The 115,343-nt window shown below is 65.0% G+C and carries 103 protein-coding genes, 1 tRNA gene and 2 pseudogenes (1 of these 106 only partly in view); 46 read left to right on the forward strand and 60 right to left on the reverse strand.

From position 1 onward, the window contains the following. Positions 1-143: 143 nt before the first annotated feature. Positions 144-392 carry an AbrB/MazE/SpoVT family DNA-binding domain-containing protein gene (locus tag EA472_RS12920; protein ID WP_124191932.1) on the forward strand — a complete coding sequence of 83 codons (249 nt, stop codon included), beginning with the start codon at positions 144-146 and terminating at the stop codon, positions 390-392. Beyond that, on the forward strand, positions 373-759 hold the full coding sequence (locus EA472_RS12925) for a PIN domain-containing protein (protein ID WP_165874887.1): 387 nt from the start codon (positions 373-375) through the stop codon (positions 757-759). The genes EA472_RS12920 and EA472_RS12925 overlap by 20 nt, the downstream gene beginning before the upstream one ends. Positions 760-787: 28 nt before the next feature. Here the strand turns inward: EA472_RS12925 and EA472_RS12930 are convergent, their stop codons facing one another. Further along, a complete protein-coding gene (locus EA472_RS12930; protein WP_124191933.1) occupies positions 788-1,885 on the reverse strand; it encodes a tyrosine-type recombinase/integrase in 1,098 nt (365 codons plus the stop codon). Positions 1,886-2,101: 216 nt separating this feature from the next. Here EA472_RS12930 and mvaD point away from each other — a divergent pair, with 216 nt between their 5' ends. After that, complete coding sequence (gene mvaD, locus EA472_RS12935; protein WP_124191934.1) at positions 2,102-3,085, forward strand: phosphomevalonate decarboxylase MvaD; 984 nt, start codon at positions 2,102-2,104, stop codon at positions 3,083-3,085. A 92-nt stretch (positions 3,086-3,177) separates the two neighbouring features. Here the strand turns inward: mvaD and EA472_RS12940 are convergent, their stop codons facing one another. The 3 genes from EA472_RS12940 to EA472_RS12950 are packed head-to-tail and all read right to left on the reverse strand — an operon-like array spanning position 3,178 to position 8,160. Continuing rightward, positions 3,178-4,293 (reverse strand): M24 family metallopeptidase, encoded by a 1,116-nt coding sequence (locus EA472_RS12940; protein WP_124191935.1) that lies wholly within the window; start codon positions 4,291-4,293, stop codon positions 3,178-3,180. A gap of 31 nt (positions 4,294-4,324) precedes the next feature. After that, positions 4,325-6,127, reverse strand: coding sequence for a hydantoinase B/oxoprolinase family protein (locus tag EA472_RS12945; protein ID WP_124191936.1), 1,803 nt, complete (start codon positions 6,125-6,127; stop codon positions 4,325-4,327). Beyond that, entirely contained in the window at positions 6,124-8,160 is a 2,037-nt protein-coding gene (locus tag EA472_RS12950) for a hydantoinase/oxoprolinase family protein (RefSeq protein WP_124191937.1), read from the reverse strand. Before EA472_RS12950 ends, EA472_RS12945 begins: the two co-directional genes overlap by 4 nt. A 151-nt stretch (positions 8,161-8,311) precedes the next feature. On the opposite strand from EA472_RS12950, the gene EA472_RS12955 reads away from it, so the two are divergent. After that, positions 8,312-9,469 (forward strand): NAD(P)/FAD-dependent oxidoreductase, encoded by a 1,158-nt coding sequence (locus EA472_RS12955; protein WP_124191938.1) that lies wholly within the window; start codon positions 8,312-8,314, stop codon positions 9,467-9,469. A 90-nt stretch (positions 9,470-9,559) separates the two neighbouring features. On the opposite strand, the gene fen is transcribed toward EA472_RS12955, so the two are convergent. Next, positions 9,560-10,537, reverse strand: a complete 978-nt coding sequence (gene fen / locus EA472_RS12960; protein ID WP_124191939.1) for a flap endonuclease-1 — start codon at positions 10,535-10,537, stop codon at positions 9,560-9,562. A gap of 390 nt (positions 10,538-10,927) precedes the next feature. Between fen and EA472_RS12965 the strand changes: the two genes are divergently transcribed. After that, a complete protein-coding gene (locus tag EA472_RS12965; protein ID WP_165874888.1) occupies positions 10,928-12,967 on the forward strand; it encodes an outer membrane protein assembly factor BamB family protein in 2,040 nt (679 codons plus the stop codon). 465 nt (positions 12,968-13,432) lie between these two features. Here the strand turns inward: EA472_RS12965 and EA472_RS12970 are convergent, their stop codons facing one another. After that, a complete protein-coding gene (locus EA472_RS12970) occupies positions 13,433-14,056 on the reverse strand; it encodes a GNAT family N-acetyltransferase (protein WP_124191941.1) in 624 nt (207 codons plus the stop codon). Positions 14,057-14,173: 117 nt separating this feature from the next. Between EA472_RS12970 and EA472_RS12975 the strand changes: the two genes are divergently transcribed. Continuing rightward, a complete protein-coding gene (locus tag EA472_RS12975) occupies positions 14,174-14,725 on the forward strand; it encodes a hypothetical protein (RefSeq protein WP_124191942.1) in 552 nt (183 codons plus the stop codon). A 76-nt stretch (positions 14,726-14,801) separates the two neighbouring features. Here the strand turns inward: EA472_RS12975 and EA472_RS12980 are convergent, their stop codons facing one another. Beyond that, a complete protein-coding gene (locus EA472_RS12980) occupies positions 14,802-15,275 on the reverse strand; it encodes a hypothetical protein (RefSeq protein WP_124191943.1) in 474 nt (157 codons plus the stop codon). Between the two features lie 239 nt (positions 15,276-15,514). Between EA472_RS12980 and EA472_RS12985 the strand changes: the two genes are divergently transcribed. Next, the gene (locus EA472_RS12985) at positions 15,515-15,742 is read left to right on the forward strand and encodes a hypothetical protein (protein ID WP_165874889.1); all 228 of its coding nucleotides are present in this window, start codon (positions 15,515-15,517) and stop codon (positions 15,740-15,742) included. A 41-nt stretch (positions 15,743-15,783) separates the two neighbouring features. On the opposite strand, the gene EA472_RS12990 is transcribed toward EA472_RS12985, so the two are convergent. The 7 genes from EA472_RS12990 to EA472_RS13020 form a co-directional block, all read right to left on the reverse strand. Further along, positions 15,784-16,245 carry a universal stress protein gene (locus EA472_RS12990; protein WP_124191944.1) on the reverse strand — a complete coding sequence of 154 codons (462 nt, stop codon included), beginning with the start codon at positions 16,243-16,245 and terminating at the stop codon, positions 15,784-15,786. A 2-nt stretch (positions 16,246-16,247) separates the two neighbouring features. Then, positions 16,248-17,912 carry a sodium:solute symporter family transporter gene (locus EA472_RS12995; RefSeq protein ID WP_124191945.1) on the reverse strand — a complete coding sequence of 555 codons (1,665 nt, stop codon included), beginning with the start codon at positions 17,910-17,912 and terminating at the stop codon, positions 16,248-16,250. Next, positions 17,912-18,313, reverse strand: a complete 402-nt coding sequence (locus EA472_RS13000) for a DUF4212 domain-containing protein (RefSeq protein WP_124191946.1) — start codon at positions 18,311-18,313, stop codon at positions 17,912-17,914. Before EA472_RS13000 ends, EA472_RS12995 begins: the two co-directional genes overlap by 1 nt. Positions 18,314-18,374: 61 nt before the next feature. Next, positions 18,375-20,351 (reverse strand): acetate--CoA ligase, encoded by a 1,977-nt coding sequence (acs, locus tag EA472_RS13005; protein ID WP_124191947.1) that lies wholly within the window; start codon positions 20,349-20,351, stop codon positions 18,375-18,377. Positions 20,352-20,591: 240 nt separating this feature from the next. Further along, positions 20,592-22,820, reverse strand: a complete 2,229-nt coding sequence (locus EA472_RS13010; protein ID WP_124191948.1) for a bacterio-opsin activator domain-containing protein — start codon at positions 22,818-22,820, stop codon at positions 20,592-20,594. Positions 22,821-23,133: 313 nt separating this feature from the next. Continuing rightward, positions 23,134-25,110, reverse strand: coding sequence for an acetate--CoA ligase (acs, locus tag EA472_RS13015; RefSeq protein WP_124191949.1), 1,977 nt, complete (start codon positions 25,108-25,110; stop codon positions 23,134-23,136). Positions 25,111-25,312: 202 nt separating this feature from the next. After that, entirely contained in the window at positions 25,313-26,092 is a 780-nt protein-coding gene (locus EA472_RS13020; RefSeq protein ID WP_124191950.1) for a cobalt-precorrin-7 (C(5))-methyltransferase, read from the reverse strand. Between the two features lie 243 nt (positions 26,093-26,335). On the opposite strand from EA472_RS13020, the gene EA472_RS13025 reads away from it, so the two are divergent. The 4 genes from EA472_RS13025 to EA472_RS13040 all read left to right on the forward strand — a co-directional run bounded on the left by EA472_RS13025 (position 26,336) and on the right by EA472_RS13040 (position 31,628). After that, complete coding sequence (locus EA472_RS13025; protein WP_124191951.1) at positions 26,336-27,160, forward strand: alpha/beta fold hydrolase; 825 nt, start codon at positions 26,336-26,338, stop codon at positions 27,158-27,160. Positions 27,161-27,358: 198 nt separating this feature from the next. Beyond that, positions 27,359-28,066: a MaoC family dehydratase gene (locus tag EA472_RS13030; protein WP_124191952.1), complete on the forward strand. Its 708-nt coding sequence runs from the start codon at positions 27,359-27,361 to the stop codon at positions 28,064-28,066. A gap of 169 nt (positions 28,067-28,235) precedes the next feature. Continuing rightward, positions 28,236-28,982 carry a helix-turn-helix domain-containing protein gene (locus EA472_RS13035; RefSeq protein ID WP_124191953.1) on the forward strand — a complete coding sequence of 249 codons (747 nt, stop codon included), beginning with the start codon at positions 28,236-28,238 and terminating at the stop codon, positions 28,980-28,982. A gap of 87 nt (positions 28,983-29,069) precedes the next feature. Next, positions 29,070-31,628, forward strand: coding sequence for a heavy metal translocating P-type ATPase (locus EA472_RS13040; protein ID WP_124191954.1), 2,559 nt, complete (start codon positions 29,070-29,072; stop codon positions 31,626-31,628). Between the two features lie 43 nt (positions 31,629-31,671). Here EA472_RS13040 and EA472_RS13045 read toward each other — a convergent pair whose 3' ends face one another. Next, complete coding sequence (locus EA472_RS13045; RefSeq protein WP_124191955.1) at positions 31,672-32,208, reverse strand: metal-dependent hydrolase; 537 nt, start codon at positions 32,206-32,208, stop codon at positions 31,672-31,674. 131 nt (positions 32,209-32,339) lie between these two features. On the opposite strand from EA472_RS13045, the pseudogene EA472_RS13050 reads away from it, so the two are divergent. After that, a pseudogene (locus tag EA472_RS13050) lies at positions 32,340-32,934 on the forward strand (DNA-3-methyladenine glycosylase family protein). Positions 32,935-33,596: 662 nt separating this feature from the next. Beyond that, positions 33,597-34,211: a calcium-binding protein gene (locus tag EA472_RS13055; protein ID WP_124191956.1), complete on the forward strand. Its 615-nt coding sequence runs from the start codon at positions 33,597-33,599 to the stop codon at positions 34,209-34,211. Positions 34,212-34,682: 471 nt separating this feature from the next. On the opposite strand, the gene katG is transcribed toward EA472_RS13055, so the two are convergent. Next, positions 34,683-36,827, reverse strand: a complete 2,145-nt coding sequence (katG, locus tag EA472_RS13060; RefSeq protein ID WP_124191957.1) for a catalase/peroxidase HPI — start codon at positions 36,825-36,827, stop codon at positions 34,683-34,685. Between the two features lie 387 nt (positions 36,828-37,214). Here katG and proC point away from each other — a divergent pair, with 387 nt between their 5' ends. From proC to EA472_RS13075, 3 genes are read left to right on the forward strand one after another with little or no spacing between them, the layout of a single operon-like run. Then, a complete protein-coding gene (proC, locus tag EA472_RS13065; RefSeq protein WP_124191958.1) occupies positions 37,215-37,991 on the forward strand; it encodes a pyrroline-5-carboxylate reductase in 777 nt (258 codons plus the stop codon). Next, a complete protein-coding gene (gene proB / locus EA472_RS13070) occupies positions 37,984-38,817 on the forward strand; it encodes a glutamate 5-kinase (protein ID WP_124191959.1) in 834 nt (277 codons plus the stop codon). Before proC ends, proB begins: the two co-directional genes overlap by 8 nt. Further along, positions 38,810-40,138 carry a glutamate-5-semialdehyde dehydrogenase gene (locus EA472_RS13075; protein WP_124191960.1) on the forward strand — a complete coding sequence of 443 codons (1,329 nt, stop codon included), beginning with the start codon at positions 38,810-38,812 and terminating at the stop codon, positions 40,136-40,138. The genes proB and EA472_RS13075 overlap by 8 nt, the downstream gene beginning before the upstream one ends. A gap of 38 nt (positions 40,139-40,176) precedes the next feature. On the opposite strand, the gene EA472_RS13080 is transcribed toward EA472_RS13075, so the two are convergent. Both EA472_RS13080 and EA472_RS13085 read right to left on the reverse strand, forming a co-directional pair. Beyond that, positions 40,177-41,520, reverse strand: coding sequence for a RimK family alpha-L-glutamate ligase (locus EA472_RS13080; RefSeq protein ID WP_124191961.1), 1,344 nt, complete (start codon positions 41,518-41,520; stop codon positions 40,177-40,179). 83 nt (positions 41,521-41,603) lie between these two features. Further along, positions 41,604-43,073, reverse strand: coding sequence for a flippase (locus EA472_RS13085; RefSeq protein ID WP_124191962.1), 1,470 nt, complete (start codon positions 43,071-43,073; stop codon positions 41,604-41,606). A gap of 733 nt (positions 43,074-43,806) precedes the next feature. Between EA472_RS13085 and EA472_RS13090 the strand changes: the two genes are divergently transcribed. Next, positions 43,807-44,571 (forward strand): HalOD1 output domain-containing protein, encoded by a 765-nt coding sequence (locus EA472_RS13090; protein WP_124191963.1) that lies wholly within the window; start codon positions 43,807-43,809, stop codon positions 44,569-44,571. A 108-nt stretch (positions 44,572-44,679) separates the two neighbouring features. Here EA472_RS13090 and EA472_RS13095 read toward each other — a convergent pair whose 3' ends face one another. Continuing rightward, entirely contained in the window at positions 44,680-45,429 is a 750-nt protein-coding gene (locus EA472_RS13095) for a GNAT family N-acetyltransferase (RefSeq protein ID WP_124191964.1), read from the reverse strand. 116 nt (positions 45,430-45,545) lie between these two features. Here EA472_RS13095 and EA472_RS13100 point away from each other — a divergent pair, with 116 nt between their 5' ends. From EA472_RS13100 to EA472_RS13120, 5 genes are all read left to right on the forward strand, one after another. Continuing rightward, a complete protein-coding gene (locus EA472_RS13100; protein ID WP_124191965.1) occupies positions 45,546-46,640 on the forward strand; it encodes a succinylglutamate desuccinylase/aspartoacylase family protein in 1,095 nt (364 codons plus the stop codon). Positions 46,641-46,806: 166 nt separating this feature from the next. Then, entirely contained in the window at positions 46,807-47,271 is a 465-nt protein-coding gene (gene sdhC / locus EA472_RS13105; RefSeq protein WP_124191966.1) for a succinate dehydrogenase, cytochrome b556 subunit, read from the forward strand. Next, complete coding sequence (locus EA472_RS13110; RefSeq protein ID WP_124191967.1) at positions 47,271-47,642, forward strand: succinate dehydrogenase; 372 nt, start codon at positions 47,271-47,273, stop codon at positions 47,640-47,642. The genes sdhC and EA472_RS13110 overlap by 1 nt, the downstream gene beginning before the upstream one ends. After that, positions 47,639-48,514 carry a succinate dehydrogenase/fumarate reductase iron-sulfur subunit gene (locus EA472_RS13115; protein ID WP_124191968.1) on the forward strand — a complete coding sequence of 292 codons (876 nt, stop codon included), beginning with the start codon at positions 47,639-47,641 and terminating at the stop codon, positions 48,512-48,514. The genes EA472_RS13110 and EA472_RS13115 overlap by 4 nt, the downstream gene beginning before the upstream one ends. Before the next feature lies 1 nt (position 48,515). Next, the gene (locus EA472_RS13120; RefSeq protein WP_124191969.1) at positions 48,516-50,354 is read left to right on the forward strand and encodes an FAD-binding protein; all 1,839 of its coding nucleotides are present in this window, start codon (positions 48,516-48,518) and stop codon (positions 50,352-50,354) included. A gap of 304 nt (positions 50,355-50,658) precedes the next feature. Here the strand turns inward: EA472_RS13120 and EA472_RS13125 are convergent, their stop codons facing one another. Beyond that, a complete protein-coding gene (locus EA472_RS13125; RefSeq protein WP_124191970.1) occupies positions 50,659-50,853 on the reverse strand; it encodes a XapX domain-containing protein in 195 nt (64 codons plus the stop codon). 378 nt (positions 50,854-51,231) lie between these two features. On the opposite strand from EA472_RS13125, the gene EA472_RS13130 reads away from it, so the two are divergent. Continuing rightward, on the forward strand, positions 51,232-51,456 hold the full coding sequence (locus tag EA472_RS13130) for a helix-turn-helix domain-containing protein (protein ID WP_124191971.1): 225 nt from the start codon (positions 51,232-51,234) through the stop codon (positions 51,454-51,456). Here the strand turns inward: EA472_RS13130 and EA472_RS13135 are convergent. Both EA472_RS13135 and EA472_RS13140 read right to left on the reverse strand, forming a co-directional pair. Then, the gene (locus EA472_RS13135; RefSeq protein WP_124191972.1) at positions 51,453-52,268 is read right to left on the reverse strand and encodes an HD domain-containing protein; all 816 of its coding nucleotides are present in this window, start codon (positions 52,266-52,268) and stop codon (positions 51,453-51,455) included. The two genes, EA472_RS13130 and EA472_RS13135, sit on opposite strands and share 4 nt — an antisense overlap. Before the next feature lie 55 nt (positions 52,269-52,323). Beyond that, positions 52,324-52,803, reverse strand: a complete 480-nt coding sequence (locus EA472_RS13140; RefSeq protein WP_124191973.1) for a redoxin domain-containing protein — start codon at positions 52,801-52,803, stop codon at positions 52,324-52,326. A 459-nt stretch (positions 52,804-53,262) separates the two neighbouring features. Here EA472_RS13140 and tatA point away from each other — a divergent pair, with 459 nt between their 5' ends. The 9 genes from tatA to EA472_RS13185 all read left to right on the forward strand — a co-directional run bounded on the left by tatA (position 53,263) and on the right by EA472_RS13185 (position 63,268). Continuing rightward, positions 53,263-53,562, forward strand: a complete 300-nt coding sequence (gene tatA / locus EA472_RS13145; RefSeq protein WP_124191974.1) for a twin-arginine translocase TatA/TatE family subunit — start codon at positions 53,263-53,265, stop codon at positions 53,560-53,562. 11 nt (positions 53,563-53,573) lie between these two features. After that, positions 53,574-53,646, forward strand: a tRNA-Arg gene (locus tag EA472_RS13150). A gap of 742 nt (positions 53,647-54,388) precedes the next feature. Beyond that, positions 54,389-57,835 (forward strand): ATPase, T2SS/T4P/T4SS family, encoded by a 3,447-nt coding sequence (locus tag EA472_RS13155; protein WP_124191975.1) that lies wholly within the window; start codon positions 54,389-54,391, stop codon positions 57,833-57,835. Then, on the forward strand, positions 57,832-59,892 hold the full coding sequence (locus EA472_RS13160; RefSeq protein WP_124191976.1) for a type II secretion system F family protein: 2,061 nt from the start codon (positions 57,832-57,834) through the stop codon (positions 59,890-59,892). The genes EA472_RS13155 and EA472_RS13160 overlap by 4 nt, the downstream gene beginning before the upstream one ends. A 1-nt stretch (position 59,893) precedes the next feature. Then, the gene (locus EA472_RS13165) at positions 59,894-60,442 is read left to right on the forward strand and encodes a DUF7287 family protein (protein WP_124191977.1); all 549 of its coding nucleotides are present in this window, start codon (positions 59,894-59,896) and stop codon (positions 60,440-60,442) included. Between the two features lies 1 nt (position 60,443). Continuing rightward, positions 60,444-61,085: a DUF7288 family protein gene (locus EA472_RS13170; RefSeq protein WP_124191978.1), complete on the forward strand. Its 642-nt coding sequence runs from the start codon at positions 60,444-60,446 to the stop codon at positions 61,083-61,085. Further along, positions 61,079-61,984, forward strand: a complete 906-nt coding sequence (locus tag EA472_RS13175) for a DUF7261 family protein (RefSeq protein ID WP_124191979.1) — start codon at positions 61,079-61,081, stop codon at positions 61,982-61,984. The genes EA472_RS13170 and EA472_RS13175 overlap by 7 nt, the downstream gene beginning before the upstream one ends. Next, positions 61,981-62,457 (forward strand): DUF7266 family protein, encoded by a 477-nt coding sequence (locus EA472_RS13180; protein WP_124191980.1) that lies wholly within the window; start codon positions 61,981-61,983, stop codon positions 62,455-62,457. The genes EA472_RS13175 and EA472_RS13180 overlap by 4 nt, the downstream gene beginning before the upstream one ends. Positions 62,458-62,464: 7 nt before the next feature. Beyond that, entirely contained in the window at positions 62,465-63,268 is an 804-nt protein-coding gene (locus tag EA472_RS13185; RefSeq protein ID WP_124191981.1) for a DUF7289 family protein, read from the forward strand. 55 nt (positions 63,269-63,323) lie between these two features. Here the strand turns inward: EA472_RS13185 and EA472_RS13190 are convergent, their stop codons facing one another. The 9 genes from EA472_RS13190 to EA472_RS13230 all read right to left on the reverse strand — a co-directional run bounded on the left by EA472_RS13190 (position 63,324) and on the right by EA472_RS13230 (position 73,879). After that, the gene (locus tag EA472_RS13190) at positions 63,324-64,562 is read right to left on the reverse strand and encodes a hypothetical protein (protein WP_124191982.1); all 1,239 of its coding nucleotides are present in this window, start codon (positions 64,560-64,562) and stop codon (positions 63,324-63,326) included. A gap of 97 nt (positions 64,563-64,659) precedes the next feature. Continuing rightward, positions 64,660-65,478 carry a CheR family methyltransferase gene (locus EA472_RS13195; RefSeq protein ID WP_124191983.1) on the reverse strand — a complete coding sequence of 273 codons (819 nt, stop codon included), beginning with the start codon at positions 65,476-65,478 and terminating at the stop codon, positions 64,660-64,662. Further along, complete coding sequence (locus EA472_RS13200; RefSeq protein WP_124191984.1) at positions 65,475-65,996, reverse strand: chemotaxis protein CheD; 522 nt, start codon at positions 65,994-65,996, stop codon at positions 65,475-65,477. The genes EA472_RS13195 and EA472_RS13200 overlap by 4 nt, the downstream gene beginning before the upstream one ends. After that, positions 65,993-67,243, reverse strand: a complete 1,251-nt coding sequence (locus EA472_RS13205; protein WP_124191985.1) for a chemotaxis protein CheC — start codon at positions 67,241-67,243, stop codon at positions 65,993-65,995. The genes EA472_RS13200 and EA472_RS13205 overlap by 4 nt, the downstream gene beginning before the upstream one ends. After that, positions 67,240-67,845, reverse strand: coding sequence for a chemotaxis protein CheC (locus tag EA472_RS13210; protein WP_124191986.1), 606 nt, complete (start codon positions 67,843-67,845; stop codon positions 67,240-67,242). Before EA472_RS13210 ends, EA472_RS13205 begins: the two co-directional genes overlap by 4 nt. Before the next feature lie 40 nt (positions 67,846-67,885). After that, positions 67,886-71,395, reverse strand: coding sequence for a chemotaxis protein CheA (locus EA472_RS13215; protein WP_124191987.1), 3,510 nt, complete (start codon positions 71,393-71,395; stop codon positions 67,886-67,888). After that, positions 71,388-72,584, reverse strand: coding sequence for a chemotaxis-specific protein-glutamate methyltransferase CheB (cheB, locus tag EA472_RS13220; protein ID WP_124191988.1), 1,197 nt, complete (start codon positions 72,582-72,584; stop codon positions 71,388-71,390). Before cheB ends, EA472_RS13215 begins: the two co-directional genes overlap by 8 nt. Next, the gene (cheY, locus tag EA472_RS13225; protein ID WP_124191989.1) at positions 72,581-72,943 is read right to left on the reverse strand and encodes a chemotaxis protein CheY; all 363 of its coding nucleotides are present in this window, start codon (positions 72,941-72,943) and stop codon (positions 72,581-72,583) included. Before cheY ends, cheB begins: the two co-directional genes overlap by 4 nt. 162 nt (positions 72,944-73,105) lie before the next feature. Then, positions 73,106-73,879, reverse strand: a complete 774-nt coding sequence (locus EA472_RS13230; RefSeq protein ID WP_124191990.1) for a chemotaxis protein CheW — start codon at positions 73,877-73,879, stop codon at positions 73,106-73,108. Between the two features lie 135 nt (positions 73,880-74,014). Between EA472_RS13230 and EA472_RS13235 the strand changes: the two genes are divergently transcribed. After that, positions 74,015-74,467, forward strand: a complete 453-nt coding sequence (locus EA472_RS13235; protein ID WP_124191991.1) for a chemotaxis protein CheW — start codon at positions 74,015-74,017, stop codon at positions 74,465-74,467. A gap of 45 nt (positions 74,468-74,512) precedes the next feature. On the opposite strand, the gene EA472_RS13240 is transcribed toward EA472_RS13235, so the two are convergent. From EA472_RS13240 to EA472_RS13275, 8 genes are all read right to left on the reverse strand, one after another. Further along, on the reverse strand, positions 74,513-75,283 hold the full coding sequence (locus EA472_RS13240; protein WP_124191992.1) for a DUF5803 family protein: 771 nt from the start codon (positions 75,281-75,283) through the stop codon (positions 74,513-74,515). 1 nt (position 75,284) lies between these two features. After that, positions 75,285-75,956 (reverse strand): DUF2110 family protein, encoded by a 672-nt coding sequence (locus EA472_RS13245; RefSeq protein WP_124191993.1) that lies wholly within the window; start codon positions 75,954-75,956, stop codon positions 75,285-75,287. Next, positions 75,957-76,481, reverse strand: a complete 525-nt coding sequence (tfe, locus tag EA472_RS13250; protein WP_124191994.1) for a transcription factor E — start codon at positions 76,479-76,481, stop codon at positions 75,957-75,959. A gap of 102 nt (positions 76,482-76,583) precedes the next feature. Next, positions 76,584-76,835, reverse strand: a complete 252-nt coding sequence (locus tag EA472_RS13255) for an amphi-Trp domain-containing protein (RefSeq protein WP_124191995.1) — start codon at positions 76,833-76,835, stop codon at positions 76,584-76,586. Between the two features lie 115 nt (positions 76,836-76,950). Beyond that, positions 76,951-77,511, reverse strand: coding sequence for a tRNA (cytidine(56)-2'-O)-methyltransferase (locus tag EA472_RS13260; protein WP_124191996.1), 561 nt, complete (start codon positions 77,509-77,511; stop codon positions 76,951-76,953). Between the two features lie 55 nt (positions 77,512-77,566). After that, positions 77,567-78,031, reverse strand: a complete 465-nt coding sequence (locus tag EA472_RS13265; protein WP_124191997.1) for a DUF302 domain-containing protein — start codon at positions 78,029-78,031, stop codon at positions 77,567-77,569. 80 nt (positions 78,032-78,111) lie between these two features. Next, entirely contained in the window at positions 78,112-78,810 is a 699-nt protein-coding gene (locus tag EA472_RS13270) for a CPBP family glutamic-type intramembrane protease (RefSeq protein ID WP_124191998.1), read from the reverse strand. 6 nt (positions 78,811-78,816) lie between these two features. Then, positions 78,817-79,101, reverse strand: a complete 285-nt coding sequence (locus EA472_RS13275) for a DUF5789 family protein (protein ID WP_124191999.1) — start codon at positions 79,099-79,101, stop codon at positions 78,817-78,819. A gap of 195 nt (positions 79,102-79,296) precedes the next feature. On the opposite strand from EA472_RS13275, the gene EA472_RS13280 reads away from it, so the two are divergent. Next, positions 79,297-80,304, forward strand: coding sequence for a DUF7139 domain-containing protein (locus tag EA472_RS13280; protein ID WP_124192000.1), 1,008 nt, complete (start codon positions 79,297-79,299; stop codon positions 80,302-80,304). Positions 80,305-80,473: 169 nt separating this feature from the next. Here the strand turns inward: EA472_RS13280 and EA472_RS13285 are convergent, their stop codons facing one another. Both EA472_RS13285 and EA472_RS13290 read right to left on the reverse strand, forming a co-directional pair. Next, positions 80,474-80,971 carry a metal-dependent hydrolase gene (locus EA472_RS13285; protein WP_124192001.1) on the reverse strand — a complete coding sequence of 166 codons (498 nt, stop codon included), beginning with the start codon at positions 80,969-80,971 and terminating at the stop codon, positions 80,474-80,476. Between the two features lie 53 nt (positions 80,972-81,024). Next, positions 81,025-81,552, reverse strand: coding sequence for a CinA family protein (locus EA472_RS13290; RefSeq protein ID WP_124192002.1), 528 nt, complete (start codon positions 81,550-81,552; stop codon positions 81,025-81,027). Between the two features lie 112 nt (positions 81,553-81,664). Between EA472_RS13290 and EA472_RS13295 the strand changes: the two genes are divergently transcribed. Further along, positions 81,665-82,765, forward strand: a complete 1,101-nt coding sequence (locus EA472_RS13295; protein WP_124192078.1) for a pyridoxal phosphate-dependent aminotransferase — start codon at positions 81,665-81,667, stop codon at positions 82,763-82,765. Between the two features lie 173 nt (positions 82,766-82,938). On the opposite strand, the gene EA472_RS13300 is transcribed toward EA472_RS13295, so the two are convergent. The 3 genes from EA472_RS13300 to EA472_RS13310 are packed head-to-tail and all read right to left on the reverse strand — an operon-like array spanning position 82,939 to position 85,611. After that, positions 82,939-83,805 carry an ABC transporter permease gene (locus tag EA472_RS13300; RefSeq protein ID WP_165874891.1) on the reverse strand — a complete coding sequence of 289 codons (867 nt, stop codon included), beginning with the start codon at positions 83,803-83,805 and terminating at the stop codon, positions 82,939-82,941. 37 nt (positions 83,806-83,842) lie between these two features. Further along, entirely contained in the window at positions 83,843-84,769 is a 927-nt protein-coding gene (locus EA472_RS13305) for an ABC transporter ATP-binding protein (protein WP_124192004.1), read from the reverse strand. Between the two features lie 2 nt (positions 84,770-84,771). Continuing rightward, a complete protein-coding gene (locus tag EA472_RS13310) occupies positions 84,772-85,611 on the reverse strand; it encodes an ABC transporter permease (protein ID WP_124192005.1) in 840 nt (279 codons plus the stop codon). A gap of 306 nt (positions 85,612-85,917) precedes the next feature. Here EA472_RS13310 and EA472_RS13315 point away from each other — a divergent pair, with 306 nt between their 5' ends. Further along, entirely contained in the window at positions 85,918-87,117 is a 1,200-nt protein-coding gene (locus tag EA472_RS13315) for an ArsA family ATPase (protein WP_124192006.1), read from the forward strand. Between the two features lie 47 nt (positions 87,118-87,164). Here EA472_RS13315 and EA472_RS13320 read toward each other — a convergent pair whose 3' ends face one another. From EA472_RS13320 to EA472_RS23540, 8 genes and pseudogenes are all read right to left on the reverse strand, one after another. Further along, positions 87,165-87,899 (reverse strand): Yip1 family protein, encoded by a 735-nt coding sequence (locus EA472_RS13320; protein ID WP_124192007.1) that lies wholly within the window; start codon positions 87,897-87,899, stop codon positions 87,165-87,167. A gap of 174 nt (positions 87,900-88,073) precedes the next feature. Continuing rightward, positions 88,074-88,577: a hypothetical protein gene (locus tag EA472_RS13325; RefSeq protein WP_124192008.1), complete on the reverse strand. Its 504-nt coding sequence runs from the start codon at positions 88,575-88,577 to the stop codon at positions 88,074-88,076. A gap of 84 nt (positions 88,578-88,661) precedes the next feature. Next, positions 88,662-89,555 carry an SDR family oxidoreductase gene (locus tag EA472_RS13330; protein WP_124192009.1) on the reverse strand — a complete coding sequence of 298 codons (894 nt, stop codon included), beginning with the start codon at positions 89,553-89,555 and terminating at the stop codon, positions 88,662-88,664. A 135-nt stretch (positions 89,556-89,690) separates the two neighbouring features. Then, on the reverse strand, positions 89,691-90,956 hold the full coding sequence (gene sufD / locus EA472_RS13335) for a Fe-S cluster assembly protein SufD (protein WP_124192010.1): 1,266 nt from the start codon (positions 90,954-90,956) through the stop codon (positions 89,691-89,693). A gap of 14 nt (positions 90,957-90,970) precedes the next feature. Then, the gene (sufB, locus tag EA472_RS13340) at positions 90,971-92,401 is read right to left on the reverse strand and encodes a Fe-S cluster assembly protein SufB (RefSeq protein WP_124192011.1); all 1,431 of its coding nucleotides are present in this window, start codon (positions 92,399-92,401) and stop codon (positions 90,971-90,973) included. 61 nt (positions 92,402-92,462) lie between these two features. After that, positions 92,463-93,368, reverse strand: a complete 906-nt coding sequence (locus EA472_RS13345; RefSeq protein ID WP_124192012.1) for an ABC transporter ATP-binding protein — start codon at positions 93,366-93,368, stop codon at positions 92,463-92,465. Positions 93,369-93,584: 216 nt separating this feature from the next. Then, the gene (locus tag EA472_RS13350; protein WP_449289233.1) at positions 93,585-96,722 is read right to left on the reverse strand and encodes a DNA polymerase domain-containing protein; all 3,138 of its coding nucleotides are present in this window, start codon (positions 96,720-96,722) and stop codon (positions 93,585-93,587) included. Between the two features lie 27 nt (positions 96,723-96,749). Then, a pseudogene (locus EA472_RS23540) lies at positions 96,750-97,667 on the reverse strand (3'-5' exonuclease); the annotation flags it as partial. Positions 97,668-97,816: 149 nt separating this feature from the next. Here EA472_RS23540 and EA472_RS13355 point away from each other — a divergent pair. The 3 genes from EA472_RS13355 to EA472_RS13365 are packed head-to-tail and all read left to right on the forward strand — an operon-like array spanning position 97,817 to position 99,002. After that, a complete protein-coding gene (locus EA472_RS13355) occupies positions 97,817-98,002 on the forward strand; it encodes a DUF7331 family protein (protein WP_124192014.1) in 186 nt (61 codons plus the stop codon). A 53-nt stretch (positions 98,003-98,055) separates the two neighbouring features. Next, positions 98,056-98,526 carry a DUF7322 domain-containing protein gene (locus EA472_RS13360; RefSeq protein WP_124192015.1) on the forward strand — a complete coding sequence of 157 codons (471 nt, stop codon included), beginning with the start codon at positions 98,056-98,058 and terminating at the stop codon, positions 98,524-98,526. Then, positions 98,523-99,002, forward strand: a complete 480-nt coding sequence (locus EA472_RS13365; RefSeq protein ID WP_124192016.1) for a DUF7346 family protein — start codon at positions 98,523-98,525, stop codon at positions 99,000-99,002. The genes EA472_RS13360 and EA472_RS13365 overlap by 4 nt, the downstream gene beginning before the upstream one ends. Before the next feature lie 66 nt (positions 99,003-99,068). On the opposite strand, the gene rad50 is transcribed toward EA472_RS13365, so the two are convergent. From rad50 to EA472_RS13380, 3 genes are all read right to left on the reverse strand, one after another. Next, positions 99,069-101,750 (reverse strand): DNA double-strand break repair ATPase Rad50, encoded by a 2,682-nt coding sequence (gene rad50, locus EA472_RS13370; RefSeq protein WP_124192017.1) that lies wholly within the window; start codon positions 101,748-101,750, stop codon positions 99,069-99,071. After that, positions 101,747-103,156: a DNA double-strand break repair protein Mre11 gene (mre11, locus tag EA472_RS13375; protein ID WP_124192018.1), complete on the reverse strand. Its 1,410-nt coding sequence runs from the start codon at positions 103,154-103,156 to the stop codon at positions 101,747-101,749. Before mre11 ends, rad50 begins: the two co-directional genes overlap by 4 nt. Before the next feature lie 149 nt (positions 103,157-103,305). Further along, positions 103,306-103,575 (reverse strand): MarR family transcriptional regulator, encoded by a 270-nt coding sequence (locus EA472_RS13380; RefSeq protein WP_124192019.1) that lies wholly within the window; start codon positions 103,573-103,575, stop codon positions 103,306-103,308. Between the two features lie 124 nt (positions 103,576-103,699). Here EA472_RS13380 and pan1 point away from each other — a divergent pair, with 124 nt between their 5' ends. The 3 genes from pan1 (at position 103,700) to EA472_RS13395 (ending at position 106,663) form a co-directional block, all read left to right on the forward strand. Continuing rightward, positions 103,700-104,917 carry a proteasome-activating nucleotidase Pan1 gene (gene pan1 / locus EA472_RS13385; RefSeq protein WP_124192020.1) on the forward strand — a complete coding sequence of 406 codons (1,218 nt, stop codon included), beginning with the start codon at positions 103,700-103,702 and terminating at the stop codon, positions 104,915-104,917. An 81-nt stretch (positions 104,918-104,998) separates the two neighbouring features. Then, a complete protein-coding gene (locus tag EA472_RS13390) occupies positions 104,999-106,165 on the forward strand; it encodes a thiolase domain-containing protein (RefSeq protein WP_124192021.1) in 1,167 nt (388 codons plus the stop codon). A gap of 96 nt (positions 106,166-106,261) precedes the next feature. After that, positions 106,262-106,663, forward strand: coding sequence for a Zn-ribbon domain-containing OB-fold protein (locus EA472_RS13395; RefSeq protein ID WP_124192022.1), 402 nt, complete (start codon positions 106,262-106,264; stop codon positions 106,661-106,663). A gap of 591 nt (positions 106,664-107,254) precedes the next feature. Here EA472_RS13395 and EA472_RS13400 read toward each other — a convergent pair. From EA472_RS13400 to EA472_RS13410, 3 genes are all read right to left on the reverse strand, one after another. Then, complete coding sequence (locus EA472_RS13400; protein ID WP_124192023.1) at positions 107,255-108,199, reverse strand: alpha/beta fold hydrolase; 945 nt, start codon at positions 108,197-108,199, stop codon at positions 107,255-107,257. 84 nt (positions 108,200-108,283) lie between these two features. Continuing rightward, a complete protein-coding gene (gene meaB / locus EA472_RS13405) occupies positions 108,284-109,360 on the reverse strand; it encodes a methylmalonyl Co-A mutase-associated GTPase MeaB (protein ID WP_124192024.1) in 1,077 nt (358 codons plus the stop codon). Then, a complete protein-coding gene (locus EA472_RS13410; RefSeq protein WP_124192025.1) occupies positions 109,357-109,773 on the reverse strand; it encodes a cobalamin B12-binding domain-containing protein in 417 nt (138 codons plus the stop codon). Before EA472_RS13410 ends, meaB begins: the two co-directional genes overlap by 4 nt. Before the next feature lie 226 nt (positions 109,774-109,999). Here EA472_RS13410 and EA472_RS13415 point away from each other — a divergent pair, with 226 nt between their 5' ends. Continuing rightward, positions 110,000-110,671: an HD domain-containing protein gene (locus tag EA472_RS13415; protein ID WP_124192026.1), complete on the forward strand. Its 672-nt coding sequence runs from the start codon at positions 110,000-110,002 to the stop codon at positions 110,669-110,671. A gap of 114 nt (positions 110,672-110,785) precedes the next feature. Next, entirely contained in the window at positions 110,786-112,048 is a 1,263-nt protein-coding gene (locus EA472_RS13420) for a DUF7544 domain-containing protein (RefSeq protein WP_124192027.1), read from the forward strand. A gap of 243 nt (positions 112,049-112,291) precedes the next feature. Here EA472_RS13420 and EA472_RS13425 read toward each other — a convergent pair whose 3' ends face one another. After that, a complete protein-coding gene (locus EA472_RS13425) occupies positions 112,292-112,969 on the reverse strand; it encodes a LysE family translocator (RefSeq protein ID WP_124192028.1) in 678 nt (225 codons plus the stop codon). 313 nt (positions 112,970-113,282) lie between these two features. On the opposite strand from EA472_RS13425, the gene EA472_RS13430 reads away from it, so the two are divergent. Beyond that, on the forward strand, positions 113,283-114,059 hold the full coding sequence (locus EA472_RS13430) for a TlpA family protein disulfide reductase (RefSeq protein ID WP_243637843.1): 777 nt from the start codon (positions 113,283-113,285) through the stop codon (positions 114,057-114,059). Positions 114,060-114,064: 5 nt separating this feature from the next. Here the strand turns inward: EA472_RS13430 and EA472_RS13435 are convergent, their stop codons facing one another. Then, a complete protein-coding gene (locus tag EA472_RS13435) occupies positions 114,065-114,667 on the reverse strand; it encodes a class I SAM-dependent methyltransferase (protein ID WP_124192029.1) in 603 nt (200 codons plus the stop codon). A gap of 159 nt (positions 114,668-114,826) precedes the next feature. Here EA472_RS13435 and EA472_RS13440 point away from each other — a divergent pair, with 159 nt between their 5' ends. Then, positions 114,827-115,343: the 5' portion of a TlpA family protein disulfide reductase gene (locus tag EA472_RS13440; RefSeq protein ID WP_124192030.1), read on the forward strand. It continues 173 nt past the right edge of the window; only the first 517 of its 690 coding nucleotides appear in the window; its start codon is at positions 114,827-114,829; the stop codon falls past the right edge of the window.

Here is a 115,343-nt window from a genome sequence, read left to right on the forward strand (position 1 = left end):
GATAGTCGCCCGATCGGTCGTCGAATACCCGCCTCTTCGTGCACGAGTACGGTGTCGTCTCTTCGTTCCGATCTGTTTTCCACTGTTCCCTCTGTGTGGGAAAAATACAAGTTAATCACACCACCTAGATAGAGATGAGACAGATGGGTACTGAAACGGACGAACGCGGTCGGCTGTATCTTTCGAAGGACATCCGCGATCGATACGGCGAACGATTCCACGTGGTCGAGTACAGCGATCACGTCGAGCTCATACCGATCGACGACGATCCGCTACAGGGACTTCGAGACGCGGTCGGCGACGCGCTCGAGGGAAAATCGATCGAAGAGCTTCGCGACGAGGCCAGAGAGCTGGCGAGACGAGAGGCTGAAGATGGTGTACGTCGAGACTGACTTCCTCCTCGCACTCGCCAAAGAGTCCGACTGGTTGAAGAGCGAAGCGGAGGAAGCACTCGAGAAACGAGAGGTAGCCACCTCGATTCTCGCTTACGCCGAGTTCCTGCTCCTCGCTGAGAAATACGATATCGATCGGGTACGCGCAGTATCGAACCTCGTCGAATTAGTCCCCGCACTGCCCGAAGAACACTCACAGGCCGTCTTGAAGGGGGTTCAGTATCAGGACGCACACGGGATGACCAGCCTCGATGCGCTCCATGCGGGAATGATCGACACGTGGGACGCGCCGGTGCTCGGTTCCGAACAGGATTACGACGAACTCGACATCGATCGAATCCCGTTAGAACCCGGTCGAAACGAGTGACACGTGCGAGGAACGAGCGTTCGCCAAATCACTTTCGAATCTCGTCGATCGAATCCGCGACGTCCGCCGCCTGGATGTCGGAGTACGCCTGGTGGGTCGTCTCGATCGACTTGTGGCGCAACGCCGACTGCGCTAACTCCGAGTGTCCCTGTTCGTACAACTCCGCGCCGAGCGCCCGGCGCGCGCCGTGGGGCTGGAGGTAGTCCGCGTCGCCCTCGAGTCGGATATTCGCTTCCTCGGTGAGCCGTTTCATCACCCGTCGGCCGCCTTCCTTCGTGAGCGCCGGCGGCGTCACCTCGTGATCGCGCAGCAGGTCGTCGATCGATCGGCTCTCGTCGACGTCGTCGACGGCCGCCCGAAGCGCGGCCCACTTCGAGGGGGCGTGGCCGGTCGGGAACACCGGCCACTCGTCCGACGGTGGCTCGAGCACCCGACGATACCGCTCGAGGGCGTCGCGTGCGGCCGTCGGGAGCGCCGCCTCCTCGTACTGGCGGGACTTCCCGAACACGCGCATCCGTTTTCGCTCCAAGTCGACGTCCCCCCACCGGAGGCCGTCGCGGGCGTCGTCGTTCGTATCCCGGAAGATCTCGGCCCCGCGCACGCCGGCCTCCGCGAGCAACACGACGATCGCCCGGTCGCGAAACGCCAGCTCGCGGGAGACGTCGATCGTCCCCTCGAGGGACGTGTCGACGCGTTCGGTCGCGTAGGCGATTATCCGTTCGCGCTGTTCGGGCGACCAGAACTGTCGCGTGCGATCGCCCTTGTCCTCCGGGAGGTACTCGGTCGCCCGGTTGGTGTGTGCGGGGTTGCGATCGAGCAGTTCCTCGCGGACGCAAAACGAGAGAAACGCCCGCACGTAGTCGAAGTACGTGTTCGCGGTCGACGCTTTGAGTTCGCCGTCGACGTGGCGCTCCCGCAGGTGGAAGGCGTACTCGCGGAGGTCGCCCGTCTCCAGATCGCCGACGCGGTCGATCCCCTCGCGCTCGCAAAACCGGGCGAAGCGCGACAGCGGCGAGCGCATCGTCGCCCGCGAGCCGCCGGAGTCGAGCGACTCGAGGTAGCGGCTCACGGCGTCCTCGACGGTCTTGGGGCGGAGTGACGACCGACGACTCGAAGGCTCTGACATTCGTGTCCAGAGTACAGTGTCACTCTCAATAAAGACACTCGGTTACATCCTCGGGTAGGCGAGTGGACGTTCCGCGGGGCTTTACGACGGGACGGCCGACGCCGGGGGCGCGAATCCGCCACGACGGTTCCGTTCGTCCACCGCTCGAACGAGCGGGAGCGGCCGGCGGGAACGAATGCCGTGACCTTTAAGCGGCCTTCACTCACGTGTGGGGGTATGAAAGCAACCGCGATGGCCCATCCGATTCAGGGGCTGGTCAAGTACCACGGGATGCGCGACGACATCGAACGGCTCCCGTACCACGACAGCATCAGCCTCTGTACGGCCCCGAGTCACACCCGGACGACCGTCGAGTTCTCGATGGACCACGACGAGGACGCGTTCGTCGTCGACGGCGAGGAACTCGAGGGCCGCGCCGCCGAACGGGTCGAAGCCGTCGTCGAGAAGGCGCGCTCGCTGTCGGATGCCGCACACACGGTGTACCCCGTCCGCCTCGAGAGCGAGAACAGCTTTCCCTCGAACGTCGGCCTCGGCTCGTCGTCGTCGGGATTCGCGGCTGCGGCGATGGCGCTCGCGGAGGCGGCCGAACTCGACCTCTCGCTGCCCGAAATCTCGACGATCGCTCGCGTCGGCTCGGCGTCTGCCGCCCGGTCGGTGACGGGCGCGTTCTCGCAGCTTCACGCCGGGCTGAACGACGACGACTGTCAGTCACGACGCGTTCCGACGAACCTCCACGAGGATCTGAAGATCGTCGTCGGCCTCGTCCCCTACCACAAAGAGACCGAGGACGCCCACGAGGAGGCCGCCGACAGCCACATGTTCCAGGCCCGGAACGCTCACATCCACGACCAGATCGTCGAGATGCGCGACGCGTTACGAAGCGACGACTTCGATCGCGCGTTCGGACTCGCCGAGCAGGACTCGCTCTCGCTCGCGGCGACGACGATGACCGGCCCCTCGGGCTGGGTCTACTGGCAGCCCGCGACGCTGGCGATCTTCAACCGGGTGCGCGAACTCCGTGAACAAGAGGAGATCCCGGTCTACTTCTCGACCGACACCGGCGCGAGCGTCTACGTTAACACCACCGAGGAACACGCCGAACGCGTCGAAGAGGAGATCGCCGACTGCGGCGTCTCGACGACGATCTGGGACGTCGGCGGCCCCGCCAGGCTGCTCGAGGACGACGAGCACCTGTTCTAAACCGCCCGGTTGCACTGCGGACGTCGCGATCGTTCTCCGCACGGATGCGCCGTTGACCGGCGAACGGCTACCGCGAGCCCGCTCCCGGCTTACTACTCGAGCGGCGTCCAGGTTCGCGGCGAGTCGTTCAACCGCTCGTAGCCGTCCTCGGTGACGACGACCAGATCTTCGATTCTCACCCCGAACTCGCCCTCGAGGTAGACGCCGGGTTCGACGCTGAACACCATTCCCGGCTCGAGTTCGCGGTCGTTCTCGCTCGTGATGTAGGGGGGTTCGTGGACGTCGAGGCCGACGCCGTGGCCCGTCCGGTGGACGAACTGCTCGCCGTAGCCGCGCTCTTCGATCACCTCGCGGGCGGCCCGATCGATCTCGCGGGCTTCGACGCCGGGTTCGACGGCGTCGACCGCGACGTTGTGGGCCTCGAGGACCGTCTCGTGGACGGCTTCGAACTCGGCGGACGGCTCGCCGTCGAAGACGACGGTTCGGGTCTGATCGCCGGGGTAGCCCCCGATTCGGGTGCCGAAATCGAGGACAACGGGGTCGCCGGCTCCGATCTCGCGGTCGCCGTGGCGATGGTGCGGTCGAGCGCCGTTCGGTCCGCTCCCGACGACGGTTTCGAAGGAGACGCCCTCGCCGCCCGCGGCGGCGAGTCGGTCGTCGATCTCGGCGGCGAGTTCGGTCTCGGTCATCCCGATCGCCTCGGAGCCGAGGCGACGGATCGCCTCGCTGACGTCGTCCGAGATCCGCGCCGCCTCCGACAGCGCCTCGAGTTCGGCCTCGTCCTTGCGCAGGCGCAGGTCCTCGAGCACCTCGCTCGCTAAGCCGAACGTGGCGTCGGGGAACGTCGCCCGGAGGTCGTGGGTGAACATCGCCCACATCCGATCGTCGGCCAGGATCCGACCGCCGTCGAGGTCGAGTTCGCCGCCGACGGCCTCGAGCAGGTGAGTCGGGTCCTCGTCGTCGCCCCAGGTTCGAACGTCGTCGATTGGGGACGCGTCTCTGATCTGGTGGTCGTACATCTCCGGGGCGACGAACAGGTCGGCGTCGGACGTGACGAACAGGAGCAGGTGCCGCTCCATCGGCTCGTCCTCGAATCCCGAGAGGTAGTACATGTTCGTGCTCGGGAAGCAGACGAGCGCGTCCGCACCGCTCGCCGCGAGCGCTTCCCGGGCGCGCTCGAGTCTGGCCTCGATGGCGGCGTCGGTCATCGGGATCGACCTACGATGGCGGGTGCCTCAGTCATTCCGATCTGAGAGCAGCCGTCTCGTCGCGGTCGATCTCGAGGTCGTCGGTGATCGCGACGCCGTACTCCTCGCGGGCGGCCTCGCGCGAGACGTAGCCGTCGATCACGTCCTCGAGGACGGCTTCGAGGTCGCGGTCGAAGGGCTCGCCGTATCCCCCGCCACCGCCGGTCCGGTTGGAGATGACCTCGCCCTCGTGGAAGGTGCCTCGGAACATGCCGACCCATCGTCGGTCGTCGTCGTAGATGTCGGCGTTGTCGACGAGCACCTGGACGCGCTCGTCGGCGTCGTCGTGGAGGTCGAGTACGATGCCGTTTTTCGCGCCGGGCTCGCCGCCGTCGATCCCCCAGCCAGCCGTTCGCGTCTTCTGGACGATCGAGAGCGCGCCGACGGGGTGGTCGATCCGGAAGTCGCGCCTGAGTCCGAGCCCGCCGCGGTGTTTACCGGCACCGCCGGAGTCCTGGCGTAACGAGAGTCGGTCGAAGGAGACGGGCGCTTTGTTCTCGAACACCTCGACGGGGATGTTCTGGACCATCGTCTCGGTGACGTGCATGATCGCGTTCGCGCCGTCGTGGTCGTCCGTGCCACCCCAGCCGACCGCGTCGTTGTTGGCTTCGACGAACTGTCGGCCGGTCTCCGGATCCTCCCCGAAGAGCATGACGTCGTTCAGGTCGCCGCCCGAACTCGCCGGAATCCGGTCGGGCATGGCCTTCGAGAGCGCCTCGAAGACGACGTCGACGCTGACGATCGCGGTCCAGATGGTGAACGTCGGGGCCGGATAGCTCGCGTTGAACAGGTTCCCCTCGGGTGCGTGGATCGACAGCGGCTCGTACTGGCCTGCGTTCGAATCCTCCTTGGGCGTCGTGATCGTCTTGAAACAGAGCTTGCAGACGGTCTCGGTCATCCCGCGAGGGATGTTGAGCGGCTCGTCGACCTGATCGGCCGATCCCGAGAAGTCGACGTGAACCTCGTCGCCGTCGATCGTCACCTCGACTTCGATCCGGATGCCGTCGCCGGTCGTCCCGTCGGCGTGGTCGACCGCCGACCACGTCCCGTCGGGGAGGTCCCGGACGGCCTCGCGGGCGGTCCGCTCGCCGTGGTCCTGGATCCGATCGATGCAGGCGTCGATCGTCTCGCCGCCGTACTTCTCGTGGAGCTCCCGAAGCCGTCGCGTTCCGGTCCGGATCGCGGCGATCTGGGCGTTCAGGTCGCCGAGTACCTTGTCCGGGAGGCGGGAGTTAAACCGGATCAGGTCGAGCACCTCCTCGTCGGGCTCGCCACGTTTGTGGACCTTCGTGCCGGGGAAGATGACTCCTTCCTGGTGGACGTCGGTCGAATCGAGGACGTACCCCTCGTCTTTCGCCCCCAGATCGAGCCAGTGAGCGCGCGTCGCGGCGTAGCCGAGTAGTTCGTTCTCCGCACGGGGTACCTCGGGTCCCTCCCGAAAGATGGGGGCGAAGACGCCCACGTCGAGGGTGTGGGTCGAACTCCAGTAGGGGTAGTTCATCAGTATCACGTCGCCGGGCGCTAGGTCTTCCTCGCCGACGTGTTCGATCACCTTCTCGAGTGCGTAGTCGTTGGCCCCGAGAAACAACGCGAGCCCCGGCGAGTCCGCGATCAGGTTCCGGTCGCGGTCGTACAGCGAGATGCCGAAATCGAGAATCTCGTAGACGATGGTGTTGTAGGCGGTCCTGATCAGCGTCCGCTGCATCTCCGTCGCAGCCGAGGTGAGGTAGTTTCGCACCACCTCGACGGTGGCGGCGTCGACGTCGGTCCGACCGGTCGCGTTCGTGTCGCTCATGCTGGGTCACCTCCGGCGACGACGAGTTGACCGTACTCGTCGACGGTCGCCGTCTGGTCCGAGTGAAAGACGATGGTCGTGGTCGGCTCACGGACGATCGCCGGTCCGTCGATCGCGGTTCCCGCGGACAGGTCGTCGCGGTCGTAGACGTCGAACGTCGCGCGCTCGCCGACCGCGAAGCAGTACGCGTCCCTCATTTCGGTCGGATCGGTCGATCCCCCGGCGGGATCCGGACGCTCGAGCGGCGGCCTGTCGTTGTGGCCGATCGCCCGAACTCGCTGGTGGACGACCTCCGGTGGGTCGCCCATCGTGTGGCCGTAGCGGTCCTCGTGGGTGCGCTCGAACCGCTCGCCGATCTCGTCGATCGACTCGACGTCGGTCGCGTCCACCTCGACGGTGTGCTCCTGACCGAGATAGCGCATCTCGAGGGTGCGTTCGAGAGCGATCTCGCTTTCGTCGAACCCTTCGGCCGTGAGCGTCTCGACGGCCTCCGCGTCGAGATCGTCGAACGTCGACTCGAGGTCGGCGAGGGCGAGATCCGACAGCGCCGCGACGTTCGTCCGGGCGAAGTCGGAGACGACGTCCGCCATCAGCATCCCGAGCGCCGAGAAAACGGACGGCGCTCGCGGGACGACGACCTCCTCGACGTCCATTTCGCGGGCCAGCAGCGGAACGAACATCGGCCCCGCGCCGCCGAACGCCAGCATCGTGAACTCGCGGGGGTCGAGTCCCTTCTCGACGGTGGTCTCGCGGATCGCACCGACCGTGTTCGCGATCGTCACGTCGAAAATCCCCCGCGAGACGTCCGTCACGCTCGAGTCGAGCGGCCGAGCGAGCGACCGATCGATCGCCTCGCGAGCGCCCTCGGCGTCGAGTTCCACGTCGCCGCCGAGGAAGTCGTCGGGATCGAGGTAGCCGAGCGCGACTGCGGCGTCGGTGACCGTCGGCTCGGTTCCGCCCTGTCCGTACGCGACCGGTCCTGGATCGGCACCGGCGCTCCGGGGACCGACCTTCAGGAGGTCGCCGTCGAGCCAGGCGATCGAGCCGCCGCCTGCGCCGATCGTCCGGATGTCGTAGACCGGGATCTGCAGCGGCTGGTGCTCGAGCCGGGTGTCGTACTCGACGGCTGGCGTCCCGTCTTCGACGACGCAGGCGTCGAGGCTCGTCCCGCCCATATCGACGGTGATGAGATCCTCCCGGCCGGTTTCGCGGCCGACGTGGGACGCGCCGATGAGACCGCCGGCCGGACCCGAGAGGATCGTGTGAACCGGTGCGTCAGTCGCGCGCTCGGCGGCGAGCGTTCCGCCGCCCGACCGCGTGACGAAAAACGGCGCGTCGAATCCCTCGCTCTCGAGCGCGGCCGCGAGGTTCCCGACGTACGTCTCGAAGACGGGTTTGACGTAGGCGTCCATCACCGCCGTGCTCGTCCGTTCGTACTCTCGGTACTCGCGGGAGACGTCGCTCGAGATGGAGACGCTGACGTCGGGGTCGACGTCGCGGACGATCCGAGCGGCCCGCCGCTCGTGGTCCGGGTTCCGGTAGGCGTGGAGGAAGCAAATCGCGATCGCCTCGACGCCGTGGGACTCGATCAGGTGCGTCGCTGCCTCCTCGACTGCGGCTTCGTCGAGCGGTTCGACCTCCGAGCCGTCGGCGGCCAGCCGCCCCGGAACGCCGACGCGTCGTCGCCGGTCGACGAGCGACTCCGGTTTCTCGTACCGAATGTCGTACATCGACCCCCGCTCGACGTTGGTGCGACCGATCTCGTAGACGTCCCTGAACCCCTCGTTCGTGATGATCCCGGTCGTCGCACCCTCGCGCTCGAGGACGGCGTTCAGGCCGAGCGTCGTGCCGTGGACGAACGCGTCGGTCTCCTCGAGCGTCGCGCCGACGTTCTCGATCGAGGAGACGACGCCCGCTTCGGGCTCCTCCGGCGTCGTCGAAACTTTTTCGACGGTAACCTCGCCGCTCGAGCGGTCGAACGTGATCGCGTCGACGAACGTCCCGCCGACGTCGACTGCCAGTCGTTCTGTCACGTGATATCACACCTCAATAATCGACTCGATGACGCCGAAACAAATAGACGTTGCGTCGACGAAAGCGAGAACGGAGACGGGGTGGGACGCCGGCTCGGTTTCCGCCTCGCATTCGGCCGACAGTTATGGGGATAGAGCGGCTAGGTATCGTATGCACGTCGTCGTGCTCGGTGCGGGATACGCGGGGATTTCGGTGACGCGAAGGCTCGAGCGCCGGCTTCCCTCGGACGTCGAGCTCACGCTGGTCAACGACTCGCCCGACCACCTTATCCAGCACGAACTCCACCGCGTCATCAGGCGGCCCGAACTCGCCCCGGAGATCACCGTCTCGCTCCCCGAAGTGCTCGATCGCGCGGCCGTCCAGGTCGCGCGGGTGGAACGGATCGACCGCGACGAACGGACGGTCGTCCTCTCGAACGAGCGGCTGTCCTACGACGTCGCGGCGGTCTGTCTGGGTGCGGAGACGGCGTACTACGGACTCGAGGGCGTCCGCGAGCACGCGACGCCGCTCAAGCGACTCTCGCACGCCCACCGGATTCGCTCGCGCGCGCTCGAGGTCCTCACCGACGGCGGAGCGCGGATCGTCGTCGGCGGAGCCGGCCTCTCCGGGGTTCAGGTCGCCGGCGAACTGGCCGCGCTCGCGCGGGAGAGAGACCCCGACGCCACCGTGGCGCTCCTCGAACAGTTCGATTCCGTCGCGCCGCAGTTTCCCGCGAACTTCCAGCGAGCCGTCGATCGGGCCCTTTCGGACGCGGGCGTCGAGGTGCGCACGGGCGCGACCGTCGAGACCGCCGACGAGCGCGCCGTTCACCTCGAAGCGGGCGAGCGGATTCCGTTCGACCAGTTCGTCTGGACTGGCGGTATCCGCGGACCGGACGCCCTCGACGGTGAGCGGCCGACGGTCCGCAGCGACCTCCGACTCGGCGAGCGCACGTTCGCGCTGGGAGACGCCGCTCGAGTCGTGGACGAAGACGGCGACCCCACCCCGGCGAGCGCCCAGGCGGCCGTACGCCAGGCGCGGACGGCGGCGGCGAACGTGACGAAACTGGTCGAGGCGCTGGGGGAAACCGGAACCGCCGACGCCGGCTTCGAACCCGAACTGGACCGGTTCTCCTTTCGCGCACCCGGCTGGCTCGTCAGCGTCGGCGACGATGCGGTCGCACAGGTCGGGCCCGCGGTCCTCACCGGCCGCCCCGCGAAAGCGCTGAAATCCTCCGTCGGCGTGGGCTATCTCTCGTCGGTCGGCGCGACCGGAGCCGCGGTCGGCCGCGCCCGGTCGGAGTTCGATCCGCGACGCTACCTCGATTGAATTCCGGAACCGACGTGGGTCGAAATCGCGCGCGGACACGCCCTCGAGTACCCACCCGAAAACGGAACGGGCCGCCCGCGAAACGCACGGTCAGGTCCAGCGATCCAGTCCCGTCTGCGTGACGCTCTCTTCGATGCGCTCGAAGCCGCGTTCGACCTCCTCGGCGTCGACGTCCCACTCGTCGGTGACGTACGCCCTCGCGGCCTCGAGATCCGGCTCGAGCGTCGGATCGAACGCGTAGTCGTCGGTCACGTTGGGCTGTCGGAACAGCTGTCGAACGCGGTCGCCGTACTCGACGCTGTCGCCGCGGGCCTCGAGGACGCTCCAGAGGTCGCCGTGTTCGGTGATCTCCGCGATGGCCGTCTTCGGACCGATCCCCGAGACGCCCTCGTTGAAGTCGGTGCCGATGAGGATCGCGGCGTCGACGAGCTGTTCGAGGGTGAGGTCGTGGCGCTCGAGGGTCGCCGCGAGGTCCATCAGTTCGGGATTCCCCTTGCTCGTCAGCTGGCGAAGCGTCAGCGGCGCGCCAAAGAGCAGGGCGTCGTAGTCCTCGGTCCCGACGTAGTCGGCGTCGCCGCGGCGGACGATGTGGGCCGCCTGGGCCTCGCCCTCGGCGGGAGCCTCGATGATCGGGACGTCGAGCAGGCCCAGCAGTTCGCGGCTCGTCTCCTGGATCGTCGGCGTCAACCGCTGCGTGCGCGATTCCAGCTGGGCGATCGCGACCTCGTCACCTTCCTCGCGGGCCACCTCGAGCTGTTGTTCGTACGTCTCGCGTTGCTCGCGGCGCGACTCGATCTCGTCGGCTTTGAGTTCGGAGGGACCGCCGTCGAACACCATCACCGGCGTGACGTCGTGTTCGAAGAACTTGGGGAGTCCCTGAACGATCCCCACGAGGTTCGCCACCTCGATACCGTCCGGCGTCGTGTACGCGGCGCTGTTGGTCCACTTGACCGTCGTCGTCAGATACCGGTAGAGCCAGTTGTGCGCGTCGACGGCGACGACGCCCTCGACCTCGTCGAAGGGAATCTCCTCGATGACGGCGATCTCCCGGAGTGCAGCGTTTCCCATCGTCGTACCGTTCGGAGGGCTGGGATTTGAATCGTTGGCTTCTCCCCGCTCGGACGTCTTACCGCGACGACCGGACGGATCACGAGCACGGACCGAACTCACGCGCCCAGTTCCGGACCGACAGACTCGAGGCCGACGCGGGCCGTCGGCACCATCAGTCGCCAGCTACCATCAACAGTCAAGTACGTCCGTTTGAAAGTCAGGTACTACTGAACATGCTACTCGGGGACACGATAGACGTTCGAACGGGTACTCTCAGACGGCGGACGTTTCATCGGTGAGTTCACTCGGATGAACCCAGGAACGCTCAGTCGGCGACGCTACGTGGCTGTTGCGACAGGATTCGCGGTTAGCGGTGACGGTCTACCGGGCGGAATCCACCAGGTGTCGATGGAGGACGCCGAAGCGACCGTGCAAGACCCAGAGATCGTCTGGGATCGGACGATCAACGGTGAAATCAGCGTTACTCACGACGGAGGATATCTCTTCGTGAGTGCTGGTGAACAGCCGGCGACCGCGATCGACCTGGACGATGGAACGGAGGCCTGGCAGGCTACCGATGGACGCGGCGTGCACGTGCTCGGCGAGGAGACGATGTACGTCGGTGGCCAATTAGGTGCGAGCGGTGTGCAGGATGGAACGCACGCGATCGACCGCAGCACCGGAGAAACCGTTTGGCAGGTGGACGTCGATTTCCCACCCGTCGGGCAACTCGGAAGCGTTCTGATACTGGTAGATAGAGTCGACGGTCAGCTTTTCGGACTGGACGCGAGCGACGGAGAGTCGCGCTGGGAGTTTACCGCAGATGCGCAACTGTCGAGGTGGACCGTCTCTTCGACGGACGACCTCTACGTCGGGGGTCAAGATGGACGGGTTACAGCCATCGACGTCGAGACCGGTGAACAGCGATGGAGCGTCGATCCGGAGCTCCCATCGACCTGGGTGGATCCGAACGTCGTCGACGGTGACGACGTCTACGTGGGAAGTCACTGGGGAACGGTCGTGAAACTCGACGGGGAGACCGGTGAAGAACGCTGGCGCAACGAGGTCGGAAACGCCGATATTGAAGGCGCGCCTGGTACGTCGGGGATGTACCTCGAAGATCACCTGTACGTGTTGAGCCACAGCCCGACGCAGATCGAGGCGCTCGAGCCGGAAACGGGAGAGACCGCGTGGACGCACGAGTTGGAGGGGACGCCGGAGGGCGCCGTGATCGATGGCGAGATCGTGTATCTGGGCGCGGGCGACGAGACGGTTAAAGCGATCGACGCCGAGGACGGCGCTCTCGAGTGGCAATCCGATATACGCGGACGGAGTGGAACGCCCGCGTTGGTCGACGGTCGATTGTACGTCGGCAGCCGTACCGATCAGCTATACGCGCTCGATGCGGAAACGGGGGACGAGTACTGGTCGATAGAAACCCCCGATTGGGTTCGCCGGCAGCCGATCGTTCGGGACGAGACGATTATCGCGAGCGTGAGGGGCTTCGATCACGCCGACGGTCGCGTCTTCGCTATCGGGGAAGCGGACGAAGAGACGGATGAAAGCCGAGAGTCCTCGCTGGTACCGGTTGCCGCTGCCGGAGGTATCGGAGCGGCCACACTGCTCGGCGGGTATCTATTCGCACGTCGGAGACGCAGCGGAGACGATGACGCGACCGCACCCGACGCGGAATCGAACGGGAACTCGGACGAACGAGCAGCGTCGTCCGCTTCGGAATCGGAGACGACCGGCTCCGTTCCGTCGCTTCGATCGCAAGCCGAAACCGTCCGGAACGCAGCCGAGGCCGCCCGCGAGAAAGGCGACTTCGAGGAAACGCTCGAGGCGTACGATCGGGCCACAGACCGCTATCGCGCGGCGCTCGACGACGCGGGTGACGAAGCGGCCGATCTGCGAGTCGCAATCGACGATCTCCGCGCCGAGCGCCGCTCCGTCCGACAGCTCGTCGACCAGCGAGAAGAGCTTCGGGACACGCTCGGCGTTGCCGAGCGAAGCCTTCACGAGGCGATCGTCGCCCACGTCGAAGGGGAAGGAACCCTCCCCCGGATCCGCTACCGGCAAGCGCGTGACGCCTACGACGACGCGTTGGAACTGCTCGGAGAAGCCGATCGCGATCCGCTCGAGGCTCCCCTCTCCGTACCGATCGAGTTCGAGGGATCGCACCCCCCGTCGGAGGTGACGAACCTCCCGGGCGCGTCCGAACGGGAAATCGAGGTGCTTGCGAAAGCGGGAATCGAGACGATCGACGACCTCGCGTCTGACGACGACCTCCCGGGGAGCGTCGCCGATTCGGAGGGGCTGTCCGAGGAGTTGATCGGTCGATTGCGCCCCCTCTTGTGGTGGTACGGGGACGGCGAGGTGACGTTCGACACCCGCGAGGCGATCGAACGGCGACGGAGCCACGCCTCGACTGGACTGGACGCATTGTGAGCAATACGCTCTCACGGAGGCGCTTTCCGGAACTGGGATCGATCCTGCGACTACTACCCGGACTCGCGCGGTGCGCCACTGGAGTTCCGGGTGCGAACGCGAGCATCCCGATACCGGCGACGCAGTCGGGGCAGTACGTTCTCGTGACGGCCGCGTAGCGGTCCGCCACGCGGAACGCGGCTCGCTCGAGGGGTGCACCACCCGGTCGTCGGGAATCGGATCGCCGCAACGATCGCAGACGGGTTCGGGACCGTCTTGGGGGTCGGGTACCCATACACCCGACGTATTTCGTTCGCGCGTCCCTCCGTTCTGCAGTTCGGTGCGAGTAGTTCCAGCCCTGACGATCGAACTGATCGGTACTAGCAGTGCTCCGTTCGATGAATCGAGAGAGCGTCTCGCGCTCGAGTCGATCGAAACGGTTCGCGAGCGAGAATCGACAGCACGGGCGAGCGCCGACGTCGCGACTCAGCCGGTATCCGTCTCCGGCGGCCGCCGTCCGCGACGAGACTCGAGGAACGACTCCTCGGCGTCCGAGAGCTCGCGCTCGCGAAACTCCTCGAGGCCGGCCCGGTAGCGCTCGCGACGCGCGTCGTCGTCCGATTCGTCGCGGTTCGAAACCGCACCCGCGTCGCCGTCCGCGTTCGTCACCCCGGGCGAGGCTTCCTCGCTTCGATCGCCGCGCTCGAGCGGCGGCGGATACTCGAGCAGCAACTCGGCGATGCCGGTCGTCTCGCCGGTGTAGCCGAAGCCGGTCCGGTAGAGGGCCTCGTAGGCGAACGGGTTGTTGACGGCGATCCGGAGGCGATCGTAGCCACGCGACAGGGCGCGCTCGCGGACGAGCGCGAGCAGTTCCGGACCGATCCCCTCGCCGCGACGGTCGCGGTCGACGGTCACGTACCGAATCCACAGCGTCCGCTCGTCGGTTCGGTCCTCGTTGAACGACGCGGCGGCGACGACGTCACCGTCCGCGTTCCGGGCGACCGCCTTCCCCGTGTTCGTCATGACGAACTTCCCGGCGTAGCTGAATCGCTCGTGATCGAGTCGAAGTTTCGGACCGTCGGACGGCCAGCCGAGCAGTTCGCAGTTCACGGCGAACCGTGGGGTCGCCACCGCAAAGAGAGTGGCGGGCGGCGCCGACCGATGGCGACCGATCTGGCTCCTGCCGGTCAAACCCTTTTGGCGACGGTCGTGGTAAGGCAGGCTACGATGAGCGCCGAATCCGATAACACGTCAGCGTTCGGTATCGAGAGCTCCTGGGGCTGGTCGGTCGGCGGCGCCCTCGGCGGCGCGATCGGTGCGGCAGCGTTCGGCCTCCTGATGTGGGCGGTCGATCCGGAGGTGCTCGCCGTCGCGATTCCGGCGATCTACGGCCTCGATCCCGTCGGCGTCATCGGCTGGGGGATCCACGTCGCACACGGGATCGTCCTCGGCCTCGTCTTCGGGTTCGTCGTCACCCGCGAGACGATCGTCAGCGTCCTGAAGGCGAGCCCCGAAACGGACGCGCTCTCGCGCACGAACCTGACCCTCCGGGTCATCGCCGCCGGCTTCGTCTTCGGGCTGGCGATCTGGGCGATCCTCCCGCTGCTCGTCCTCCCCGTCTGGCTCGAGGCGGTCGGAACCCAAGCCGCCGGCGATTTCCCGGCGATCGCCGTCGAGAGCCTCCTGGGTCACGTCCTGTTCGGCACGGTCCTCGGAATCGTCTTCGCCGCGAGCGTCGACCTGCGCGATCGGGACCCCGAGACGTCTCTCGAGGAGTGAGCGGACGTCACCTCACTCGCCCATTTTTCGAAACCGTCGTGGACCACTCCGACCCACCGACGCTCGAGTGCACCGCTTAGAAGCGGTTCCGCCAGCGTTGCGTGCCCAACACTTCGTCTTTCATCGCCGAACAGTGTTCGTTCGCTCGCCGCTGTTCGAACTCGTGGGTGAGATCGTCGACGCACTCCTCCCAGGAGCCGCCGATCGACGACCAGTACTCGAGGACGCTGTCTCTGTCCCAGCCCTCCGGAAGACCGTCGAGGCCGTCGACGTCCTCGTCGACGACGTCCGTCAGCGCCTCGCCGTCGGTCGTCTCGGTGGCGTCGTCGTCTTCGAGATCGCTGTCTTCGAGCGCCGACGAACGATAGACCGCCGAGCCGACCGACTCGAGGCCGACGACGTAGGCCGGACTGTCGTCGCTCGCGTCCACGTCCGTCAGTTCGTCGTCGCCCTGCGGGAACGCGACCCCCTCGGTGAGAACGGCCGCGACGACGCCGCGACCGGACGGCGTGGCAACGACGTCGCCCTCCTCGTACCTGGTGTCGCTCATGTCTGAGCGTTCGACCGCCGGGTGCGTAATGCCGGTGCACGGACGTGCAAGTGCCGGTGCGGAGATCGATGGGAAATCGATAAGCGGTCGTGCGACAAACACCCGCGGAGGACCGAATTACGACTGACGCACCTCGAGCGACGAACTTCGAGAAACCGATCAATGAGAGACGATCGACGCACGACGGCCCACGACGAACGGATCGCCTCGAGACGCTGGCGGCGGTCCGGAGGAACGTGATGGACGTCCGCGAGTGGCTCGAGCGGGTGCGAGCACAGCGGTGGGGGATGGTGGTCGATCTGGCGTTCGCCGTCGCCTGGGTGACGATGGTCCACGCCCTCTTTCTGGTTCTCGACGGACCCGACTGGGCGTACTACGGCTTCATGCTCGCGGGCGTCGTCGCCTACTTCGGATTCATGGGAAGTCTCGAGCGCGCGCGAGCGGACCGAGAGCGGTCGAACGAGTAACGAACCGGAACGCCGATCACGTTCGCGATTGCGAACGGCCGTCAGTCTTCCTTTCGAACGTCGACGACGAGCACCGGAATATCGGTCGTCCGGAGCGTTCGCTCGGCGACGCTGCCGAGCAGGACGCGCCGGACGCCGCCCCGTCCCGCCGAGCCCATGACGATCAGGTCGACGTCGTTGTCGTCGGCGTAGTCGGCGATCTTCCGGTGCGGGCTGCCCGCGACGATCGCCTCGGTCACGTCGACGTCGCGGTCGGCCGCGCGCCTGCTCACGCCGGAGACGGCGTCTCGAGCGCGTTGCTCGAGTTCGGGCAGGTCGCCGAAGTCGCCCTGTCTGAAGCGGTCGATCTGTTCCGCGCCGACGGCGACCCCCATCGCGTCGAGGTCGACGACGTACAGCGCGTGGACGTCGGCGTCGTAGGTGGCGGCGAGGTCGACCGCGTGTTCGATGGCGGTTTCGGCAACGGGGCTTCCGTCCGTCGGAACGAGTATCGTGTCGTACATGGTCAGTCGTCGGCGTTGGTTCCGCCGTCGGTGGCGGCGTCTTCCGCGGTTTCCATTCGACGCATCGGTTCGGGGCTGTGACACTGTCGGACGAGACGTTTGACGTCCTCCGGCGGATCGGCGGTAACGATCGACACCGCGATGATCACCGCGAAGACGATCGGCACGCCGAGCAACGCCGAGGAGGTGCCGGGGAGCCACGTCGCCAGTTCGGGAACGAGCGCGTCGTCGACGCCCGTGTACATCGGAATCGCCGTGTCGTTCAGGATCGCGCCGAACGAGAGCGCGATGCCCGCAAGCATGCCGGCGATCGCCCCCTCCCTGGTCGTGTGTTCCCACCAGAGGCCGAGAAAGAACACGGGGAAGAAGACACAGCCCGCGATCGCGAACGACATCGCGACGAGTTCGCCGATGAGCGCCGGCGGATTGAGCCCGATGAGCGTCACCAGAACGCCGATGCCGAGGATGGTCGAGCGACCGACGAGCAGCTGCTCGCGCTGGCTCGCGTCGTCCTTGTAGAGATTCGTGTAGATGTCGTGGGCGGCCGCCGACGACGCGGTGATGAACAGCCCCGAGGTCGTCGCGAGCGCGGCCGCGACCGCGCCGGCGGCGACCAGTCCGACCAGCCACTCCGGCAATCCGGCCAGCTGCGTCGTCAACACGACGAGCGCGTCGGCTTCCTCGCCGGACATGCCGGTGAACCCGTCCGTACCGGGAACCTCGCGATCGTAGAGCAGGCCGCCGAAAGCCGCGTACGTCGCGGTTCCCCAGTACAGCAGACAGATGAAAAACAGCCCCCAGACGGTCGACCAGCGGGCCGTCCGCTCGTTGTCTACCGTGTAAAAGCGCACGAGGACGTGGGGGAGCCCGCAGGTTCCCACGATGAGGCTGAACGCGAGCGCGATCCAGCCGTAGTAGCCCGCGCTCGCGAACGGCTCGACGAACTGAGCCTCGAGGCTCGCGGCCTCGGCGACCTGCGGGCCGGCCTCGAGGTACGGGAGGACGGTCGACCACCCCTCCGCCCAGCCGGTGGCGTAGAGCCCCAGCGTGAAGGCGATGATGAGGATGACGTACTGGATGGCCATGTTCTTGGTCGTCCCCAGCATCCCGGAGAGGGCGACGTAGCCGATCGTGACGCCCATCAGCAGTACGACGCCGGCCTCGTAGGAGACGCCGAAGATGTACTGCGCCATCAGCCCCATGCCGCTCGCCTGACCGATCGCGTAGGTGAACGCGATCGCGAGGGTCGTGAACGCGGCGATCCCTCGCGCCCAGTCCGAGTAGAACCGATCGCCGACGAAGTCCGGCGCGGTGTACTTTCCGAATCGACGAAACTGCGCGGCCATGAAGATGAGCAGGATGAAATAGCCCGTCGTCCAGCCGACGACGTACGCGAGCCCGAAGTAGCCGAGCGTCGCGACCAGCGCCGCCACGCCGAGGTAGGAGGCGGCGCTCATCCAGTTCGCGCCGATGGCCATCCCGTTCTCGATCGGCCCGATCGACCGGCCGGCGACCCACAGTTCGTCGACCGCGGCGACCCGGAAAAAGTAGCCGACGCCGAGAAACAGCGCCAGCATCACCGCGACCGTCAGCGCCGGGATCAGCTTGAACTCGCCGACGTCGAGCGCCGTCTCCTGTAACACGACCGGCTCGAGCACCTCGAGCATCAGTCGTCACCACCCTCGGCGGCGACGGAACCCGAGTCCGCTGTTCGGTCGTGGGAGATGCCGTACTTGTCGTCGAGGCGATCGCGTTGTATCGCGTACGCGACCGAGAGGACGAGCGCGCCGAGTGGCGTCACGATCGCGGCCAGAAAGAAGTGCAACGGAAACCCGTTCAACACGGTCGTCTCGGTCAGCAGCGTCGGCTCGACGAGGAGTATCGTCGTCGGTCCGAACACGACGAGAATCCACGCGAGAAACGACAGCCAGATCACGCGCAGGTGATCCCGCATGAACGGCGTCGCCGGCTTGAAAATGTTTATTTCCTCGTCGAGGTACGCTTCCGTTCGCACGCCGCCGTCGGACTCGGCGGACGCCGCCGTATCGTGATTGTTATCATCTGACATTTGTGGGGGAGGGGGGTACGTCCGTGACTGGTGGGTGCTGACTGAAAGAGAAATCGAGCGGCTAGCTGGAGTCGACCTGGTCCGCGATGTCGTCGACGACGTCGGGGTTTCGCAGCGTCGACGTGTTACCGAGTTCGTTACCGCTGGCGATGTCCTCGAGCAGGCGGCGCATGATCTTGCCCGAGCGCGTCTTCGGCAGTTCGGGCGTGAAGATCACTTCCTCGGGCTTTGCGATGGGGCCGATGGAGTCGAGAATACCCTGAACGGCTCGCTCTTCGAGGTCCGCGTCGCCGTCGTAGCCGTCTTCGGGGATGGCGTAGACGTAGACGGCCTCTCCTTTGACCTCGTGATCGCCGCCGACGACCGCAGCCTCCGCGATACCCTCGACGCCGACGACGGCCGACTCGATCTCCATGGTACCGAGACGGTGGCCGGAGACGTTGATCACGTCGTCGACCCGGCCGAGGATGGTGATGTAGCCGTCGTCGTCGATCTTCGCGCCGTCTTCGGGGAAGTACACCCACTCGTCGGCGCCTTCGTCGGAGTACTCCTCCCAGTACTCGCTGATGAACCGCTCGTCGTTGTTGTACAACGTCCGGAGCATGCCGGGCCACGGTTTGTTCACGGTGACGTAGCCGGCCTGTCCGGCGCCGACCTCCGCTCCCTCGGCGTCGACGACCTGTGCGCCGATTCCCGGCAGCGGCGGACCGGCGGTACCGGGTTTCATGGTGTTGATCCCCGGCAGCGTGGTGATCATCATGCCGCCGGTCTCGGTCTGCCACCAGGTGTCGACGATCGGACACTCCTCGCCGCCGATGTGCTTGTAGTACCACTTCCAGGCACGGGGGTTGATCGGCTCGCCGACGGTCCCGAGCAGTCGCAGGCTCGAGAGGTCGTGTTGCTCGGGGTACTTCTCACCCCACTTCATGAACGCCCGGATCGCCGTCGGTGCCGTGTAGAAGACGTCGACTTCCTCTCGCTCGACGATCTCCCAGAGGCGGTCCTTGTCGGGATAGTCGGGGGTTCCCTCGTACATGACGGTGCTCGTCCCGAGCGCGAGCGGTCCGTAGACGATGTAGGAGTGGCCCGTGATCCAGCCGATGTCGGCCGCACACCAGTAGGTGTCTTCCGGTTTCAAGTCGAGCACCGAGTGGCTGGTCCAGGCGGCGTAGGCGAGGTAGCCGCCGGTGGTGTGTTTCACCCCTTTCGGTTTGCCCGTCGTCCCGGAGGTGTACATCAGAAACAGCATGTCCTCGGCGTCGCGTGCGACCGGCTCGACCGACGCGCCTTCGTTCTCCGCGACCAGTTCGTCGTAGTCTCGCTGGTTCTCCGAGAGCGAGTGCTCGAGTTCGTCGCCGAGGCGGTCGACGACGACGACGTCCGACACCTCGTGGTCGACGCCCTCGAGACCCTCGTTGGCCTTCGAGAGGTGATCGAGGGCGTCCCCGCGACGGTAGTAGCCGTCGCAGGTGACCAGATACTCGCTGTCGGCCGAATTCATCCGGGTTGCCAGCGCGTCCGCGGAGAAGCCGGCGAAGACGACGCTGTGTGGCGCGCCGATGCGCGCACAGGCCAGCATCGCGATCGGCAACTCCGGAATCATCGGCATGTAGAGGGTGACCACGTCGTCCTCCTCGACGCCGAGGTCCCGAAGCGTCGCGGCGAACGCTTCGACCTCCGCCAGCAGGTCGCCGTAGGTGTACGTCCGCGTCTCACCCGGTTCGCCCTCCCACTTGATCGCCGTTCGATCCGACGCACCGTCTGCTACGTGCCGATCGAGACAGTTGTAGGAGGCGTTGAGTTCGCCGCCGGTAAACCACTCGTAAAACGGCTCGTTCGAGTCGTCGAGAACGGTATCGTAGGACTCCTCCCACGAGAGGAGGTCCGCCGCCCGCTCCCAGCAGTCCGGCCAGTTCTCCTCGAACTCCTCGTAAATCCCTGGGTCGGTGACGTTCGCCTGTTCGACGAACGACTCGGGGGGATCGAACGCCTCCTGTTCTTCGAGTCGCGCCTCGAGGCTAGCTTCGTCCTGTGTCATGGTCCGTCCGAATGATACACAACGATGATAGTAAAGCTGGCCTCTAGTTGTGCAAAATCCCCGGCCCGTTCCGGGCAGGTGCCCCGGTAGTCCGGTCCGGCGGTACCGGCTTCGTCCGCTACTCGTCGCCCGGACGTCCGCTACTCGTCGCCCGGACGTCCGCTACTCGTCGCCCGGACGTCCGTGCAGTACCTCGAGTGACTCCGCCGGTTTCGCTCCTCTCTCGACGGTCGGGAACCGTCAGCGTCGGTCGTCCGCCGACGAGTCGCCGAAGAACGTCCGCAGTAACTCGTGTTGAGCCTTCCGAAGGTGGTTGTGCAGCGTCGGCGAAGTGATTCCCATCGCGTCGGCTACCTCTTCGGCCGTGCTCTCTCTGGGCCAGTCGTAGTAACCGCCGAAGTACGCCGCTCTGAGGGCCGCCTCCTGGCGATCCGTGAGCCGGTCCTCGAGACCGTCCCTGAACTCGGGGGTCGTTCGAACGGATCGATCCGTCTCTCGCTTGCCGACCAGATCCGTCTCGGGGAAGACGGCTCGCAGACCGTCGACGATCGTGCGGAGATCGGCGTTTACCCCGCACTCGGCCGTTATCTCCGCCCGCCCGCTCTCGAACGTCGCCTCGCGGACCGTCGCGCCGTACTCGGTGAGCAACAGCGTCGGCGACGACCCCTCGACGACGACTTCGAGACGAGAGCCTCGCTCGTCGGTTTCGATCACCCGACAGTCGTCGATCCCCCGTTGCGCGTCGGCGAGGTCGAAGACTGCCGCCGGAGACGCGCCCTCGAGTCGGATGAAATAGAGCTGGCTCGACTCCGAGACCGGGACGAGCGAGTCGAGTACGAACCGACACGACAGCTTCCGAGATGCGTCGACGAAGAACGATCCGGTGTCCCGACAGCTGATCTCGAGTTCCACCACCCGGTCCGACGACAGGAGCGTCCGGCGGCGTGCGGCGGCGATCGCCGCCCCGATCGCTCGAGCGGTCGTCTCGAGCCACCGTTGCTCTTCCTCGTCGAAGGCGTCCACCCGATCGGTTCCGACCGACAGGGTTCCGTACACCGTCTCGCCGTGTTCGACGGGGACGGTCGCGAGCGCCCCCTCGAAGAACTCGTCGTCGACCGTGGCGGTGACGTCCCGCACGACGGTCACGCTCGCCCCCTCGCGTGCGGTGGGGTCGATTCCGAGAGCGTCGCTCGCTGATCCGTTGCCGTCCGTCCCCCCTCGGTCCGGAGCGATCCCGTCGACTGCGTCGGGCGCGATACCGCTCGCGGTCCGCCACTCCCGCCGGCCGTCCGAGAACGTCGCTCGCTCGATCCAGGCGAACTCGTAGACGCCGCCGTCGGCGAGCGAGGCGCAGGCGTTCGCCTCGATCTCCTCGTGGTCGGTCGACTCGGGCAGCGCGCGGGCGACGGCCCGGTGGCGTCGGGAAACGGCGTCGCGCCGGTCGAGTTCGTCTCGCCTCTCGCGAACCGCCTCGAGCGCCTCGTGGTGGGCCGAGACGTCCCGAACGAAGACGGCGAACCCCGCGTGACGACCGCGGTCGTCGCGAAGCGGCGAGACGACCTCGGTCGCGCGAAAGCGCGAGCCGTCCTCGTGGACGCGCCAGCCGTCGACCTCGCAACCCGACTCCTCGAGCGCCGTCGACAGCGTCCGTTCGGGGACGCCGTCGTCGACCGCCCCGTCGGTGTAAAACGCGGAGACGTGCGTTCCGACGATCTCGCCGGCCCGGTAGCCGAACAGCGCCGCGGCGCTTCGGTTCCACCGGTCGACGTAGCCGTCGGCGTCGAGGCGGACGAGCGCGTACCGGTCGCTCGCGGCGAGTAGCAGTCGGACGACGCTCTCGTCCGTCACGTCGGAACCGGCCCGCTCGTCGGGCGAACCGCGAGCGCCTCCCGGCTCGCGCTCGAGCGCCTCGAACGCGTCGACGAGTTCGGCGTCGGTCGGCTCGCGGAGGTAGGGCTCGAGCGCCTCGAAGCTCCCCCAGCCGCCGGCGGCCTTGACGACGCGGGGATTGACGTCGCGGTCGACGAGCGCCCGGCGCGCGAAGTAACGCCTAAGGTCGTCAGTCGAGACGGCCGAGAGTTCGGGCTCGTCGAACAGGTCGCTCGCGCGCTCGGCGACCGACGAGACGAGCATCTGGAGTCGCCGCGGCGTCACCGTGAAGATCCGATCGTCGCTCGAGAGATCGTTACAGCGGGCGTAACGCCCGAGTTCCCGCTCGACGTGACTCGGCAGGTAGGCGGTTCGCCGCTCGCGCGTTCCCGTTTCGGGGACGCGAACGAGATACCGCGGCGGATCGATCCGCACCTGCTCGACGTCGTCGACCGTCAGGGCGACGAGTTCCGCCGGTCGGAGGCCGACGTCGCCACAGAGGCGAACCACGAGCGCCTCGCGGTACGTCTCGGCGGCCTCGAGTAGCGCGTCGTACTGCTCGTGTGAAAGCGCTACCGCGCCGGTCGTCTCCGAACCCATCTTTCGCGATTTCAACTGTTACGAAAATAATTCTGTCGCTCGCCCGTCGTCGACGGTCGAACCGGAGGACGCTCTCTCGGACGTCGCAAACGCCGATGCAGGACGAGCGAGCGGCTACGGGCGGCCCGCTACGGGAGCCTCACAGCGACCACGGCCGCTCGAGCGTGCGGGTGAGTCGGTACGGCGACGGACGCCGTGCGATGGCGGTCCGGTGCCGACGCTCGAGACGAGCCGGGCTGTGCTCCTGTGTGGGATCGGTCTGTTACCGACCGGAAGTCCCCGTTATTTCGCTTCTATAGAAATCGCGAAACCGTTACCGGCCGTCGCGCTCCGCCTGGATCTCGCCGACGATCTCCGGATTTCGGAGCGCGCTCGTGTCCTCGAGTTCCTCGCCGTTGGCGACGTCCTCGAGCAGGCGGCGCATGATCTTGCCCGAGCGCGTCTTCGGCAGCTCGGGCGTGAACACGACCTCGTCGGGGGTCGCGACGGGACCGATGGCCGACTCGAGGCTTCCGACGACCGCCTCGCGAACGGTCGCGTCGGGATCGTAGCCGCTCTCCGTGCTCACGTAGGCGTGGATTTCGGTGTCGCCGCGGTCGTCCGAGCCGCCGACGACGGCGGCTTCGGCGATCCCCTCGACGTCGGTGATCGCGCTCTCGATCTCCATCGTGCTCAGCCGCCGGCCCGAGACGGTGATCACGTCGTCGACGCGGCCGAGGACGGTGACGTAGCCGTCCCCGTCGAGACAGGCGGTGTCGCCGCTGAAGTAGCGCCACTCGTCGGCGTTGGGGTCGGAAAACTGCTCCCAGTACTCCGCGCGAAAGCGGTCGTCGCCGTCGTACAGCGTCCGGGCCATCCCCGGCCACGGCTTCGAGAGCACGAGGTAACCCGCCTCGCCCGGATCGACGTCCGCTCCGGTTTCGTCCACGACGCCCGCCTCGATTCCCGGCAACGCCGGCCCCGCCGCGCCCGGTTTCATCTCGTCGATTCCGGGGAGCGTCGACAGGATCACCGCGCCGGTCTCGGTCTGCCACCAGGTGTCGACGATCGGACACTCACCGCCGCCGACGTGCTCGCGGTACCACTCCCAGGGGCGGGGACTGATCGGCTCGCCGACGGTGCCGAGCAGTCGCAGGCTCGAGAGGTCGTGGCGCTCGGGGTACTTCTCACCCCACTTCATGAACGCCCGGATCGCCGTCGGCGCCGTGTAGAAGACGTCGACTGCGTTCCGGTCGACGATCTCCCAGAGGCGATCCCGGTCGGGATAGTCGGGCGTCCCCTCGTAGATGACGGTCGTCGTTCCGAGCGCGAGCGGTCCGTAGACGATGTAGGAGTGGCCCGTGATCCAGCCGATGTCGGCCGCACACCAGTAGGTGTCCGCCGGTTCGACGTCGAGGACGGCGCGACTCGTCCAGGCGACGTGGGCGAGGTAGCCGCCGGTCGTGTGGACGACGCCCTTGGGCTCGCCGGTCGTCCCCGAAGTGTACATCAGAAACAGCATGTCCTCGGCGCCGCGCGAAACCGGCTCGACGGCTCGCCCGGCGAACTCCCCGCGGAGGTCGTGGTAATCGTACTCGTTCTCGCCGAGCACGTGCGGAAGATCGTCGCCGAGACGGTCGACGACCACGGTCTGGACGTCGGCCTCGAGCGAGAGGCGGGCGTTGTCGGCCTTGCTCTTCTGATTGAAGGCGTCGCCGCGGCGGTAGTAGCCGTCGCAGGTGATCAGATACTCGCTGTCGGCGGCGTCCATCCGCGTCGCCAGCGCGTCGGACGACAGGCCGGCGAAGACGACGCTGTGTGGCGCGCCGATGCGCGCACAGGCCAGCATCGCGATCGGCAACTCCGGGATCATCGGCAGGTAGATCGTCACGACGTCGTCCGCTGCCACCCCGAGGTCCCGCAGCGCCGCGGCGACCTCGTTGACCGCCACGGACAGGTCCTGGTAGGTGTAGGTCTCGCGCTCGCCGTGTTTTCCCTCCCAGCGAATCGCGGCGTGGGTCTTTCGCCCCGCCTCGAGGTGGCGGTCGATGCAGTTGTACGACGCGTTCAACTCGCCGTCCGCAAACCACCGGTAGAAGGGCGCGCAGTCGTCCTCGAGTACCGTCTCGTACGGGACGTCCCACGAGAGGAGATCCGCGGCCCGCTCCCAGCAGTCGGGCCAGCGCTCCGCGAACTCCTCGTAGATCCCCGGATCGCTCACGTTCGCCCCCTCGACGAACGAGTCGGGCGGACTGTGGGGCGAGCCGGCGGGGACCGGCCGGTCACGACCCCACCCGTTCCGATCGTCCATAGGTGGTTCGAACCGAAGGTAGTCAGCGGAATAAACGTTCCTCCGAATCGGACCGGGCGCGGCTTCGGGTGGGGCCCGACGCGAACGAACGGTGCGGGCGCACAGGTCGAGTCCCCTCGCGACAGCGAGGGCACACCGCCGCACCTCCCGAGGGAACCCCGTCGGCGCTTCGCGCCCGCTCGTCCGGAGAGCCGGCGTCCGACTACGCGGGTCGTCGGATCGCGAGCACGACGAGGTCCGAAAACGGGGTGTCGTCGCGGCCGTCGCCGCCCGCGTAGTCGGCGAGTTCCGACAGCGAAACCCGTCGGATCGTTTCGTCCGAAAGCGTCAGCTTCTCGAGGACGAGCGCCTCGAGATCGGGATCCGCGCCTCGCTCGAGCAGGAACCGGGCGACGTCGCCCGGCATCAGATCGAACGGCCGCGGCAACACGAGGAGGTGGCGGTCCCCGACCGCGGCGGCGAGTCGATCCAGGTCGTCCCCGAGATCGCCGCTTTTGTGCAGCGTCACGAACTCGGTGTCTTCCATCGGCGTCCGGGCGCGGCTCGCGGCGATCTGCAGCGAGGAGATGCCGGGGACGACGCGGACGACGGCGTCGGGGTCCTCGCGGTGGACGGCGTCCTGGACCTTCCCGACGAACTGGTAACCGGAGTGATTCGGATCGCCCATCGCGACCGCCGTCCCCGACTCGCCGGCGGCGACGCGCCGGCCGAACGCCTCGAGCGCCTCCGCTTCGTCGCGGTAGCCACAGGTCAGCAGGTCCGCGTCGGTCAGATCGTCGACGAACTCGACGACGGTTTCGAAGCCGACGACGACGTCGGCCTCCGCGATCGCGCGCCGGCCGCGCGGCGTGAGGTAGTCGCGGTTTCCGGGACCGATGCCGACGACGGTAACCGGATCCGATTCGTCGTCGATGTCGGGTTCGGGCTCGCCGGCCGCGTACGTCGCCGGATCGGGACCCGAGTCGAGGTCGTAGTCGCTCATCGATCGTCGATTCTCGCCGAGGGCCGAAACGGCGTCGATCTTCCGGCGCTCGTCGGGACTCCCGAGTGGCCTTCGCGAGCCGGCGCGGGACGTTCGCACGTCCGCCGAGAGGCGAACGTGGCGGCCCGAGCGATCCGGCCGGGCGCGACGCCTCGGAGTATCCGTGCGAGCGCGCCGCTCGAGCGATCCGGTCCGTTCGAGTCGACCCGCCCAGTTATGTGCGCGGGGCACACAGGACCGGTGATGACCGCGCTCGCGCTCGAGGACGCGCACCTGTGGTACGAGACGGCCGGCGAAGGACGATCGCTGGTCTTCGTTCACGGCGGCTGGCTGGACGGAACGGCCTGGCAGCCCCAGGTCGAGCGATTCGCCCGGGAGTACCGGGTCGTCACCCTCGACGTCCGGGGCCACGGACGAACCGGCGCGACGGACCGCGGCCGGTACTCGATCGAACTGTTCACCGACGACCTCGAGGCGCTGTGTGCCCACCTCGGTCTCGAGCGGCCGATCCTCTGTGGCCTCTCGCTCGGCTCGATGGTCGTCCAGGAGTTCTGCGCTCGCCACCCCGACCGCGCCGCCGGCGCGATCCTGGCCGGCGCGCTCCGGTCGATGCCGCCGGTCGACCTCCCGCCGGGCGCGAAGCCGTTTCTCTCGCCGACGCCGGCGCTGTCGGCGTCGTTGTCCGTCGCGGGACCGCGGGCGACGTTCCGGTCGTTGCTCGGAGCCGTCAGGGCGACGACCGGCCGCCGGTGGCTGTCGGTCGACCCGTCGGTACGCGCGTCGGCGATGAACGCCGTCGGCGACGTCCCTCGCTCCGAGTTTCGCAAGGTGTTCGACGCGCTCTATCGGTACGATCCGCCGGCGCTGGACGGCGTGACGACGCCGACGCTCGTGATCCACGGCGACCACGAGACGCCGCTGGTCGACTCCCAGGGGGCCGAGATCGCCCGGGCCGTCGACGACGGCCGACGCCTCGTCCTCGAAAACGCGGGCCACCTCGTCAATCAGGACCGGCCGGGCGCGTTCAACGACGCGAGCGCGACGTTTCTCGAGTCGCTACCGCCGTAACCGTCGCTCCGGTGTGACGACGAGACGCGATCGGCGACGGCCGAACGGCGCGAGGGAAGCCGTTCGACTCGCGAAGACAGTCAGTTCCGTCGCGCCAACGTGATTTGGCGATGACACCAAGGGGGATGCGGTGGTACGGAACCTCGTGCGTACGGTCAGCCGACCGGAGACGACTCCGCCCGCGAATCCCGTGAATCCATGAGTAGCAACTGTCCGGACCCAGACGATACCGCGACGCCGGCCGAACACTGGAACGCCGTCTCGAGACACGTCGTCAACAGCTACCGCGAGGCCAACAGCGCGTTGCTCGCGGCGATGGGACTCGGCACCCCCGACGAGACGACCGGCGGAGGCGCTGATCCGTCCGCCGCCGACCCGTCCGCCGCCGACCCGTCCACCGCTGATCCGTCCGCCGACGGGGAGATCCACGCGGTCGATCCGCCGGTCGACGAACTCTCGTTCAGCGACGAAGACTGGGCGATGGAACGCTCCGTCGACGCGCCCGACGAACTCGAGGTCGGCGACTACGTTCGGTTCAGCAAACCGATCGAGGAGAGCGACGTCTCGGCGTTCGCGCAGGCGTCGGGCGACACAAACCGGCTCCACCTCGAGCCGGCGTTCGCCGAGGCGAGCCGGTTCGGCGGACGGATCGCCCACGGAACGCTGGTCTCGGGACTCATCAGCGCCGCGTTGGCCCGGCTTCCCGGACTGACGATCTACCTCTCGCAGGATCTCGAGTTCGAGGCGCCGGTCGAGATCGGGACCGAGGTCACGGCGGACTGCGAGATCGTCGAGGCGCTCGGCGACGGACGGTACCGGTTGCACACGACCGTCGTCGACGACGCCGATCGGACGATCGTCGACGGCGAGGCCGTCGTCATCGTCGAAGCGCTCCCCGACGAGTGAGTCGGGCCGTTGTCCGCCAGCGTCTGTTCACCCGAAAACCGGCTGCGATCGTCCGGTAGATGGGGACGAACTGTGAGACGTCCGCCGGTCGTCGGTCCCCCGCTCGGGCGTCTCGAGGATCCGCCGCCGAGAGAGAAACCCTTTGGCGTCTGCACCCCGTACGACGGGTATGAGAGAGTTCGTCTTCGCCCTCGAGTACGAACCGGGAACGAACCCGGTCGCCGACGTGCTCGCCGACTATCCCGACACCTCCGTCCGGTCGCTGTCGTGTCACGTCAGCGCCGACAGCCTCTGGCGAGTCGATCACGCGAGCGGCTCCGAAGAGGCCCTCGAGGCCCTCGAACGGGCCTACCAGAACGCCGATTACTTCGCCGACTGCCTCGTCAAAGACGACTGCGGCGCGGACTGCGAGGTGCAGGTGCTCGACCGCTCGGACGACGCGCTCGTCGTCTACACCTACTGGGAGCGAACCGACGTCTGCACGTCGGTCCCCCACGTCGCACTCGAGCACCTGGGGGACGGACTGCTGTTCGAAACCTATCGCGAGGGACGCCGGTACCGATGGCGGATCGTTCTCGGGAACGGCGCGCCGATCCACCAGTTCTTCGCCGCGTTAGGTGACGAGGTCGGCGAGTGTACGGGCATGGAGATGCTCCGACTGACGGAACTCGATCCGGACAGACGAAACGCCGAGCCGGAGAACACCCTGCCCGAAAAGCAGCGTGAAGCCCTCCGTGCGGCCGTCGAGCACGGCTACTACGAGACTCCGCGGGCGATCGAACTCTCGGAACTGGCCGACCGACTCGACGTCCCCCGCTCGACGCTCTCCTATCGGCTCCGACGCGCCGAAGCGGCCCTCGCGACGACGTTCGTCGACGACGACGCCTCCATCGAACGACTGGCGACGCCGATCTGAGTGCGGCGCACGGTTCGGCGGCGGCCACCACTCGAGTTGGCGCACGCCAAATAACCCGTATGGTCACCGATCCACTACCCGTGAGTAATGAGTAATTCACGCCGGTCGTCTTCGTCGGGACCGGGGGACGGCTCGACCCGCCGACTCGAGCTACGAGTCCCCGAGATGGACTGTCCGTCCTGCGCCGGGAAGGTGACCAACAGCGTCGAGCGCCTCGAGGGAATCGCAAACCTCGAGGCGCGCGCAACGAGCGGCCGCCTGATCGTCGAGTACGATCCGACGTGCACCGACGAGGGTGCGGTGCGCGAACGCGTTCGTGCTGCGGGCTACGCGATCGACTCGAACGAATCCGAGCGCACGCTGTCGGTTCCGGGGATGGACTGTGCCTCCTGTGCGACGAAGGTCGAGAACGCGCTCGCGGCCGTCGACGAGGTCGAGGCGGTCGAGACGCAGCCGACGTCGGGGCGGGTCACCGTGACCGCGAGCGACGGACTCACCGTCGAACCGATCGTCGACGCCGTCGAGAGCGCGGGCTACGAGGCGACGCCGATCGGCGACGAACGCGACGGCCTCGACGAGAGCCGGACCGTCTGGAAGAGCCGTCGCGCCGTCGGCACCGTCGCTGGCGGCGTTCTCGTGACCGCCGGAATGGCGCTGAAGTTCGTCGTTCCCGCCCTCGATCCGGCGCTGTGGACGGTCGCGGGCCGAACGTACGCGCTCTCGCACCTGCTGTTCATCGCGGCCGTCGTAGTGGCCGGAACGCCGATCCTCCGGAACGGCTACTACTCCGCGCGCAATTGGAGCCTCGACATCGACTTCCTGATGAGCGTCGGCATCGTCGCCAGCGTGGCGGCCCACCACCCCTTCGAGGGAGCGTTGCTCGCCGTGCTGTTCTCGGTGGCAGAGCTGTTAGAACGCGCATCGATGGACCGTGCGCGAGACTCGTTGCGCGAACTGATGGACCTCTCGCCCGAGACGGCGACCGTCCGTCGCGACGGCGGCACCGAGGAGACGATTCCGGTCGACGACCTCGAGATCGGCGATCGCGTCGTCGTCCGTCCCGGAGAGAAAATTCCGGCCGACGGAACGGTGCTCGAGGGCGAGAGCGCGATCGACCAGTCGCCGATCACCGGCGAGAGCGTTCCCGCGGACAAGACACGCGGCGACGACGTCTACGCGGGAACGATCCTCGAGTCGGGCTACCTCGAGGTCGGCGTCGAGAGCGAGGCCGACGAGTCGACCATCGCCCGGATCGTCCGGCTGGTCGAGGACGCCGAACGCGAGAAGACCGAACGCGAGCAGTTCATCGACCGGTTCGCGAGCGTCTACACGCCGGTCGTCGTCTCCATTGCGGTCGCGTTCGTCCTGGTTCCGCCCCTGGCGTTCGGCGCGTCCTGGAGCTACTGGTTCGTCGTCGGACTGACGCTGCTCGTGATCTCCTGTCCGTGCGCGCTGGTCATCTCGACGCCGGTCAGCGTCGTCTCGGGGATCACCAGCGCCGCCCGAAACGGCGTCCTCATCAAGGGCGGACGACACCTCGAGGCCGTCGGCGAGAGCGACGTCCTCGCGGTGGACAAGACCGGGACGTTGACCGAGGGCGACCTCTCGGTCACCGACGTGATCCCGCTCGAGGGAGCCGACGAAGAAGACGTCCTCCGGCGGGCGAGCGCCGCCGAGCGCCGGAGCGAGCACCCGATCGGCCGGGCGATCGTCGGCTACGCCGACGAGCAGGGCGTCGCGGCCGACGACGCCGACGTCTCGGAGTTCGAGGCGCTGACCGGCCGCGGCGTCCGGGCGGAGATCGACGGCACGACCCACTACGTCGGAAAGCCCGACCTGTTCGACGGCCTCGCGGGCCTCGAGCACGCCCACGCGACGACCGATGGCGGGACCGCACTCGCGTCGATGGGCTACGAGTCGCCGTCGCAGTGCGACCGCGAGGGATGTCTCGACGTGGTCGCTGACGTCGTCCCGACGCTCGAGGCTGAGGGCAAGACCGTGGTGATCGTCGGCACCGAGGATCGGCCGCTGGGCGTCGTCGGCGTCGCCGACCGGGTCCGACCGGAAGCCCCGTGGGCCGTCGCTCGGCTCCAGGCACAGGGCGTCCGCGTCGTCATGCTCACCGGCGACAACGAGGGAACCGCCCGCGCCATCGCGAACGAGGTGGGCATCGACGAGTACCACGCCGAGTTGCTCCCGGAGGAGAAACTCGAGTGGATCGATCGGCTGGAATCGGAGGACAGTGACGGCGACGAGCCGGCCCGCGTCGCCATGGTCGGCGACGGCATCAACGACGCGCCCGCGCTCGCGACCGCGTCGGTCGGGATCGCGATGGGCGCGGCGGGAACCGACACCGCCCTCGAGACGGCGGACGTGGCGCTGATGGCCGACGACCTGAGCCGGCTTCCGTACCTCTACGAACTCTCCGACAAGGCAAACGGCGTCATCCGCCAGAACGTGTGGTCGAGCCTCGCCGTGAAGGCGGTGCTGGCCCTCGGCGCGCCCGTCGGCATCGTCACGGTGATCCACGCGGTCGTCGTCGGCGACATGGGGATGAGCCTCGGCGTCACCGGTAACGCGATGCGGCTCGCGAACGTCGAACCCGAGACGCCCGAGCGAGTCGATGCGGAGGCTCGAAGTCGGTGATCGTCGATCCGCTCGGCGTCGAGAGGGGTCTGACGGGTGCGGCTTACGGACGAACCCGGCCGATCCCTCGTCGGATCGGCTCGAGTCCGGGTCGACCGTCGCGCCACCAGAGAGCGACGCCGGCGACGAGGATCACCGCCTCGAGCCACAGCGTCGTCACCTCGAACCCGGCGACGCGTCCGAGCGACTTGGTGCCGGTGTACTCGGGCATCGGCGTGATCGGCCAGAGGAGAAAGCCGAGTTCGTGGTAGTCGCCGGAGAGAACGTGCCAGGGGATGTCAGTCGCGACGTGCGAGAGGTAGCCGATCGCGAACGCGACGCCGAGCGCCGCTCGCCCTCGAGACCGTGCGAGCAGCCAGACCGCCGCGACCAGCGGTACTGCGAACAGTAACGAGTGGCCGACCGTCCGGCCGACGTCGACGACGCCTGCGAGCCACAGCGGTTTGTCGAGGAGGTCGGGCAGCGCGGCTCCGAACACCGCGACAGCGGCCGCGCTCTCCGCCGGTCGCTCGCCCAGCTCCCACCTGGCGTAGGCCGCATAACAAATGTACCCGACCGCGAGGTGGACCACCGGCTGCATTCGCCCGGGCGTACGTCGTCGAGACCGAAAAGGGCTGACCCGGACCGGCCGTCTCGTCGGAGCGGCGGCGAACCGTCGACCGGGACGTATTTTACCGGGCAACGCCTGGCTTCGATACCACGACACCGACCATGTTCGACGAGGCCGAACCCGTCCTGCGTCGCGATCCCGTGATGGCCGAGCTGCTCGACCGTCACGATCCGTACGTCGAACCGGACTGGGACGAGTACGAACGACTCTGCATCTCGATCGTCAACCAGCAGCTCTCGACCGCGAGCGCGAGGGCCGTCCGCGAGCGCGTGTTCGAAGTACTCGAAAACGAGGTGACGCCGGAGGCGGTCCTCGCGGCCGAGGACGCGGCGCTCCGGGATGCGGGCCTCTCCCGCAGCAAGGTCGACTACGTTCGGAAACGCCGCGCGCGCGTTCCAGGCGAACGACTACACCCGATCCGGGCTGGCCGATCACACGAACGACGAGGTGATCGACGTGCTCACCGATATTACGGGAATCGGCGAGTGGACTGCGCGAATGTATCTCCTGTTCGTCCTCGAGCGACCCGACGTGTTGCCGCTCGGGGACCTCGCCGTTCGACGCGGAATCGAACGACTGTACGGCGACGGCGCGGAGCTCTCGAGGGACGAACTGAGAGAGATCGCCGAGCCGTGGCGGCCGTACCGGTCGGTCGCGACGCGATACATCTGGGCGGAGTACGAGTCGACCGACTGATCCGCCGTCCGAGCGACGCGGATGTGATCGCGCGCAGAATCGGTTCCGACGATCCGACGACTCGGTCGACGACGGCGCGTCCGACGGGAAACGGCGGTCCCGCCGGAGCTACCGTGTGGTTTCACGACCATCTGGCTTTCCATCGCGTCGGAGAACGCTCGCCCGGAAAGCCACGAAAAACGGTGTGAAAGACCGGCGTAAACGTACACCCTGCATTCGCGGTCGCGGAGCGGTAATGGATCACCAATTCCCGTAAGTAGCTACTCATCGCCGCGCCCTCGACTATATATTTTCCGCTACAAACTCACGAATAGATGACTTCCTCTCGATTCGACGGAAATTATAAAATTTGTCAAGAAAACGTTCAGACTGGCAAAATGGAGATTATTGCCCGAATTTGCGAGCGACGGACGTCGAGCCGACCGTTTCGTCGTTATCGCCAATTCTAAACGGTTCGTTTGCCGACGACGTTCTTCGGTTTTCGAACTCAACTGTCGCTTTCACGGGAGCGGGAGCGTAGATCGGGATCGGCCGTAACAATGGCTCTCTGGATCGCTTTGCCGGGTTAACTCGTGAAATAGTCCGTCATCGAATTGGAACGGACGTTACAGTTTATGGATATAATCGGCCAACTGCCGGTGCCCGCAACGGGCGTGAAAGACATGAGTGATGAAGAACCACACGGAGATTCGCGGCGCTCGTTTATGAAAAAAGGGACGCTAGCTGCCACAGCGCTCGCAGTCGGTGCGGGCGCGACCGCAGGGACCACCGCGGCACAGGATAACGACGACAACGGCGAAGGCGAGGTCGTCGTGACCAGTCAGGATTACTACCCCGACGTGAACGCGGACGTCGTTGCCGAACTCGAATCCGGAACCCGCGACACCGTTCTGGAGAACTTCGAGAACCAGTTCGACGACATCAGCGACTGGGACGTCTACATCGTCCAGTTCGACGTCGGCGCCGGCACGGTGCTGGGGCACCTCTTCGTCGACGAAGACGAAGCCGAAGTGGGCGAGGGAGACTCGGTGACCCTGACCGGCGACGCCTCGTTCCTCGATACGGAAGCGGGGCTGATCGAAGCCGACGTCACCGTCGAAGAGGGCGAACCCGAAGACGAACCGGACGACGACGAGGAGCCTGACGACGACGAGGAGCCTGACGACGACGAGGACGAACCCGAAAACGACGAACCGGCGAACGACAACGACGAGCCGGCAAACGACAACAACGAGCCGGAGAACAACGAGGAAGACGACGACGGAATCTTCGGCTAACTCGTTTCGTTCCCTCTTCCTTTCGACACCGCGTCGGAATCATCGGTGACCATCGTGGTCGCCGAAGCCGTTCGTTCACCGCTGTCACTCGAGCGACCGGCGGTGGTCCTGTGGCTGCTGTTTCGTAATCGAGACTGCGATGACGGTCACGACTCTGATACGGTCGCGATGACGGTCACCGACTCCGATACGGTCGAGACGTTCGTCGCGAGAGAGACGGGGTACGGGAGGGATCAACTACCGGTAATTCGCGATTGACGCGATCGAACGAGTCCGTTTCGACGGGAGCAGCGCCTTAGCAGGAAAAACGAAGTAGCCGTCTCGAGTCGCGTCGAGCGACGCGCCTTCGAGACGATGTACGCGGCCGCCGGTCCGACGGTGTCGACTGGGGCGGAGGGCTGTCGGTCAGTTCCGGTACAACTGCGAACCGTCAGCGGTCGCACCGGGTACCATCCAGCGATCCGCGCGAGATCACTCGAGGTCGAACCGATCGAGCGTCATCACCTTGTTCCACGTGTCGACGAAGTCGTGTACGAACTGCTCCTCGCCGTCTTCGGAACCGTATACTTCAGCGATTGCCCGGAGCCGGGAGTTCGAGCCGAAGAGGAGGTCCACGCGGCTTCCCGTCCACTCGACCTCGCCCGTGTCGCGGTCGCGAAGCTCGAAGATCTCTTCGTCGTCGGAGACCGCTTCCCACTCGTAGCCCATGTCGAGGACGGTCTCGAAGAAGTCGTTGCTCAACGTCTCCGGCTCGTCGGTGAAGACGCCGAGGTCGGAGTCCTGGTAGTTCGCGTTCAGCGCGCGCATGCCGCCGACCAGCGCCGTCATCTCGGGCACCGAAAGCGTCAGCAGATCGGCCCTGTCGACCAGCAACTCCTCCGGCGTGCGGTCGAGCACGTCACCCTCGGTGTAGTAGTTTCGGAACCCGTCGGCGTCGGGCTCGAGCCACTCGAAGGACTCGACGTCGGTCTGGTCCTGGGTGGCGTCGGCACGACCCGGTTCGAACGGAACCGCCACGTCGTAGCCGGCGTCGGCCGCCGCCTTCTCGACGGCCGCACAGCCGCCCAGCACGATCAGGTCGGCCAGCGACACCCTGACGTCGTCGGACCGCGACCCGTTGAACTCCTCCCGGATCTCTTCGAGCACCGAAAGCACCGTCGCGAGCTCTTCGGGCTCGTTGACTTCCCAGTTTTTCTGTGGTTCGAGGCGGATGCGGGCACCGTTTGCGCCCCCGCGTTTGTCGCTGTCGCGGTAGGTCGACGCCGACGCCCAGGCGGTCTTGACCAGCTGGGAGACGGATAGCTCCGACTCGAGGACCTCCGTTTTGAGTTCGGCGATCGCTTCGTCGCCGATCAGTTCGTGGTCGACGTCGGGGATGGGGTCCTGCCACGAGAACTCCTCGTCCGGGACCTCGGGTCCGAGATACCGCTGCTTCGGACCCATGTCGCGGTGAATCAGCTTGAACCACGCTTTGGCGAAGGCCTCCTCGAGCTCTTCCGGATTCTCGTGGAAGCGCTTTGCGATCTCGCGATAGTCCGGATCCTCCTTGAGCGCGAGGTCCGTCGTGAGCATCATCGGAGTCTGGCTCCCCTCCGGATCGTGAGCGGCCGGTACAGCGTCCTGTGCCTCCTCGTCGACCGGCGACCACTGGGAGGCACCGGCGGGGCTCTCGTCGAGTTCCCACTCGTAGTTGAACAGGTTGTCGAGGAAGTCGTGGTTCCACTCGATCGGCGTCTCGGTCCACGGACCCTCGAGCCCGCTGGTGATCGTGTCGTCGCCCTTGCCGGTTCCGTACTCGCTCTCCCAGCCCAGCCCCTGCTGTTCGATGGGGGCTCCTTCGGGGTCCGGGCCGAGGTTGTCGTCGGGGGCAGCGCCGTGCGTCTTCCCGAACTCGTGGCCGCCGGCGATGAGCGCGACCGTTTCCTCGTCGTTCATCGCCATGCGGTCGAACGCCTGACGGATATAGTCCGCAGCCTCCTCCGGATCCGGGTTTCCGTCCGGCCCCTCCGGATTCACGTAGATGAGGCCCATGTGGTCGGCGGCGAGGTCGCCCTGGAGGTTCCCCTCCTCGTCGTGGCGGTCGGAGCCGAGCCACTCCTCCTCGGGACCCCAGTCGACGGCCTCGTCGGGCTCGAAGTCGTCCTCGCGCCCGCCGGCGAAGCCGTACGTCTCGAAGCCCATCGACTCGAGCGCGACGTTCCCGGCCAGAACCAGCAGATCGGCCCACGAGAGTTTGCGGCCGTACTTCTGCTTGACCGGCCAGAGCACCCGCCGAGCCTTGTCGAGGTTGATGTTGTCCGGCCAGCTGTTGAGGGGTGCAAACCGCTGTCTGCCGCCGGAGGCACCGCCGCGCCCGTCGCTGGTGCGATAGGTGCCCGCGCTGTGCCAGGCCATTCGAATGATCAGCGGCCCGTAGTGGCCGTAGTCGGCCGGCCACCACTCCTGAGACGTCGTCAGCGCCTCCTCGACGTCCGCTTTTACTTCGTCGAGGTCGAGTTTCTCGAACTCCTCGGCGTAGTCGAACTCCTCGCCCATCGGATCTACCGGGCGAGCGTTCTGATCGAGAATCTTCAGGTTCAGCTTTTCCGGCCACCAGTCGTGATCAGAGCCAGTCATCACCCGGCAATTGTTACGTTACCATATTAAGATTGTCTAAATCGGAAACGATGTATTCGTAAGAACGCAATTGATCTTTCGGATTTGAGAAATTCTATTTGTTCTGAACGCGCGCTACGTGCTATCGGACCACCGAGAGAAACTCCGGTAGCGGGGGCCGACCGAGCCGGCTTCCCGAGATATCGCGAGTGAACCACCGACGGCGGAACCCCGCGAACTGACGCGACGGGTGCACCGGTTTCGGTCGGGACTCTCCGGGAGAATCGCGTCCGAGCGAGTCGGCCGGTACGTGTTCCGTCGACGACTCGATCACACTCGAGCGCGTATCGTCCCGCGCTCGAAAATCAAAGTTGCTATGACCCCCTCGCCCCCTCGAATGTACATAAGATGGTACGTGCCAGCGTTATCGGCTGTGGTAACATGGGGAGCGCCCTCGTCAGAGGTCTCTCGCGGACCGGGAAACACGAGATAATCGCGTACGACGTGGACCCGGAGGCGCTCGCCGCGATCGAGGCCGACTGTGCGGAGACGACCGAGGACATCGAACGGGCGACCGAGCCGGAAATCGTCTTCGTCGCCGTCAAACCCGGACTCGTCGACGACGTCGTGACCGATCTCGATCTCTCTCCGTCACAGACGCTCGTCTCGATCGCCGCCGGCGTGACGACCGATTTCATCGCCGAGCGAACCGAGGCGACGGTCGTTCGGCTGATGCCGAATCTGGCGGCCGAAACCGGCGACATGGCGGCGGCCGTCACCGGCTCGCAGATTCCCGAAGCGGTCGAGGCGATGCTCGGTGACGTCGGCGAGTTCGTCGAGGTCGACGAGAGCCGGATGGACGTCGCGACGGCGGTCAACGGTAGCGGCCCCGCGTTCGTCTTCTACCTGATCGGCGCGATGACCGACGCCGGCGTCGAGGCGGGCCTCGAGCCGGACGACGCCGAGACGCTCGCCGCCCAGACGTTCAAGGGGGCGGCCGAGACCGTCCTTCGCTCGGATCGGGACGTCGAGGAACTGATCGACGCCGTCTGCTCGCCGAAGGGGACGACGATCGAGGGCATGGAGGTCCTCTGGGACAGCGAGGCGGACGAAGCGGTCGCGGCCGCTGTGGCCGCAGCGGAACGGCGTTCCGCTGAACTCGCAGCGGAGTTTACCGATGAGTGACGGCGTCGAGGTGGGGTCCGCCGAGGAAGCCCGTCGGCTCGCGAGCGCGGCCGAGCGGGTCGTCGTCAAAGCTGGCACGAACTCCCTCACCGACGAGACGTCCAATCTCGACGACGACAAACTCGACAAACTCGTCGACGACGTCGTCTACCTCCTGGAGCAGGGCAAGGAGGTGTTGCTCGTCTCTTCCGGTTCGATCGGTGCGGGGAAAGGGCGCGTCGGCTACACCGACGAGACGGTCGAGGAGTCACAGGCGCTGTCGACCGTCGGACAGTCCCACCTGATGCACCGCTACACCGAGAGCTTCGCGCGCTACGATCGGAAGATCGCCCAGATTCTGCTCACTCAGAACGACCTCGACAACCCCGACCGGTTCACCAACTTCAAAAACACCGTCGAGACGCTGCTCGAGTGGGACATCGTCCCGATCATCAACGAGAACGACGCGGTCGCCACCGAGGAGATCCGCATCGGCGACAACGATATGCTCTCGTCGTCGGTCGCGATCGGCGTCGACAGCGATCTGCTCGTCACGCTGACGGACGTCGGCGGCGTCTACACGAGCAATCCGAAAGAGGATCCGTCGGCCGAGCGCATCGAGGCCGTCGGGCGAAACTACGGCGCGGTCCAGAAGCTCGTCGACGACAGCTCGACGGCGAGATTCGGCGGCATCCAGACGAAAGTCTCGGGTGCGCGGACGGTGAGCGAACACGGCATCCCCGCCATCATCGCCAAATCCACCGAGGAGGACGTCCTCGAGAAGATCGTAGCCGAGAAGGCGGTAGGGACAATATTCCTCCCAACGAACGGTGTAATCGATGACTGAGAAAGCCACCGAAACCAAAGTCGAGGAGGCACAGACCGCGGCGCTCGAGCTCGCGAAGTGCTCGGACGAGGTGCGTTCGGACGCGCTGTACGCCATCGCGGAGGCGATCGACGCGCGCCGCGACGAGATCCTCGAGGCCAACGAGGCGGACGTCCGCGAGGCCGAGGAACTGCTCGAGGCCGGCGAGTACACCCAGGCGCTGGTCGACCGGCTCGAACTCTCCCCGTCGAAGCTCGAGAGTATCACGGACATGGTCACGAGCGTCGCCGAGCAGGACGATCCGCTGGGCACGACCCGGACCGCCCGCAAACTCGACGAGGGGCTCGAACTCTACAAGCAGACGGTTCCGATCGGCGTCGTGGGAACGATCTTCGAGTCCCGCCCCGACGCGCTCGTTCAGATCGCCGCACTCGCGCTCAAGTCGGGGAACGCGGTCATCTTGAAAGGCGGCAGCGAGGCCAGCGAGTCCAATCGGATTCTCTTCGAGATCATCCGCGAGGCGACGACGAACGTGCCCGACGGCTGGGCGCAGCTGATCGAGGCGCGGGCGGACGTCGACGCGCTGCTCGAGATGGACGACGCGATCGACCTCGTCATGCCGCGTGGCAGTTCGGCGTTCGTCAGCTACATTCAGGACAACACGAGCATCCCCGTGCTCGGCCACACCGAGGGCGTCTGTCACGTCTACGTCGACAGCGAGGCGGACCTGGAGATGGCGACGGAGATCGCCTACGACGCGAAAGTCCAGTATCCGGCGGTCTGTAACGCCGTCGAGACGCTGCTGGTCCACGCGGACGTCGCCGAAGCGTACCTCCCCGAGGTCGTCGGTCGGTACGAGCAGGCGGACGTCGAACTGCGCGGCGACGAGGCGACCCGCGGGATCGTCGACGTCGAGGCCGCGAGCGAGGAGGACTGGTCGACGGAGTACGGCGACCTGATCCTCTCGATCCGCGTCGTCGATTCGCTCGAGGCGGCGCTCGAGCACATCAGCACCTACGGCTCGAAACACACCGAGTCGATCGTCACCGACGACGCCGATCGCGCGGCGACCTTCATGCGGAGTCTCGACTCCGCGAGCGTCTTCCACAACGCCTCGACCAGGTTCAGCGACGGCTACCGCTTCGGCCTCGGCGCGGAGGTCGGGATCAGCACGGGCAAGATCCACGCGCGCGGCCCCGTCGGGCTCGAGGGCCTGACGACCTACCAGTACTACCTCGAGGGCGACGGCCAGCTGGTCGGCACGTACGCGGGGGCGGACGCAAAAGAGTTCAGCCACGAGGAGTTCGACGGTTCGTGGACGCCCGGATCGCGTTCGGAGTGAGTTCGGGGATAGACGATTCGCGTACGGCGGCGGCGCAGTTACTCCTCTTCTTCGGGCGTATCCGCCACGTCGCCGTCGGTGCGGCGACTCACGTCGACCTGGTAGTTTTCGAGGATGTCTCGGCCGAGGATGACGGGGTAGTCCATGTGGCTGCGGTCTTCGACGCTCGCCGTGACGGTGTGCTGGTTGCCGCCGACGCCGACGACGACGTCGACGACGGGCCGGCTCTTTGCAGTCTTGCTGCTGCCGGATCTGACCCGGGTTATCGACTTGATCGGGCCGGCGCCGATGTCGGCGGCGAGGGCGGTGTCGATGCTCGTTCGCGTCGCGCCGGTGTCGGACTTCGAGACGACGGACTTCGAGCCGGCGGTCCCCGAGAGGACGACCTCCTCGGTGTAGCCGATCACGGCCGGTTCGACGTCCGGCTGGGTCGTCTGGGGCGGTAGCGCCGTTGGCTGGGAGTCGTCGAGCACCGTCGAGAGCTTCCCGACGTACTCGTCGTCGACCTCGCCCCCGGCGCGTTCGATCGCGACCTTCGCGATGTACGGCGCCGGGCTCACCCGCGTCGCCTCGTACAGCCCCTTGAACCCGGCCGTCGGGTTGACCTCGAGGACGAACCAGCCCTCGTCGCTCTCGACGAGGTCGACGCCCGCGTAGTCGAGGTCGATTGCGGCGGCTGCGCGCTGGGCCATCTCTCGGGCCTCGGCGGGGAGGTCGTCGGTCGCGTTCTCGACCGATCCGCCGAGTGCGACGTTCGTCCGCCAGTCGTTGTCGGGCGCGTAGCGGTACATCGCGGCGATCACTTCCCCGTCGACGACGTAGACGCGCACGTCGCGGTGACGGACGCCGTCCTGGTCGATGAGTTCCTGGAGGAACGCGTAGCGGTTGCCGACTTTCGCGTTGATCGGGTCGGTGGGGCCGACCTTCCACGTTCCGCCGCCGTGGGTTCCGATCGCCGTCTTGTAGACCGCCTCCTCGCCGTAGCGTTCGCGTACCGCGTTCAGCTTGTCGCTACTGAGCGCCAGAGTCACGTCCGGCGTCCGGACGTCGTTGGCCGCGAGCGTCGTCGCCGTCGAGAGCTTGTGGATCGCCGTCAGCACCGACGTGGGCTCGTTGAGCATCGGCACGAGCTGTGCGAAGGTGTTCGCCAGTCCGAGCTCCTCGGCGGGTTGTTCGGTGTTCGATAGCAGCATCCGGTTGGCGATTACGTCGACCGACGGCTCGAGGACGACGCTGCCGTCCGTAACGCTGATCGACGTGTTCTCGGTTCGGAGCCACTCGGTATCGTGGCCGAGGTCTTCGACGGCGTTGAGAATCGCCTTCGTCTCCTTGCTCGTGTGCAAACTCAGTACCCCGACGGTAACGGGATCGGTGACGCTCATACGGGATAAACGCCGACCGATCGGATAAGTATTCTCAGTTGATCGTACGCAGGCGACCCCTTGCGCTCGTTCGGCGGGCAACGTTAGCCGAGAACGGAGCGCACGTCCCGCACGTCGACGAGCCCGCTGGCGACCGCGAGCACGGCCCACGTGACCGTTCCGAGCGCGATCGCGCCGAAGAGCATCGGAACGCTCGAGATCATCGGCGTCACCAGCAACACGGCGACGGCCATTCCACCGGTGATCGTTCCGATCAGGACCATCGATCGCGCGAGTCTCGCGACTCGCAGCGAGAGTTCGACGTGGACGATGTAGAGGTTCACCGCGACGTACACCGAGTGGGTCAGAACGGTCGCGATCGCCGCTCCGATCACCCCCATCGTCGGAATGAGCACGAGATTGAGCCCGAAGTTCGCCGCCGCGGTTCCCCCCTTCGCGATGGCTCGAGCGCGAGCGCGCCCCAGGTAGTCGAGACTGTCGCTCGTCAGGTTGGTGATCGCCTGCAACACGACGAAACCCGCGAGGATCTGTAACACCGGAACCGCCCCCGCGTAGTCGCCGCCGAACACCATCGTGATGAACGGGTCGGCCACGATGACGAGCCCCGTCGCGGCGGGGACGTACACCAGCATCGTGTGCGTCAGCGACGTCTCGTAGATTCGTCTGGCCTGCTCGAGTTTCCCGGACGCCTTCTGTTCGCCGAAGTTCGGCGAGATCGTGAACCCGAGCGACTCTGCGGGGGCGAGGACGAAGTCCGTGATCTGCTTTCCCAGCGTGTAGAAGGCGACCGCCGCAGGCGTGAGAAACACCCCGACCAGCACCGTGTCGATCTGTTTGTCGACGACGTTTGCGCTCCGGGTCGCCGTCAGGGGGACGCTGTACTCGAGTAATCGCCGCGACAGGCCGGACTCGTACTCGTCGGCCGGTTCGTACCGACGGTAGAACCGTTCGTAGAGGATCGCCAGCCCGACGGCGGCGGCGATGGCGTAGCCGACGACGTACCCGAACAGCGCGCCGAGAGCACCGAACCCCGCGAGGACGAACGCGACGGCGAAGACGAGCCTGAAGAGGCCGCTGATGGCCTGAATCGCCGCACTGTACTCCAGTTCGTTGAACCCCTGAAAGGAGATCTGCGCGAAGACGTTAAACGAGTTGGCGACGATGTAGATGACGCCGGCGGCGAGAAACGGTGCTGCACTCGGATCGCCCAGACGGACGGCGATCCGCTCGTAAAACACCAACAGGAGGACCGAGACGATCCCGATGATCACCAGCTTGAACGCAACGGTCGACCGGAGCAGGTGGGGAATCTGGCCCGGATCCGTCTCGTTGTACTCGGAAATGTACCGCGCGGCGGACTTTCCCAGCCCGAGGTCCGCAAACAGCTGGACGACGGCCAGGATGCCGATCGCCCAGTACAGCGCGCCGTAGCCGTCCGGATCCAGCAGGTAGCGAGCGAGGACGAACATCAACAGCGCGCTCGAGAGCATGTAGATCGCTCGAGCGACGAGCGTCGCCTTGAACCCCCGAACGATGTGGTCTCGCGTACTCATGGCTCACGTCCCGGCGGCGACGAAATCGACGCGACCGCCGACGACGAGTCACTGCTTCGGTTATCGAAGTCGCCAATTGTAATGCGGGCACAACGGTCGCGTATCCTCGGCCAACGCTCGAGTACGTCGCCACTGTGGGACGGCGCTTCCCGCTTCGAGTCTGGGATCGACCGCACCGGTTGGTACGGGAGGACTACCGGAACCGTATCCGCTTCGTTCGAGCCCAAGCCGTGTTGGATCGACCGCTCGCAGCGGACGATCCCCCGGCCGTCAGCCCGTTCGACGGAAAAGCCGATTGCTTCGGATCGGGAGAGGAGACCGCCGACAGACGGAACGAACGCGTCCCTGGAGTCGAACGGGCCATCGTTCTCGAGTTCACAGAGAGGAGAAGGGTGTTATTTCAATCCCGACGTTCCATAGTTCACCCAATACCGCCGTATTGAACAAGTCGTTCAATCTCACGAGTAAATTTCTAGAATATCTGTTAGAATTGCTGGACAGCCATTTCGAGTTTTACATTATCTGCCGACACCAACAGTATTTGTCTAGGTATATAGAATATTCCTAGAAATAAAGAACGGATTATAGTCCGCGGCCAAAGCGTTCATATAGTGAGAATATGAACAGTTGTCTGAAAGGATATGACGGAGGGTCTACGATTCGCCGACCGATCTCCCGTAGATTACGGATTCTTTTCGAGTGAAAACCGACGTCGGTCACGTTCGAGGGGGCTATGGTAACTCGGTCGTCTCCCGAACGAACGTCCATCACCGTGTTACACGTCGACGACGAGCCGAGATTTGCCGAGATGGTCGCCGCTCATCTCGAGCGAATCGACGAGCGCATCTCCGTGTTGACGGAACGACAGCCCCGCGAGGCGATGGCACGACTGGATACCGCCGCGGTCGATTGTATCCTGAGCGACTACCAGATGCCCGGCATGGACGGGCTCGAGTTCCTCGAGTTCGTCCGAAACGAACACCCGTCGACTCCGTTCATCCTTTACACCGCGAACTCCTCGACCGAGGTTGCGAGAGACGCCGTCGAGCGCGGCGCGGACGCCTACGTCACGAAGGACGTGGGAACCGGCCAGTTTCTCGCGTTGAGCAAACAGATCGCGACGCTCGTCGACAGGAGTCAAGCGAAACGACGGCTCGCCGTACTCGAGGGGACGTTCGGCTCCGCGAGCGTGGCCGACCCGGACGAAGCGTCCGATTTTGACGGGGACGAGACGGCCGATGTCGACGGCGACCCGTCGTCGGTCGGTCCGACCGAGACCACGAGCACGAGGGTCGTTAGGGCGGTCGCCGAACGCGAGGGGGTCGATCCCGTCGAGCTCTCGCCGCCGCTGTGTCGCGCCGTGGACCCGCAGGCGCTCGACGCGCTCGTTCCAGCGTCCGGCGACGAGTCGGACGGCGGACTCGAGTCGGTAACGTTCACGTACCAGGGGTATACGATCACGGTCTCCGGCGACGGTTCCATCACCGTCGTGGAGTAACCGTCACGTTCGCCGAGCCGAAGCTTCCGTAGGGACCGCTCTCCGTCAGTTCCGGAGGAGCCGAGATCCGTCTGCGGTCCCACCGGGGAATCGTTCCAGCGGATCGTCTCAAAGATACGAGGAGTCCCACCGGGTAGCCTTCCGCTGGTTCCCACAGACGTTACACTCGATCCGTCCCATCGAATCCATCGCGTTGTCCAGCGAGTCGCAGTTTCCACAGAGCCACGCGTACCGCTCCTCCCGGTCTTCGCCGCTGTAGGCGGTGTAAAACGGCGACTTCGATCCGCGGGCGGCCTCGCCGTAGCTGACGTAGACCAGCTCGCCGTCGATCTCGAGTTCGTCGACCGCCCCCCATCCCTCGTCGCCGATCTCGTTCTCGACGTAGACGTTCTCGGTGAACGTCTCCGCGCCGATCTCCACCTCGCGCTGGCCCGCCCGCTCGAAGCCGTGGCTCCGGTAGAACTCGTTTCCACCTTCGTTGTCCTCGAGGACGAAACACTGGATTCGTTCGGCACCCTCCTCGAGGAGTCGTTCGCGCGTTCGAACGAGCAACCGAACGCCGATTCCACCGCCGCGGTGGTCCGGATCGATGTGGAGCCAGAGGAGCCGGCCGGTCCGGTGTTGCTGGCCGACCGCGTCGCTCTGAGAGAAGCCGATCACGTCGCCGTCGCGTTCGACCACCAGCACCAGCGAGTCGTCGTCCGCGAGTTCGTCGGCGAACGACTCCCCGTACCACTCCTCGATCGCATCTTCGACGGTCTCTTCCGCCAGAAAGTCCGTGTAGGTCGAACCGAGCGAGCGGTGGGCGATGGTCCGAACCGCGTCGACGTCCGAGTCGGTAGCCTCGCGTATCTCCATGCACGTCGATAGCACACCATCCTACAAAACGTATGCCCACGACACCGGATTCCGAAGACCCCCCATCCGTCGGCCGAGAAGACAAAGTTCACGTCGCTTCCGCCTCTGAATATCGTATGAACGGCGACGCCTCGAGCGACGAGCCGCCCGACGATCGAACCGGGTCCGATTCCGTCGACGGTGCCTTTACTTACAACGGTGGACGGGTCGATCCCGGCGAGTCGACGAACATTCGGTACAGCATCAGCGAGACGTACCTCGGCGATCCCGTGAAGATCCCCGTAACAGTCATCAACGGGGTACATCCGGGTCCTACCGTCTTTCTCTCCGCGGCGGCACACGGCGACGAACTCAACGGGATCGAGGTCGTCCGCGAAGTCGCCCACGACTGGGATCACTCCGAACTGTGCGGAACGTTGGTCTGTCTCCCCGTGATGAACGTTCCCGGCTTTCTCGCCCAGGAACGATACCTTCCGATCTACGACCGAGACCTCAATCGCTCGTTTCCCGGCCGCGAGGGGTCGACCAGCGCCCGGCGGATGGCCCACCGAATCTTCACGAACTTCATCGAGCCCTGCGACCTCGGAATCGACTTTCACACTTCCACGCGCGGGCGGACGAACATGTTGCACGTCCGCGCCGACATGGACGATTCGGTCGTCTCCCGACTCGCCAACGCCTTCAGTTCGAACGTGATCATCGCCGGCGACGGCGCGTCCGGGACGCTGCGGCGCGAGGCCACCGAGTCCGGCGTCCCCACCATCACCGTCGAGATGGGTGAGGCCCACCGCTTCCAGCGACGGCTGATCGACCGCGCGTTGACCGGTGTCGCGAGCGTGCTCGCGGAGTTCGGCTGTCATCCCGACTCGTCGGTCCACTGGCCCGGCTGGCGGACGATCATCGACGACGACGACGAGAAGACCTGGCTGCGCGCCGACGCGGGAGGCATCGTCGACATGAAGCAGGGTCGCGGCGCGCTCGTTGAGGAAGGCGACGTGATCTGTACGATCACGAACCCGTTCAAGGAAGAAGACGAGGTCGTCACCGTCGAGGCACCGTTCACCGGCCTCATCGTCGGCGTCCTCGAGAATCCCGTGGTCTACCCGGGCAATCCGCTGTGTCACCTCGTCGGGCTCTCGTCGGACACGCTCACTGCCCTCGAGCGCGAGCGAACGGCGGAGCGGTCCCTCGCGGATCTCCAGCGAAACTGATCCGACGCGTCGCTCTCGCGCGTCGCTTCGCCGACTCCCGTCCGACGTGCGACCGCTTCGATCGGGCGTCGTTGGTTGCTGACCGGTACTGATTCGACGAAACGCTCGCGTAGAAACCGCAAAAGTAACTTCTATACCCCCGCGGTCTAACCGTCCACATGAGCGTATGAGTCAGTCTTACAATCGCGGCCTCATCGAGGACTTCGGTCGCTGGAAAGAGTTCTCGGCGGGGATGTGGGCGTGGATCTTCCACAAGTTTACCGGGTGGATGCTGATCGGCTACCTGTTTACCCACATCGCGGTGTTGAGTACGGCGATCGGTGCAGCACAGGGAGAGACGGTCGAAGTGTTCGCGGAGGATCTGCCGAACGTCGAGGGAACCGGCCTCACCGAGGTCGACATCTACACGGCGACGCTCGGCGGGCTCGAGGGCCTGTTCATCGTCCGGCTCCTCGAGGTCGGTCTGCTCGCGGTGGCCGTCTTCCACATTCTGAACGGGCTCCGTCTGTTGATGGTCGACCTCGGAATCGGTCTCGAGGCGCAGGACAAGAGCTTCTACGCCTCGCTGATCCTGACGGGAATCATCACCGTCGCCAGCGTGCCGACGTTCATGATGGGGGTGGGCTTCTGATGGCGGAGCGCTACTCGTCGTTCGCACCGGGCGGGACCGCGTGGCTGCTCCAGCGCATCACGGCCGCGTTTCTCGTCGTCGTTCTCGCCTTCCACTTCTTCCAGCTCCACTTCGTCAACCACGCGGCCGAGGTTACGTTCGCCGGGACAGAGGTCCGGATGAGCAACCTCGGTTACTTCCTGACGATGGTGTTGTTCCTGATCGCCGGGGCGTTCCACGGCATCAACGGCGTCTACAACGCCCTCGTCAACCAGGGACTCGAGGGCACCCCAAAGAAGGTAGTGCTCGCGGTCCTGACGATTGCAGGTGTGGGACTCGTCGTCCAGGGTATCTGGGTCGCACTCGCCATGTCGGGCATGATCTACCAATGAGTACGCAACAACAGGAACCGGAGACGCAGGAGGCACCGGAAGACCCCGAGATGAAGGGGGCGGAGTCGCCACAGCAGCGGCGGCTCAAGGAGAAAGAACAGGGGCTGGCCGACGAGGAGTCGGTCGACGAATCCGACCTCGAGGGAGAGACGGTTCACATCAAGGTGTTCCGTTACGATCCCGAGGTCGAAGACAAACAGGAGCCCCGCTTCGACGACTTCCACGTCCCCTTCGAGAAGGGGATGACCGTCCTCGACGCCGTGATGTACGCCCGCGACGAGTACGACTCGTCGCTGACGTTCCGACACTCGTGTCGCCAGGCGGTCTGTGGCTCCGACGCGTTCTTCGTCAACGGAACCCAGCGGCTGGGCTGTAAGACCCAGATCTCCGACCTGGAGCAGCCGGTTCGAATCGAACCGCTGCCCCACCAGGAGGTCGTCAAGGACCTGGTCGTCGACATGGACCACTTCTACGACCAGATGCACGCCGTCGAGCCGTACTTCCAGCAGGAGGACCTGCCGGAGGGCGACCTCGAAGAACAGCGCCAGTCGCGCGAAAACCGCGAGAAGGTCAAGATGTCGACGCGGTGTATCTGGTGTGCGGCCTGTATGTCCTCGTGTAACATCGCGGCCGGCGACAACGAGTACCTTGGCCCGGCGGCGATCAACAAGGCCTACCGCTTTGCGATGGACGAACGCGAAGACGAGGAGATCAAAGAGCACCGACTCCGCATTCTCGAGCAGGAACACGGCGTCTGGCGGTGTCAGACCCAGTTCTCCTGCACCGAGGTGTGTCCGAAAGACATCCCGCTGACCGAGCACATTCAGGAGCTCAAGCGGGAGGCGGTGAAGAAGAACCTGAAGTTCTGGTAATATGTACGAACACGACGTCATCGTGGTCGGCGCGGGCGGCGCCGGCCTCCGAGCCGCGATCGCAGCGCACGAGGCGGGAGCAGACACGGCGATCGTCTCGAAACTCCACCCGGTTCGCAGCCACACCGGCGCGGCCGAGGGGGGAATCAACGCCGCGCTCCGCGAGGGCGACGACTGGGAGTTGCACGCCTACGACACGATGAAGGGGTCGGACTACCTGGGCGACGCTCCCGCAGTCGAGACGCTCGCACAGGACGCCCCCGACGAGACGATCACCCTCGAACACTGGGGAATGCCCTTCTCGCGCGAGGAGGACGGCCGCGTCTCCCAGCGACCGTTCGGCGGACTCTCGTTCCCCCGGACGACGTACGCCGGCGCTGAAACCGGCCACCACCTGCTGCACGTGATGTACGAGCAGGTCGTCAAACGCGGCATCCAGGTGTACGACGAGTGGTACGTGATGAACCTCGCGACCACCGACGAGCCGGACCCGAACGACCGACGGTGTCACGGCATCGTCGCCTACGACGTCCAGTCCGGCGAGATCGAGGGGTTCAAGGCGAACCAGGGGGTCGTCCTCGCGACCGGCGGACCGGGACAGGCGTTCGATCACACCACCAACGCCGTCTCCTGTACCGGCGACGGCCACGCGATGGCCTACCGCGCCGGCGCGCCGCTCGAGGACATGGAGTTCATCCAGTTCCACCCGACGTCGCTTCCGTCGACCGGCGTGCTCATCTCCGAGGGCGTCCGCGGCGAGGGCGGCATCCTCTACAACGAGGACGGCGAGCGGTTCATGTTCGAGTACGGCTACGCGAACAACGACGGCGAACTCGCGAGTCGCGACGTCGTCGCCCGCGCGGAGCTCACCGAGGTCGCGGAGGGACGCGGCGTCAACGACGAGTACGTCCACCTCGACATGCGCCACCTCGGCGAAGAGCGCATCATCGACCGCCTCGAGAACATCCTGCACCTCGCTGAGGACTTCGAGGGCGTCGACGGGCTCGTCGAGCCGATGCCGGTCAAACCCGGCCAGCACTACGCGATGGGCGGCATCGAGGTCGACGAGAACGGCCAGACCTGCATCCAGGGACTGTACGCCGCCGGCGAGTGCGCCTGCGTCTCCGTTCACGGTGCCAACCGCCTCGGTGGCAACGCCCTGCCCGAACTGATCGTCTTCGGCAAGCGCGCCGGCCGCCACGCGGCGGGCGAGGATCTCGGCGAGCCCCAGATCCGAACCGGATACGACGACGACGTCGAGGACGAAGAGGGCGTCGACCTCCCGGTCGAACCCGGCGAGGCCGGACTCGATACGACCGGCGGCGTGGCCGCCGACGGCGGGGTCACAGCCGACGCCGAAGGCGCGCTCGAGCGCGCCGTCGAGCGCGAACGCGAACGCGTCGACGCGCTCATGCGCAAAGACGACGGCATCCAGCACGCGGAAATCCGCTCGAAGCTCCAGAACGCGATGACGGATTACGTCAACGTCTTCCGCACGGGCGACGGCATCAGGAAGGCGCTTTCGATCATCCGCGAGTGTCGCGAGCAGTACCAGGACGTCTACGTCGACGACCCCTCGCGGACGTTCAACACCGACCTCCAGCAGACCTACGAGACGCGGAACCTGATCGACGTCGCGGAGACGATCGCACTCGGCGCGCTCGTTCGAAACGAGTTCCGCGGCGCACACTGGCGACAGGAGAACCAGATTCGCGACGACGAAAACTGGCTCAAACACACGCTCATCTCCTGGGACGAAGGCGAGCCGTCGGTCTTCTACCGCCCGGTCATCCTCGAGGGCGAGGAAAAGACCTACGAGCCGAAAGAGCGCAGCTACTGAGTCGAATACGGTCTCTCGTTTCGCGCCGATCGAATCGAACCGACGGTTTTACGGGACGAATCCCTCGTCGACGGACGAATACCGGATTCACCGACCACGATGGCCATCTCGAATACGGCGTTGCCTCGACTCCTCGCCGGTGAGGTACGGTGTTGCCGGTCGTAATCGCAGACTCCTCGCCGGTGATCGCCGCGACTTCGATCGTCGCAGCGACGCCGACCGAAGTCGTCGTTCTGGCCGCCGTACTGACGGTGATCGTCGGACCGCTCGTGACGGCGGCGCTGTCGGTCCCGTCGCCGAACCGTCAGACGCCGAGCGCCTCGAGGAGGTCGACGCCAACGTCGAAGTAGTCGATCACCCTGTAACCGGCGTAGATGCCGACGATCCCCATGAGTCCGGGTAGTTCCGGCGGCGCGGGGATCGGAATGTTCAGAAACCGAAACAGGCCGCCGGTCACCAGCCCGGTCAACAGCGCCAGGATCGTAAGCTGCGTCGACATACCGTGTTCGTTCCTCGGGGAGCGTACAAAAGCGTACGCCTCCGCCACGACGACGAAATCCGAGCCCGGATCGTGAACCCGGAACGCGTCGGAGGGGCCGACGTCGCTCGATCCGGCGCGGCGCGAGATTTGCTCCGCGATACCACGGAACACACAGCCAAGAGACCGACCACCGCGACGGTCGGTGAACCGGCCGGATGACCGGTACGACGATCGGTACAAACCGCGAATCGGCCAAACGAACCGGTCTCGAGCCGTTTGAACGCCGTTTGCGGACTTCCAATCGCCGTTCGCGGGACGCTCGAACCCGGAAATCCGCCAGCATTTCGACGATCGTTGAAACACAGATTTATTATCGTCGAAAGTCAGGGATCGAGTATGAACTCGACTGCGGCACAGGACGTCGGCGTGTCGATGCCGGACGACATCACGTCCGCTCGAGCGAAGCTGGTTTATTACTATCTGGCGACCAACGACGGTGCGACGGTCAACGAGCTCCACGCCGAACTCGACATCAGCAAGGGGACGGTGCTTTCGATCACCGGAACGCTCCGCGACCGGGGCCACCTCGAGCGGACGGACGGTCGGTACGTGGCGGTCTAGAGTTCGATCCGTTCGACCAGTTGCTCGTGATTTTCGTTCGTGTTGACCGCGACGATGCGGATCTCGTCTTCGAGTCCGGAGCCCCTGAGCTTCGCTTTCAGTAGGTTGTCGACCTGGTAGACCCCTGCGGCGTTCGTCATCGCGATCTCGACCAGCACCGGACTGGTCTCGCCTTCGTGCAGTGAGACGCGCTTGATCGCCTGACTTGAGAGCGTGTTGATCCCTCGTCCGCCGTGTTCGTAGGGGATGCGCGAGCGTCCGCTTTCCATGTCCAGTGCGTCCGCGACGCGAATAATACCCGCCTCGGTCGTCAACGGCGTTTCGGCCGTGTGGTGACAGAGGATCGCGTGTAACACCTCGCCTTTCACCCGCACGATCTCCGACAGGTCGTAGAACTCCTCGAGGATCCGGTCGAGAACGTCAGCTGCGAGCGGAATGGAGTAGTACACGTGTTCGTCGCGGTGGACGACGTGACCGACGTCGTGAAGCGTCGCCGCGAGCGCGATGATGACCGACTCGTCTTCTTCGGCCAGCCCCTGCTGTCGGGCACCATTGAAGTCGACGTCGCTCGCTTTGAGCAGATCGTACAGACACAGCGCGCGGTTGCGAACGATCTCGATGTGTTTCTTGCCGTGATCGTTGTACTGCATCCGGTCGACGGCGTTGACGTTCTGTGCCTCGAGGTAGGTCTGAATCTCCTCGTCGTCGTCGACGTACTCGAGAACAGCGTTCAGTTTCTCGTCGGGGAAGTTGTGGTCGGCGTCGGGGGCGTAGATCCGGTGGGAATCCCCGTCGGCGGCGGGATCGCTCATACTCGACACTCGACAGCTGACTAAAAAAGCCCTGCGACGTGGTGACGGGAACGGATCAGGCGGCGTCTTCGACGGCTGCTTCGACCTCGGCGTACTCGGGTTCGACGCCGGGATCGTCGCTAACCCAGGCGTACGTGATCTCGCCGTCGGCGTCGACGACGAACACCGACCGCTTGGCGACGCCGTAGACGCCGAGGTCGTCGAAGTCCATTGCGACGTCGTACTCGTCGATGATCTGCTCGTTGAGGTCGCTCACCAGTCCGAACTCGAGGTCGTTCTGCTCGCGGAACTCGTTGAGCGCGAACGGCGAATCGCGGCTGATTCCGTAGACCGACGCGCCGACGTCGTCGAACGCCGAAATTCGGGCCTGAAACGTGCACATCTCGTCCGTACAGACGCCCGTGAACGCGCCGGGGAAGAACGCGAGGACGATCGGCGCGTCCTCTTCGAGGCGGTCGGACAGCGTGAACGAGTCGACGTCGCCGTTCGCGAGCGGTGCAGTGAAGTCGGGTGCGATGTCGCCAGTTTCTGGCATCGTCGGTCTGTTTCGTTCTAGGAGGAAAGACAGTTTCGTTCGCGGACCGATCGATCGAGGGACACAGTTTCGATCGACCGCAAATCGAAGCCCGATCGCGTCGACGCTCGGTTTTCCGATCGTACCACCGGTTTTTTGGCGCGTGCCGTCCGATCAGCGAACGAGAAGCGTATCGAATCGACTCGGTGGGGTCGGCGCGCTCGAACCGTTCTCGACGACTCCCTCGAAAAGTCGTCGGTAGATGGCGGCTGGCGTCCGAACCGGTACGAGCGTCGTGGCGGTCTCCCCACGAGGCGCGGTCGAATCGTCGCCTCGGATCCGTCCGAAACCGTCGACGTCGTCGAACGCGCTCGAAGCCGATCGCCCCGAATTCCCGCGAAAACAGGTTTTCAGCGCGCGTTCGCTTTCCTGTTCGGTCCAAAAAGGTTATAATTGCCAGCCGGTAAGCCACGCATAGAGATGGTAGCCGAAATCGCACCGCTGTTCGCCCCCATTCCAGGGGGTCCGGAACTACTGATCATCCTTTTCATCGCCATTTTGCTGTTCGGGGCGAACAAGATCCCGAAGCTGGCGCGGTCGACCGGGGAGGCAATGGGCGAATTCCAGAAGGGGCGTGAAAAGGTCGAAACGGAACTCGAGGAAATGCGCGAGGGTGACTTCGAGGACTTCGACGAGGAGGACGACTCCGACTTCGTCGACACGGAGCCTGTCACCACCGAAGAGGACGAGGAGACGGAAACGGAGACCGAGACCAACTGACGCTTTTCTCGGGGCGTGTGGCCTAGCGGAGAGGGCAGGAGGTTCCTAACCTTCTGATCGCGGGTTCGAATCCCGCCACGCCCGTGCAGCGAGCCACGCAGTGGCGAGCGAACCGGCATGGCGGGATTCGAATCAGACCGAGGTTCTGCGAGCGACGGCGAGCAGGTTCTCGGGCGTGGTTCGAATCCCGTCGCGACCGCTCACTCGCTTCGTTCGCTCGCGGCCGTGACGGAGCTCGCAAACGCGTCCCGTTTGCTCGCTCCGGTCACGTCCTGAACCTGCATGCGGCCGGACGACCGCACCGAGCACTCGAGGGTCGAGACCACGTTCGATCGGTATCGCCGTGAGCGAGCACGGATCGCGCCTCGAGTACCGCCCACCTCCTCGCTCGCCCACGGGTGTGACGGAAAACGGGTCGCAGGAACTCGTTCTGCAGGTACACGTTCCCGACACGCTCTCACAGCCATCGAACGACGCGTCCGGTCGGGCGGTCACGACGCCGAACGCGTCGCCCTCCGCGAGGGCCCGCACTCGCGGCCGTTGGCTCGAGGAGCGAACCCGGAAGCACACCGAGCGAACCGCCGCCGCGAAGGTGGGACGAGCCGACGTCAACCACGGATTCACAACAACGGTGACAAAATTAACAATGTGGACGGATTGGAAACGGATCTCGAGAGTAAAATTATAATTAAACCGTTTCTCGATGCAGATCTTAACGAAGAAAAATAATCTATTTATTCGATGGGAAAACGCCGACTCTCGGAGGTTATCAGGAGTGATAATGTGCACATGAAATTTTTGAAGGGTGAGGGTTTGGATGGTACCAATGGCTATTGACGAGGCTGATCGGTCGGATGCCGGGGAATTCTCCGAGGGCGAGGCATCCGACGCAGTGTCGGAGGGACGATCGGATTCGGGTGCGGGATCGGGCTCGCGCGAGCCGGCTCGGGTGGGCGAGTACACGTGGGCGGATTTCATGGACGAATACGGCCACGGGGACGAGGTCGACGACCTCCCGCCGTACGGCCGCGGACCGAGAGAACCCGGCGACCAGCTCGGACTCGACACCGACGAGGACGAACCGACGGTGCCACGCGGCGACGACTGGAACCACGTCGAGTTCGATCCGCAGACCTACCTGGGGTACCATCCCGACGAACTGACCGAGTGGATCCTCCCGACGGCGGGGGACGACGCCGAGTTCCTCGAGGACGCCTTTCTCGAGTACGTCGATCCCGCGACGACGCCGGTCGTCAAGGACGTCTGGACCTGGGAGCACTACAAGTGGGAGTACTACTACGACGACGACGGAAGCAGACCGCGCGACGAAACCGGCGAAATCGTTCCCCACGAGCCGGAGGAGGCGCTCGGTTTCGACCCCGATCGAATCGAAGAACGACTCTCGCTGGGAGACGATATCGCCATGGCGCTGGACGAAGTCGTCGACGAGCGGACCGTCAACGTCCAGGAGGATTTCGACGAAGACGAGTTCTTCTCGACGGCCGAGGGAACGACCACCGTCACCAACCGCTACGACCTCGAGAAGGCGGTGCCGTTCGAGAAGAAAACCCACTTCCGGGAAGTCGAGCGCTACTGGGTGAACAAACCGTACGCCTGCGTCGTGATCTTCCACTCGGAGAAAGAAAACGAAAAGAAGTACTACGTCGTCGAGCCGTATCTCAACGAGATCGAATCCGAGCTACAGGAGTTTCTGGCGGGCAAGCTCAGGCGGGCGATCAAGTACTCCGAAGAGGGAATCAAGGAGAAAGCGAGCGAGGAGGGCAGACGAACCGTCATCGAAAACGAGACGCGCCGACTCCTGAAACGGTACGACCTCTTCGACAGGACGGCCGGGAGTACGAAGGCCGGCCTCATCGAATCGCTTCGTTCGGTCCTGGACGACGAGGACGACGAAGACGGGAACGAGCCCCTCGAACTCGAGGGGATCGAGGTCCGACCGGAACCGATCGTGCTCGCGGAGGATCCGGACACGTTGAACGAGTACCAGATCGAAAAACTGCTCTACCTGCTCAAGCGCGATTTCATCGGATACGAGCGGATCGACGGCATCAAACACGACATCAACGTCGAGGACATCTCGTGTGACGGCTACAACTCTCCGGTGTTCGTCTATCACTCCGAGTACGAACAGATCATCAGCAACATCTACCACGGGGAGGACGAACTCGACGACTTCGTCGTGAAGCTTGCACAGCGATCGGGGAAAGGGATCAGCAAACGGCTTCCGCAGGTCGACGCGACGCTTCCGGACGGCTCGCGCGCCCAGCTAACGCTCGGCAAGGAGGTATCCGACCACGGGACGAACTACACGATCCGTCAGTTCAAGGACGTGCCGTTCACGCCGATCGACCTCATCAACTGGAACACCTTCAGCCTGGACGAGATGGCGTTTCTCTGGCTGGCGATCGAGAATCACAAGAGTCTGATCTTCGCCGGCGGAACCGCGTCCGGGAAGACGACCTCGCTGAACGCCGTCTCGCTGTTCATCCCGAGCAACGCGAAGATCGTCTCGATCGAAGACACTCGCGAGGTCGAACTACCCCAGCGAAACTGGATCGCGAGCGTCACCCGGCCGTCGTTCAACGACGACGCAGCCGGCGACGTCGACGAGTTCGACCTCCTCGAGGCCGCGCTTCGTCAGCGACCCGACTACATCGTCATGGGTGAGATCCGGGGTGAAGAGGGACGAACGCTGTTTCAGGTCATGTCGACCGGCCACACGACCTACACGACGTTCCACGCCGACTCCGTCGACGAGGTGCTCAAGCGTTTTACGACCGATCCGATCAACGTCTCGAAGACGATGTTCACCGCGCTGGATCTGGTGTCGATCCAGACCCAGACGCGAGTTCACGGGTCGAAGGTGCGACGTAACAAGTCGTTGACGGAGATCAACCACTACGAGGCCGAACACGACGAGATCAACGTCCAGGACGTCTATCAGTGGCAGGCAGAAACAGACGAGTTCCTCAAGATGGGCGACTCGAACACCCTCGAGGAGATTCAGTTCGACCGCGGCTGGAGTACGGAGAAACTCGAGGATGAGCTGTTCAAACGCGAAGTTATCCTCGCGTATCTCATCAAAAACGAACTCAACACGTACGCGGAGGTCGCTGCGACCGTCCAGGCGTTCATCAACGATCCCGAGACGATCCTGACGCTCATCGCGAACGGTCAGCTCGAGGACAGCCTCGACGACCTGCGCGAGATGGAGAGCGTCCTGATCGACGTCGACCCGGAGAAAGAAGCGCTCGTTCCGCGACCGTCCTCGACGACGGAGACGTACAACCTCTCGATGGACATCTTAGAACGCGCCGAGGAGTCGCTGTTCGAGGAGTACCGCGGCAAGGTTCCCAGCGGACTCGCGAGCGCGCTCGGCGACTTCGAAGAGGGCCAGACGATCGAGGCCGAACCCGGATCGGGTGACGGATTCGACTTCGCCAACGACCTCGACGGCGACGAGTGGCAGTTCGACGACGCGGATTTCGATTCGGACCCTGTCGACGATGACGACGAACCGGTGTGGCTCGGAGCCGACGACGCCGCGGATACCGCAATCGCGGACGCGGACGGACAGCTCGAGCCGGCAGAGAGCAGCGACTCCGTCGACGGGGAACTCGAACCCGCGGAAGAAACGACGGCTCCCGCGAACGGATCGAGCGCGGACGTCGCGGCCGGATCCGAACCAGAGCGTCGATCGCGTTCCGACGAGGACCGTCCGAGCGACGACCGTGAACGATCGGCGACTCGAGAAACCGCGAGCGACGTCGTCGAGGACGGCGAAGCCCTCGGCGGACTGTTCGACGACATGGAAGAGACCCTCGACACCCTCGGCGGTTCCCGTCGAGAGCGCCCGGGCGACGATCGGCGGTCACCCGAATCGAACGAACCCGAGCCCATGTTCCCGGACGGAAAACTGGACGTGGTGTTCGATCCCGAGTCGGACGACGAGGAGCCGTCGACCGATTTCAGCGGTGAACTCGACGAGCCGTCGGATTCGGACGAAACGGAGGCGGCTGATCCGCCGGACGGGCCCGCATCGGAACCCGAAACGGAAACCGACGAAACGATCTTCGGAACGCACCCCGAGTCGCCGTTCAGCGAGGATTCCGAACCGACCGACGACGACGAAACGTCGCTGTTCGACGCCGCCGACGAGTCCGACGCCGACGAATCGATCTTCGGTCGCTCCGGCGGAGCCGACGACGGTGACGACGCGGTCGACGAACGCGACGAGGAAGCAGACGAATGAGCCTGCAGACTGACGGTTCGAACGTCGGCGGCGACGACGTCTCGACTCGATCCGACGTGCTCGGCGACGCGTTTTATCCGCTGTACACCCGCCTCTTCGACGAGGACAGCGAATTCGTCTCGGACGTCGAGACCAAACTCGCCCAGGCCCGGATGAGCGACACGGTCGAACTCTACCTCTCGCGAGCGCTCGGCATCGGCGTCATCACCGGGTTCGCGCTGTGGTTGATCGGGATAACGCTCGGATACGCGCTGTTTGCGACCGGATTTATCGCGATCGATCACATCATCGGTATTCCGGTCGGAAGCCAGACCCTGCTCGAGATCATCGACGTGTTACGGATACCGGCGCTGGTCGTCTTCACCGGGTTCGTGTTCGGGACGATCGGGTTCGGGCTCGGATTCGGCTCGCTCGTCGCGATTCCGTACTCGCGGGTGTCGGCGCGCAAACGCGAGATCAACATGCTGTTGACCGACTCTGTCTCGTTCATGTACGCGCTCTCGGTCGGCGGGCTGAACCAGCTCGAGATCATCGACGCGATGGCCGAAGCCGACGACACCTACGGAGAGGTGTCCAAGGAGTTCCAGAGCATCGTCAAAGAGACCGAGTACTTCGGCGTCGACTACCGGACGGCGATCCGCAAGCAAGCCCTCGAAACGCCGAGCGACGAGCTGTCGCAGTTTCTGACCGACATGCTCTCGATCGTCAACAGCGGCGGTGACATGCAGAGCTTCCTCGAGGACAAGAAAGAAAAGCACATGCGAACGGCCAAGCAGGAACAGGAGCTCACCCTCGAGACGCTCGAACTGTTCGGCGAGATGTACATGACGCTGTCGCTATTTCCGCTGTTGTTGATTATCATCATGGTCGTCATGCAGATGATTCCCCAGGCGGACGTCTCCAACGCGATGCTCTACATGACGGTGTACGCGTTGATTCCGTTGATCGGGATCGCCTTTCTCGTCCTGGTTTCGACGGTCAAACACGACGAGACCGGCGACGGCTACCTGTCGATGGGAAGCGACGACCGACGACATCACGACGTCCAGGACGGCGGCGTCCTCAAGCTCGGATTCGTCGAACAGTTCACCGGCGAGCACAGCGTCTTCGACCGGGTCAAAAACCGCGAAGGGACGTACGAGACGATGGAGGTGCTCAGACAGCCCCACATCTTCTTCCGGGACAACCCGCTGTACACGTTGGCGTTGACCGTCCCCATCTCGCTCGTGATCGTCGCGTTGGCCATGGTGAACGGATCCGCGCCGCTTTCGTGGAACGAACTCGTCGCGAACCCGATCTGGGGAACGTTCATCTACGTCTACGTGCCGCTGTACGTCACGGCGATTCCGCTCTCTATCTTCCGGGAGTGGAACGTCAGGCACAGAAACGCCGTCATCAGTCAACTCTCCGAGGACCTCCGGAAGCTCTCGAGCGCGAACGACACGGGACTGACGTTACTCGAGTCGCTCAAGGCCGTCTCCGATACGACGAGCGGACGGCTTCCGCGGGAGTTCGAGATGATGCACACGAAGGTCAACTACGGGATGAGCCTGAAAGAAGCGCTAATCGAGTTCAACAACAAGTACCACATTCCGCGTTTGGCGCGAACGACCCGACTCATCACCGAAGCACAGGAGGCCTCGAACCAGATATCTGACGTGCTCCGCACCGCAGCACAGGCCAGCGAAAATCACGACGACATCGAACGCGAGCGAAAATCACGAACGCGGATGCAGGTGGTGATCATCGTCATGACGTTCATGACGGTGCTTGCGGTGATCGCGATCCTCAAAACGCAGTTTATCGACACGATGTCCGGCCTCGAAAGCGGCGGCGGTGGCGACGTGGGGTCCGACAGCGAACTCGCACAGGCGGACCTCAGCGAGAACGTCAACGTCGCGATGCTGTCCGTCCTGTTCTTTCACGCGATCACGTTACAGGGGATCATCTCGGGGTTCATCTGCGGCTACATCCGCGATGCGGACATCCTGAGCGGGCTGAAGTACGTGATCGTGCTGGCGACGTTCGCGCTGTTCGGATGGACGATGGTGGCCTGAGATGCCTCGAGCGAATCCGCGAGCCGAGCCCGCACCCGACTCGAGCCGGGGACAGACCACGCAGGATTTCGTCGTCGGAATCGGAATCTTCGTTCTGGCCGTCGCGTTCGTGTTCACGACGGTGCCGACGTTTCTGGCAACGCCGACTGGATCGGTCGACGGCGCTGACCTCGCACAGGCCGACCGCGTCGCCGCGGTGATCGTCTCGGACCTCGAGACGGATACGCCGAACGAGCTGGACGGCGAGGCGTTCAACGACACGTACGGAGCGCACTGGGACGACGAAAACGCGACCGCGTGGTTCGGCCTGCGAGCGAGCGACGACGATCACCGCTTCGACAGGGTAAACGTCACCATCCGGGAACTCGAGGACGGACCGAACGATCCGCCGGTCGAACTGAACGAGAGCGGCGTCCCGCTGACGGTCGGCGACGACTACAGAAACCAGCCGTACGTGCAGGTCGATCGGATCGTGACGGTTACCGGTATCAACGAAAGCGCCGAGCTGGAAGAGGGCGATCCGCTGCGACTCGAGGTGCGGACGTGGTAACATGATCGGACGAAAATCGATCGGCGAAAACGCAGAGTCGGAGCGCGGGCAGGTATACACGCTCGAGGGATTCGCCGCGGCGGCGGTCGTACTGTTCGCGCTGTTGTTCGCCATCCAGGCGGTCGTAATCGCGCCCGGCTCCGGCGGCGCGGTCGATCGAACGGCCCAGGCCCAGACCCAACAGGAGGTCCAGGATGCGCTGGTCGTCGCAGCGTACGCCGACGACGGCGACGGATCGCTGTCCGAACTGGTCCGCTACTGGGCGAACCGCGAGGACTTCGAATCGCACAACGTCGAGGATCACTTCGTGGAGTACTTCGTTCTCGGGGAGATCCTGGACTCGCATTTCACGGGCTCCGGTACCGGCGACCGGTACGGCGTCGAGTTCGTCTACCTGAACGAGAGCGAGCCCGAGAACGTCGGCCTCGTTGGATCGTCGACGAACGATCCGACGGCCGTCACGGCGAGTTACACCGCCACAATATACGAGGGTCAGAACGTGACGAAACTGGATAACGGTGCAGTCGTGGAGAAAACCGAAAACGCCGAGATCGAAGACGAAACTTACAGCAGACTCCCGTCCGCGGAGACGGGATCGAATCCGGTTCACAACGTCGTGGAGGTGCGAGTGACCGTATGGTAACCGACGTTCGAGATCGCGGCCAGGTACTCCTCATCGGCGCGATCGTCATCGCGTTCGTCGTTCTCGGAACCGTCGTCGCTTACAACGGGCTGATGCACACGGAGACGCTGTCCTCGAGTTCGACCGGCCAGGACGTCGAGAGAGCGGACGTGACCGGTCACGAACTCGAACAGGCGATCCAGGGCCGGAGCGCGTGGTACGTCGAGCGTCGAGGTGGTCTCGAGACGATGCTTCAGGCGAGCGACCCCGAGACGGAGTTCTACGACGAAGACGAGTGGGAGACGGTGATCGTCGACGAGGTGTTGCCCCACTATCGCGACGACTCGATCAAGCGAACGCCTGCCGTCGTCGACGTGACGAACGTCTCGGAATCCGCGTCGATATCCGTTCTCGAAAACGAGGGTGCGCCGGTCGGTGACTACGAGGGAGAGGAAGTGTTCAACGGTACCGAAACCGGCGGCAACGTATTCGAGTTCGAGGTCTGGAACTTCGACTACGGCGGCGGCAGTAGCGAAGTGATCACGATCGAAACGCCGGAACAGCAGATCGATTTCGTCGTCGATCAGGGGGCAGAAGAGATCAGGTACGCCGGCGACGATTGTCAGATAAACGAACGTATCGAAGGGATCGATTTCGTAGAGGGGACCGTCGTGGATCGATTCGGCGGAACGACTAGTTGCGATTTCGGCCCGATCGAGAAAGGAATGGAAGTCGAACGAATCGTGTTTACGGATATGTCGAGCGCGTACGAGTACGATCTTCGAGGCGTAGGCGAGAGTCACGAACGTGGAAACGCTGACGAGATTCCCTGGATTGTGGATGTTACCTACACCTACGACTCAAACGACGTCTCGAGCGAGCGCACGATCGAGGTCGACCTCTACGGTGAGCTGTTATGAGAGGCGATCCCGTGACGACCGATCGAGCGCTTTCGACCGCCGTCACCCACGTCCTCACGATGGGGATCACGACGATCCTCGTTGCCGGGCTGCTCATGAGTTCGGGAACGCTGATCGAGGTGCAGTCGGATCGGAGCGCAGAACAGTCGCTCGAGACGATCGGCGAACGCCTGGCCGGCGAGATCGCGGACGTCGACCGGCTGGGAGGCGACGGCGACGCGGTGAACGTGACCGCGTCGCATCCGGAGACCGTCGCCGGATCGACGTATCGGATCGAACTCGAAGAGCGGAGCGCGTGCGCCGGCGATCCGTTACTCGACGGGAACGCGGACTGCCTTCGTTTGACCGCGAACGGGGCCGACGTCGAAGTGATCGTCCCGATCGCGAGCGAGAGCGACCTCGAGTACGGAAGCACGGCGACCGGCGGCACGATCGAGATCGAACACGACGGAACCGCGATCGGGATTCGGTGAGTAGACGATGAGACAAACGCGATTCACAGCAGCGTTCGGATCGACGACGGACGATCGAGGCGTAACCGAGGTACTCAGTTTCGTGCTGGTCTTTTCGATCGTGCTCACGTCGGTGATCCTCGTCGGACTGGTCGGCTTCCAGGCGATCGAAGACTACCAGGAAAACGAAAAGCTCGGCAACGCCGAACGAGCGATGGACGCGTTCGCCGACAACGCAAACGACGTCGTCCGGAACGACGGGGTGACTCACCGGTCCGGAACGCTCACCCTCCGCGAGGGGACCGTCTCACCGGGAGAAGCGGGGACGACCCTCGACGCGACGGTGTACGACGAACACGGATCGCCGACGTGGAACTGGAGCGACGAGTACGCAGGCGAGGATCTCGGCGCGTTCGTCTACGAGACCGACTCGATGACGGTCGCCTACGAGGGCGGTGGCGTCTTCCGGGGGAGCGGGGACGGCTCGAGTGCCGTCATCTCCGATCCGATGGTCACCTGTCGCGAACGCACCGACACCGCGTTGGTATCGCTCGTGAAAATTTCCCACGGCGACCGGTCGATCCAGAGCACCGAGGGGATGGAGTTCAGGCTCTCGAAAGTCGACGGTGAAACGGTGCGGAAGTTCGAAACCGGAACCGAGAACGTGACCGTCGAGGTCGAGGACGGACCGCACCGCGGCGGCTGGGAGACGTACTTCGAGAACGCGGAGGGATGGGAGTGGGACGAAACCGAGAACGCGGCCGTCTGCGACGCCGACAGCGTCTCGATCGACGTCGTCGAGGTCCAGATCGACTATCCCGAACTCGGCTGAGGACGACGGTCGGCTCCGGTTTTCACTCGTAACACGTCGCAAAGAGACGACAGCGTCAGGAATCCTCCCAGTCGCCGGTCAACATCGCCCGGAGCCCGGCTCGAGACGCGAGCGCTCGAATCCGCTCGGCGTGGTCCTCGAGCCCACCACCGACTTCGAGGTAGAGCCCGTTGGACAGCTGATACGGGGAGGTCATTGATTCGCTGTCGGATCCCGTGGGTTCGTCGTTCAGGACGACGCGGCCGTCCTCGGTGGGACGCCACGGAACCGAGACGCCGGAGAGCCCCCGGTCGAACAGGTACTCCGCCGCGTGGACGAGCGCCCGTCCGGAACTCGAGTGGCCGATCGCGCCGATCGAACCGCGGTCGTTGAAGAATTTGACGACGAACTCGCCGTCCCCGTCCGCATCCGCCGGTACGGTTTGCTCGTCAGTGTCAGCCCGCTCTGAGCCCGTCGGTGCAGCCGGTTCGTCGGATCCGGCTACGGCGGGTTCGTCGCGCCCGATAGTCTCTCCGTCGGCGGTTTGCGTTTCGTCCGAGCCGCTCGGGACGGACGCTTCGTCGTCGCGTTCGACTGCGCCGTCCACCGCCGACGGCTCGGAGAACCGAAACGAAACGGATCCGGTCGACGCGTCGGACTCGTCGTTCGACCCGGCTGCGAACCGATCGTACTCGTCGCCAGCAAACGAGACGATCAACCGATCGACGAACCTGTCCGCGGCGGACTCGAACTCCTCGGCGTAGCGCTCTCCGCCGGTCGCGGCGGTCAACCGCTCGACGAACGACCGAACGATCGCCGCTCGTTCGAGCGCGAGCCGTCGTCCGACGACCTCGGGGGCGTCGCCTTCGAGCCGGCGGCTCGCGTCCGCGCGGGTGAAGTGTTCGATCGAGGATTCGTGCTCGGGTAGCGCAGGGAGACGACACGGGAGCCGATCGACGCCCGTCGTCCCCGCCAGAAAGAAGTACTCGCGACCGTTGGTGTAGAGCGCGCGGTCGACGCCGGTCCACGACATCGCTTCGAGGAGGTCCGTCGCCCGCGCCTCCTCGAGCGCGGTGCCGTAGGGCTCGACGGCGACGAACAGCGCGGGAATCGAGTCGACCGCGAGCACGTACTCGAGGTGAACGTCCTCGACGGCGTCGTCGACGACCGTCGCGTCGGCGGAGACGTTCCAGCCGAGCGTCTCGAGGAACGGTTCGACGATCCAGGTGCGCGTCTCGCCTGCGGTCGTCGGCGGGGCGGAGTCGACCAGCGTTCGACAGCGGGTGACGAACGGGCGAAGGTCGAGGCCGGTCATCGTTGGGTCGTACTCGACCGACGATCATGTAAACGGTGGTCGACACTCACGCAGCGAAGACGGTCACGCGTTCGGGTCCGTTCCCGGAAACGCCACCTCAGTTCGGTCCCGGCGACCGCTGGTAGATCCGCAATCGCGCGTCACGAACGTCGAAGCCGGTGTCGAACGTCGGCGGGATCGTCTCGGCTTTGCCGATCACGAGAAAGCCGTCGGGGACGAGCGAGTCCGAGATCACGTTCAGTATCGAGCGCTTGTACTCGTTGTCGATGTAGATGAACAGGTTCCGACAGACGACGAGATCGAAGCCGGATTTCGGTCCGTCGTTGATCAGATCGTGGCGCTCGAAGGAGACGACGTCGCGGACGCGGTCGGCGATTCGGTACGTGTTCTCTTCGGTCTCGACGTACTCGTCGTAAGAGTCCAGAAACTCGAGTTGCTCCCGAACGTCGACCGTCCGCGATTCGGCGTAGACGCCCCGGCGCGCCGTCTCGAGTGCGGGTTCGCTGATGTCCGTTCCGAGAATGCGAACCGACTCCCGGTCGATCACCGGATCGTCGTGGACGAGCATCGACAGCGAGTACGCTTCGCGACCGTCGGCACAGGCGGCGCTCCAGATACGAATCTCGTCGCGAGCGGCCGCGATTCGTCGAAGGACGGCACGGATACCCGACCACACGTCGGGATTGCGAAAGAACCCGGTGACGTTGATGCTCATCGCCTCGAGCAGCGCCGTCCGTTCGTCGGGGTCGGACCGCAGCAACTCGAAGTACTCGTCGTACGTGTCCGTGCGCGTGCGTCGCATTCGCGAGGAGACGCGACGGTCGAGGTAGCCGTCGTTGTAGTGGCTCGTCGCGAACGCGAGTTCTTCCTCGACGAACGAAAGGAGCTCCTCGAGGGCGTCTGTGGTCGCGGTCACAGCTCGGACACGCTGCTTTCGTTCTCGTCGGAGGTTTTGACGACGAGTCGTCCCGTTCCGGGCGTGAACTCCACCGTTCGACCGTGGGCACCGCCGACATCTTCGCCGATCAGCGGAACGCCGAGTTTCTCGAGTTCCGCTTTCGCGGCATCGACGTTGCGCTTGCCGACGCCGTCGCCGAAGCTATCGAATTCGAACATGTCGCTGCCGCCCGCGATCTTGGCCTCGACGTCTGTGTAGCTCGCGCCGCGTTCGACCATCCGGCGTAACAGCGCCCTGATCGCCGTGTCGGCGTACTTGCCGGGTTTGCGGTCGCTGTTGTGTTCCGCGGCGTCGCCGTCGGGCAACATGGCGTGTGCGAGGCCGCCGATTTCGCTGTCCGGATCGTAGAGCGCGATCGCGAGACACGAGCCGAGTCCGTAGGATTTGAGCGTATCATCGCCCTCGCTGACCGCCAGCTCGGAGATGCCGACCTGGACCGGTGAGGGCGCGCCCGGTTCGCTTCCGTACGTCTTCATACGGTATCGACTTCCTGAAACTCCGCCGTGGTCGGCGTCTCCTCGATTCGATCGACGTCGAGATCGTTCAGCGCGCGCTCGAGATCGGACTCGTCCGCGATCGCGTACACTTCGCAGTCGAACTCGCGGCCGTCGGCGACGACGACGGTGTCGAAGACGAACGCGAACTCCTGATTTGCGCCCAGTTTGACGATAACCGGATCGACCGCCGCAGCACCGTAGTCGTGGACGAACTCCGGCGTCGAGTGGTCGATCGCCGTATCGAGTACGTTCGCCCAACCGTCGAGAAATCCGCTGGCCATGATGTTGCCGAGTTCCTTGATTGCACTCGTTCCCATCTGCCCGAAGCCGTCCTCGTCGATCGACGCCGGAACCATCGCGTCGACGATCTCGTGGGCCGACTCCTCGTCGAACAGGAAGACGAGGTAGCCACTCGGAACGCCGTCGAACTCGAAGGCAACGCTGACCAGTCGTTCGTCCGGCACCTGTTGGGGGATCGTCTCGAGCGAGACGAAGTTGAGCCGACGGATCTCCACGCTGGTGTCGATGCCGGTGAGCGTCGTCGCGGTTTTTGCGACCTCTTCGGCACCGCGTTCGGCCATGCGGTCGAAACCGTCGAGTTTGTCGTACTCGATCCCGCCGCTCGCGCGCAATCGCTCGAGCAGCGACGCCATCGACGTTCGGTTGGGAAAGAGGTAGTAACTGAAACTGATCTCGGTGTCGACGGCCTCGATCCGGCTCTGGAAGAGCAACGCGAGGTCGTCGTCGTCGGGCGTCTCCTCGATGCCGTCGAAGAAGGGATCGGCCGTCCGACCCTCGACGAACTCCGGCGTCGAGACGTCGATAACGGTCTCGAGAACGTCGGCCCAGCCGTCGATAAAGCCGCTGTTCATGATGTGGCCGACCTCGGTAGTTGCGCTTTTGCTCATCCGATCGAACGAATCGACGTCGAAGTCGGCGTCGGGATCAGCTTCGGCCAGTAGCGTCTCGATGACCCGCACCGCGTTTTCGCGCTCGAAGACGATCAGCGAGTGGCCCTCGATCGCGCCGCTGAGCTTTACCCGAACGCCGACCCGATCCGTCTCGCCGAAATCCCGACGGATCTCGCGGCCGCGCATGAAGTTCAACTTCGTCACGCCGACCCGCGTTTCGACGCCGGTCATGTGGGTCAGCCGACCCGCCGCGAGTCCGGCGCCTTCCCGCGCCATTCGATAGAACGTCCCGAGTGCGTTGACGTCGAGTTTCATGCGGTTTGGACTTCGATGCCGTTGACCATTTCGACGAACTCTTCCAGGTCGGGGAAGGCGTAAATTTCGGCTTCGATCTGATAGCTCGGCACGGTCAGATCCGAATCGAAAAACAGGGCGAGATCGTCGCCACCGAGGCCAGCGGTTCTGGTGACGATGTCGCCGGCCGGCGCGTAGACGAGCTGCGGAGCCGCGATGTCGATCACGCGCCCGAGGACGTCGGCCCAGCCGTCGATGAAGCCGCTGGCCATCATGTTCCCCATCTCTTCGACCGCACTCCTGGCCATCTTGCCCGAGACGTCCGACATGTCGTCGACGACGTCGCTGAGCATGATCGCCGTGATCTTCTTGGCGCTCGCTTCCGGAAAGAGGATGAGGATGTGGCCGTGGGGCGGATCGAGCAACCGAACGCGAACGCCGACGCGCTTGCCGGGCTCGAGCTGGGCTTCGATGTCGTCGACGTCGACGAAGTTCGTCTTCGTGACGTCCATCCGGGCGTCCTCTCCGGTCAGCTTGCTCATGTTGTCGGCGACGCCGTTCGTTCCGACTTTGGCCATCTCGTTTATGAAACTCAGCTTCCGAATGTCGACCATCAGCGTCATTGCAGCCTCCGTCCGTATCTGTCGTCGTGTACGTATCCAATCATAGTGTTGTCACGTCGATGATGTTGATCACTTTTCCTCTGCCGCGAACCGTCGCACCGCTGAGCCCCGGGATACCGCCCATGAACCCCTCGAAAGGTTTGACCACGACTTCCTGTTGGCCCTCGACGTTGTCGCACTGGAGGGCAACGGGGCGAACGGAATCCCGGATGCGCACCACGACGCCGCCGTCACCGTTCGACGCGGGTTCCGGCACGTCGAGCGCCTCCTCGAGCCGAACGACGGGATAGGTTCGTTCGCCGTCGGAGATCACCCGTTCGCCGTCGACGATCTCGATCGAACTGGCGACGTCGACGTCGTGGACCGCTTCGGTTGGAATTCCGAACTCTTCGGTTCCGCACTGGACGAACAGCACGTCGTCGATCGCGATCGAGACGGGAAGCGTCATCGTGACCGTCGTCCCCTCGCCAGGTTCGCCGTCGATCGACACCGATCCGCCCATCTCCTCGATCGTCCGTCTGACGACGTCCATCCCGACGCCGCGGCCGCTAACGTCGGTCACCTCCGTCGCGGTCGAGAGCCCGGGTTCGAAGATGAGCCGCGCGGCCTCGTCGTCGGAGAGGTCGGCGGCGTCCTCTTCGTCGAGAACGCCCGCGTCGACCGCCTCCGAGCGGAGGCGGTCGGGATCGAGTCCGGAGCCGTCGTCCGCGACCGTGATCGTCACGCGATCGCGCGAGCGCGTTGCCGCCACCTCGACCTGTCCCTCAGGTGGTTTGTCGACGCTCTTTCGCTTCTCGGGAGGTTCGATCCCGTGATCGACCGCGTTCCGAACCAGGTGAATCAGCGGATCCCGAAGCCGGTCGAGGATGCTTCTGTCGAGTTCGACGTCACCGCCGGTCAGCTCGAAGGCGACGTCTTTGTCCTGATCGCGAGCGATATCGCGGACGATCCGCGGGAGTCGGTTCGCGACCGTCTCGAGCGGGATCAACCGGACGTCCATCACCGTCTCCTGTAACTCCGTCGTGAGGTCGTCGAGATCCTCGAGTTCGGCTTCGATCGCCTCGAAGTCCCGGTTCGATTCCACCTCGTGGCGCAGGCGGACGCGGCTCGTGACGAGCCCCTCGACGAGGGTAACGAGATCGTCGATCTGATCGACGTCCACGCGCACCGACTGGAGGCCGTCGGCGTCGTCCTCGGACGTCGGCCGATCGGACGGCTCGGGAACGGTGACGTCGGGAATCTCGAGCTCCGGCTCCTCGACGACTCTCGTAACGTCGTCGCCGGAGTGTGCGGATTCGTCCTCGACGTCGGCCCTCGAGGACGAATCCGCACCGACCTCGTCGAACCGGTCGTCGATGCCGACGCCGAACTCCGCGTCGTCGAAGGCGTCCTCACCGAACGTCTCCTCGAACGAATCGTCCGCATCGTCGACGAGGTCGAGCGGATCGACGTCCGCGTCCGCCGATCCGTCGACTTCGCTCGCATCGTCGGCGTCGTCGAAACCGCCGAAATCTGGCTCCGACGTCGGTTCGAACGCAGACTCCTGACCGTCCTCAGCGTCGAACCCGTCGTCGGCGTCGTCGATCGGCGAAACGGTGGTCTCGTCGTCGTCGAACGCGATGTCGGAGTCCTCGACCGACGCGTCGAACGCGCCGTCGGCGTCGGAGAACGCCCCCTCGAACTCGGCGCTCGAGGAGTCCGCGGACGCGAATCCGCCGAACTCGTCCGTCGACGAGGCCTCGGAATCCGGCGTCGCGGATTCGTCGAACTCCTGGAAACGCTGCTCGTCGGCGTCCTCGAGTTCGCCGGTCGCATCTTCTGCGTCCTCGGCCTCTTCGTCCGAATCGTCGAATTGATCGCGTTCGCCGTCCGCGCTCTCGACGTCGTCGACCGGTTCGTCGGATTCGATCGACGACTCCGAATCGACGACCGATTTCCACTCGCTTTCGGCCGCCGTCTCGAGGTCGCGATCGGTCACCGATTCGTCGGCTTCGGAGGTCGATTCGTCGGCTCCGGTGGTCGATTCGACGTCGTCGATCTCGTCCGATTCCGCGTCGTCAGCCTCGCCCGATTCTGCGTCGACTGACGCGTTCGCTTTCGCGCCGACGGAACCGGCGACGTCCGCAGCAGGCTCGGAGTCGGCTTCCGCAGTCGTTTCGCCGACGTCCCCGCCGTCGTCGGACGAACCGAGCAGGAACTCGTCTAACTCGTCGTCGGAAACCGGATCGTCCGCCGTGGCGTCGTCGCCGCTTCCGGCGTCGTCGTCCGACGCCGCGTCGACTTCGACGTCTTCTTCGAATTCCGCGCCGGAACCGACGTTCTCGACGCTCTCCTCGAGTTCAGCCTCGGAATCGTCGTCCGCGAAGTCGTCGCCGAGGAGCTCGTCCATGCTGACCTCCTCTTCGTCGTCGAACTCGTCGAACTCGAGTTCCTCGAGTTCCTCCTGGAGTTCGTCAAAACCAACGGTGTCGACTTCGGCTTTGAGTTCGGCGAAGACCGCTTCGGCGTCCTCGACCTCATCGTCTTCGGCGTCGGTAGCGACGGATTCCTCGGGTGCGACGTCCGAACTCGAGTCCTCCGCATCGGCGAACAGATCGTCGAACGAGCCGGCGTCACCCATCTCGTCGAAGACGTCCAGATCGTCGTCCGCCTCGACTTCCTTTACCTTCTCGTCGAGGTCGTCGAACTCGTCGAACTCCGAGAGTAAGTCGTCGACCCCGAGCGATTTGGCCTCGTCCGAAGAGATCGTCGCACCGCTTACGTCGTCGTCGAGTCGCCCGGTCTCGACGGACGGCGTCGGGCCCGCGTCGGCCGCAATCGACGTGAGCCGATCCGTCACCGCCACGATCTCGAAGTCCGCCACCTCCTCGACGGACTCGAGCCCGGAGGTGATCGCGGCTTCGCCGACGGCACAGCCGAAGACGGCGTCGAACCGTCCGCCGTAGGAGCCGTCTTCGATGCGGCCGCGTGCCGGAACCGTTCCGATCAGATCGAACGCGTCGATCAGCGCGTCGACGACGAGCGCGCCGTTGTCGCGGCTGCGCGTCTCGGCGTCCGATGCCGCGATCGCGATCCGGGCCAGGTAGGCGTCGTGGCCGTCGTCTCTGGGCGGCTCGAACCGCGAGAGAACCGATTCGATCTCGTCGTCGCCGGGCGGATCGACCGACGAGATCGGCGCAGTATCGAGGTGGTCGCGAAGCGTTCGGATCGTCGGCGACGGATCGGTCTCGATCGATCCGCTCGCCTCGAGTTCGTCGACCATCCGCTCGAGTTCGTCGACGGCCGTGAAGACGTCGTCCATCACGTCGGCCGTGACCGCGAGATCGCCCGCCCGAACCGCGTCGAGTAGGTCTTCGATCGCGTGTGCGAGGTCGCTCGCCGACTCGAGGCCCGCCGCACCGCAGTTGCCCTTGAGCGTGTGAGCGATCCGAAAGATGTTGTCGGTCGCCGCTTCGTCGTCGGGCGAGCGCTCGAGGGCCAACAGTGCGTTGTTCAGCTCCGTGATACGTTCTCTGCTCTCGCCGACGAAATCGGACCAGTACTCAGTCATCGCTCTCACCCGTGAACGCGTCGACGACGGCGTCGGCGACGTCGGCTCCGGAGACGACGTCGTCGACGCAGCCGGTGCGGATTGCTTGACAGGGGATTCCGAAGACCGGACTCGTCACCTCGTCCTGGGCGATCGTCCGTCCGCCGGCCGCCTTGATCGCCTCGATTCCGGCCGCGCCGTCGCGACCCATACCGGTGAGGGCGACGCCACAGATCGGATTCGAAACCCGGCGTGCAACGCTTTTCATCGTGACGTCGATCGAGGGACGAACGCCGTGGACGCGATCCCCGTCGTCGAGTCGAAGCCGAAGCTTCCCGGCGACGTTCGTCGCGATCTCGAGGTGGAAACCGCCGGGTGCGACGACCGCGTCTCCGCCGCCGATCCGGTCGCCGTCGTCGGCCTCGCTGACGTCGTAGTCGCTGATCGCATCGAGGCGGTCGCCGAACCGCGCCGTGAACTCCGGGGGCATGTGCTGGACGACGATCACCGTGGCTCCGAGGCTCGTCGGCAACCGCTCCAACAGTCGTTCGACGACCCTGGGGCCGCCCGTCGACGCGCCGACGACGACGACCGGCTCGATATCGAGGTCGTCCGCGAGCGCCTCCAGATCGGCCTCTCGATCGGACCGCGAGTCGGACGGCACGGCACTCGCGCCGGCGCGGACCGGCGCGTCGGCGACCGAGTCCACGGTCGTTTCCGTCCCGACCGACGCCGTCGATCCGGTCGACGCTTGCCGCGCGCGAATCGATCGAACGGACGCGGCAGCCGACGCGGTCTGTGCGACCGCGAGCGACGAGACGTCCGCGTCGGCGAGGGCGTCGACTTTCTCGACGACGTCGTCGGCCAGGTGCGCGACGTTTCGCGCACCGGAGCCGTCGGGTTTCGAGAGGAAGTCGACCGCGCCCCGGGCGAGCGCCTCGAGGGTCGCTTCGGTTCCGGCGTCCGTGTACGCGCTGAGCATGAGGATCGGCGTCGGATCGGTCGCCATGATTCGTTCGACCGCTTCGATCCCGTCCATTTCGGGCATTTCCACGTCCATCGTCACGACGGCCGGGTCGAACGTCGAGACGGCGTCGACCGCTTCCAGCCCGTTTTCGGCCGTCTCGACCTCGTAGCCGGCGCTGGTGAGTGCGTTGTCGATGATCGTCCGCATGAACCGGGAGTCGTCGACAACGAGTACTCGCGTCATGCCGCGGCGACGTCCGTGAGAGCCTTTCTGACGCTCGGTTCTTCGAACGGTTTCGTCACGTAGCCGTCGGCGCCGGCCTTGACGGCGAGTTTCATCTTTTCGCGCTGTCCGACGCTCGTACACATGATGACGCGAGCGGTCGGGTCGATCTTCTTGATCGCGGCGGTGGCTTTGATCCCGTTGCACTTCGGCATGACGATGTCCATCATGACGATGTCGGGATCGTGTTCTTTGTACAGCTTGACTGCCTCGGCACCGTTTGTCGCCTCTCCGATGATGCGGTAATCCTGCTCTAAAATTTGTCGCAGCAGATTCCGCATAAAATGAGAGTCGTCCACGATGAGAACCCCTGTCGACATTTAGTAGTACACCAAATGAAAGTAGAAATAGAACTACCATAAATGCTGTCTCTCGATTATCAACCGTGATAACAGTTGGATATGAACGAACGCTGTTAGTTTTCGAAAGTCGGCCCCGTGCGAATGGCCGCCGGCGGACGGGCGAGACGCCAACGCTTTGGGCTACGGCCTCGAGGCGGGACGACCCGAGGCGAGCAAGAGCTTCTCGACGTCGACCAGCGGGATTAGTTCGACGACGATCCGTCGCGGTGTCGACCGATCGGCATCCGCCGGCTGATCGCCGGACTCGACCGTTTCGTCGGCGGGCTCGAACGCCGTTTCGCTCGCATCGCCGCTGTCGAACGCGACCGTCGACGTTCCGGTATCGTCGGAACGATCGGTACCGTCCGGCCCCTCGAGCGCGACGCTGGTCGAGGGCAGGTCGTCGACTCGTCGACCAGACCGACGCTCTCGCTCCACGAGGGCGTCGACGAGCGGATGCTCGAGTGCGTTCCCGTCGTACCCCCGTTCGGCGACGGCCTCCGCGTCGAGGACGTCTTCCTCGGGGACGGACTCGACGCCGTAGACGACGTCGATCGGTGCTGCTGCGGACTGTTCGTCGTCGGGAGAGTCGAAGACGAGCAACTGATCACGGTCGGCGTCGTCCTCAGCGACGGGAAAGTGCGACGTCACGTCGATGATCGCGGTGACGTCGCCGCGGAGATCGGTTAGCCCGTCGATCGCCGACGGCGTGCGCGGAACTCGGGTGTGGTCCTCCGGAACGTCCGTCACCGTCCTGACGTCGTCGACCGGAACGGCGAGCGCGTGTTCGCCGACGCCGAATCGGACGATCCGAACGAGTTCGGCGGATTCGCGCGCGTCGACCGGTTCGCGCCGGTCGTCGGACGAGCCGTCGATGTCGATTCCGAGGAGCTTTTCTGGGAGATCCGAGGCCATCTGTTTCTAGTCGTCGATGACATTCCACCAATAAAACGTTACCCCTCAGAATACCGCGTCGGCAGCCCCGGACGGGCGCGTGGGGAAACCCGCATCACAACGCTTATGGCTTCCCTCGAGCCGCCCTAGATGACGATGGCGTCGTTCTCAACCCGCGACGGACGCGACACCGAATCAGACCGTCTCACAGTGCTCACGTTTTCGCTCGCGGGGAAGCGCTACTGCGTTCGAGTCGACGCGGTCGCCTCCGTCGTCAGCGTGACGCAGACGGGGTCGCTCGAGAGCGCGGACGATCCCTGGAACGCCGGCTCGACCAGAGTCGACGACGAGCAGGTTCGCGTGGTCGACCTCCTTCGCGTGTTCGAACCGGACCGATCGCGGGTCGACGATCCCGAACTGCTCGTGCTCTCCGAAACCGACGAGCGCGGCGTCCGGTACGGCTGGCTCGTCGACGAGATCGACGTCACCGAGACGGTTCGAAGAACGAACCTCGAGCCGGCGAAGGCGAGCGCCCAGTTCGTCGAGGGGCGATTCGATCTCGGGGAGGGCGGAGCGATCTGGCTCGACGAGCGCGAGATTCACGGCTGACAATCCAACCGTTCGGGCGATCGGTCGTCGACCGTCCCGGAGAGATCAGAATCCGGGTGGCGGCCCGTCGTCCGAATCGTCCTCGATTTCGACGTCGAGGCCCATCTCCTCGCGTCGTTCCTGGAGGCGTTTGACCTGTCGGTAGTAGTAGGCGATTCCCGCCCCGCCGAAGACGACGACGACGGCCACCAGTCCGGCGAACAGCGGCACGTCCCGCGTCTGGTAGAACCGCAGCGAGATCGTGCCGTCGACGTGCTCCCACGTCAGGTGCTCGCGGTCGTCGACGACCTCGCGTTCGTAGCCGCCGGGGTTGACGTTGCCGAACAGGAAGTTCGACGTCCGGTGACCCTCCGGAAGGATCACCTCGTGCGATTCGTGGACGTACGCCGGCAGCTGGAACGTGTTGCTCCCTCCGCTGCCCGAGAACGCGATCGTTCCGTTGCCGTCCGGCACCCTGACCTCGGTGCTCGAGCGACTCTGATCGACGAACAGTTCCGAGCCGGTCAGTTCGGTTCCGTTGGGATACCAGTAGCGAACGCTGTGGATGTCGAGCGCTTCGTCGCGGTAGAAATTCGAGCGATACAGCGTCAGCTCGTCGGTTTCGTTCAGATCGTACACCGCGCGGAAATCGCTGTTGCTGATCAGACTCCCGCCCTCGATGTCGACGACGACGTCGGCGTCTCGATCCCGCAGATCGTCGTACTCCTGCTCGCGGTCCAGTTCCTCGTCGGAGATGCCGCCGAAGATCATCGAACAGCCCGCGAGCCCGGCGAGCAACGCGACCGCGACCGCAGCGAGAACGAGCCGTCGGTTCATATTACGGAACGACACAGCGCAGTTCCGATGGGAGGTACTCGCCGACGCTCGAGAGCAGTCCCGGCGGATCGGTTCCTTCGGTACAGAGGACGCTCTGTTCGAGCAGCCCGAGCCGTTCGACGGTAACGTAATCTCGCGCGTGGCCGGCGCGGTTGAGCGTGGCCCGAACCTCCGCCCGCGTCGCGCTGTTGACGTTGAGCCGACCGGTCCCGCGGGTCCACTCGTAGAGGCGATCGCGCTCCTCGTCCGCGAGTCGGGACGGGGCGTCGCCGCCGTAGACGAAGCGAAGCGGGACGTGCTGTACCAGTCCGAATCGTTCGCGCACCTGCTCGGCGGAGCCGGGTCCGAGGTCGAGTTCGTCGGTCGGAATCCGTACCGGCTGGCCGGCGTCGAGAACGAACCCGCCGTCGTCCCAGGACTCGAGCGTGCCGACGTACGTCTCGCCGGCGGTGAGGTCCGGAACGATCTCGCCGAACTCCTCGCGGAGGACGTTCCGTGCGACCGTCGCGTCCTCGCCCTCGATGGTTACCGAGGGAAAGTCGTCGTGGCGGACCCCGAGGTCGAACTCGACTTCGAGTTCGCCGATCTCGTTGTCGACCAGCGACCGAAGCGAGTCCAGCGCGCGGTCCCGGGCGTCGCCCTCGACGTAGAGTTTGGTTGCGAGTACGACCATTTAGGCGTCCGCGTCGATGTTGAGTTCGTCCTCGAGCGCCTGGAGTCGCCCCTCCATCGCGTCGACGAGTCGATCGTTGTCCATCGATTCCAGCGGCGAGCCACACTCGGGACACTCGAATCCGAAGTCCATCGCCTCGCCGAACTCGAAGCGGATCGAACAGATTTCACAGAGGTAGAACTCGTGATTTCGCTCGTACTCCTGGCGCCGTTCCAGCGCGTCGTGGAGCCGGTACATCTCCTCTTCGAGATTCTCCGGGATGTTGTCGTACTCGAACGTCCAGAGGTAGGTGAGCCACCCCGAATCCTCGTCGCGAAGTCGGCGATAGCTGGCGAGATCGTTCTCGTACAGGATAAACAGCGCCCGCCGTACGTCGTTCAACTCGAGGTCGAGTTCCTCCGCGAGCTCCTCGTCGGTCACTTCGCCGTCCGGCGGTGCCGCCGCGACGGGCATCCCCTTCGGACCGACCAGCTCGTGCAAGTACTTCTGGATGACCGGATCCTCGAGCAGGTCCTCAAAAGCCATTACCTATCCGTAACGCCATGCAGCCATTAAGTCTTTTGAGGCGGGGCTCGCGATGCGGTCGCACGGACGTGGGTGCGTAAGCGGGGGCGAACCCGCCGCGGATCAGCTCTCCTCGTCCTGGACGGACCACTCGAGCGAGACGGTGACCTCCTCGTGGTCGGTGCCGAGCATCGGCGACCGCTCGTCGACTTTGATCTCGTACTCGAGCACCGAGTCGGGACTGAGCGTGAGCATCTTGTTGCCGACTCGGATCTCGGCGGCGCCGCCGTCGCGAAGTTCGCGGGCCAGTTCCTGAAGGAGGTCCGCCGCCTCGTCTCGCGAGATCTCGTCCGCGTGTTTCGTCGTTTCGCTCACGTTCGGATTGCCTCCGATCGGACACAAATAACTTGGCTGCGAACTGGCAGGCTCGAGGGAACGTCGAACGCACGAAAACGGGCGTCCGTTCGGTCGATCCGTCGCGCCTGGTCGGCTACTCCTCCGATTCACTCCCGCCGTCTGCGGGTTCGACCCGCTTTCCCGTCTCCGTCGGGACGACCCGCCGATCGGCGTCGCGCCACTCGCGCTCGAGTTCCCGGCCTTCGAACAGCCGGTCGAGAAAGACGGCGAGGCCGGCCACCTCGGAGTGGGGCTGGTTGGTGACGGCGACGTTCCAGTCGGCCGCCTCGTAGACGTCGAACGAAACCTTCTCGGAGCCGACGACGAGCAACAGCGGCCGACCGTCGCGGTAGACCCGTTTGACGTCGTCCTCGACGTCCTGGACGCGCTCGCCGTACATCGTCAGGTGGACCACCAGCCCCGGCCACCCGGAGATGACCGCCTTCGGGGCGTCGGTTAGCTCGACCGCGAAGGGGCCGCCGAAGCGTTCCGTGATGTCCGACACCGTCTCGAGCGACTGACCCGCGTTGTCGGGAAAGAGGACGCGGTCGGCACCGAGCGCTCGGGCCGTCAGCCCGACGTGGGTCGTCATCCGCTCGTCCCGGCCGGGACGATGACCGAGCCTGAGGACGGCGACCTCGGGTTCGTCTTCCATGGCGAGGTTCACTCGCGGACGGGGTTAGGGGGTTTCGCTTTCGCGGTGACGCCGGTCAGTCGGTCGCTTCGGCTTCGACCGAATCCAGCGCCTCGAACGCCTCCTCGGTGAGGTCGCCGGTCGTGTCGACGATATCGGCCCACGCCTCGTTGTCGGGCGCGACGCCGATCAGGCGGGCCAGTTTCATGATCGAAACGTGGTAGACGCGCTGTCTGCCGGGCTCTTCCTGCCAGACGATCACGTTGCACGGGAAGAGACCGCCGATGCGCATCGTCTCGTCGAGGGCCTCGTCCGCGATCGCGGGATTGCAGGCACCCAGGACGTAGTACGGGTCGCGATCGGCGTCGACCTTCTCGTTGAGCAGTTCCGACGGCGAGAACTCGACGGGGATGCCGAAGCCGACCGTCTCGCAGACCTCGCGGACGTGCTCGATCGCTTCCTCGTGGTCCATCTCGAGGATCGCCTGCTTCTCGCCGAAGTCGTCGGGGTCGATCGTCTCGGGGTCGATCGGGAGACTCATAGACACGAGTTCGTCGTCACGGACCTTAGTCTGTGGCCTCGCTACCGAGGGCGGCCGGCGTCGGCGTCGCGTCGACGCGATCAGAGCGGTACGGGCAGCCACTCGAGCGAGCGGAGAAACGGCGTCGGGTCGAACAGCGGCTCGCGGAGGACGAGCCAGTCGAGCAACACGAGCCCGACGCCGTGGGCGATCACGGACGGGAGGATGGAGTTCGACTTGTAGTCGACCGCGCCGAAGAGGACGTCCGTGGGCCCCGAGAGCAGGAACTCGATCGGCGGCTTCGAGGAGTGGTGGATCATGTAGACGACGGGACTGATGAAGACCGCCTTGAATCCGATCTCCCTGACGCCGACGCAGAGCAGTCCCCGGTAGTAGGTTTCGGTCGCGAGCGCGAGCACGAAGAGTTGAACGGCGTGCGGAACGAACTCGGTCGGTGCGAGCGAGACCGTCCACATCGGGTAGAACTCGCGGATCGTCGGCAGCGTCGAGCCCACGAGGTAAAACGGAAGGACGAACAGCGAGAGCAAGACGGCGTTTCGGATCGCGACCCGGTTGATCGTCCAGCCGATGTGACGGCCGTGAGAGAGTCCGAGCGCGAGCGGTCCGCCGATCAGGAGCACGCTGTCGACGACGATCCGTCGCTCGAGTTCGCCCGGAACGAGGGACATCCACAGAATCGTCACGACCGCGCCGGTCAGCAACGACTTCTGGACCCAGGAGAGTCGGTCGAACTGATGGCGGATCCACCCGACGGCGTGCCTCTCGTCCTCGGTCGCCACGATCGGTTACTCGTCGGCGACGGGTATCGGGCCGGTTCCGACGGCGTCGCGAACGCAGGCTTCGAACTCCTGGCGGCGCTGGAAGTACGTCTCGTCGACCGACTCGAGGATCGACGAGAGCGATCTCGGACCGTCGGGCGTGCGGACGACGCTCTCGCCCTCGAGGCGATCGATCTCGCTTTTCTCTTTGGGCCAGGTCAGACGCGAGGCCACGCGGGCGAGCGGCGCGCCCTCGACTGGCGTGTGGTCACCGAGTGAGACGGCGGGTTCCTCGTCCTCGTCGTCGCTCATGTGCCCCGGTTCGCGAGCCCGTCGATTCAAGGTTTCGCTTATCGGTGGCCAACGCGGGTAAACCCCGTCGCCCGACCCACCCAGTCAGGAACGGGCGAGAGAGGCACGTCCCACAGAGCCGCCGAACGCGTTCATCTCTGTGAATTGACCTGTGTCTGACGTACCGTTTTGTGAGAGGAGCCCCAATGCCCCCGCATGACAAGCCTGACGGACGTCTACGAGGGGAACGCTGGAGAGACGCGCGACCCTCGACGGCTGTACGCGGGGACGTCGCTCGTCCTAGTCGGCGCGATCCTCGCCGTCGTCGCCGTCCTCTTCGCGGCGACTACCCTCTTCGGCGGGTTCGTCTCCTCGCTCTCGTGGGAGATGGGCGACCAGTACGCGTCCGTTCGCATCGCCGGATTGCTCGCGGGACTCGGCGTCCCGGCCGCCCTCGTCGGCGTCTTCATCGTGTTGCCGGCGAGCAGACGGGTCAAAGCCGCCGCCGCGATCAGCGCGAGTCTCTGTCTGTTCGGCGTCGCGCTCTTCTGGCACGCGTATCCGTACCACTGGAACGGCGTCGGCGACGATCTGACGTTCCAGGTGTCCGCGGTCTACTTGCTCGGACTGTTCACGGCCGTCTGGTGTCTGTTCACCGCCGTCGTCAACTTCAAAACGCGCAACGATCCCGGAGGAATGCTCGAGATGAACGTCACCCGCCACACCCAGACCGTCGTCGAGACGCCCGACGAGACGCCGGCCTCGAGCGGGTTCGGCGGCATCGGCTTCCTCGGCGGAACGCCCGACGGCGAGGTCGAAACGCAGACGAACTCGGCGGGCGACGACGCGAGTTCGGAGTCCGAACGGCAGGGTCAACGCGGCGGTGACGACGGAACGATTCTGTCGAGCGCCGGTTCAAGCGGCCGCTCGCACTCGAGGGGTGGGTCCGGCTCCGTCGCGGCGGCCCGAACGCCGACGAGCGACGGCGGGTCGGCCGCCGCTGACGTCACGTCACCGCTCGACGGCGACGGCGGAACCGACGCGGAGATCGTCGACTCCCCGCCGTCCCCGGCCGAGACCGATCGGTCGACGGACCGGTACTGCGGCAACTGTCGCCACTTCGAGTACGTCCGGTCGTCCGGAATGGTTCCCTACTGTCGCCACCACGAGCGAGCCATGGACGACATGGACGCCTGCGAGGAGTGGACGCCGAATCGGCGGTGAAAAACGGAGCCGAGAGGTCGAAAAGGCAGCTGAACCCCGTTCGTCGGTGTTTGTTTTCACACGCTCGTCCGTCGCGAGACGCCTCCCTCGTCCTCGAGAGCAGGTCCGACGCGTCTCGGGGCCAGTGCGTGACGGATCGAGACGACGCGGCTCGAGACGACGCGGGCGGCTACAGTCCCATCGCCTGCCGGCCGAGTTCGAATCCCCACTGTGGCAGTTCGAAGACGATGGCCGCAGCGAGTGTGAGTTCCGCGGCGGTGACGACCAGGGTCACGATCGTCGCGTACCGGCTGCTGACGGCGACGCCGGTCGGCAGTCCGTACTCTTTGGAAGAAAGCGGGTAAAACAGCGCGATTCCGCGTTTGCTCCCGGCGACGTCGAGCGCGTAGTGGGTCAAAATCCCGATCCAGACGAACTCGAGGTTTCCGAAGACGAACGGATACGCGACGAACGCGCCCAGCACGGCCAGGTTGTGCAGCGTTTTTCGATGCTTGCCGAAGGCCGTGTCGACGTCCGGAAACAGCGCGCCCAGCGTCACCGGAACGGCGATCATCACCATCGTCTCGAGCGTGGCCGGAACGTGTGACAGCTCCGTCGCCGGCTCAAGGAGATACCCCAGTCCGATGCTCAACAGCACGGCGTTGAGAACGTGTCCCTTCTTGTTCATCTACCCCCAACTGGGGAATCGACCGTCGAATAGCTTTCTCTCGAGACTGTCAACTACGCGGTCACGTCCTCGCGCGCGTCGACCTCGGAGAGCAGATCCTCGAGCGCCTGTTCGACCGTCTTCGCCCGGATCGTCGCGCGATCGCCGTCGAACTCGTAGCGCGACGTCGTGGCGTACGACGACTCGCTTCCCCAGGGACCGGCGTAGGCGACGCCGACGTAGACGGTGCCCACCGGATTCCCGTCCGTTCCGCCGGTCGGCCCGGCGATGCCGGTCGTCGAGACGCCCCAGGTGACGTCGGTGACGTCCCGAACGCCCCGGGCCATCTCGCGTGCGACGGGCGCGGAGACCGCACCGTGCTCGTCGAGCGCCTCGCGGCTGACGCCCAGTTGCCCGCGCTTTGCGTCGTACGCGTACGTCGTCAGCCCCGCCTCGAAGTAGTCGCTCGCGCCCGGCACGGCCGTCACGGCCGCGCCGATCAGGCCGCCCGTACACGACTCCGCGACCGCCAGCGTGTCGTCCGTCTCGCGAAGCGCGTCGGCCACCTTCATCGGCAACTCGCGGTCGATCTCGTCGTTCATACGCACACCGACGGGCGGGACCGACGTGAATCCGACGGAGACGCCCCCGGATCGGGGCGAAACCGATCGCTCGAACGGAAAGAACGACGTACCGGGAGGCCGACTCTCCCCCATGGAGTACGAGACGCCGCTGTTCTTTCGGGTCATGTCCTACGCCTCGGAGGCGGACCGCGACGTCATCGACATGGTGAGCGGAAATCCCGACTGGGAGCCGCCGGCGGCGCTCCGCTCGGGACTGCGCGAGTACGCCGACCGCGAGCCGTCGGCGTTTCAGTACCCGCCGAGCGAGGGACTGCGCGAGCTTCGCGAGGAGATCGCGGCGCGACGCGGGGTGGATGCGGATCAGGTCGTCGTCACGAACGGCGCGGGCGAGGCCAACTACCTCGCGATGGCGCGGGCGCTCGAGCGCGACCGCGGCGAGGAGGTGGTGCTCACGGACCCGGTCTACCCGTACTATCCCGGCAAGACGACGATGCTCGGGGGAACGCAGACGTTCGTCGCGGTCGACGACGAGGGACGCCTCGAGCCGTCCGACGTGCGCGCGGCCGCGAGCGAGGAGACGGCGGCGATCGTGGTCAACACGCCGAACAATCCGACCGGTGCGGTCTACGACGGCGAGACGATGCGGGAACTCGTCGCGATCGCCGAAGAGTGCGACGCGATCCTCGTCAGCGACGAGGTGTACGATCACTTCGACCTCTCGGGGCGGTTCGAAAGCGCGCTCTCGATCGAGTCGGACCATCGGATCGTCACCAACGCGTTCTCGAAGTCGATGGCGATCACGGGCTTTCGGGTCGGCTACGCGATCTTTCCATCGGACCTCGTCGTGGACGCCAAGAGTCGGCACATGCTCGTCAACGTCGCCGGCAGCCGACCCGCACAGTACGCGGTGTTACGAGCGTTGCGCGAGACGGAACCCGACTACTACGAGCGAAACCGCGATCTGCTCCGCGGGCGGATCGAAACGTTCACCGGCGCGCTCGACGCCGCGGGCGCGGAGTACACGACGCCGCGGGGCTCGTTCTACGTGATGGCTCGCTTCGACGGCTATCCGGGCACCCTCGAGAACGTCTACCGACTGATCGACGAGGCCGGCGTCGCGGGAATGCCCGGTGATGCGTTCGGCGAGTCCCGATCGGAGTGGTTCCGGTTCGCGCTCGTCACCCCGCGCGTCGAGACGGCGGCAGAGCGGCTTTCGACGCGGTTTGCCTGATACGGATTGCTGTAACTGTGCACCGGCGAAACCACGCTCCACACGAGCTTTGCCGGTACTGAATATTCTTCGGCGAAGAAGATGATCCGTGAGCGATTGGTAATCCTGGGGGCAAAGGCGATGGTCATCACAACAGTGCCGTAAAACCGAACACGCGAATTTCCGTGACATCCTCAATTAACGAGAAGCTCGCGACGATTGTACCGCCACGTGCCCACAGCCAGCACCACCATCGGAATGAGCACCATTGTCATCGCTACACCGATGTCGGTGAGGTACAACGGAACGTCAGCGGACGATTCTAGCGTCACGATATCCGTTCCGTTCAGTTCGTCGAGATATGGTTCGATGTGGGGTCTGGCAATCAACCGCTCGTGTGCTCCGGAGACGAGGATCTGATACGGCTGGACGAGCAACGCGGATCGGAACGCTCGCGACGCCAGAATATCACCACCAAAATAGATCGCCAGCACCATCGGCCCCAGCGTCAAAAAGAGTGCGCGGAGACGCGTTCGGACGAGCGCGGAGACGCCAACCGCCAGCACGGTCAACGACATCGCGTATCCGATCGTCACCGCACTGAAGTACAGATACGTGGCGAGATCGATAGTATCGAACCGAATCCAGATCGTCACTCCGCCGGCGGAAAGCCCGATCGCTGTGATGACACCAGCGGTCACCGCCCTCGTGCACGCGGTCCCGAACACGACCGTCCGACGAGAACACGGCAGCGTCTGGAGCGTTCGGCCGTATCCCGACTGAACCTGCCCGGCAATTGCTCCGCTCCCTACCAACGCCGCCAGCACGCTCAAAAAGAGGAGCAACCAGCGTGCGAAAAAATGAACGACCAACGGCGTCGGCTCGGCGCTGAGATCACCGGAGAGATCGTAGGCGAGATTCCAGTTGTGATGGACTTGCTGTCCTGGAAAGAGTGGATACCAGGCGCTGAACGTACAGAGTCCAGCAAATAACACTCCGCCGAGGACGACCGCCCGTGATCGGCGTATACGCAACCGGTCGGCGGAAACGACTGTCTTCATCGACCGAAGCTGACGAGTACCGAGCGTGGATACGTCTTCACTCATCGCCGTCGGTGTGCGTTTTGAAAATATCTTCGAGGGAGGGTTGTTCGACTTCGTACGTATCGATAGCGGCCTGTGACTCCTCGACAGCGGACACCACTGTCGCTGTTGCAGCCTGGGATCGACAGCGAGCGATCAGCGTCCGTCCCTCGATCCGTACGCTGTTGACCGTCTCGAGTGGGTCTATATTTGCCTGTAACTCGGGTAGCTGATCCGACGCTGGATCCTCGATCCTGATCTTGACCGTCGTCCCGTCTTCGAGTTCGGATTTCAGCGATTCGACACTGTCCTCGACGAGCAAGGACCCGTCGTTGATAATCGCGACGCGATCGGCGACAGCCTCGACTTGATCGAGCAGGTGCGAAGAGAAAAAGACCGTTGCGCCGCGGTCGACCTCGGTACGAATGAGTTCACGCATCGTCACGATGCCGTGTGGATCCAACCCTGTCGACGGTTCGTCGAGAATCAACAGGTCGGGATCACCGACGAGCGCCATCGCCAGTCCAAGTCGTTTCGTCATCCCTTTCGAGTATTCGCCTGCGGGTTGATCGACCGCATGCTCGAGTCCGACGCGAGCGAGGACGGTGGCCGGATCGGTCGAAACACCCCTCGCCGTCGCCGCCAGTTCGACGTGCTCGCGACCAGTAATTGCTGGATACGGTTTGAACCCATCGAGCAACACACCGATCTGTTCTCGAGCGGCGACCGGAGACGCCTGCGTGTCGTAGCCGAACACACGCGCAGTTCCGTCGCTCGGGCGGACGAGATCCAGCAGTATATCGATCGTTGTCGATTTGCCCGCCCCGTTCGGTCCGAGGTAGCCGTAAACCGTTCCGCTTGGGACCGACAGCGAGAGATCGTCTATTGCGGTAACCGATCCGAAGCGCTTCGTCAGCCGCTCTGTTTCGATAGCGAGTGTCATGGTTATGATGTCGTAATGTCTATGCTTCGATACGAGTAGAGCCCGGCAGCCATTGCACATAACAACCAGGCACAAAGCGACAGCACAGCAACCTCTGTATAGTGATACACCGAGTCCAACCGGTACTGACTCGGTTGTTCCTGGAAGGTCGTTGCCCAGTTTATATCGATGCCTGCGACCAGCGCGTAGTAGACTGCTCTGGGAGTGAGCAGTATCGCTTCCGGACGAAAGGCCTGAAGTGGGCCATACACGAACAGGATCAGCAATCCGAACAGAAGAGACGACGTGTACGCGCGTCGCCGGCTGGTCGCGCGTGTCGAGATAGCTGCACCGATAACCACCAGTGTGGTTGTGACGGCGAGAAGGACTGCGGTATAGCCGGCGAAATGAACCGGTGAGAAGGGGACTCCCTGACGCCATGTCTCCAGAAGCGCCCCCATCATGAGCAGACAGACGATGGCACTTATCATCGCGACTCGAGCGGCCACGAGTCCGACGAAAACCGTCCATCGACTGTACGGAAGCGACTGTAGCAACCGTAACGCGCCAGTATCTCGGTGACCCGCAACTGTCGTCGCCCCGAAAAGAAGTGGGGTACAAACGACGAACAACAACAGCAATGGATCCCGTGCAAGGGTGAGGATTACCCGACCTTCGTAAAGCGAACGAGCCACAAAATAGGTCATAGTAGTCATAGTGCCCTGTTCGAACGTCCTAATGCGTAGTGAGTGGCTTATCCAGAACAGATAAAACAGTACCAGTACGCACGCACCGACTACTGTTCGCCTCGAACGAAGGTGTCGGCGGATCTCAAACAAAAAGATGTGGATCTCGTTTTTCATCCAACAGCAGACGATCGAGGCAGCATTAGTATAAATACGTCTCCCACTTTCAGGTATAGAAAATAGTATTATAATCTGCTAGATTTGATCGAAAATTACGGCCGTGATGATCGCCGTACGGCGTTGAATTTGCCTAGCTCACGGCCCGTTTGATGGTGTAGACGACACACGTAAGGACGGCTCTACGGAACTCACAAAATGTAGTTTTCGAGCGCCCTCGAGTGGCTACTGGGATGTCCCGGAGGTAGCCCTCGAGACCGACCCGGACCGACGAATACTCGTGTCGGCGCGCGAAACGCTTCGCACATGAGCGGGATCGACGTCGAGCCGGTCGAGCGGGACGAGGGAACCGAACCGACGGACGACGACCACACCATCGAGGTGACGCCGACGAGCGACGTCGGAACCGCAGGCGAACGCGAGACGATCGAGGTCGAACCCTCCGACGAGCCCATCGACGGGCCGGAGTACGTTCTCTACGGCGGCAAAGGCGGCGTCGGCAAGACGACGATGGCGGCCGCGACGGCGCTCGACAGCGCCCGCGGCGGAACGTCGACGCTCGTCGTCTCGACCGACCCGGCACACTCCCTTTCCGACACCTTCGAAACCGACGTTCCCTCCGAACCCGGCCGGATCCGCGAGGACGTTCCGCTGTACGCGGTCGAAATCGATCCGGAAGCCGCGATCGAGAGCGGCCGCGCCGCCTTTCCGGGTGCGGGCAGCGGACCGGACGCCGACGACGTCGGCGGATTCGACGACGCCGGTGGCCACGGCGGTGCGGGCGGCGTCGACGGACTCGGGGGGATGGGCGAGCTTCTCGGTGGGGAGAACCCGATGGACGCGCTCTTCGGCGGAGCGATGCCGGGCGCGGACGAGGCCGCCGCAATGCAGTTGCTGCTCGAGTACATGGACGACCCGCGGTTCGACCGCGTCGTCGTCGACACGGCACCCACCGGTCACACCCTTCGGCTCCTCCAGTTACCCGAGCTGATGGACTCGATGATGGGCCGAATCTTGCAGTTTCGCCAGCGTCTCGGCGGCATGCTCGAGAACGTGAAAGGGATGTTCGGGGGCGAGATGCTCGAGGACGGGACCGACCTCGCCGACCTCGAAGAGCTTCGCGATCGGATCGAACGGCTTCGCGCCGCGCTGTGCGATCCCGGCCGAACCGACTTCCGGATCGTGATGGTCCCCGAGGAGATGAGCGTCCTCGAGTCGAAGCGGCTGCGCGAGCGCCTCCGGGAGTTCGACATTCCGGTGGGTACCCTCGTCGTCAACCGCATCATGGAGCCGCTGTCGGACGTCACCGACGACGTCTCGGGCGAGTTCCTCCAGCCGAACCTCGCGGACTGCGAGTTCTGTCAGCGGCGGTGGGACGTCCAGCAGGCGGCCCTCGCGGAGGCCCAGGAGCTGTTTCGCGGAACCGACGTGCGCCGCGTCCCGCTGTTCGCCGAGGAGGTCCGCGGCGAGGGGATGCTCGAGGTCGTCGCCGCCTGTCTCCGGTAACTCGAGCCGCCGGCACCGCGCGACGGCGGACCACCGGCGGAGGGACGCTACGGGAGCGAGAGCAACGCGAAGAGACCCAGCGGAACGCCCACCGCGACGGCGGCCCGTCCCCAGGGAATATTCGCCTCTCGGGTGAGGCCGCCGGTAAGGAGGTGCCACTGCCAGGCGAGGGTGAGCACGGACGCCGCGAGGAAGACGGGCTCGAGCGGTCCGATCGCAGCCGTCACGACGTCGGCGGCGCGTTCCGGATCGGTGATCGTCACGTCCGAAAGCGCAACGTGGATACCGACGAGACCGACGCCGAAGCGGAAGAATTCCGGCACTGCCGCCCAGCCGGCGAGCGCCAGGCTGCCGGCGAACGTCGGCGTTCCGCCGCTGAGACGGCCGGCACCGTACAGCACCACCGCGCCGACGCCCCACAGGAGAAACGGGCCGATCAGCGCGAACGGGAGGTACTCGTGGACCGCCTCGCGGGCCAGTTCGCCCGCGTCGCGCTCGATCGTCGCCGGTTCGTCGCAGTTCCGACCGATGGGCGAGTCCGGATCGTCGGCGTGGGCGTCGCAGATCGGGTCGGGCGGCCGGTTCGGATTGTCCATCGTGACCGTCGCGTCGATCGCGTCGGCGAGCAGCGAACCCAGCAGCGAAACGCTCCCGACGAGCGCGAGCGCGAACAGGAAGACGATTCCCGCGGCGATCGGGAGCGTCGACGCCGGCGGGTGATCGTCGAAAAACGCCGCCGGCGACAGCAGCAACTGTCGGAGGGAGCGAACAGTGGGGACCATGTTCCATCGAGACTGGACAGTTTGGAAACAAATACGTTACCATTCGGGGTAACGGTTCGCACACGCTGATCGACGCGCGGTTACGGGGCGAGAGATCGCGAGAAAACGCGTTCGCGGGGATGCGCTCGAGTCGCGGCGGTTCGTCCGTCCCACAGTTCGAATCCCCGTCGTTGTTCACACCCGGTCGGCGGACGGCCTCGGACGGTCCCCGCGGGAGTCGGCGTACTCCGAACACGTGCGGCAGTACCGCTCGCGCGTCGTCGAGACGGTGTAGACTGGGACGCCAGCGATCGCGTACTCCTCGCGTCGGAGTCGAACCCGACCGCTTTCGATCGGCGACCGACAGCCGTCACAGCGCGAGAAACTGTCGTCTCCGTTATCGAAGGCTCGTCGCTCGAGGGTTCGAATTCGACCGAACCGCGAGATCGGCCGGCGTCGACGCAGCCGGCGTCGAAACGGCGGGCTGACGAGCACGCCGAGGGAGACGAAGACGAACGCCGCGGCGAACATGAATCCCGCGAGCAACAGCGAATCGGCCGAGGTGCCGGCCGTCCGGAGCCCGACGACGGCACCACCGGCGACGACCGCACCGAACGCGATCGCGAGCCAGCCGGCGACGAGAAAGAGCACTCTCGAGACGCGTTCGGCGAGCGCGACGGTCTCCGGCGTCCTGGACACGATGGGTTGTGTCGACAACGGACGGCGAACGCAAATACGTTGTGCCGGTTCCGACTGGACCGCGTCGCCACACCGTCTCGTGGGTTACACGAGCTTTCGGAGAATCGCGTACCCCGCATCGCGCAGCCGGTCCGGAAGGAACCGTGCGTAGACGCCGAACTGACCGAGCGGTCCGACCGGATACCGAGCGGGCGGTTCGGGGTGGGTTCCCGCCTCGAGAATGGCCTGTGCGACGTCTTCCGGCGTGGAGGCGAACGGCCCGCCGTTACCGCCCCCGATGAGCTGCAGATCGCCGTAGATCTCGTAGAGCGCCTCGTAAGCGGGCGTTCGCTCGTTCTCGGGTAGCTCTTCGGCCGCCCGATCGTCGAAGTTCGACTCGACCGGGCCGGGTTCGATGACGACGACGTCGATTCCGAACTCCTCGAGTTCGCCCCTGAGCGAGTCGCTCATCGCCTCGAGCGCGTACTTCGAGCCGGAGTACGCCCCCGATCCCGGAACCGAAATTTGGCCCATCACGCTCGAGACGTTGATGATTCGACCGTCGCCCTGTGCGCGCATGTGCGGCACCGCGGCCCGGACCAGGCGGTGTGGCCCGTAGACGTTCACGTCGAACTGTCGGTGGAGGTCGACCGTCGAGACGTCCTCGAGCGGGCCCAGTTGGGCGTAGCCCGCGTTGTTGACGAGACAGTCGATCGCGCCACAGCGCTCGACCGTCCGTTCGACGACCTCCGCGACCTGCCCCGAGTCGGTGACGTCGAGCGAGAACGTGGTACACCCCGCCTCCTCGAGGTCGACGACGTCCTCGACGTTTCGGGCGGTGGCGATCACCTGCCAGTCGCGCTCGAGAAACGCGAGCGCGGTCGCGCGACCGATCCCGGACGAGCAGCCGGTGATCAGTACGCACTTCTTTCGCGTGTAGCGGTCGTCGTCCGCGTCGACCCCCTCCTCGGATCCATCGGCGCGCTCGGCACTGGCCATGTGGGATGGGTTCGTGAGACGATACCTAAGTATCGACGGTTTGTCGCGCTCAGCTGAACGTCGGCCTCGAGCGAACGATCGCCGTCGACGGCGAATCGAAAATCGGATCGAACGGTATCCGACCGCGAAATCCCGCTACGCGCGCTGTCGGAGCCGCGTTGCAACCAGCGACTCGAGGTCCTCGCGCAGTTCGTCGACCGCGATCTCCTCGAGGACGGGGACGAAAAAGCCCTCGACGAGCATGTTCCGCGCGGCCCGCGGCGAGATGCCCCGGGAGGTCATGTAGAGGAGATCCTCCCGGTCGATCTGGCCGACGGTCGCGGAGTGGCTTGCCTCGGTGTCGTGGTTGTTGATGATCAGCTTGGGGGAGGCGTCGGCCTCGCTCTCGTCCGAGAGCATCAGCGTGTTCTCGCGCTGGTAGGAACTGGTGTCCCAGGCATCGCGGCCGACGTCCTGGACGCCCTCGTACACCGATCGCGCGACGTCGTCGGTGACGCCGCGGGTGACGAGGTCGGCCGTCGTGTGCTCGGCGCGGTGCCAGACCTTCGCGTCGAGGTCGAAGTGCTGGTCCTCGTGGCCGTAGAACGCGCCGACGATCTGGGTCTCCGAGGAGTCGCCCTCGAGGGTCGTCGAGACTCCCGACTTCGTTAGCTGGGTGCCGAGGTTGACCTCGATCCAGTCGATCGTCGCGTACGTGCCTGCGGAGCCTCGCTTGAGCGAGAAGTTGTAGGCCTCCTCCGAGAGGTTCTGAAGGCTGCCGTACTGGACGTTGCTGTTCTCGCCGGCGACGACCTCGACGATCCCGCTGTAGTACTGTTCATCGGCCCGTTCGGCGTCTCCCGACTCCGCCGCTCGACCGTTCGCGGAACGTGGTTCCGCGCTCCCCGTCGACTGGCGCTCGAGAATCGTCACCGAACTCGACTCCTCGGTGACGACGAGCGTGTAGTTGAACAGCGAGCGGGAGTTTTGCTCGGTGCGGATGGTGACGTCCTCGGCCTCGACGCCCTCGGGAACGTAGACGACCGTTCCGGTGCTGAACAGCGCCGTCGACAGCGCCGTGAGGTAGTTCTCCTGGGGATCGACGACGCTTCCGAAGTGCTCCCGAAGGAGCTCCTCGTGTTCCTGAACCGCCTCCGACCAGGGGAGGACGTCGACCTCGTCGGGGCCGACCTGATCTTTGTTCTCGGCCGCGTTCAGCGGATCGACGAGCGATTCGAAGTCCAGTTCGTGGAGGTTCGTCCAGTCCCGACCCGGCGTCCGGATGACGTCCGGCATGTCGAGTTCCGAAAGCGCCTCGAGCGCCTCGAGACGCGTCTCGAGGAGCCACTCGGGCTCGTCGAGGTTGCCCGAAATTTGGCGCACCTGTTCGTCCGTCAGATTGGCATGTACCTGCGTACTCATGTCTGATCTCGGTGTTACCCGAGGCTTCCCTCCATCTCGAGCTCGATGAGTCGGTTGAGCTCGACCGCGTACTCGATCGGCAGTTCCTCCGTGATCGGCTCGATGAAGCCGGCGACGATCATCTTCTTGGCGTCGTCGTCGTCCAGTCCCCGCGACTGGAGGTAGAAGATGTCCTCGTCGCCGATCTTGCCGACCGTGGCCTCGTGGGCGACGTCGACCTTCGACTCCTCGATCTCCATGTACGGCATGGTGTCGGAGGTCGACTCGTTGTCGAACATCAGCGCGTCACACTCGACGGCGGTGCTCGAGTTCTCCGCGCCGTCGGCGATGTGGACGAGACCGCGGTAGTTGGTGCGGCCGCCGTCCTTCGAGATCGATTTGGACTCGATCGTCGACTTCGTGTTCGGCGCGTTGTGGTAGACCTTCGCGCCGGTGTCGATGTCCTGGCCCTCGCCGGCGAAGGCGATGGTGATGTGGGTGTCGGTCGCGCCGCGACCCTTGAGGATCGAACACGGATAGAGCATGGTCGCCTTCGAGCCCATCGAGCCCGAGACCCACTCCATCGTGGCGTTCTCCTCGACGATGGCGCGCTTGGTGTTGAGGTTGAACGTGTTCTTCGACCAGTTCTGGACCGTGGAGTACTGGACGTGGGCGTCCTCCTTGACGAAGACCTCGACGCCGCCGGAGTGGAGGTTGTGCGTGCCGTACTTCGGCGCGGAACAGCCCTCGATGTAGTGGACCTCGCTGCCGGGTTCGGCGACGATGAGCGTGTGCTCGAACTGACCCATCCCCTCGGAGTTCATCCGGAAGTAGGCCTGAACGGGCATCTCGACGGTGACGTCCTCGGGGACGTAGACGAACGAACCGCCGGACCAGACCGCGCCGTGGAGCGCCGCGAACTTGTTGTCGCTCGGCGGCACGCAGGTCGTCATGAAGTGTTCTTTGACGATCTCGGGGTGCTCTTTGACCGCCTGGTCCATGTTCATGAAGACGACCCCTTTCTCCTCCCACTGTTCCTGCATGTTCTGGTAGACGATCTCGGACTCGTACTGCGCGCCGACGCCCGAGAGCGCGTTCTTCTCGGCCTCCGGAATGCCGAGCTTGTCGAACGTGTCCTTGATCTCGTCGGGGAGCTCGGTCCAGTCGTCGACGCCTTCGCGTTTGTCGACGTCCGGACGGATGTAGGGGACGATCTCTTCGATGTCCAGTTCGGACAGGTCCGGCTGGCCGGGCCAGTCCGTCGGCATCGGCATGTTCTGGAACTGCTTGAGCGCGCGCAGGCGGCGCTCGAGCATCCAGTCGGGCTCGTCTTTGTCGTCGGAGATCATCCGGATGACCTCCTCGGTCAGTCCTTTCTCCGATTTGACCGCGGCATTCTGTTCTTTCTTGAACTCGAACCGCGCTTCGGTGTCGGTCTCTTTGAGGTGATCTTGTTCGGAACTCATAATGTGATTGTGGTAGTGTTTACGGCTGTAGGGTTATTACCGTTGTTCTAGCCGAATTCGGTTACGCCGTGCCGTAGACCTCTTCGCGAACCCAGTCGTAGCCCTTGTCCTCGAGCTCCTCGGCGAGTTCGGGGCCGCCGCTTTTGGCGATCTGGCCGTCGAGCATCACGTGGACGCGGTCGGGCTCGACGTAGTCGAGGATCCGCTGGTAGTGGGTGATCTGGAGGATGCCGGTCCCCTGCTCGTCGCGCAGGGCGTTGATGCCGTTCGAGACGTCCTGGAGCCGGTCGATGTCCAGCCCGGAGTCGATCTCGTCTAACACGGCGATCGACGGCTCGAGGATCGCCGCCTGCAGGACCTCGTTCTGTTTTTTCTCCCCGCCGGAGAAACCGGCGTTGAGGTATCGTCGTGCGAACGCCTCGTCCATGTCCAGCTGTTCCATCTTCTCTTGGAGGATCTCCTGGAACTCGGCGACGCCGACCTCGCCGTCGTCCGCGGGGCCTTCCATCGGCGAGGTTTCGAACCCGTCGTCCTCGGCGTCGTCTTCGCTCCCTTCCTCCTCGAACAGCTCTTCTCGCTCTTCGATCTTGGCGTTCAGCGCGGTCCGAAGGAAGTTGGTCATCGTGACGCCTTCGATCTCGGCCGGGTACTGGAAGCCGAGGAAGATTCCAAGCGCGGCGCGCTCGTTCGGTTCCAGATCCAGAATGTTCCAGGTGCGCTGGTCCTCGTCGATCTCGATTTCGTCGCCGAACTCGTCGTCCTCGAGGTGCAACAGGACCTCACCGCCGGTGACCTCGTAGGCGGGGTGACCGGCGATGACCTTCGCGGTCGTGGACTTACCGGAGCCGTTCGGTCCCATGAGAGCGTGGATCTCGCCCGATTCGACCTCGAGGTCGACGCCCTCGAGAATCTTCTCGTCGCCCTCCGATACCTCCGCGTGCAGGTCGCGTAGTTCGAGACGTGCCATAGTACTCTGTCGTCTGAATGGTAGGGTGTCCACCTGATAACGGTTTCGTATCTGATTGAATACAATAACGATGACGGAAGATGATTTCTCGAAACGGAAAAAATCGGTCCCTATTGACGTAGTTTCCGACAGTACCGACGAACCGTCCCGTCGAATAACGGGTTCGCAAAATCGACGCGTCCGTCGCCCGCACCGATCGTGGTCGGGCCCGAACGGTTACATGAAGCTGTCCAATCCGGTCTGTTCCTGGCCGCTTTTCACTTCCTCCCAGGAGACGTCCAGTGCCTCGAGAATGCGCTCGATCGGTCCCTTGAGCGTCTTCTCGAGCATGATGTCGTAGTCGACCTCGAACTCGGGCGGGATCTGATCCTCGTACTCGAAACAGATGACGTCCGGATCGCGCTTGAAGGCCCCGTAGAGCGGATCCGTCCGCGCGTCGAAGCCCTCCTCGGCCTCGAGTCGCTCGAAAAAGGAGGGATCGATCCGGTCGAGGTAGAGTCGCTTCGGCTTGCTTCCCCGCTGGAAGTTCGTCCCGAGCATGAGGTTCGCGTATTTCGCACCCCGGACCTGGGCCGTGTCGGTGTCGTAGTTGCCCAGGCGCTTGCCGATCCCGCCGGGAATGGCGATCTCCTCGAGCGAGACCTCGCCCGCGCGGACGTCCTCGATGATCTCTCCCACGTACTCTTTCGCTCCTTCGACGTCGCCTTCCTTGACGATCATCTCGATGACGCGGTGTTGGACCTCCTTGGTGATCGGCGCGATGTCCGACCGCTGGTACTCGAAGCCGACGATGTCGACGTCGTCGACGTCCTTGCCCTCCTTCCAGGTGATGTGTCCCGCGTAACGTTTTTTCTTTCCGGCCTGGAAGAACCGCCGGTAGAGCTTCTCGAACTCGATCTGGAAGCGATGCGAGTCGGCGTTCAGCTCCTCGCGGGCGAAGTCGTCGTACCGGCCGTTGATGTGCTCTTCGATCCCGAACGATTGCTCGAGGGCCTCGGCTTTCGAGACCTCCGGACCCAGCTCGAGCATAACGCTGTCCGTATCGCCGTACGTAACCTGATAATTCAGTTCGTTTGCGGCCGTTTCCGTGAATTCGATCACTTCACGGCCAGTGGCCGTGATCGCCGATGCCGCCTCCTTGTCATATAACCGAAATTGTTCCCATCCCGACACCCCGTAGAGCGAGTTCATGATGACCTTCACCGCCCCCTGCTGGCGGTCGTACTGCTCGTACTCGGCCGTCCCCGGTTCGTGCTCGTTTCGCAGCGCCTTCTTCTCCTCGCGCTCGGCGAGGAGTTCGGTGATCATCGTTCGGTTGACGCCGTCGGGCGCTTTCCGGAAGTGCGTTCCCGTGGGTGCCTCGTAGGTCTCCCCGTCGTACCGCTCGGGATCGACCTTCGTCTCCGGTGACGCGTTGATCGTCGTCATACACATCGGGTACAGCGATTTGAGGTCGAGCACCGTGACGTTCTCCTTGACGCCCGTGATCGGCTCGAAGACGGCTCCGCCCTCGTACTCCTCGCCGGCCTCCTGTTGGCCCTTCGACGGCAGCGCGAACTCGCCGTGGGCCTGGTGGAGGACGTACATGTCCACCGCGTCGCCGGGCGTGGGGGCGTCCTCGAGTTTGCAGCCGACGAACGAGCGCACTTCGTCCCAGAACGGGATGATGTTCTGCTGGCGGTCGAGTTCGACGCAGAGTTCCACGTCCCGGAGGTTGTACGCAAGCAACTGGTGTGGATCGTCCTCCCAGAGGTCACCGATGTCGCCGGCGTAGCGTTCCTTGCCGACGCCGAGTTCGGACTCGCCGACGGCGTCGAGCCGGTAGGAGTCGAGTTCGGAGAAGACCATCCGCTGGTAGCCGTAGAGCAGGTCGAAGACGACCCGGCCCTTGATGTCCGGTCCGCCCCAGTTGCTCCGCCAGACCTCGTCGACCCGCGAGAGGCGATCGATCGAGAGGTCGTAGTCGTGATGGGATCCGTCCAGCTCCTCGAGGCGGTCTAAGAGATAAGGGGCGTCGAAATCATCACAGTTGTGTACCAGACACCCTTCAGCGACAAAGTTGTGCGTCGTCGTTTCGATGTCGTAGGTCGTCTCAGTTCCAGTTGCCGAAACGTCCGTTACCTCGACGAAGACGTACTCTTCCCACTCTTCAGAGTGTGTCTCGTGGCGCTTGAGGTTAATACCGCGCCGATGTTTGTCGTTCCCGATCCGCTTTGTGTCAGTCCCGACATCAGCTTCGAACAGTGCGTATGGAATGTTCTCAGTCTGGCCGCTTTTGCCGCCCTCGAATTCGGTTAGAGCAGCTTTCTTCTCGGAATGTTCCATATACGGGAGAACGCAGTCTTTCAGCCGATCGATATCGCGTTTCGCATCGGGGAGTCTGACGACGTTCTCTCGCTGTTGGGCGTAGATTCCGAGTCGTTTGAATAGCTTTACGTACCACTCACCGATTGATCGGTTCTCGGCAGCAACTGTGATCCCGCTTTGAGCAATATTTCCGTCGCCATCGATAGCTCCTGCCAAGAAGCGACTGATGTATTCGGACGGCATTTCGTAAACCGCCGAGAGATCGACGATATCGTCGTTTTTGTTGCCAAACGGAATACCAAGCCCGTTGAACGCATACATCGTCGCATAGTCCAGGACGTTCTGTTTGTAACATCCCTTTCCGTCCGGTTCTAAGTGATTCTCACCGGGGAATTGTCGATGGAGTTCCTCTCGAGTGTTGTAGAACCGAACGCCATCATCTGGCGACATCGTCCCGTCCGTGAGGATCAATCCAGCATAATAGAGTTCGTCAGGCGTTATTTTTCGTTCGAGATCAACACCTGTTCCCCGATATTCGACGCCACCATCTGGAACGGGGACGTCGTACTGGGTCGCCGCATCCTGACATCGTTTCGGCGTCCAGACGGTCGTGTGCGGATGGTGTAACGTTCCGGTTGAGATGTCGAATTCATCGGCTAACTCGGTGATGGCCCCATACGGGAGATCCGTCTTGAATTCTGAGACGGTCTGTTTATCAGCGTACCGTTGGTTCTCTACTGGAATGAGATCTGAAAGGGTAGGGACGGTCGGCTCGTCGACAAAGAGTCTTCTTGGCTTGAGTACGTAGTCACCACATTCGATTTCGCTTCCTTCCTTCCAGTCTACAGTATCGTCGTCCCCAACCATAATCCGATGATCGGCTGATGATCGGAGAGAGGTTCCATCGGCTAACGAGAATTCGCGAATCTCCTTCTCGCTTTTCCACTTGTCCGTTACTTCTGCAACGCTAGTTTGTTGTGATTCGGAACCGACCACTGAATCCCCGATTTCGATATCTTGTATCTCTTTTTCGGTTCCGTCCGCCATGAGAACGTCACTATCCGCTGGAAGACAGTTCCAGCCAGTGATGACGTCCGGATCGGCCTTATTTCGATCAGCAACGTACTCGACGAACGCCTCGAGCATCGCTTCTTCCTCGTCGAAGCTTCGAATCTCGTGGTCGATTGCCCCTTCGATCGGTTCGTAGTCGGTAATTTCGTCGGGAATGACGCCGTCGCCTTCGTCTGCCGCACAGACCCACATGATATACTCGTCGCGGTAGGAGTCGTGGCTCGTGAGACAGACGATCGCCTCCTCGCCGTCCTCTGGGAAGCCGTGACGGTCCTCGACCTCGATGTCGAAGGTGAGCACGCGCGGATCGGCGTCGACGTCGACGGCCTCCACTTCGTCGTGGGGAACGACCAGCGAGTCGTCGTCCGCGCGTCGTTCCGGCACGCGAATCCCGCTTTGTACGTCCTTGTCGATGAGAAACCGGTTCGGAAAGAGGATGTCCGCCTCGTAGTGCTCGAAGTCGTCGCGTACCTGTCCGACGTCGCGGGGCGTCTGGCCGAAAATTTTCGTCAGCTTCTCCCCGCGGATGCTCTCGTAGGGATCGCCGTTCTCGTCGACCTCCCGACTCCCCGTCAGCCGGTCGTAGGCCTCCTCGGGTGGGCGCTCGAGCGAGTCCGTCGGCGCGTAGAAGTACGGCCGAAAGCCGACGACCTGCACGTGCTCGAGGTCGCCGTCGGGCGTCCTGCCGAAGACGTGAATAATGGGCCGTTCCTCGTCGCCGTAGCCAGCGACCGTGTAATCGACCTGCATCACCGCAAGCTCGAGTTCGCCCCGTGGCTCGGGGAGCGTCTCCGCGACGACGTCGATCACGTCGGTGGCGTTCGATCCGCCGTTGCCCGCGACGGCGGCTGCCTCTTCGTCCGGCCGGTCTTCGGACTCCGCCGCGAACTCCCCGAGCCCGGTCTGGCCCGCCTCGGTCATGATACCGGAGTTTGCAGCCGCCCAATAAAAACCCCTGCAATCCGCACGGACGCGGCCGGTTCGTCGCCGACACGCTCTCGAGCGAGCGGCGACTTGCCGGTGCAGGGGCAAAAAGACATATAATATGGTAACACATAACATGAAACCAGGTGACTGATGTGTCTACCCTGAACGACGACGACGTGACGGATCGTAGCGAGAAGCCCAGCGTTCCCCGGGGAACGGCGACGATCGAGTCCTACGAGACCGACGAGGGCGTCGTCTTCTACGACGCGGAGAACCCGCTCGCGTGGGTCGAAACCTCCCAAACGATTCCCCTCGCGGAACTCGCGTGAACTGAGAACTGAAACGCGAACCCTTTTTCTCCCTGGTCGTCTTTCGCCCGAACGTGGCCTCCGACCGCTCCGAACACGAACCGGAGGAGTACGATCCCGAAGCGGAGTTTCGAGATCCGGAGAGCGATTCGCTCACGATTCCTCGCGTTCCGACGGAGGACGCCGGCTCGGGGCTGCGGACGGAGTTGAACGAAGACCTCGCGGCGGACGCGACCGAGCCGGCAGTGGTCTCGAACGACGTCTCGCCGGAGCTGCTCAAGGCGTTCTGGTCGATCGTTCTCATCGTCAACGGAGCCGTTCTCGCGACGTCGATCGGGATTCTGTTCGTGCTCTTCGACGGCGTTTCGACTCACAGTATCGCGTTACTCGCCGGCGGAATCGTTCTGTTCGGCTCCGCAACTCGGCGGTACCGGACGTATCGATCGCGAATCGACTCGGAGTCCAGCGACGATCCGGACAATCCCGAAACATCTTCAACGACCGTTGCCGAAGAACGATCACCGGACGATCACGACCGAACATGAAAACCGTCCAGGACGACACCGGAAAGCGGTACCTCTTGCTCAAGCGATCCGAACACGCGAGCCTCGTTCGCGACCCACAGAGCGGAAACGAGTGTTACGTACAGAACGATCGACTCGAGTCCGTCGACGAATCGAGCGCGCTCGAGACGGCCGCACGAACCGTCTCCAGCCCCCTCCGAACGCTGCTGACGACCGTTCACGACGAACGGACGCTCGGATTGCTCGTCGAACTGGACGAGCGCGGCCCCCTCAGCGTGCGCTCACTGCTCGACGCCTACGACTTCTGCGAGAGCGACCTCCACGGCCGGCTGACGGTGTTGACGAGCGCCGGGCTGCTCGAGGAGACCGACGTCGACGGCGAACGCGGCTACCGACTCGCCGAGCCCTGTCGGACCGCACTCGAAGCGATCCGAACGAGCGCCGTCCCCGACGAACCCCCGTCGGCGGAGACGACGTCGGACGTCGAAAGCCAGTAAGCGAGCGAGTCGAACGGGCCGGCCACTCGAGTATTAACGCGTAGATCCGCCGGAATCGCGAACCGCTCACTCGAGCGCGAACGCCTCGATGGCCCGCAGGTCGCCGGTCTCGAGACTGGAGCGATTCGAGGTCGCGTCCTTTTCGACCCGAACGATCGAGTCCGCCGCTCCGACCAGTTCTTCGTCGTGACTGACGACGACGATCTGTTCGACGCCGAGGTCGCGCATCGACTCGACCAGCGAGACCAGCCGGGTGACGTGGCCCGAGTCGAGAAACACCGTCGGCTCGTCGAGGATCAGCGGCGGCATCGGCGCGCTTCCCTCGACACCTTCTGCGAGCAGTTGATAGATCGCACACCGCAGACTCAGGTTGAACAGCGCCCGCTCGCCGCCCGAGAGCTGTTCTGGTTCGAGCGCCTCGCCGTCTTTCTGGTAGACCGTCAGCCGGTACTCGCCGTCGAGGTCGATCCCCGCGTACGAGTCGTTCCCGTAGACCAGGTCGAACGTCTCGTTGAGCAGCCGCTCCAGGGTTTCGACGTTGCGCTGGCGAAGCTCCGTCCGCAACTCACCGTAGGTCGTCTGTAGGGTTTCGGCCTCGTCGTACAGCGACTCCAGTCGCTCACAGCGGGTGTCGAGGTCCGCGAGGCGCTCGCGCAACCGCTCGAGTTCCTCGAGTTCGTTCTCGACCGCGCCGACGGCGCTCTGGATCTCGTCGCGCCGATCCCGCAGCTCCGCCAGCTTCTCGTCGACCTTCTCGAGGTACTCCTCGGCGCTTTCCCTGTCCTCGCGTGCGGTCTGCACCCGCTCTTCGTCGAACTCCGCGGTCAGCTCTCGCTTTCGCTCGCGCTTGTCCGAGAGCGTCTCCCGGCGTTCGTCGTTCATCGTTTGCCAGTCGCGTCGTCGCTCGCGGAGCGTCTCGATCTCCGTCGCGAGGTCCGCCCGCTCGTCGTCGACGTCGACGACCCGCTCGAGCGTCTCGAGCGTCTCCCTGATTTCGCCCCGTTCGGCGTTGATCGCGCCGAGTTCGGCGCGCAGCTCGTCGACGTCGTCCGCGAGCTCGTCCGCAGTGGCTCGCTTTTCCTCGGCCGTTCGTTCGTACTCCGCGGCGTCGTCGCACAGACGCTCGCGCTGCTCGCGTCGATCCTCGAGCGCCCGGCGCTTCTCGGAGATGAGCTGTGTGACGTTCTCGCGGTTTTCCGTCAGCCGCTCGATCCGTCGCTCGGTCTCGCGCAGCTCGGTCGCCCGCTCGATCCGCTCGTCGAGGTCGTCTCGCTTTTCCTCGAGGTCGTCCAGGCGCGCGTCGAGCGTCTCGAGGTCGTCTCGCTTTTCCTCGAGCGCGTCGACGTGCGGGGAGTCCTCGACCGCCTGCCCGCACTCCGGACACTTTCCCTCAGCGAGGAGCGACTCGCCCTCCTCGATCGCGCTCTCGAGCGACCTGCGCTCGGCGGTAACGTCGTTGATCTCCTCGGCGAGATCCTCCCGCTCGGACCGAAGCGACTCGAGGTGGGACTCGGCCTCGCCGGCGTCGACCGGCGCATCCGCGAACGTCTCCCGCGCCGACTCGATCTCCGCGTCCAGCTCCGCGACGTCGTCCTCGCGGTCGTCGATCGCCGCTTCGTCCTCCTCGAGTCGGGTCTCGAGATCAGCGGCTTCCTCGCGGGCGGTTTCCGCCCGGTCCTCGAGATCGGCGGCCTCCTCGCGAAGCCGCTCTACGTCGCCGGTCGTCTCCGTGACCGAGACGCGAACCTCCTCGAGGTCGTCACGCAGGGACTCGTCCCGTTCCTCGAGGTCGTCGATGCGCTCTCGGACGTCGTCGCCGTCGATCCCGTCGGGCAGGTCGGCGTCGGCCAACAGCCCGGACCGATCGGCCGCGAGTTCGTCGCGACGCTCCTCGAGTTCGCGAACGCGAGACGCCGCGTCCTCGCGCTCGCGTTCGGTCTCCTCGATTTTCGATCGCAGCGCGTCGATCTCTTCCTCGAGCGACTCGATCTCCCGGCGGGTCTCCTCGTGGCGCTCGAGGACGTCCTCGGCGGTCTCGAGGGTGCGCTGGGCCTCCTCGCGTTGGGTTTCGTAGTGGTCGATCTCTTCGGCGACGTCGGCCGCTCTGGACTCGAGTCCGTTCAGGCGCTCGTGGAGGTCTTTGTCCTCCTTGCGCTCGACCTGATTGCGGACGTCCTCGAGCACCTCGCGCTGGCCGTCGAGCACCGTCTTGACGCCGAGTCTGGCGTCGCTCGCGCGTTCGCGATACTCTTCGAGCGCGCCGAGCTGGAGGAGGTCGTCGATCATGTCCTGGCGCTCGCTCGGCGAGGCGTGGATGAGCTTGTTGACCTCCCCCTGGCGAACGTAGGCGCAGTTGACGAACGCGTCGGCGTCCATCCGCAGGAGGCTCGTCACCTCCCGGCGGACGTCGCGAGCCCCCTCGATCGTCTCCGTCGGCGTCTCGAGCACGCACTTCGTCGTCGCGGCCCGATCGCCACGCAGCGTGAGCCGCCGTTCGACGTGGTAGGCGCGGCCGTCGTGGGTGAACCACAGCTCGACCTCGCACTCCTCCTCGCCGGTCGTGATCACGTCGTCGAGCGTCCGTTCGTCGAGCGCCTTCGAGCCGTAGAGCGCGAAGAAGACGGCCTCGAGCAGCGTCGACTTACCGCTGCCGTTGACCCCGTGGACGACCGTGACCCCGCGCTCGAGTTCGAGGTCGGCGTCGCCGTAGCACTTGAAGTTCCGGAGCCGGACGCGATCGACTCTCACGCGAAATCACCCAGCGACGCGTCCGCCGGCTCCTCGCGCTCGTCTGCGTCTCCGCCGTCCGGTTCGTCCGTCGGACCCGCGTCAGTCGACCCGGCGTCCTGTTCGTCCGTCGGACTCGAGTCGGCATCCCCGCCGTTGGTCGCCACGCCGGTGGCGGCCGCCGCCGACGGGGATTCGGCCTCCTCGGTCGGTTCTGGATCCGCGTTCGTGGGCACCTCGTCCGTCTCCTCGTCGCTCGAGAGGCGATCCGCGACCGTCGTCGCGTCCGCCGGATCGCGGTCGGGTGCCGACTCGAAGACGTCGGCGTCGGCCTCGAGCAGGTCCCGAACTCGTCGCTCGACGGTTTCGCGCACGTTCGAGTCCGCGAGGTCGCCGTCCCTGACGGTTCGGTCGATGTCGAGGGCGGCGTCGCTGAGCCCGAGTTCGCGAACGCGCTCGCGGACGGCGTCGTCGGGATCCGCGAAGCTGACCGAGACCGCGTCGTCCTCGTCCGGGAGATCGCGTCTGTCGTTGACGCGGGCGACGAGGGCCCCGCGGTCGACGGCGAGTTCCTCGACCGCGGCCGGCGCGATCGGTTTCCCGTCGCCTTCGATCGTGACGACGACCACCGCGTCCTCGAGGTCGTGCTGTCTGACCCGCTTCTGGACGCGGTCGACGCCCTCGTCGGCCGCGAGTTCGACGTCGACGAAGACGAACTCGCGCGTGTCGGCGACGCCGCGCCGGCTGATCGCGACGTCGTCGTCGAACGCGACGAGGTTGTAGCCGCGGTCGTCGCGCTCGCTGGCGCTCGCGCGCTCGGTCGATCCGCAGTAGGTGACCCAGGTGTCGAGCACCTCGGCGGTGTCGGGCGCGTGGTTGTCCCCGAGCAGGACGGCGTCGAACTCGACCGTCGACTCCGCGAGCAGTCGTTCGGTGTCCCAGTCGGCGTGTGCGAACGGCTCGAACAGGCCGTGGCTCACGAGCGCGGCGTGGTCGGCGTCGTCGGGAACCGGCGCGAACTCGTACTCGAGGTCCTCGCGCCGCGATCGCGGGACGAAGTCGAGACCGTAGAAGGCGACGTCGCCGACCACCGTCGGTTCGGCGTCGAGTCGGGTCGCGAGCCCGAGGTCGGCGAAGAGGTCGAGCCACTGGGCGTCGCGTTTCCCCTCGTGGTTTCCCACGACGGCCAGGAAGGGGATGTCGGCGTCCCGGAGGAGCCGCAACACCGCGACCGTCCCCTGGAGGTCGATCAGCCCCGGCCGGCGGTCGTGAAAGAGGTCACCCGCGTGGACCACGGCGTCCACCCCGTCGTCGACCGCGTCTTCGACGACGCTCCGGAACGCCTCGAGGAAGTCCCGTCGTCGCTCGGGCGCGTTGTACTGTCGGTACCCGATGTGGGTGTCGCCCGTATGTATCACCCGCGTCATCTATCCGGTCATTGGTGAGTCGCCCCTATAGGGATTCCGTGACCGAAGCGAAAGTGGAGGACGCCCCTCGTCGGATCGAACGGTTCGTCCGCTCGTCCAACGCCCAGAGCGTCCCGGAGCAAGAGTGAGAAAGGAGAACCGAACCGGATCTACGAGTCGATGTCCAGGCTGTACAGCCGCTTGCGAGCGTCCGAGAACGAAAACCGGGAGTCGATGACGTTCTCCTCGTCGAGTCGGTTTAGCGCGTACCGAACGGTGCGGGAGGGAAGCAGCGTCTCGTCGGCGATCTGCTGTTGAGTCATGGTGTCGTTGTACTCGAGCACCTTCGCGACGAGCTTCGCACTCGGGGGGAGATCCCGCACGTCTTCCCACGTCCCTCGTTGGTCGGCATCCTGTCGAAACGTCTCTGATGCACTCATCGTATACCCCTTTTCAATACGAGGTGATAATATTTTCTGTTTCATCTAATGCCTCTCGGTAATATGCAGGGCGAAGATGGGCCGACCCGAAGCCTCTTATGAACCAACACCTAAAGCACGGGTGATGAGTGACACTGTGGACGACGTCGACCTCCCGTACGACGAGGACGAGGCGTCCCAACAGGAGAAGATCCAGGCGCTCGAGGAACGGCTGGAGATCCTCGAGACGCAAAACGAGGAGATGCGGGACAAACTCCTCGACGCGAACGCCGAGAACAACAAATACCAGCAGAAGCTCGAACGGCTCACCCACGAAAACAAGAAACTGAAGCAGTCGCCGCTGTTCGTCGCCACGGTCCAGGAGATCACGGACGAGGGCGTCATCATCAAACAGCACGGCAACAATCAGGAGGCGCTCACCGAGGTCACCGAGGAGATGCGCGAGGACTTAGAACCCGACGCTCGCGTGGCCGTCAACAACTCGCTGTCTATCGTCAAATCCCTCTCGAACGAGACCGACGTCCGCGCCCGGGTCATGGAGGTCACCGAGAGCCCGGACGTCAGCTACGAGGACATCGGCGGCCTCGAAGAGCAGATGCAGGAGGTCCGCGAGACCGTCGAGATGCCCCTCGAGAGCCCCGAAATGTTCGACGACGTGGGGATCGAACCGCCGAGCGGCGTCCTGCTGTACGGCCCGCCCGGCACGGGGAAGACGATGCTCGCGAAGGCCGTCGCAAACCAGACCGACGCCACGTTCATCAAGATGGCCGGCTCCGAACTCGTCCACAAGTTCATCGGCGAGGGTGCCAAGCTAGTCAGGGACCTGTTCAAGGTCGCCCGCGAGCACGAACCGGCCGTCATCTTCATCGACGAGATCGACGCCATCGCGGCCACGCGCACGGAGTCGAAAACGTCGGGAGACGCGGAGGTCCAGCGGACGATGATGCAGCTGCTCTCGGAGATGGACGGCTTCGAAGAACGCGGCGAGATCCGCATCATCGCCGCCACCAACCGCTTCGACATGCTCGACCGCGCCATCCTCCGTCCCGGTCGGTTCGACCGCCTCATCGAGGTGCCCAAGCCGAACCACGAGGGTCGAGAGCTCATCTTCCAGATCCACACGCGCGGCATGAACGTCTCGGACGACGTCGACTTCGCCGCCCTCGCCGAGGAGGCCGACGAAGCCTCCGGAGCAGACATCAAGGCGATCTGTACCGAAGCGGGGATGTTCGCCATCCGCGACGACCGCACCGAGATCCACATGGCCGACTTCCGCGACGCCTGGGAGAAGATCCAGGCCGACGCCGAGGACGCCGACGAAATCTCGAAGACGTTCGCCTGAACCGGGGCTTTTCTGCGGTAATCGATTGTTTCTGACTCGAGCAACCGCGGGGTATTAACGGATCGACACGCTACCTAGCGTATGAGCACCGTCCGTGTCGCAGGAACGGGATTGACCCCGTTCGGAAACGTCCCCGAACGAACGGGCCGAGACCTCTTCGCGGAGGCGAGCATCGCGGCGTTCGACGACAGCGGCGTCCCCCGCGAGGACGTCGAGGCCGTCTTCTACGGGAACTTCATGGGTGAACTCGCCGAACACCAGGGCCACCAGGGGCCGCTCATGGCCGAGGCGGCGGGCGTGCAGGCTCCCGCCACGCGCTACGAGTCCGCCTGCGCCTCGAGCGGCGCGGCGGTCAGAGACGCCGTCTTCCGGATCCGAAACGGCGACGCCGACGTGGTCCTCGTCGGCGGGGCCGAGCGCATGACCAACCTCGGCACCGCGGGGGCGACGGAGGCGCTCGCGATCGCCGCCGACGACCTCTGGGAGGTGCGCGCCGGGATGACCTTCCCCGGCGCGTACGCGCTGATGGCCCAGGCGTACTTCGCGGAGTACGGCGGCGAGCGCGAGGACCTCGCTCACGTCGCCGTGAAAAACCACGAGAACGCCCTCCCCAACGAGAAAGCGCAGTACCAGAGCGCGATCACCGTCGAGGACGTCCTCGAAGCGCCGCCGGTGTCCGCTCCGATCGGCCTCTACGACTCCTGTCCGATCTCCGACGGCGCGGCCGCGCTCGTGCTGACGAGCGAGGCCTACGCCGAGGAGCACGACCTCGACGCGCCGGTCGCGATCACCGGGACCGGACAGGGCGGCGACCGCATGGCGCTTCACGACCGCGAGCACCTCGCGCGTTCGCCGGCGGCTCGCGAGGCCGGCGAGGAGGCCTACGCCGACGCCGGCGTCGACGCGAGCGACGTCGACCTCGCCGAGGTCCACGACTGTTTCACCATCGCCGAGGTGCTCGCCATCGAGGCGCTCGACCTCGAGCGAATCGGCGAGGGGATCTCGGCGGCCCGCGACGGTCGGACGACCGCCGACGGGGAGACGCCGGTCAACCTCTCGGGCGGGCTGAAAGCGAAGGGCCACCCGGTTGGCGCGACCGGCGCGTCCCAGATCGCCGAGATCGCTACCCTCCTGACGGGCGACCATCCCAACGACGGGTACGTCGAAGACGCGACGATCGGCGTCGCCCACAACGCGGGTGGAACGGTCGCCAGCGCGACCGTCCACGTCCTGGAGGTGATCGCATGAGCGAAGCGAATGCGATGACGCCAGTGCTTGCCCTGGGGGTGGTCGCATGAGCAAAGCGAATGCGATGACGCCAGTGCTTGCTCTGGGGGTGGTCGCATGACCGACGGAGCACGCGGCGCACAGAACGCCGGCTTCGACGACTGGCTCGACGCCGCCGAGGAGGCGTCGGGGTACTACCTCGAGTGTCCGAACGGTCACGGCTCGCTGCCGCCGCGGCGGGTCTGTCCCGACTGCGGCGCGACGGACCTCGCGGACGCGCCGCTTCCAGAGACCGGCGCGGTCGAGACGTTCACGATCACGCACGTCCCGACGCCCGCCTTCGAGGACGACGCGCCGTACGCGACGGCCATCGCGGAGTTCGGCCCGGTTCGACTCACCGGCCAGGTCGTCGGCGTCGACCCCGGCGACGTCCACTCCGGACTCGAGGTCGAACTCGAGATCGCGGTCTCGCAGACGACGGGCGACCGGGTGCTCGGGTTCGCGCCGGTTTCGGGCTGACTCGGCCGGCGGTATTCGACGACGGCCGTCGCTGATTTTCGCGCTGCAACTGGATCGGAACGTGCGAGCGGACGCCCTCGAGTCCCGCGTACGGGCCGACGGTCCGACCGGCGGGTGGTTCCGGGGGCAGGACTGTCGTCCGGCCGGGCCGTCGGCGCACCGCCGCGACTCGAGGGCGGGGCCTCGAGTCTAGGCGGCGAACCGGGACGCTGGTGGGCGTCCGATCGAACACCGAGAGACGAACGCGAACACGGGTTAGAGCGTCGCCTGACGGATCAGCGCGTGGTTCCGGTTCAGCCGGCGCTCGCGTTCGCGGAGCGCCCGCCGTCGCGCGGCCGGTCGTCCGTTCGTGGCCGTGGCTGACCGCGGCGTGCGATTCGTCCGATTTGCGAGACGTTTATATCTCGCGGGTAGGTATGCAATCATGGCTTCGAACGCAGCGATTGGAAGCCACGTCTCGGGTGCGCCAACACCCGGGGCATTTTCAGCCCCCTGGGAGCGTAGCTTCCAGATTAATTGTCTGGATAAAGTTACTTATATCTACTGATTTGGGGGAGAATACTACCGCGGAAAGGGAGGATCGCCTCGAGGTTACTCGTCGGAGTCTGCGTCGGCGTGGACGAGTTCGGCCGTCAGGTACTCGACGAACTTCGCCGGGTGTTCGGCGTGTGGGAGCTGGGTCGCGTAGTCGACGACGACCAGCTCGAGGTCGGCGGCGTCGGCGAGGTCTCGGCCGTCGCGCAGCGGAACGAGGTCGGCGTCGCGACCCCAGACCAGCGTGACCGGAATCTCGAGCGAGGCGAGTTCGGTCGCCAGGTCGAACTCCGGATCGAGCGTCCCGGAGACGAACGACGCGGGCGCGAAGCGAGCGCCCGGCTGGTGGGCGCTGTCCCAGGCGAAGTTGACTTCCTCGGCGTCGAGGCGTTCGCGGTCGTAGTAGCCGTCCCGGTTGAAGTAGTACCGCAGGGAGGGCCTGCTGGCGATGGCGTTGTAGATCGTCGATCCGACGACCGGCGTCCGAAGGAGCGTCCGCAGCCACGGCCGCTCCGGACCGGTTTCGCCGGTCGGACAGACGAGGACGAGGGAGTCGAACTCGGTCTCGCTGGCGGCGTCGACCGCGAACGCGCCCGTAAGCGACGAGGCGACGACGATCGGCTCGTCCAGTTCGTCGGCCGCGAAGTCGCGGACGAACTCGGCGTACAGCGTCGGCGAGTAGACCAGCGGCGGGCGTTCGGATCGGGCGAAGCCGGGGAGGTCGACGGCGACGACGTGGTACTGCTCGGCCAGGCGTTCGAACGCCGGCTCGAACTCGTAGCTGCTCGCGCCGGCGTGGATGCCGTGGAGCAACAGCATGTCCGGGTCGTCGGGGTCCCCGGCGACGGTGTATCGCGTCTCGATGCCGCGCCAGCGGTAGGTCCGCTCGACGCCCGGGAGCGGGTTCTCGAGGTCGCCCGCGCGTTTCGCGAGCAGCCGGTTTCCGAGGACCGCCGCGCCGACCGCTCCCAGTGCCGTACCGAGGACTGTTCGGGCTTTCATGTCCGGGGGTACGCCGGCGACCGTCTTAGAACTGGGGTCGCGATTCAGTCGCTGTCGAGACCCACGAGCCGTCGGTCGCGAGCGTCACTCGAACTCGAGGTCGACGTCCGTCTCGAGCTCCTCGAGACAGCGTTCGACCGGATCGAGCAGTTCGTCCGCGACGGTGTAAGGATCGGCGTCGCCGATTCGGACGGCCTCCGCGAGGGCGTCGATCCCGCCGGCGCGCTCGAGTTCGGACTCGAGGATGGCGTTGACGTCCTCGCGCAGCAGCGTCCGGATCTCCTCTGCGTGGCGCGTTCGCGCCTGCTCGGATCGTTCGCCGGACGCCTCGAGATAGCGACGGTGGGCCGCGAGTTCGTCGATGAACGCGTCGACGCCCTCGCCGGTCGTCGCGACCGTCTCGACGATCGGCGGGGTCCAGTCGGTGCTGCCGTCGTCCGATCGAGCGCCGCCGTCACCGTCCCGGTTCGTCCCGTCGGCGCCGTGGTGGCCGGCGTTCCCGAACCCGCTGCCCTTCCCGAGTTCGATCATCTCCCGGAGCTCCTGGACGGTCCGGTCGGCGCCGTCGCGGTCGGCTTTGTTGACGACGAAGACGTCGGCGATCTCGAGGATGCCGGCTTTCAGCGTCTGGACGGAGTCACCCGAGCCCGGCGGAACAAGGACGGCGACGGTTTCGGCGGTCCGGACGACGTCGATCTCGTTCTGGCCCGCGCCGACGGTCTCGACGATGATCTTGTCCTTGCCGAAGGCGTCCATCGCGGTGACGGCGTCGGTCGTGGCCGTCGAGAGGCCGCCGAGGGTGCCGCGGGCGCTCATCGAGCGCACGAAGACGTCCATGTCGCCGACCGTCGACGCCATCCGGATGCGATCGCCGAGGACGGCGCCGCCGGTAAACGGCGAGGAGGGGTCGATTGCGATGACGCCGACGGTCTCGCCGCGCTCGCGGTAGGTTTCGGCGAGTTTGTCGACCAGCGTCGACTTTCCCGCGCCGGGACTTCCCGTGATGCCGATCACGTCGGCGGTGCCGGCGTATGCGTACAGCGTCGAGACGAGGGGCCGGTAGCCCGGCGATCGATTCTCGATCTTCGAGATGACGCGAGCCAGCGCGCGGTGGCTTCCGTCGAGCAGGTCCTCGAGCAGCGATTCGTCGTCCGCGTTCATCGCTGGGGTGCGTTCTCGCGGACGAAGTCGATCGTTTCCTCGATCGACGTACCGGGTCCAAAGATCGCGGCGACGCCCTCCTCGCGGAGTTCGTCCCGATCCTCGTCGGGGATGACGCCGCCGACCAGCACCAGCGTGTCCTCTTTGGCGCCGTACTCCGCCAGGCCGTCCATGACCTTCGGAACCAGCGTGTCGTGGGCTCCCGACAGGATGGAGATGCCGAGGACGTCGACGTCCTCCTGTACCGTCGCCTGAACGATCTCGTCGGGCGCTTTGTGCAGCCCCGAGTAGATGACCTCGAAGCCGGCGTCGCGGAAGGCGCGAGCGATGACGTGTGCCCCGCGGTCGTGACCGTCGAGTCCGACCTTCGCGACCAGACAGCGGATCGACTCCCCTTCCTGTTTGCTGCTCATACGCACACTTCCTCGGCTCTCGGTTTGACTTTAACGGATAGGGAGACGATCGCGAGCGGGTCGTCGCCGATCGGGGGTTTCGGCGGATCGGTCGGTCGTCGCCGAAGACGATCGTCAGTTCGTGACTGTCATCGAATTAGTCAGTAGGCCGAACCAAAGGCTAAAGAGCGAAACTATCGAACATTCCCTCAATGACTATCGCTCGTCTATTGCGGAGGGATCTCTCGTGGGCGTCGAAATAAAAGAAACCAGGGTGTCCGACGCGGAGTTCGAGGAGATGAAAGGCTTCGTCTTCGAGTACCTCGCGGCCAGCGTCGAGAAAGAGGAGGAAGGCGGCCGCATGCGCTGGTATCCGTGGCACTCCGCGGAGTACCGCCACAACCACATCCTCAACGTGGTCGCGCTCGCCGAAGAGATCGCCCACAAAGAGGGTGCCGACGTCGACGTCACTCGCGTCGCGGCGCTCTTTCACGACGTGGCCAAACTCGAGACCGATCAGGAACTCCACGCCGAAGCCGGCGCTCGCGTCGCCCGCGAGTACCTCGAATCCCGCGCGAACTACCCCGAATCGTTCATCACGCAGGTGTGTCGCGCGATCGAACACCACTCCTACCAGGGCGACCTGGAGGACCTCTCGCTCGAGACGCAGTGTCTCATCGAAGCGGACCTGCTCGACAAGATCGGCGCGAACGGGACGGCCCTGATGCTGTTACGCATGGGCTACGAGGCCAGAACGCACATGGACGCAGACGAGATGGTCGATCGCGTCCTCGAACGCGGCTACGACGCCGCCTCCCGCGTCAAAAGCGACACTGCCGAGAGCATCGCTCACCAGCGCTTGAAGCGCGTCAAGTGGTTCCGCGAGTGGCTCGAGGACGAGATCGCCGCGATGGGGTGACGGCGCGTCGACGCGTCCCTCGAGCGCTTCGGTGAGCGCCAGTCCGGCCCTGATGCGGGTTACTGTGCGTCAGTTCCGGAAGATTTTTCACCGGAAGCTAGTTAGAATACTAACATGTACGCCGCCGATAACCTGAGCGACGCGATCACGGTGACCAGACGATATCTGAGTTCGCTCGGGATCCTCGGCTGGATGAAACTCGCGCTCGTCGTCCTCTTCATCGGCGGACTCGGAATCGGGAACCAGTTCATCGGACTCGATACCGAACCCGTGACGGAAGCGATCGGAGAGCCCGCCGGACTCTCGATCGAACTCCTGTTGGCCGTCGGCGCGTTGGTCGTCTTTCTCGCGTTCCGGTATCTCGCTGCGGTGCTCGAGTTCGTCTTCGTCGAATCGCTCCGGTCGCACACCCTCTCGGTCCGCCGATACGCGAGGGCGAATCTCGGATCCGGTCTTCGATTGCTCGCCTTCCGTCTCTGCCTGTGGATCGCGTTACTCGCCGCCGTCGCGTCCGTCGGAGCGGGCGCGTACGTCGTCGACGGCGTCAGTTCGATCGACGAGCTGACCGCCGATCACCTCCTGCTCGGGGGGGCCGTCGCGTTCGTCGGCTACGTCGGGCTCTGGATCGTCTCGACGCTGACGACCGCGTTCGTCGTTCCCGTGATGGTGCTCGAGGACCGCGGGGTGATCGACGCCTGGCGGCGGTTCGGATCGACCCTCTCGTCGAACTGGCTCGGCTACCTGGGATTCCTCGTCGCCGCGTGGGTCATCGGTGTCGCCCTCTTTACGGCGTTTGTGCTGATGGGATTCGTACTCGGCTTTATCGGCCTGTTCGTCTTCATCATCTTCGCGGCCCTGCTGGCCGAAGCCGACGAGCGCCTCCTGTACGTGGCGTTCGCGCTGGGATTGGTCGTCTACCTCTGTTATCAGTACGCCCTCTCGGTGGTCGAGACGCCGGTCCGAAGTTACGTCCGGAACTACGCCCTGTTGCTTCTGGGCGACACCGACGAGGCGCTCAATCTCGTTCCCGAACAGCGGGCGGCCGTTCGATCCGATCGGGACGCGTCGTCCGCCGCGACGGATTCGAACGGACGGCGCGAGCCGTCCACCGCGACGGTCGACGCGGGCGGCTCGAAACGCACTTCGGGGACGGGCGCGACCGGGTGGTCCGAGCCGGACGATTCCGCATCGACCACCTGGAACGGCCCGTCGTCCTGGGACGAGATCGCGGACGACGACTCGAGCGAAGCCGGCGGCTCGAACGAGCAAGCGGACGTCACGGGCGAAACCGACGGTGAGACGCTCGACCGAACCGACCCCGAGTTCTGGACCGAGTCGACCGACGAGCCGACGGAGTCGGAGGACCGATCTGGCTGAGTGATTCGAGGCCGTCGACCAGGCTGGACCACTCGAGGGCGTCGACCGCCTCGAGCGAGGTGGCTGAGAGTCCGTTGAACGGCCGGTGGACGACGAACCGATCGCGAAGACGGTCGCGTTCCGTCACGGGACCCGATACGGCCTGTCGCAGGTCGTTGTCGACGCAACCGCGACCGTCCCGCGATTGCACCGGTAAACCGGTACGGCAATCCGTTCGAGCCGTCACTTTGCGTTCGCGTTTCGTCACAGCATCCGTGCCGTACCCATCGCAAGAAAGAACAGACCGAACCCGAACAGCACGACCGCACTCAGGGCGGCGGCGGCGGGGGCGAACGCGTCGACGCGACGGCCGGCCGAAACGAGCGCCGCCGGAAAGGTAACGATCCACAGGGCGATCCCGGCGAAAAAACCCACGAGAAGCGTCGCGGACCCCGTCTGGACGATCAACACCCCCGAGAGCGTCTCGCCGACGGCGGGGAGGGACGCCAGAACGTCGAGGGTGCCCGACTCGAGCAGACCGACGCCGACGGTGAGCCAGAACCCGATCTGGTAGGGGTTGGTCAGCGAGAGCGCGAACGTCTTGCGAAACCCCGTCGACTCCTGGCGGTGCCCGTCGGTGAACGACGCGGCGTCGCTGGCTTCCGAGAGCGCGCCGACGGCGAAATACAGCATCAGCAGTCCGCCGGCGAGATAGAGGATCGGCCGGACTACCGGATAGCGATCGATCACCGCGACGACGCCGGCCAGCGCGAGCGCGAAAAAGAGAACGTCCGCGACCATCGCACCCAGCCCGGCTCGAAACCCGGCCGTCCATCCTCTGACGACGCTTTCTTCGGCGATGATCGCGTTCATCGGACCCGGAGGTGCCGCGAGAGCGAGTCCGAACACGACGCCGGCGAGCGTCGTCGTAACGAGGGCCATCACTCGCACTCGAGTCGACGGCGGGCGGTGAAAAAGACAGCGACCGAACGGTGTGCGGGCGACACGTGATCCGACACATTCGAACGCTGTCAGTATCTGGCACGCGGACGCGAGTCGACGTACCGTTTACAGCGTCCGAGAACGGAAGATGCACTTTTACCGCTCGAGAACCTATCCGTTTTCGGAGTCGTGGATACCCGTCGCACGCTCCATGGCTCCTCCCCTGTTTCGACGGACGATCGACGGTCGGGTATCTTCGAACCGGGAGGTCCGTCGATTCTTTGGTGTTCGATTCCCTACCCGTCGGTGAGACGTGGAGCCGAACGATTCCGAACGCGAACGTGGCGGAGCGGGGGTCCGGGTCGACGAGCGACCGCCCCCCGAACGAGCAACGCCGAGCAGACGCGCGATTCTCGCCGGTGCAGCGGGAGTCGCGGTCGCGGGCTGTCTCGACGACGGAACCGGCGAACCCGACGCCGACGGGGCCGACGGAACGGACGAGTTGACCGACGACGGATCGGCTGGGCCGCCGTTCGAGATCGCGACGATCGACGCGCCCGGAAGCGAGGCCGGAACCACGACGGTTCCCCGGGAGGGGACCGTCTTCCTCGTCAACTTCACCAGAACGGCGTGTCCGACCAGCGAAGGGATGGTCTCGACGATTCGAGACGCGAGGGACCGCCTCGCGGAAACGGACGAACTCGACGACGGGGCAGTCAGCGTCGAGTTCCTGTCGGTCACGGATCCGACTCGAGGGTTAGACCCCACCGACGAGGAACTGGCGTCCTGGTGGGACGAACACGATGGGGACTGGCCGATCGGCGTCGACGGCGACGGCGTGATGAATCGTCACTACGACGTCTCGGGGTTTCCGACGACCGTGGCGATCGACGGAGCGGGAACGGTACACTGGCGCAGCAGCCGCGGAACGGCCGCGAGCAACGTCGTCACCGGCGTCAGGGAGGCGGTCGAGGCCGAAACCGCCGGAGGGGCGGACGACGAGTCGAACGGGGGACCTGACGAGCCGAATACGGGCGACGTGGAGGACGACGGCTCAGCCGACGCGGACTCCGGCGGAGACACGACCTAACGCTATTACGGCGACGGGTACGACTGCGCGCCGCCGCTCGAGTTGCGCGCGACGAGCGTCGCCACGGCGGCCGTTCCGTCGACGATGGTCCGCCGGCGCTCCTCGTACGAGAGGACGGTGAGATCGAGCGCCGCCCTGAGGAGATCGTTCGACCGATAGCGGTACCGATCGCCCGACGGACCGACGTCGATCGGGTCGCTCGAGCGGAGGTGGTGTTCGACGACGAGCACGCCGTCCGGCGCGAGCGCCTCCTTCAGGTCGGGGAGGTACTCGAGCGCGGCGAAGAAACTGATCGCGATCAGGTCGTACGCCTCCGGTTCGAGTTCGAACTCCTCGAGATCGGACCGGATCCAGTCGACGTCGACGCCACGGTCCGCCGCCCGTTCCCGCGCGATCTCGAGTGCGGCGTCGGAGACGTCGACCGCGTCGACGTCGTACCCCCGCTCGGCGAGAAACAGCGCGTTTCGTCCGGTGCCGGTCGCCACGTCGAGGGCGCGTCCGTCCGGAAACTCGTCGACGTAACGCTCGAGCTCGGGAATCGGCTCCTCGGGGAGTCGGAACTCGTCGTCGCCGTACTTCTCGTTCCATCGCTCGCGGTCGTCGCTCACGTCCGACGTTCGCCGCGCGAGGTTCTATAATCGTTCGCTCTCCACCGATGCGAGTCAGGCCGTTTCGGGGTCGACGGTCGCGGCCGGGCCCGACAACGAGGTCCTCGTTCGTCGTCCGAACCAGTACGTCCATGTGCGAGCGGGGCGTACGTCGCGAGCATGAAACGGCGCGAGCTCGTCGCCGGCGTCGCCAGCCTGGGAGTGCTCGCCGGGGCCGGCGGAATCCTGTCCCGCGGTCTGCCGACGTTCGAAGCGAGCGACGATGGTGGCTCCGACGACGACTCCTCGAGCGCGCCGGCGGAGATCCGGACGATCGACGCACCCGGAAGCGCGGCCGGGACGATCACCGTTCCGACCGACGGCGTCAGCGTGGTGACGTTCTTCGTCACCGGCTGCGGCCAGTGTCAGGCCCAGGTTTCCGGGGTCGGTCGGGCACGGTCGACGCTGGTCGACCGGTACGGCGACGCGGTGACCGCGCTGTGGCTCACCTACCAGACCCCGGAGACGATGCCCGAAGACGAGCTTCGAGAGTGGTGGGCGGAGCTTGGCGGAAACTGGCTCGTCGGCTACGATCCGACGCCCAGCATCGCGGCGACCTACGGCGCGGTCGGCTACCCCGTTACGATCGTTATCGACGAGGACGGCGAGAAACGCTGGCACGAAAACGGCGTACAGG

This window comes from Natrarchaeobius oligotrophus, from assembly GCF_003841465.1.
Lineage (GTDB): Archaea > Halobacteriota > Halobacteria > Halobacteriales > Natrialbaceae > Natrarchaeobius > Natrarchaeobius oligotrophus.

Bases quoted from the DNA above. Each gene is read 5' to 3' on its own strand.
- EA472_RS13035 (WP_124191953.1), top strand. From the start codon at position 28,236: ATGAGAGAGTTCGTCTTCGCCCTCGAGTACGAACCGGGAACGAACCCG.
- cheY (WP_124191989.1), bottom strand. From the start codon at position 72,943: ATGTCGACAGGGGTTCTCATCGTGGACGACTCTCATTTTATGCGGAAT.
- EA472_RS13210 (WP_124191986.1), bottom strand. From the start codon at position 67,845: ATGACGCTGATGGTCGACATTCGGAAGCTGAGTTTCATAAACGAGATG.
- EA472_RS13125 (WP_124191970.1), bottom strand. From the start codon at position 50,853: ATGTCGACGCAGCTTACGATCCTGGCGCTGTTGACCGGGCTGGTGACC.
- EA472_RS13155 (WP_124191975.1), top strand. From the start codon at position 54,389: ATGGCTATTGACGAGGCTGATCGGTCGGATGCCGGGGAATTCTCCGAG.
- EA472_RS13135 (WP_124191972.1), bottom strand. From the start codon at position 52,268: ATGAGCGATCCCGCCGCCGACGGGGATTCCCACCGGATCTACGCCCCC.
- EA472_RS13165 (WP_124191977.1), top strand. From the start codon at position 59,894: ATGCCTCGAGCGAATCCGCGAGCCGAGCCCGCACCCGACTCGAGCCGG.
- EA472_RS13285 (WP_124192001.1), bottom strand. From the start codon at position 80,971: ATGAACAAGAAGGGACACGTTCTCAACGCCGTGCTGTTGAGCATCGGA.
- proC (WP_124191958.1), top strand. From the start codon at position 37,215: ATGGTACGTGCCAGCGTTATCGGCTGTGGTAACATGGGGAGCGCCCTC.
- EA472_RS13000 (WP_124191946.1), bottom strand. From the start codon at position 18,313: ATGTCAGATGATAACAATCACGATACGGCGGCGTCCGCCGAGTCCGAC.
- EA472_RS13100 (WP_124191965.1), top strand. From the start codon at position 45,546: ATGAACGGCGACGCCTCGAGCGACGAGCCGCCCGACGATCGAACCGGG.
- EA472_RS12930 (WP_124191933.1), bottom strand. From the start codon at position 1,885: ATGTCAGAGCCTTCGAGTCGTCGGTCGTCACTCCGCCCCAAGACCGTC.
- EA472_RS13290 (WP_124192002.1), bottom strand. From the start codon at position 81,552: ATGAACGACGAGATCGACCGCGAGTTGCCGATGAAGGTGGCCGACGCG.
- EA472_RS13185 (WP_124191981.1), top strand. From the start codon at position 62,465: ATGAGACAAACGCGATTCACAGCAGCGTTCGGATCGACGACGGACGAT.
- EA472_RS13420 (WP_124192027.1), top strand. From the start codon at position 110,786: ATGTACGCCGCCGATAACCTGAGCGACGCGATCACGGTGACCAGACGA.
- EA472_RS12940 (WP_124191935.1), bottom strand. From the start codon at position 4,293: ATGACCGACGCCGCCATCGAGGCCAGACTCGAGCGCGCCCGGGAAGCG.
- sufD (WP_124192010.1), bottom strand. From the start codon at position 90,956: ATGAGTACGCAGGTACATGCCAATCTGACGGACGAACAGGTGCGCCAA.
- EA472_RS13055 (WP_124191956.1), top strand. From the start codon at position 33,597: ATGAGTGATGAAGAACCACACGGAGATTCGCGGCGCTCGTTTATGAAA.
- EA472_RS13120 (WP_124191969.1), top strand. From the start codon at position 48,516: ATGTACGAACACGACGTCATCGTGGTCGGCGCGGGCGGCGCCGGCCTC.
- EA472_RS13010 (WP_124191948.1), bottom strand. From the start codon at position 22,820: ATGGGTTCGGAGACGACCGGCGCGGTAGCGCTTTCACACGAGCAGTAC.
- katG (WP_124191957.1), bottom strand. From the start codon at position 36,827: ATGACTGGCTCTGATCACGACTGGTGGCCGGAAAAGCTGAACCTGAAG.
- EA472_RS13305 (WP_124192004.1), bottom strand. From the start codon at position 84,769: ATGACACTCGCTATCGAAACAGAGCGGCTGACGAAGCGCTTCGGATCG.
- EA472_RS13095 (WP_124191964.1), bottom strand. From the start codon at position 45,429: ATGGAGATACGCGAGGCTACCGACTCGGACGTCGACGCGGTTCGGACC.
- EA472_RS13395 (WP_124192022.1), top strand. From the start codon at position 106,262: ATGACCGACGGAGCACGCGGCGCACAGAACGCCGGCTTCGACGACTGG.
- sufB (WP_124192011.1), bottom strand. From the start codon at position 92,401: ATGAGTTCCGAACAAGATCACCTCAAAGAGACCGACACCGAAGCGCGG.
- EA472_RS13205 (WP_124191985.1), bottom strand. From the start codon at position 67,243: ATGAAACTCGACGTCAACGCACTCGGGACGTTCTATCGAATGGCGCGG.
- EA472_RS13315 (WP_124192006.1), top strand. From the start codon at position 85,918: ATGAGCGGGATCGACGTCGAGCCGGTCGAGCGGGACGAGGGAACCGAA.
- EA472_RS13045 (WP_124191955.1), bottom strand. From the start codon at position 32,208: ATGCAGCCGGTGGTCCACCTCGCGGTCGGGTACATTTGTTATGCGGCC.
- EA472_RS13020 (WP_124191950.1), bottom strand. From the start codon at position 26,092: ATGAGCGACTACGACCTCGACTCGGGTCCCGATCCGGCGACGTACGCG.
- EA472_RS13200 (WP_124191984.1), bottom strand. From the start codon at position 65,996: ATGAAGACGTACGGAAGCGAACCGGGCGCGCCCTCACCGGTCCAGGTC.
- EA472_RS13330 (WP_124192009.1), bottom strand. From the start codon at position 89,555: ATGGCCAGTGCCGAGCGCGCCGATGGATCCGAGGAGGGGGTCGACGCG.
- EA472_RS12990 (WP_124191944.1), bottom strand. From the start codon at position 16,245: ATGTACGACACGATACTCGTTCCGACGGACGGAAGCCCCGTTGCCGAA.
- EA472_RS13300 (WP_165874891.1), bottom strand. From the start codon at position 83,805: ATGAAGACAGTCGTTTCCGCCGACCGGTTGCGTATACGCCGATCACGG.
- EA472_RS13295 (WP_124192078.1), top strand. From the start codon at position 81,665: ATGGAGTACGAGACGCCGCTGTTCTTTCGGGTCATGTCCTACGCCTCG.
- EA472_RS13040 (WP_124191954.1), top strand. From the start codon at position 29,070: ATGAGTAATTCACGCCGGTCGTCTTCGTCGGGACCGGGGGACGGCTCG.
- sdhC (WP_124191966.1), top strand. From the start codon at position 46,807: ATGAGTCAGTCTTACAATCGCGGCCTCATCGAGGACTTCGGTCGCTGG.
- EA472_RS13365 (WP_124192016.1), top strand. From the start codon at position 98,523: ATGAAAACCGTCCAGGACGACACCGGAAAGCGGTACCTCTTGCTCAAG.
- pan1 (WP_124192020.1), top strand. From the start codon at position 103,700: ATGAGTGACACTGTGGACGACGTCGACCTCCCGTACGACGAGGACGAG.
- EA472_RS12975 (WP_124191942.1), top strand. From the start codon at position 14,174: ATGAGCGCCGAATCCGATAACACGTCAGCGTTCGGTATCGAGAGCTCC.
- EA472_RS13190 (WP_124191982.1), bottom strand. From the start codon at position 64,562: ATGACCGGCCTCGACCTTCGCCCGTTCGTCACCCGCTGTCGAACGCTG.
- EA472_RS13085 (WP_124191962.1), bottom strand. From the start codon at position 43,073: ATGAGTACGCGAGACCACATCGTTCGGGGGTTCAAGGCGACGCTCGTC.
- EA472_RS13080 (WP_124191961.1), bottom strand. From the start codon at position 41,520: ATGAGCGTCACCGATCCCGTTACCGTCGGGGTACTGAGTTTGCACACG.
- EA472_RS12995 (WP_124191945.1), bottom strand. From the start codon at position 17,912: ATGCTCGAGGTGCTCGAGCCGGTCGTGTTACAGGAGACGGCGCTCGAC.
- cheB (WP_124191988.1), bottom strand. From the start codon at position 72,584: ATGACGCGAGTACTCGTTGTCGACGACTCCCGGTTCATGCGGACGATC.
- EA472_RS13275 (WP_124191999.1), bottom strand. From the start codon at position 79,101: ATGAGCGACGACGAGGACGAGGAACCCGCCGTCTCACTCGGTGACCAC.
- EA472_RS13240 (WP_124191992.1), bottom strand. From the start codon at position 75,283: ATGAACCGACGGCTCGTTCTCGCTGCGGTCGCGGTCGCGTTGCTCGCC.
- EA472_RS12920 (WP_124191932.1), top strand. From the start codon at position 144: ATGGGTACTGAAACGGACGAACGCGGTCGGCTGTATCTTTCGAAGGAC.
- EA472_RS13320 (WP_124192007.1), bottom strand. From the start codon at position 87,899: ATGGTCCCCACTGTTCGCTCCCTCCGACAGTTGCTGCTGTCGCCGGCG.
- tatA (WP_124191974.1), top strand. From the start codon at position 53,263: ATGGTAGCCGAAATCGCACCGCTGTTCGCCCCCATTCCAGGGGGTCCG.
- EA472_RS13260 (WP_124191996.1), bottom strand. From the start codon at position 77,511: ATGGAAGACGAACCCGAGGTCGCCGTCCTCAGGCTCGGTCATCGTCCC.
- EA472_RS12985 (WP_165874889.1), top strand. From the start codon at position 15,515: ATGGACGTCCGCGAGTGGCTCGAGCGGGTGCGAGCACAGCGGTGGGGG.
- EA472_RS13265 (WP_124191997.1), bottom strand. From the start codon at position 78,031: ATGAGTCTCCCGATCGACCCCGAGACGATCGACCCCGACGACTTCGGC.
- EA472_RS12965 (WP_165874888.1), top strand. From the start codon at position 10,928: ATGGAGGACGCCGAAGCGACCGTGCAAGACCCAGAGATCGTCTGGGAT.
- EA472_RS13110 (WP_124191967.1), top strand. From the start codon at position 47,271: ATGGCGGAGCGCTACTCGTCGTTCGCACCGGGCGGGACCGCGTGGCTG.
- EA472_RS13215 (WP_124191987.1), bottom strand. From the start codon at position 71,395: ATGACTGAGTACTGGTCCGATTTCGTCGGCGAGAGCAGAGAACGTATC.
- meaB (WP_124192024.1), bottom strand. From the start codon at position 109,360: ATGAACGCGGACGACGAATCGCTGCTCGAGGACCTGCTCGACGGAAGC.
- EA472_RS13025 (WP_124191951.1), top strand. From the start codon at position 26,336: ATGACCGCGCTCGCGCTCGAGGACGCGCACCTGTGGTACGAGACGGCC.
- mvaD (WP_124191934.1), top strand. From the start codon at position 2,102: ATGAAAGCAACCGCGATGGCCCATCCGATTCAGGGGCTGGTCAAGTAC.
- EA472_RS13030 (WP_124191952.1), top strand. From the start codon at position 27,359: ATGAGTAGCAACTGTCCGGACCCAGACGATACCGCGACGCCGGCCGAA.
- EA472_RS13090 (WP_124191963.1), top strand. From the start codon at position 43,807: ATGGTAACTCGGTCGTCTCCCGAACGAACGTCCATCACCGTGTTACAC.
- fen (WP_124191939.1), bottom strand. From the start codon at position 10,537: ATGGGAAACGCTGCACTCCGGGAGATCGCCGTCATCGAGGAGATTCCC.
- acs (WP_124191947.1), bottom strand. From the start codon at position 20,351: ATGACACAGGACGAAGCTAGCCTCGAGGCGCGACTCGAAGAACAGGAG.
- EA472_RS13280 (WP_124192000.1), top strand. From the start codon at position 79,297: ATGACAAGCCTGACGGACGTCTACGAGGGGAACGCTGGAGAGACGCGC.
- EA472_RS13350 (WP_449289233.1), bottom strand. From the start codon at position 96,722: ATGGCGGACGGAACCGAAAAAGAGATACAAGATATCGAAATCGGGGAT.
- EA472_RS13140 (WP_124191973.1), bottom strand. From the start codon at position 52,803: ATGCCAGAAACTGGCGACATCGCACCCGACTTCACTGCACCGCTCGCG.
- EA472_RS13170 (WP_124191978.1), top strand. From the start codon at position 60,444: ATGATCGGACGAAAATCGATCGGCGAAAACGCAGAGTCGGAGCGCGGG.
- EA472_RS13245 (WP_124191993.1), bottom strand. From the start codon at position 75,956: ATGGTCGTACTCGCAACCAAACTCTACGTCGAGGGCGACGCCCGGGAC.
- EA472_RS13075 (WP_124191960.1), top strand. From the start codon at position 38,810: ATGACTGAGAAAGCCACCGAAACCAAAGTCGAGGAGGCACAGACCGCG.
- EA472_RS13235 (WP_124191991.1), top strand. From the start codon at position 74,015: ATGGCGTCGTTCTCAACCCGCGACGGACGCGACACCGAATCAGACCGT.
- EA472_RS12955 (WP_124191938.1), top strand. From the start codon at position 8,312: ATGCACGTCGTCGTGCTCGGTGCGGGATACGCGGGGATTTCGGTGACG.
- tfe (WP_124191994.1), bottom strand. From the start codon at position 76,481: ATGGCTTTTGAGGACCTGCTCGAGGATCCGGTCATCCAGAAGTACTTG.
- EA472_RS13230 (WP_124191990.1), bottom strand. From the start codon at position 73,879: ATGGCCTCGGATCTCCCAGAAAAGCTCCTCGGAATCGACATCGACGGC.
- EA472_RS13115 (WP_124191968.1), top strand. From the start codon at position 47,639: ATGAGTACGCAACAACAGGAACCGGAGACGCAGGAGGCACCGGAAGAC.
- EA472_RS13390 (WP_124192021.1), top strand. From the start codon at position 104,999: ATGAGCACCGTCCGTGTCGCAGGAACGGGATTGACCCCGTTCGGAAAC.
- EA472_RS13175 (WP_124191979.1), top strand. From the start codon at position 61,079: ATGGTAACCGACGTTCGAGATCGCGGCCAGGTACTCCTCATCGGCGCG.
- EA472_RS13160 (WP_124191976.1), top strand. From the start codon at position 57,832: ATGAGCCTGCAGACTGACGGTTCGAACGTCGGCGGCGACGACGTCTCG.
- EA472_RS13310 (WP_124192005.1), bottom strand. From the start codon at position 85,611: ATGAAAAACGAGATCCACATCTTTTTGTTTGAGATCCGCCGACACCTT.
- EA472_RS13345 (WP_124192012.1), bottom strand. From the start codon at position 93,368: ATGGCACGTCTCGAACTACGCGACCTGCACGCGGAGGTATCGGAGGGC.
- EA472_RS13425 (WP_124192028.1), bottom strand. From the start codon at position 112,969: ATGGCCCTCGTTACGACGACGCTCGCCGGCGTCGTGTTCGGACTCGCT.
- EA472_RS12980 (WP_124191943.1), bottom strand. From the start codon at position 15,275: ATGAGCGACACCAGGTACGAGGAGGGCGACGTCGTTGCCACGCCGTCC.
- acs (WP_124191949.1), bottom strand. From the start codon at position 25,110: ATGGACGATCGGAACGGGTGGGGTCGTGACCGGCCGGTCCCCGCCGGC.
- EA472_RS13410 (WP_124192025.1), bottom strand. From the start codon at position 109,773: ATGAGCAGCAAACAGGAAGGGGAGTCGATCCGCTGTCTGGTCGCGAAG.
- EA472_RS13400 (WP_124192023.1), bottom strand. From the start codon at position 108,199: ATGAAAGCCCGAACAGTCCTCGGTACGGCACTGGGAGCGGTCGGCGCG.
- proB (WP_124191959.1), top strand. From the start codon at position 37,984: ATGAGTGACGGCGTCGAGGTGGGGTCCGCCGAGGAAGCCCGTCGGCTC.
- EA472_RS13180 (WP_124191980.1), top strand. From the start codon at position 61,981: ATGAGAGGCGATCCCGTGACGACCGATCGAGCGCTTTCGACCGCCGTC.
- EA472_RS13130 (WP_124191971.1), top strand. From the start codon at position 51,232: ATGAACTCGACTGCGGCACAGGACGTCGGCGTGTCGATGCCGGACGAC.
- EA472_RS12925 (WP_165874887.1), top strand. From the start codon at position 373: ATGGTGTACGTCGAGACTGACTTCCTCCTCGCACTCGCCAAAGAGTCC.
- EA472_RS12945 (WP_124191936.1), bottom strand. From the start codon at position 6,127: ATGAGCGACACGAACGCGACCGGTCGGACCGACGTCGACGCCGCCACC.
- EA472_RS13380 (WP_124192019.1), bottom strand. From the start codon at position 103,575: ATGAGTGCATCAGAGACGTTTCGACAGGATGCCGACCAACGAGGGACG.
- mre11 (WP_124192018.1), bottom strand. From the start codon at position 103,156: ATGACGCGGGTGATACATACGGGCGACACCCACATCGGGTACCGACAG.